This is a genomic window from Ruegeria sp. G5, from assembly GCF_056533365.1.
This window is the reverse complement of sequence record NZ_JBQFOK010000009.1, coordinates 112,083-200,960: the sequence shown is the minus strand read 5'-3', so window position 1 is coordinate 200,960 and position 88,878 is coordinate 112,083. Positions and strand designations below refer to the sequence as shown.

At 55.2% G+C, this 88,878-nt stretch carries 93 protein-coding genes, 2 tRNA genes and 1 pseudogene (1 of these 96 cut by a window edge); 51 read left to right on the top strand and 45 right to left on the bottom strand.

Annotated elements, in window-relative coordinates; all coding sequences use genetic code 11:
- The 6 genes and pseudogenes from ACR0BD_RS16190 to ACR0BD_RS16165 all read right to left on the bottom strand — a co-directional run.
- Positions 1 to 419: pseudogene (locus ACR0BD_RS16190) on the bottom strand (hypothetical protein); the annotation flags it as partial.
- Between the two features lie 434 nt (positions 420 to 853).
- The gene (gene typA, locus ACR0BD_RS16185; RefSeq protein ID WP_480831933.1) at positions 854 to 2,671 is read right to left on the bottom strand and encodes a translational GTPase TypA; all 1,818 of its coding nucleotides are present in this window, start codon (positions 2,669 to 2,671) and stop codon (positions 854 to 856) included.
- Between the two features lie 76 nt (positions 2,672 to 2,747).
- The gene (locus ACR0BD_RS16180; RefSeq protein ID WP_480831931.1) at positions 2,748 to 3,083 is read right to left on the bottom strand and encodes a DMT family transporter; all 336 of its coding nucleotides are present in this window, start codon (positions 3,081 to 3,083) and stop codon (positions 2,748 to 2,750) included.
- Positions 3,084 to 3,266: 183 nt separating this feature from the next.
- Entirely contained in the window at positions 3,267 to 4,424 is a 1,158-nt protein-coding gene (locus tag ACR0BD_RS16175) for an HD domain-containing protein (protein ID WP_480831929.1), read from the bottom strand.
- Complete coding sequence (locus tag ACR0BD_RS16170) at positions 4,421 to 4,666, bottom strand: hypothetical protein (RefSeq protein WP_480831927.1); 246 nt, start codon at positions 4,664 to 4,666, stop codon at positions 4,421 to 4,423. Before ACR0BD_RS16170 ends, ACR0BD_RS16175 begins: the two co-directional genes overlap by 4 nt.
- Positions 4,666 to 5,319: an alpha/beta hydrolase gene (locus ACR0BD_RS16165; RefSeq protein WP_480693591.1), complete on the bottom strand. Its 654-nt coding sequence runs from the start codon at positions 5,317 to 5,319 to the stop codon at positions 4,666 to 4,668. Before ACR0BD_RS16165 ends, ACR0BD_RS16170 begins: the two co-directional genes overlap by 1 nt.
- 177 nt (positions 5,320 to 5,496) lie before the next feature.
- On the opposite strand from ACR0BD_RS16165, the gene iscR reads away from it, so the two are divergent.
- From iscR to ACR0BD_RS16115, 10 genes are all read left to right on the top strand, one after another.
- The gene (iscR, locus tag ACR0BD_RS16160; RefSeq protein ID WP_480693590.1) at positions 5,497 to 5,955 is read left to right on the top strand and encodes a Fe-S cluster assembly transcriptional regulator IscR; all 459 of its coding nucleotides are present in this window, start codon (positions 5,497 to 5,499) and stop codon (positions 5,953 to 5,955) included.
- Between the two features lie 60 nt (positions 5,956 to 6,015).
- A complete protein-coding gene (locus ACR0BD_RS16155; protein WP_480831925.1) occupies positions 6,016 to 7,059 on the top strand; it encodes a cysteine desulfurase family protein in 1,044 nt (347 codons plus the stop codon).
- Between the two features lie 19 nt (positions 7,060 to 7,078).
- Positions 7,079 to 8,599, top strand: coding sequence for a Fe-S cluster assembly protein SufB (gene sufB, locus ACR0BD_RS16150; protein ID WP_480831943.1), 1,521 nt, complete (start codon positions 7,079 to 7,081; stop codon positions 8,597 to 8,599).
- Positions 8,600 to 8,602: 3 nt separating this feature from the next.
- Positions 8,603 to 8,872, top strand: coding sequence for a hypothetical protein (locus ACR0BD_RS16145; protein ID WP_480831923.1), 270 nt, complete (start codon positions 8,603 to 8,605; stop codon positions 8,870 to 8,872).
- 96 nt (positions 8,873 to 8,968) lie between these two features.
- Entirely contained in the window at positions 8,969 to 9,724 is a 756-nt protein-coding gene (gene sufC, locus ACR0BD_RS16140; protein WP_480831921.1) for a Fe-S cluster assembly ATPase SufC, read from the top strand.
- A complete protein-coding gene (locus ACR0BD_RS16135; protein ID WP_480831919.1) occupies positions 9,724 to 11,004 on the top strand; it encodes a SufB/SufD family protein in 1,281 nt (426 codons plus the stop codon). Before sufC ends, ACR0BD_RS16135 begins: the two co-directional genes overlap by 1 nt.
- A complete protein-coding gene (locus ACR0BD_RS16130; RefSeq protein WP_480693584.1) occupies positions 11,004 to 11,489 on the top strand; it encodes a YIP1 family protein in 486 nt (161 codons plus the stop codon). The genes ACR0BD_RS16135 and ACR0BD_RS16130 overlap by 1 nt, the downstream gene beginning before the upstream one ends.
- Positions 11,486 to 12,052, top strand: a complete 567-nt coding sequence (locus tag ACR0BD_RS16125) for a YIP1 family protein (protein WP_480831917.1) — start codon at positions 11,486 to 11,488, stop codon at positions 12,050 to 12,052. The genes ACR0BD_RS16130 and ACR0BD_RS16125 overlap by 4 nt, the downstream gene beginning before the upstream one ends.
- Before the next feature lie 13 nt (positions 12,053 to 12,065).
- Positions 12,066 to 13,286, top strand: coding sequence for a cysteine desulfurase (locus tag ACR0BD_RS16120; protein WP_480831915.1), 1,221 nt, complete (start codon positions 12,066 to 12,068; stop codon positions 13,284 to 13,286).
- Positions 13,287 to 13,352: 66 nt separating this feature from the next.
- Positions 13,353 to 13,429 (top strand) — tRNA-Arg (locus tag ACR0BD_RS16115).
- A 330-nt stretch (positions 13,430 to 13,759) separates the two neighbouring features.
- Here ACR0BD_RS16115 and mepK read toward each other — a convergent pair.
- A complete protein-coding gene (gene mepK, locus ACR0BD_RS16110; RefSeq protein ID WP_480693581.1) occupies positions 13,760 to 14,329 on the bottom strand; it encodes a peptidoglycan L,D-endopeptidase MepK in 570 nt (189 codons plus the stop codon).
- Between the two features lie 353 nt (positions 14,330 to 14,682).
- On the opposite strand from mepK, the gene ACR0BD_RS16105 reads away from it, so the two are divergent.
- From ACR0BD_RS16105 to ACR0BD_RS16090, 4 genes are read left to right on the top strand one after another with little or no spacing between them, the layout of a single operon-like run.
- Positions 14,683 to 16,284 (top strand): L,D-transpeptidase family protein, encoded by a 1,602-nt coding sequence (locus ACR0BD_RS16105; RefSeq protein ID WP_480831912.1) that lies wholly within the window; start codon positions 14,683 to 14,685, stop codon positions 16,282 to 16,284.
- Positions 16,285 to 16,320: 36 nt separating this feature from the next.
- Positions 16,321 to 17,412, top strand: a complete 1,092-nt coding sequence (gene lpxD / locus ACR0BD_RS16100) for a UDP-3-O-(3-hydroxymyristoyl)glucosamine N-acyltransferase (protein WP_480831910.1) — start codon at positions 16,321 to 16,323, stop codon at positions 17,410 to 17,412.
- 32 nt (positions 17,413 to 17,444) lie between these two features.
- Positions 17,445 to 17,702, top strand: a complete 258-nt coding sequence (locus ACR0BD_RS16095) for an acyl carrier protein (RefSeq protein ID WP_170760709.1) — start codon at positions 17,445 to 17,447, stop codon at positions 17,700 to 17,702.
- A gap of 9 nt (positions 17,703 to 17,711) precedes the next feature.
- Entirely contained in the window at positions 17,712 to 18,920 is a 1,209-nt protein-coding gene (locus tag ACR0BD_RS16090; RefSeq protein WP_480831908.1) for a beta-ketoacyl-[acyl-carrier-protein] synthase family protein, read from the top strand.
- A 57-nt stretch (positions 18,921 to 18,977) separates the two neighbouring features.
- Here ACR0BD_RS16090 and ACR0BD_RS16085 read toward each other — a convergent pair whose 3' ends face one another.
- Positions 18,978 to 19,568 carry an invasion associated locus B family protein gene (locus ACR0BD_RS16085; protein WP_480831906.1) on the bottom strand — a complete coding sequence of 197 codons (591 nt, stop codon included), beginning with the start codon at positions 19,566 to 19,568 and terminating at the stop codon, positions 18,978 to 18,980.
- A gap of 435 nt (positions 19,569 to 20,003) precedes the next feature.
- Between ACR0BD_RS16085 and ACR0BD_RS16080 the strand changes: the two genes are divergently transcribed.
- Entirely contained in the window at positions 20,004 to 21,545 is a 1,542-nt protein-coding gene (locus tag ACR0BD_RS16080) for a helicase HerA-like domain-containing protein (RefSeq protein ID WP_480831904.1), read from the top strand.
- Between the two features lie 41 nt (positions 21,546 to 21,586).
- Here the strand turns inward: ACR0BD_RS16080 and ACR0BD_RS16075 are convergent, their stop codons facing one another.
- The 7 genes from ACR0BD_RS16075 to ACR0BD_RS16045 form a co-directional block, all read right to left on the bottom strand.
- Positions 21,587 to 21,841, bottom strand: coding sequence for a hypothetical protein (locus ACR0BD_RS16075; protein WP_480693575.1), 255 nt, complete (start codon positions 21,839 to 21,841; stop codon positions 21,587 to 21,589).
- Positions 21,842 to 22,017: 176 nt separating this feature from the next.
- Positions 22,018 to 23,460, bottom strand: a complete 1,443-nt coding sequence (locus ACR0BD_RS16070; protein WP_480831901.1) for a branched-chain amino acid ABC transporter permease — start codon at positions 23,458 to 23,460, stop codon at positions 22,018 to 22,020.
- A complete protein-coding gene (locus tag ACR0BD_RS16065) occupies positions 23,457 to 24,467 on the bottom strand; it encodes a branched-chain amino acid ABC transporter permease (protein WP_480831899.1) in 1,011 nt (336 codons plus the stop codon). Before ACR0BD_RS16065 ends, ACR0BD_RS16070 begins: the two co-directional genes overlap by 4 nt.
- The gene (locus ACR0BD_RS16060; RefSeq protein ID WP_480831897.1) at positions 24,467 to 24,856 is read right to left on the bottom strand and encodes a hypothetical protein; all 390 of its coding nucleotides are present in this window, start codon (positions 24,854 to 24,856) and stop codon (positions 24,467 to 24,469) included. Before ACR0BD_RS16060 ends, ACR0BD_RS16065 begins: the two co-directional genes overlap by 1 nt.
- 11 nt (positions 24,857 to 24,867) lie before the next feature.
- Positions 24,868 to 25,698: an ABC transporter ATP-binding protein gene (locus tag ACR0BD_RS16055; RefSeq protein ID WP_480831896.1), complete on the bottom strand. Its 831-nt coding sequence runs from the start codon at positions 25,696 to 25,698 to the stop codon at positions 24,868 to 24,870.
- On the bottom strand, positions 25,695 to 26,483 hold the full coding sequence (locus tag ACR0BD_RS16050) for an ABC transporter ATP-binding protein (protein ID WP_480831895.1): 789 nt from the start codon (positions 26,481 to 26,483) through the stop codon (positions 25,695 to 25,697). The genes ACR0BD_RS16055 and ACR0BD_RS16050 overlap by 4 nt, the downstream gene beginning before the upstream one ends.
- Before the next feature lie 127 nt (positions 26,484 to 26,610).
- A complete protein-coding gene (locus ACR0BD_RS16045) occupies positions 26,611 to 27,792 on the bottom strand; it encodes an ABC transporter substrate-binding protein (RefSeq protein WP_480693570.1) in 1,182 nt (393 codons plus the stop codon).
- Between the two features lie 150 nt (positions 27,793 to 27,942).
- On the opposite strand from ACR0BD_RS16045, the gene ACR0BD_RS16040 reads away from it, so the two are divergent.
- Complete coding sequence (locus ACR0BD_RS16040) at positions 27,943 to 29,040, top strand: PQQ-dependent sugar dehydrogenase (RefSeq protein WP_480831893.1); 1,098 nt, start codon at positions 27,943 to 27,945, stop codon at positions 29,038 to 29,040.
- Here ACR0BD_RS16040 and ACR0BD_RS16035 read toward each other — a convergent pair.
- Entirely contained in the window at positions 29,037 to 30,041 is a 1,005-nt protein-coding gene (locus ACR0BD_RS16035; RefSeq protein ID WP_480693568.1) for a GlxA family transcriptional regulator, read from the bottom strand. The two genes, ACR0BD_RS16040 and ACR0BD_RS16035, sit on opposite strands and share 4 nt — an antisense overlap.
- A 169-nt stretch (positions 30,042 to 30,210) precedes the next feature.
- Between ACR0BD_RS16035 and ACR0BD_RS16030 the strand changes: the two genes are divergently transcribed.
- A complete protein-coding gene (locus ACR0BD_RS16030) occupies positions 30,211 to 31,581 on the top strand; it encodes a class II 3-deoxy-7-phosphoheptulonate synthase (RefSeq protein WP_480693567.1) in 1,371 nt (456 codons plus the stop codon).
- A gap of 56 nt (positions 31,582 to 31,637) precedes the next feature.
- Here ACR0BD_RS16030 and ACR0BD_RS16025 read toward each other — a convergent pair whose 3' ends face one another.
- Positions 31,638 to 32,312: a PAS domain-containing protein gene (locus ACR0BD_RS16025; protein WP_480831890.1), complete on the bottom strand. Its 675-nt coding sequence runs from the start codon at positions 32,310 to 32,312 to the stop codon at positions 31,638 to 31,640.
- Positions 32,313 to 32,567: 255 nt separating this feature from the next.
- On the opposite strand from ACR0BD_RS16025, the gene ACR0BD_RS16020 reads away from it, so the two are divergent.
- The 12 genes from ACR0BD_RS16020 to ACR0BD_RS15965 all read left to right on the top strand — a co-directional run bounded on the left by ACR0BD_RS16020 (position 32,568) and on the right by ACR0BD_RS15965 (position 44,291).
- On the top strand, positions 32,568 to 33,446 hold the full coding sequence (locus ACR0BD_RS16020; RefSeq protein ID WP_480831888.1) for a YicC/YloC family endoribonuclease: 879 nt from the start codon (positions 32,568 to 32,570) through the stop codon (positions 33,444 to 33,446).
- A gap of 16 nt (positions 33,447 to 33,462) precedes the next feature.
- Positions 33,463 to 34,104, top strand: a complete 642-nt coding sequence (gene gmk, locus ACR0BD_RS16015; protein ID WP_480693564.1) for a guanylate kinase — start codon at positions 33,463 to 33,465, stop codon at positions 34,102 to 34,104.
- Positions 34,101 to 34,622: a gamma carbonic anhydrase family protein gene (locus tag ACR0BD_RS16010; protein ID WP_480831886.1), complete on the top strand. Its 522-nt coding sequence runs from the start codon at positions 34,101 to 34,103 to the stop codon at positions 34,620 to 34,622. Before gmk ends, ACR0BD_RS16010 begins: the two co-directional genes overlap by 4 nt.
- 21 nt (positions 34,623 to 34,643) lie before the next feature.
- Positions 34,644 to 35,690: an ATP-binding protein gene (locus ACR0BD_RS16005; protein WP_480831884.1), complete on the top strand. Its 1,047-nt coding sequence runs from the start codon at positions 34,644 to 34,646 to the stop codon at positions 35,688 to 35,690.
- 185 nt (positions 35,691 to 35,875) lie between these two features.
- Complete coding sequence (locus ACR0BD_RS16000; protein ID WP_480693561.1) at positions 35,876 to 36,916, top strand: substrate-binding domain-containing protein; 1,041 nt, start codon at positions 35,876 to 35,878, stop codon at positions 36,914 to 36,916.
- An 83-nt stretch (positions 36,917 to 36,999) separates the two neighbouring features.
- Positions 37,000 to 38,472, top strand: coding sequence for a phosphate ABC transporter permease subunit PstC (pstC, locus tag ACR0BD_RS15995; protein WP_480831882.1), 1,473 nt, complete (start codon positions 37,000 to 37,002; stop codon positions 38,470 to 38,472).
- Positions 38,469 to 39,830, top strand: coding sequence for a phosphate ABC transporter permease PstA (gene pstA, locus ACR0BD_RS15990; protein ID WP_480831880.1), 1,362 nt, complete (start codon positions 38,469 to 38,471; stop codon positions 39,828 to 39,830). The genes pstC and pstA overlap by 4 nt, the downstream gene beginning before the upstream one ends.
- Before the next feature lie 10 nt (positions 39,831 to 39,840).
- Positions 39,841 to 40,638 carry a phosphate ABC transporter ATP-binding protein PstB gene (pstB, locus tag ACR0BD_RS15985; protein ID WP_170354173.1) on the top strand — a complete coding sequence of 266 codons (798 nt, stop codon included), beginning with the start codon at positions 39,841 to 39,843 and terminating at the stop codon, positions 40,636 to 40,638.
- Between the two features lie 16 nt (positions 40,639 to 40,654).
- A complete protein-coding gene (gene phoU, locus ACR0BD_RS15980; protein WP_480831878.1) occupies positions 40,655 to 41,365 on the top strand; it encodes a phosphate signaling complex protein PhoU in 711 nt (236 codons plus the stop codon).
- 3 nt (positions 41,366 to 41,368) lie between these two features.
- On the top strand, positions 41,369 to 42,058 hold the full coding sequence (gene phoB, locus ACR0BD_RS15975; protein ID WP_480831876.1) for a phosphate regulon transcriptional regulator PhoB: 690 nt from the start codon (positions 41,369 to 41,371) through the stop codon (positions 42,056 to 42,058).
- 124 nt (positions 42,059 to 42,182) lie between these two features.
- Positions 42,183 to 43,412, top strand: a complete 1,230-nt coding sequence (locus ACR0BD_RS15970) for an acyl-CoA dehydrogenase (protein ID WP_480831941.1) — start codon at positions 42,183 to 42,185, stop codon at positions 43,410 to 43,412.
- A gap of 111 nt (positions 43,413 to 43,523) precedes the next feature.
- Positions 43,524 to 44,291: an SDR family oxidoreductase gene (locus tag ACR0BD_RS15965; protein ID WP_480831875.1), complete on the top strand. Its 768-nt coding sequence runs from the start codon at positions 43,524 to 43,526 to the stop codon at positions 44,289 to 44,291.
- 2 nt (positions 44,292 to 44,293) lie between these two features.
- Here ACR0BD_RS15965 and ACR0BD_RS15960 read toward each other — a convergent pair whose 3' ends face one another.
- Both ACR0BD_RS15960 and ACR0BD_RS15955 read right to left on the bottom strand, forming a co-directional pair.
- A complete protein-coding gene (locus ACR0BD_RS15960) occupies positions 44,294 to 45,157 on the bottom strand; it encodes an acyl-CoA thioesterase (RefSeq protein ID WP_480831873.1) in 864 nt (287 codons plus the stop codon).
- A gap of 49 nt (positions 45,158 to 45,206) precedes the next feature.
- The gene (locus ACR0BD_RS15955) at positions 45,207 to 46,436 is read right to left on the bottom strand and encodes a serine hydrolase domain-containing protein (RefSeq protein ID WP_480831871.1); all 1,230 of its coding nucleotides are present in this window, start codon (positions 46,434 to 46,436) and stop codon (positions 45,207 to 45,209) included.
- 179 nt (positions 46,437 to 46,615) lie between these two features.
- Between ACR0BD_RS15955 and ACR0BD_RS15950 the strand changes: the two genes are divergently transcribed.
- Positions 46,616 to 47,230 (top strand): DsbA family protein, encoded by a 615-nt coding sequence (locus tag ACR0BD_RS15950; RefSeq protein ID WP_480831870.1) that lies wholly within the window; start codon positions 46,616 to 46,618, stop codon positions 47,228 to 47,230.
- Here the strand turns inward: ACR0BD_RS15950 and ACR0BD_RS15945 are convergent.
- Together ACR0BD_RS15945 and ACR0BD_RS15940 are read right to left on the bottom strand one after the other, a co-directional pair.
- Positions 47,205 to 48,245 carry a phosphotransferase family protein gene (locus tag ACR0BD_RS15945; protein ID WP_480831868.1) on the bottom strand — a complete coding sequence of 347 codons (1,041 nt, stop codon included), beginning with the start codon at positions 48,243 to 48,245 and terminating at the stop codon, positions 47,205 to 47,207. The two genes, ACR0BD_RS15950 and ACR0BD_RS15945, sit on opposite strands and share 26 nt — an antisense overlap.
- 24 nt (positions 48,246 to 48,269) lie before the next feature.
- Positions 48,270 to 49,088: an SDR family oxidoreductase gene (locus ACR0BD_RS15940; protein WP_480831866.1), complete on the bottom strand. Its 819-nt coding sequence runs from the start codon at positions 49,086 to 49,088 to the stop codon at positions 48,270 to 48,272.
- A 137-nt stretch (positions 49,089 to 49,225) separates the two neighbouring features.
- Here ACR0BD_RS15940 and ACR0BD_RS15935 point away from each other — a divergent pair, with 137 nt between their 5' ends.
- The 3 genes from ACR0BD_RS15935 (at position 49,226) to ACR0BD_RS15925 (ending at position 51,558) form a co-directional block, all read left to right on the top strand.
- The gene (locus ACR0BD_RS15935) at positions 49,226 to 50,221 is read left to right on the top strand and encodes an NADPH:quinone oxidoreductase family protein (RefSeq protein WP_480831865.1); all 996 of its coding nucleotides are present in this window, start codon (positions 49,226 to 49,228) and stop codon (positions 50,219 to 50,221) included.
- Between the two features lie 135 nt (positions 50,222 to 50,356).
- Positions 50,357 to 50,806 carry a type II 3-dehydroquinate dehydratase gene (gene aroQ / locus ACR0BD_RS15930; RefSeq protein WP_480693547.1) on the top strand — a complete coding sequence of 150 codons (450 nt, stop codon included), beginning with the start codon at positions 50,357 to 50,359 and terminating at the stop codon, positions 50,804 to 50,806.
- Positions 50,803 to 51,558 (top strand): LuxR family transcriptional regulator, encoded by a 756-nt coding sequence (locus ACR0BD_RS15925; RefSeq protein ID WP_480831863.1) that lies wholly within the window; start codon positions 50,803 to 50,805, stop codon positions 51,556 to 51,558. Before aroQ ends, ACR0BD_RS15925 begins: the two co-directional genes overlap by 4 nt.
- A gap of 383 nt (positions 51,559 to 51,941) precedes the next feature.
- On the opposite strand, the gene tsf is transcribed toward ACR0BD_RS15925, so the two are convergent.
- The 5 genes from tsf to ACR0BD_RS15900 form a co-directional block, all read right to left on the bottom strand.
- Complete coding sequence (tsf, locus tag ACR0BD_RS15920; RefSeq protein ID WP_480831862.1) at positions 51,942 to 52,817, bottom strand: translation elongation factor Ts; 876 nt, start codon at positions 52,815 to 52,817, stop codon at positions 51,942 to 51,944.
- A gap of 76 nt (positions 52,818 to 52,893) precedes the next feature.
- The gene (gene rpsB / locus ACR0BD_RS15915) at positions 52,894 to 53,694 is read right to left on the bottom strand and encodes a 30S ribosomal protein S2 (protein WP_480693544.1); all 801 of its coding nucleotides are present in this window, start codon (positions 53,692 to 53,694) and stop codon (positions 52,894 to 52,896) included.
- A gap of 165 nt (positions 53,695 to 53,859) precedes the next feature.
- Entirely contained in the window at positions 53,860 to 54,714 is an 855-nt protein-coding gene (olsA, locus tag ACR0BD_RS15910) for a lyso-ornithine lipid O-acyltransferase (protein ID WP_480831939.1), read from the bottom strand.
- Positions 54,701 to 55,456, bottom strand: coding sequence for an L-ornithine N(alpha)-acyltransferase (olsB, locus tag ACR0BD_RS15905; protein ID WP_480831860.1), 756 nt, complete (start codon positions 55,454 to 55,456; stop codon positions 54,701 to 54,703). Before olsB ends, olsA begins: the two co-directional genes overlap by 14 nt.
- A 97-nt stretch (positions 55,457 to 55,553) precedes the next feature.
- Positions 55,554 to 55,736, bottom strand: coding sequence for a DUF3553 domain-containing protein (locus ACR0BD_RS15900; protein ID WP_480693541.1), 183 nt, complete (start codon positions 55,734 to 55,736; stop codon positions 55,554 to 55,556).
- Positions 55,737 to 55,779: 43 nt separating this feature from the next.
- On the opposite strand from ACR0BD_RS15900, the gene ACR0BD_RS15895 reads away from it, so the two are divergent.
- On the top strand, positions 55,780 to 56,376 hold the full coding sequence (locus tag ACR0BD_RS15895) for a histidine phosphotransferase family protein (protein WP_480831858.1): 597 nt from the start codon (positions 55,780 to 55,782) through the stop codon (positions 56,374 to 56,376).
- Here the strand turns inward: ACR0BD_RS15895 and ACR0BD_RS15890 are convergent.
- From ACR0BD_RS15890 to ACR0BD_RS15850, 9 genes are all read right to left on the bottom strand, one after another.
- A complete protein-coding gene (locus tag ACR0BD_RS15890; RefSeq protein WP_480831856.1) occupies positions 56,373 to 57,635 on the bottom strand; it encodes a glutamate-5-semialdehyde dehydrogenase in 1,263 nt (420 codons plus the stop codon). The genes ACR0BD_RS15895 and ACR0BD_RS15890 overlap by 4 nt on opposite strands.
- A gap of 28 nt (positions 57,636 to 57,663) precedes the next feature.
- Positions 57,664 to 58,770, bottom strand: coding sequence for a glutamate 5-kinase (gene proB, locus ACR0BD_RS15885; RefSeq protein ID WP_480831854.1), 1,107 nt, complete (start codon positions 58,768 to 58,770; stop codon positions 57,664 to 57,666).
- Positions 58,758 to 59,792: a GTPase ObgE gene (gene obgE, locus ACR0BD_RS15880; protein WP_480831853.1), complete on the bottom strand. Its 1,035-nt coding sequence runs from the start codon at positions 59,790 to 59,792 to the stop codon at positions 58,758 to 58,760. The genes proB and obgE overlap by 13 nt, the downstream gene beginning before the upstream one ends.
- A gap of 37 nt (positions 59,793 to 59,829) precedes the next feature.
- The gene (locus ACR0BD_RS15875) at positions 59,830 to 60,366 is read right to left on the bottom strand and encodes a GNAT family N-acetyltransferase (RefSeq protein ID WP_480693534.1); all 537 of its coding nucleotides are present in this window, start codon (positions 60,364 to 60,366) and stop codon (positions 59,830 to 59,832) included.
- A complete protein-coding gene (locus tag ACR0BD_RS15870; protein ID WP_480831851.1) occupies positions 60,363 to 60,521 on the bottom strand; it encodes a hypothetical protein in 159 nt (52 codons plus the stop codon). The genes ACR0BD_RS15875 and ACR0BD_RS15870 overlap by 4 nt, the downstream gene beginning before the upstream one ends.
- A 94-nt stretch (positions 60,522 to 60,615) precedes the next feature.
- Positions 60,616 to 60,885, bottom strand: coding sequence for a 50S ribosomal protein L27 (rpmA, locus tag ACR0BD_RS15865; RefSeq protein WP_010440093.1), 270 nt, complete (start codon positions 60,883 to 60,885; stop codon positions 60,616 to 60,618).
- 11 nt (positions 60,886 to 60,896) lie between these two features.
- Entirely contained in the window at positions 60,897 to 61,511 is a 615-nt protein-coding gene (locus ACR0BD_RS15860) for a 50S ribosomal protein L21 (protein WP_480831849.1), read from the bottom strand.
- Between the two features lie 210 nt (positions 61,512 to 61,721).
- On the bottom strand, positions 61,722 to 62,522 hold the full coding sequence (locus ACR0BD_RS15855) for a DUF2059 domain-containing protein (RefSeq protein ID WP_480831847.1): 801 nt from the start codon (positions 62,520 to 62,522) through the stop codon (positions 61,722 to 61,724).
- Entirely contained in the window at positions 62,522 to 63,364 is an 843-nt protein-coding gene (locus ACR0BD_RS15850; RefSeq protein WP_480693530.1) for a DUF2059 domain-containing protein, read from the bottom strand. Before ACR0BD_RS15850 ends, ACR0BD_RS15855 begins: the two co-directional genes overlap by 1 nt.
- 124 nt (positions 63,365 to 63,488) lie before the next feature.
- Between ACR0BD_RS15850 and ACR0BD_RS15845 the strand changes: the two genes are divergently transcribed.
- A tRNA-Ser gene (locus tag ACR0BD_RS15845) sits at positions 63,489 to 63,578 on the top strand.
- A 199-nt stretch (positions 63,579 to 63,777) separates the two neighbouring features.
- Here ACR0BD_RS15845 and ACR0BD_RS15840 read toward each other — a convergent pair.
- On the bottom strand, positions 63,778 to 64,194 hold the full coding sequence (locus ACR0BD_RS15840; protein ID WP_480831846.1) for a hypothetical protein: 417 nt from the start codon (positions 64,192 to 64,194) through the stop codon (positions 63,778 to 63,780).
- A 167-nt stretch (positions 64,195 to 64,361) separates the two neighbouring features.
- Between ACR0BD_RS15840 and ACR0BD_RS15835 the strand changes: the two genes are divergently transcribed.
- From ACR0BD_RS15835 to ACR0BD_RS15795, 9 genes are all read left to right on the top strand, one after another.
- The gene (locus ACR0BD_RS15835) at positions 64,362 to 65,999 is read left to right on the top strand and encodes a winged helix-turn-helix domain-containing tetratricopeptide repeat protein (protein WP_480831844.1); all 1,638 of its coding nucleotides are present in this window, start codon (positions 64,362 to 64,364) and stop codon (positions 65,997 to 65,999) included.
- A 263-nt stretch (positions 66,000 to 66,262) separates the two neighbouring features.
- The gene (locus tag ACR0BD_RS15830) at positions 66,263 to 66,721 is read left to right on the top strand and encodes a hypothetical protein (RefSeq protein WP_480831842.1); all 459 of its coding nucleotides are present in this window, start codon (positions 66,263 to 66,265) and stop codon (positions 66,719 to 66,721) included.
- Positions 66,722 to 66,924: 203 nt separating this feature from the next.
- Positions 66,925 to 67,953, top strand: coding sequence for a zinc-binding dehydrogenase (locus tag ACR0BD_RS15825; RefSeq protein WP_480831841.1), 1,029 nt, complete (start codon positions 66,925 to 66,927; stop codon positions 67,951 to 67,953).
- A gap of 73 nt (positions 67,954 to 68,026) precedes the next feature.
- Complete coding sequence (locus ACR0BD_RS15820) at positions 68,027 to 68,902, top strand: branched-chain amino acid ABC transporter permease (protein ID WP_480831839.1); 876 nt, start codon at positions 68,027 to 68,029, stop codon at positions 68,900 to 68,902.
- A 4-nt stretch (positions 68,903 to 68,906) separates the two neighbouring features.
- Complete coding sequence (locus ACR0BD_RS15815) at positions 68,907 to 70,004, top strand: branched-chain amino acid ABC transporter permease (RefSeq protein ID WP_480831838.1); 1,098 nt, start codon at positions 68,907 to 68,909, stop codon at positions 70,002 to 70,004.
- Positions 70,001 to 70,765, top strand: coding sequence for an ABC transporter ATP-binding protein (locus tag ACR0BD_RS15810; protein ID WP_480831837.1), 765 nt, complete (start codon positions 70,001 to 70,003; stop codon positions 70,763 to 70,765). Before ACR0BD_RS15815 ends, ACR0BD_RS15810 begins: the two co-directional genes overlap by 4 nt.
- Complete coding sequence (locus ACR0BD_RS15805) at positions 70,762 to 71,535, top strand: ABC transporter ATP-binding protein (RefSeq protein ID WP_480831835.1); 774 nt, start codon at positions 70,762 to 70,764, stop codon at positions 71,533 to 71,535. The genes ACR0BD_RS15810 and ACR0BD_RS15805 overlap by 4 nt, the downstream gene beginning before the upstream one ends.
- 4 nt (positions 71,536 to 71,539) lie before the next feature.
- Complete coding sequence (locus tag ACR0BD_RS15800) at positions 71,540 to 73,426, top strand: AMP-dependent synthetase/ligase (protein ID WP_480831834.1); 1,887 nt, start codon at positions 71,540 to 71,542, stop codon at positions 73,424 to 73,426.
- A gap of 29 nt (positions 73,427 to 73,455) precedes the next feature.
- Positions 73,456 to 74,616: an ABC transporter substrate-binding protein gene (locus ACR0BD_RS15795; protein WP_480831832.1), complete on the top strand. Its 1,161-nt coding sequence runs from the start codon at positions 73,456 to 73,458 to the stop codon at positions 74,614 to 74,616.
- 60 nt (positions 74,617 to 74,676) lie between these two features.
- Here ACR0BD_RS15795 and rpsI read toward each other — a convergent pair whose 3' ends face one another.
- The 3 genes from rpsI to ACR0BD_RS15780 all read right to left on the bottom strand — a co-directional run bounded on the left by rpsI (position 74,677) and on the right by ACR0BD_RS15780 (position 77,192).
- On the bottom strand, positions 74,677 to 75,162 hold the full coding sequence (gene rpsI, locus ACR0BD_RS15790; RefSeq protein WP_170388395.1) for a 30S ribosomal protein S9: 486 nt from the start codon (positions 75,160 to 75,162) through the stop codon (positions 74,677 to 74,679).
- Positions 75,163 to 75,168: 6 nt separating this feature from the next.
- Positions 75,169 to 75,627 carry a 50S ribosomal protein L13 gene (rplM, locus tag ACR0BD_RS15785; protein ID WP_170354147.1) on the bottom strand — a complete coding sequence of 153 codons (459 nt, stop codon included), beginning with the start codon at positions 75,625 to 75,627 and terminating at the stop codon, positions 75,169 to 75,171.
- A 161-nt stretch (positions 75,628 to 75,788) separates the two neighbouring features.
- Positions 75,789 to 77,192: an aminotransferase-like domain-containing protein gene (locus ACR0BD_RS15780; RefSeq protein ID WP_480831830.1), complete on the bottom strand. Its 1,404-nt coding sequence runs from the start codon at positions 77,190 to 77,192 to the stop codon at positions 75,789 to 75,791.
- A 99-nt stretch (positions 77,193 to 77,291) separates the two neighbouring features.
- On the opposite strand from ACR0BD_RS15780, the gene ACR0BD_RS15775 reads away from it, so the two are divergent.
- Entirely contained in the window at positions 77,292 to 77,519 is a 228-nt protein-coding gene (locus ACR0BD_RS15775; RefSeq protein WP_480831828.1) for a DUF1127 domain-containing protein, read from the top strand.
- A 59-nt stretch (positions 77,520 to 77,578) separates the two neighbouring features.
- Here the strand turns inward: ACR0BD_RS15775 and ACR0BD_RS15770 are convergent, their stop codons facing one another.
- On the bottom strand, positions 77,579 to 78,022 hold the full coding sequence (locus ACR0BD_RS15770; RefSeq protein ID WP_480831826.1) for a PaaI family thioesterase: 444 nt from the start codon (positions 78,020 to 78,022) through the stop codon (positions 77,579 to 77,581).
- Positions 78,023 to 78,079: 57 nt separating this feature from the next.
- Between ACR0BD_RS15770 and ACR0BD_RS15765 the strand changes: the two genes are divergently transcribed.
- The 4 genes from ACR0BD_RS15765 (at position 78,080) to gluQRS (ending at position 82,003) form a co-directional block, all read left to right on the top strand.
- Positions 78,080 to 78,865 carry an enoyl-CoA hydratase gene (locus ACR0BD_RS15765; RefSeq protein WP_480831824.1) on the top strand — a complete coding sequence of 262 codons (786 nt, stop codon included), beginning with the start codon at positions 78,080 to 78,082 and terminating at the stop codon, positions 78,863 to 78,865.
- Positions 78,866 to 79,117: 252 nt separating this feature from the next.
- The gene (gene trmFO / locus ACR0BD_RS15760) at positions 79,118 to 80,458 is read left to right on the top strand and encodes a methylenetetrahydrofolate--tRNA-(uracil(54)-C(5))-methyltransferase (FADH(2)-oxidizing) TrmFO (RefSeq protein ID WP_480831822.1); all 1,341 of its coding nucleotides are present in this window, start codon (positions 79,118 to 79,120) and stop codon (positions 80,456 to 80,458) included.
- A gap of 37 nt (positions 80,459 to 80,495) precedes the next feature.
- Entirely contained in the window at positions 80,496 to 81,110 is a 615-nt protein-coding gene (locus ACR0BD_RS15755; RefSeq protein WP_480693497.1) for a class I SAM-dependent DNA methyltransferase, read from the top strand.
- On the top strand, positions 81,107 to 82,003 hold the full coding sequence (gluQRS, locus tag ACR0BD_RS15750) for a tRNA glutamyl-Q(34) synthetase GluQRS (protein WP_480831820.1): 897 nt from the start codon (positions 81,107 to 81,109) through the stop codon (positions 82,001 to 82,003). Before ACR0BD_RS15755 ends, gluQRS begins: the two co-directional genes overlap by 4 nt.
- On the opposite strand, the gene hisI is transcribed toward gluQRS, so the two are convergent.
- Positions 81,989 to 82,378 (bottom strand): phosphoribosyl-AMP cyclohydrolase, encoded by a 390-nt coding sequence (gene hisI, locus ACR0BD_RS15745; RefSeq protein ID WP_480693494.1) that lies wholly within the window; start codon positions 82,376 to 82,378, stop codon positions 81,989 to 81,991. The two genes, gluQRS and hisI, sit on opposite strands and share 15 nt — an antisense overlap.
- Before the next feature lie 48 nt (positions 82,379 to 82,426).
- On the opposite strand from hisI, the gene ACR0BD_RS15740 reads away from it, so the two are divergent.
- Together ACR0BD_RS15740 and ACR0BD_RS15735 are read left to right on the top strand one after the other, a co-directional pair.
- A complete protein-coding gene (locus tag ACR0BD_RS15740; protein ID WP_480831818.1) occupies positions 82,427 to 82,879 on the top strand; it encodes an iron-sulfur cluster assembly scaffold protein in 453 nt (150 codons plus the stop codon).
- A 58-nt stretch (positions 82,880 to 82,937) separates the two neighbouring features.
- Positions 82,938 to 83,576 (top strand): MarC family protein, encoded by a 639-nt coding sequence (locus ACR0BD_RS15735; protein ID WP_480693490.1) that lies wholly within the window; start codon positions 82,938 to 82,940, stop codon positions 83,574 to 83,576.
- A 185-nt stretch (positions 83,577 to 83,761) separates the two neighbouring features.
- Here ACR0BD_RS15735 and ACR0BD_RS15730 read toward each other — a convergent pair whose 3' ends face one another.
- The 4 genes from ACR0BD_RS15730 to ctrA form a co-directional block, all read right to left on the bottom strand.
- Positions 83,762 to 83,884, bottom strand: coding sequence for a hypothetical protein (locus tag ACR0BD_RS15730; protein ID WP_480693489.1), 123 nt, complete (start codon positions 83,882 to 83,884; stop codon positions 83,762 to 83,764).
- A gap of 101 nt (positions 83,885 to 83,985) precedes the next feature.
- On the bottom strand, positions 83,986 to 86,076 hold the full coding sequence (gene recG, locus ACR0BD_RS15725; protein ID WP_480831816.1) for an ATP-dependent DNA helicase RecG: 2,091 nt from the start codon (positions 86,074 to 86,076) through the stop codon (positions 83,986 to 83,988).
- Positions 86,073 to 88,199: an NAD-dependent DNA ligase LigA gene (ligA, locus tag ACR0BD_RS15720; RefSeq protein WP_480831815.1), complete on the bottom strand. Its 2,127-nt coding sequence runs from the start codon at positions 88,197 to 88,199 to the stop codon at positions 86,073 to 86,075. Before ligA ends, recG begins: the two co-directional genes overlap by 4 nt.
- Before the next feature lie 124 nt (positions 88,200 to 88,323).
- Positions 88,324 to 88,878: the 3' portion of a response regulator transcription factor CtrA gene (gene ctrA, locus ACR0BD_RS15715; protein ID WP_480693485.1), read on the bottom strand. 162 nt of this gene lie beyond the right edge of the window; only the last 555 of its 717 coding nucleotides appear in the window; its start codon lies beyond the right edge, outside the window — the gene reads right to left on this strand; it ends in the stop codon at positions 88,324 to 88,326.

The window sequence follows — 88,878 nt, the reverse complement described above, 5'->3', positions numbered from 1 at the left end:
CGGCCGCCGCCGCCGGTTCCGCTACCGCCGGTTCCACCACCGCCGTCGCCGGATCCACCACCCCCGCCGCCGGTTCCACCACCGCCGCCGCCGGTTCCGCCACCGCCGGTTCCACCACCGCCGCCGCCGGTTCCACCACCGCCGCCGCCGGTTCCACCACCGCCGCCGCCGGTTCCGCCACCGCCGCCGCCGGTTCCGCCACCGCCGCCACCGGTTCCACCACCGCCGCCGCCGGTTCCGCCACCGCCGGTTCCACCGCCGCCGCTGTCATTGTCGGGGTCACCGTCACCGGTCCTTTGAGAGAAGGAGAGGCTGGCCGTAGGAAGGTCAGTTAGGACAGCAGCGAAAGCAGGGCAGCTGTCCAATGTCCTTGCTAGAATATCTTCAAAATCTGCTCGGCGCTGAATGTAGCGCAACATACGTGCATCAACGACTTTACAATCACAGAGTGTTTCTGTCGAAACAGACTGTCGGGCTGTTTTTACAGTGCATTTTTCAGCAGCACTCGCCGTGCCGGTAGTAACTAACGGAAAAGTTGCCGAAACAAATACAATAGATAACAATTGGGATTTAACGCGCATAACGACGCTCCTTGGTACTCATTAACGTGGGCTTCTTACGCATATTTGTGCCATACTTTGAACATAATTACATCCATTCCACGCCTTATTTTCAAGTTGTTGGAGCATGGGAAATTTCGGAAAAATTCCCGTAGAAATGGAAAAATGTTAAAAAACAAAAAGAAAGCCTGCCGGTGTGGCAGGCTTTCTTTTTATTAATATTGCGTTAATGTACGCAAAAATGTCACGATTGAGCCAATGTTTCCCAAGTGTGAACGATGTCACTGTATAGGCTAGGCAGATTTTGCCATTCGTTTACGTTCGTGCGGATCTAGGAATCGTTTTCTCAGACGTACAGCGTTTGGCGTTACTTCAACCAATTCGTCATCGTCGATATATGCGATCGCCTCTTCCAGCGAAAACTGGATATGAGGCGTTAGTCGAACTGCGTCGTCTGAACCACTTGCGCGAACGTTTGTGAGTTTCTTACCCTTTAGCGGGTTCACTTCGAGATCGTTGTCTCGCGAATGTTCACCAATCACCATGCCTTGATACACGTCGACCTGTGGCCCGACGAACATGCGACCGCGCTCCTCAAGGTTCCACAGTGCATAGGCAACAGCTTGACCGTTTTCCATGGAAATCAGAACGCCTGCACGGCGTCCGGGGATTGGGCCTTTGTGAGCGGCCCAGCCGTGGAACACCCGGTTTAACACGCCGGTGCCGCGCGTATCGGTCAGGAACTCCCCGTGATAGCCGATTAGGCCCCGTGAGGGGACATAGGCGATGATGCGGGTCTTTCCGACGCCGGCTGGACGCATTTCAGCCAATTCGCCTTTACGTGCTCCGGTGATTTTTTCGATGACGGCGCCCGAAAACTCATCATCGACGTCGATGGTGACTTCCTCAATGGGCTCCATGCGCTGGCCGTTTTCTTCCTGAAACAGCACTTGGGGGCGCGAAATGCTCAGCTCGAAACCCTCGCGGCGCATGTTTTCGATCAACACGCCCATCTGCAATTCGCCACGACCCGCGACTTCAAAGGCTTCGCCGCCGGGGGTGTCGGTGATGCGAATGGCGACATTTGATTCCGCCTCTTTCATCAAGCGGTCGCGGATCACGCGAGATTGGACCTTTTTCCCATCACGCCCGGCAAGCGGCGAGTCGTTAATGCCAAAGGTTACGGTGATGGTGGGCGGGTCGATTGGCTGTGCGGGAAGCGCCTCTTCGACCTGAGGTGCAACCAGTGAGTCGGCCACTGTCGCTTTGCTCATGCCCGCGATGGTGACAATGTCGCCGGCCTCAGCCACGTCAATCGGCTGTTGTGCCAACCCGCGAAAGGCCAGGATCTTTGAAGCGCGGAAATTTTCGATCTGCGTTCCATCGCGGCTGAGCGCCTTGAGGGTGTCACCAGCCTTTAACGTACCGCTTTCTACGCGACCGGTCAGGATGCGACCGATGAAAGGATCGCTGCCCAAAGTGGTTGCCAGCATGCGGAAAGGCTCTTCTTTCCGGTCAGCCTGCTTGGGAGCAGGAACGTGATCCACGATCAAGTCGAAAAGGGCGGTGAGGTCCTTGCGAGGGCCGTCCAGCTCCATATCCGCCCAACCTGAGCGGCCTGAGGCGTACATGGCGGGGAAATCAAGTTGGTCATCATCCGCGCCAAGGTTGGCGAACAGGTCAAAGCATTCATCCAGCGCGCGGTCAGGCTCGGCATCGGGTTTGTCGACCTTGTTCAGAACCACAATCGGGCGCAGGCCCAGCGCCAGCGCCTTGGAGGTCACGAATTTGGTCTGCGGCATCGGACCTTCGGCGGCATCAACCAGCAGGACAACACCGTCGACCATCGACAGGATGCGTTCGACCTCACCGCCGAAATCGGCGTGGCCGGGGGTGTCGACGATATTGATGCGCGTGCCTTTCCATTCAACGCTGGTGGCTTTGGCAAGGATGGTGATCCCGCGCTCGCGCTCCAGATCGTTGCTGTCCATGGCGCGTTCGGCCACGGCCTGATTTTCCCGGAACGCGCCGGATTGTTTAAGCAGCTCGTCCACCAGGGTCGTTTTGCCGTGGTCCACGTGAGCGATGATTGCGATATTGCGCAGGTCCATGAGAGGTCAGCCTTTGAACGGGAAGTTGCCGCGCGCATAACCCGGTTTGACCAAATAGACCAGCCCTAACCGGTGCTCAGTGGCCTGCAGTCTTGGAAAACAGGTGGATGATCAGGATTCCTGCCAAAATCATGCCCAAACCAATGACGGCTGGCCAATCCAGACGTTGTCCAAAAACGAGAAAGCCGATGATTGCGATCAGGACGATGCCCATTCCCGACCAGATCGCATAGACGATTCCAACCGGCATGTATTTCAAGGTGAGACCGAGAAAGTAAAACGCGACTCCGTATGCGACGACGACCAACACGCTTGGCCAAAAACGGGTAAATTGTTGGCTGGCCTGCAGTGCTGTGGTGCCGATGGTTTCGGCTGTGACGGCTAGCAACAGAATAAGATAAGCTTTTGGCAAGACAAACCCCTTCAAGGAAGTTGTTTTGCGGGTTGAGCACTATTCCTGCGCCTTTGGCAAGCGCTATTTTTCACACGAGATATATTGATGAAGTTACTTTATAAAAAATATGTAAGCTATTGTATAAGAGTTGAAAAACGAGTTGTTTTGGTTCGGAAAGTGCTGAATCGGCATATGAAACGTTTACGCGGGCATGTTTTCAGCGAAATACGTTTCCAATTGTGGTTTTAACCACGTCCAAAGCTTTGGTGCGCCGCGTGTGATTGGCGCGCCCACGCGGTCCTCGATCTGTTGCAGCGTAACCTTGTAGTCGACCCAAGAACCACCACCGGTTGCCAGATTCCCGATGGGAGTTTGGAAACGATCAATGGCCTTCGCAAAACGGGCGTCTGGGCTCTCGGCTGCCTCGAACTCCTGCCAAATTGCGTGGAATTCATCTTTTTGATCCGCCGGAAGCATACCAAACAAGCGATCTGCGGCTGCTTGTTCCTCAGCCTGTTGCGCTGCGTGATCCACCTGCCCGTGGATCGGGTGATCACCCGCGTCGATCTCAACAATATCGTGCAGCAACAACATCTTGAGAACGCGGTTTAATGAGACTTCAGGTGCCGCATATTCAGACAGAACCCAAGCATACAGCATAATATGCCACGAATGTTCTGCCGAGTTTTCAAAGCGACCTCCGGACAAAAGCCGCGAGGCTCGGTTCACGGATTTCAGTTTGTCACTTTCAGCAAGAAAGGGAATGCGGTCCGAAAAACCTGATTGTATATGGTCTTGTCCTTCTAGCCACGCGACCGCAAGGGCATAAGCATCCGGTAATGCTTTCTCCAAATACGCAGCGCGCCCACCGTTCAGGTTTTCACGCACAACAGTCAAATGGTCAGGGTTTGGAGCCGGGGCGCAGAGCACCTGAAAAAGCGGCTGGCAACGATCCAGACACTTGGCGAATTTGGCGTCAGGTGTCGCGTCAGCCTCGAATTCGCGCCACAGCGATAGAAACTCGTTCGTTTGGTCATTAGGGAGCATGGCGAAAAGTTCAGCAGCCGCCTCATGCTCGGCCTGTTCTACAGCCTGCCAATCGGTTTCCAGATGAATCGGGTGGTCACCAACAATGATCTCGACAAGGTCGTGCAGCAAAAGCATGCGAATGACGCGGCCGATATTAACTGAGCTATCGGCATAAGGGGCCATAACCAAAGCCCATAAAGCCAATTGCCAGCTATGTTCGGCCGAGTTTTCCTGTCGGGTCTGGTCCAGAAGGGTATTCGCGCGTTCAACCGATTTTAATGAGTCCGCGCGGCTAAGAAATTCGATTTGCGCGGGCAGACGATCGGTCATTGCTTTTCGATCGCTTTCACTTTTTGTCTGTGCTTTGCCAGCCGTTGAATCACGAACTGGCGGGCTTTCCGCTCCGCCAGTCGAACCCGAATTTCGGTCAGGAATGCCTCTTCCAGGGTTTGAGAAGACGCACCCAGAAGCTCACCAACCTCGACGTAAAAGCGATCGTCACCGGTTTCATCCATGACTTTGACCGTGTCTTCGGCCAGCTTCGCCGCGAGGGTGGAAAGCGTATCTGACATCAGCGTGTGGTCTCGGTTAGGCGGCGTTTCACGTAATCGCTGACGTCTGTAATCAGCGTGTCCATATGGCGATCCTGGAAAAAGTGATCCGCGCCTTCGACTTCGTTATGCGTGATGGTGATACCTTTTTGCTCATGCAGCTTGTTCACCAAAGCGGTTGTGTCAGACGGCGGAGCAACCCGGTCGGACGATCCGTTGATGATCAGACCAGAGGAAGGGCAGGGTGCCAGGAACGAAAAGTCGTACATATTTGCAGGGGGTGACACACTGATAAAGCCGGTGATTTCAGGCCGACGCATCAACAATTGCATCCCGATCCACGCGCCGAAGGAAAAGCCTGCGACCCAGCAGTGTTTCGAATTGTTGTTCATCGACTGGAGGTAATCCAGTGCCGAAGCCGCATCGCTGAGTTCGCCTACGCCCTGATCGTATTCACCCTGGCTGCGACCCACGCCGCGAAAATTGAACCGCAACACGGTGAAGCCCATGTTGTAGAACGCATAGTGCAGGTTATAGACCACCTTATTATTCATGGTCCCGCCGAACTGAGGATGCGGGTGCAGCACGATGGCGATCGGTGCGTCTTTTTCCTTTTGCGGGTGGTAGCGGCCTTCCAGGCGGCCTTCGGGTCCGGGAAAAATCACCTCGGGCATGTGTGCGTCGGTCCTGTCTTTACGTCTTTGGGCCCGTAAATACTTGACGATAATCGTCGGGCACCTTAGAACGGTTCTAATTGTGTTTCTAAGCGCTTTTGCGCTGTCAGTCGGAGATACGCACTGGCGGCGACGGCGTCAATGATTTCGCGCGTAAACTGCCATGAGGGAATGACAATGAAGCTTTCGACTAAAGGTCGTTACGCGATGGTGGCCCTGGCCGATATCGCCCTTCAGCCTTCCGATGGCTTGGTGACGTTAAGCGAAATCTCTGATCGCCAGGACATCTCACTGCCGTATCTTGAGCAGTTGTTTGTCAAGCTGCGTCGGGCTGAGCTTGTCGCCTCGGTTCGCGGGCCAGGTGGTGGATACCGTCTTGCGCGTCCACCGTCGGAAATTCGGGTCGTTGAGATTCTGTCTGCGGTAGATGAAACGGTTGATGCGTTGCAGAAAGGTGCAGGTGCGTCAGGGGCGTCTTCGGGAAGTCGTGCCCAGTCTTTGACCAATCGTTTGTGGGAAGGACTAAGTGCCCACGTTTACGTGTTTCTGCACCAAACACGCTTGTCTGACGTGATCAAAAACGATCTGGCGCCTTGCCCGGCGGTCCCAAGCCTGTTCGCGGTCGTGGACGAGTGACATGAAAACAGGAAGCCTGCATTTTCCGAAACGTGGCCGGGTCACGAATAAGGTGCATCCATGACTCGTGTTTACCTTGATCATAACGCGACTTCGCCGCTTCGACCCGAGGCGCGAGAAGCGATGATCGCGGCAATGGATGTGTGCGGCAATCCGTCTTCGGTACACGCCGAAGGGCGCGCTGCAAAAGCACTGGTCGAACGTGCCCGAGCGCAGATTGCGTCTGCTTTTGGCGCGGATGGTGCAGACATCGTCTTTACTTCGGGCTCGACCGAGGGGGCCGCATTAGCGCTTGAAGGGCGGGAAATTCACGGCGCGGCAGTTGAACACGATGCGGTAAGAGCATGGACTATCGAGGATTTACAGGTGTCGGACAGAGGGCATGTGTCTGTGCCAGACCCGAGTCTTTCAACGTTGCAAATTGCGAACTCGGAGACGGGTATTGTTCAGAAATTACCCTCCGGCTTGGCTGTGACAGATGCCACGCAGGCGTTCGGTAAGTTGCCGCTGGCTTTTAACTGGCTGGACGTTCAGATGGCGTTGGTTTCTGCACATAAATTGGGCGGGCCTAAGGGCATCGGCGCTGTTGTGATGAAGCGCGGTACGGATCTGGCTGCACGCATCAAGGGCGGTGGTCAGGAAATGGGTCGTCGCTCTGGCACGGAAAACGTTATTGGAATCGCGGGTTTCGGTGCCGCAGCTGAAGCAGCGGCTCGTGATTTGGCTAATGGAGTTTGGGACCAAATCAAAGAATTTAGAAATATTCTAGAAAAGGCCCTTGAGGCTGGTTCTAAATCTACTATTTTTGTCGGGAAAGACGAGGAACGACTGCCAAACACGCTGTGTTTTGCCACGCCCGGTTGGAAAGGTGAGACGCAGGTTATGCAGATGGATTTGTCGGGTTTTGCGGTAAGTGCGGGCTCTGCCTGTTCCAGCGGCAAGGTTCGCGCCAGCGCAGTGTTGACTGCGATGGGCTACGACGAGGTCACAGCAGCCAGCGCGATACGCGTATCGCTGGGTCCTCTGACAACGGAAGAAGATGTGCTGCGTTTCGCCGAAACGTGGCTGGAAAAAGAGAAAAAGCATCGCGCGCGTGCAGCGTGATCTGACGGAGGGTGTCTTAATGGCCGCTTTGGACCAGACCCAAGTAAAAGAAGGTGTCGATCAGAAAACCGTGGACGCGGTGCGAGAAGTCGGCACTTACAAATATGGGTGGGAAACTGATATCGAGATGGAATACGCACCGAAAGGTGTGAATCCCGATATCGTCCGTCTGATCTCGGAGAAAAACGAAGAACCGGAGTGGATGACCGAATGGCGTCTGGCTGCGTTCGAGCGCTGGACCAAAATGGATGAGCCGAACTGGGCAATGGTCAGCTATCCCAAGATCGACTTTCAGGATCAGTACTACTATGCGCGCCCCAAATCGATGGAAGAAAAGCCAAAGTCGCTGGATGATGTCGATCCCAAGCTGCTGGCCACATACGAAAAGCTGGGTATCCCCCTGAAAGAGCAGATGATTCTTGCCGGTGTTGAAGGCGCAGAGAATATGCCAGCCGAAGGCCGTAAGGTCGCGGTCGATGCTGTTTTCGACTCGGTTTCTGTTGGGACGACCTTCCAGGAAGAGCTGAAGAAAGCCGGTGTTATCTTCTGTTCGATTTCTGAAGCGATCAAAGAGCATCCGGAATTGGTTAAGAAATACTTGGGCTCGGTCGTGCCCGTTTCGGACAACTTTTATGCGACGCTGAATTCTGCGGTCTTTTCGGACGGCTCGTTCGTCTACATCCCGCCGGGTGTGCGTTGCCCGATGGAACTGAGCACATATTTCCGTATCAACGCCGAAAACACAGGACAGTTTGAGCGGACTTTGATCATCGCGGACAAAGGCTCGTATGTTTCCTACCTGGAGGGATGCACGGCTCCGCAGCGCGACACGGCGCAATTGCATGCCGCTGTTGTCGAGATCATCATCGAAGAAGATGCCGAGGTTAAATACTCGACCGTTCAGAACTGGTTCCCCGGCGATGAGAACGGCAAAGGCGGTATCTACAACTTCGTCACCAAACGCGCAGACTGCCGGGGCGACCGCTCCAAGGTGATGTGGACGCAAGTGGAAACCGGTTCAGCTGTGACATGGAAATATCCGTCTTGCATCCTGCGTGGTAACGAAAGCCAGGGCGAATTTTACTCGATCGCCATCGCAAACAACTATCAGCAGGCCGACACGGGCACCAAGATGGTCCACTTAGGTAAGAACACCAAGTCGCGGATCGTGTCCAAAGGCATCAGCGCAGGGAAAGCCCAAAACACATATCGTGGGTTGGTTTCCATGCATCCGAGGGCCAAAGACAGCCGGAACTACACACAGTGTGATAGCTTGCTGATCGGCGATAAATGTGGTGCCCACACCGTGCCCTATATCGAGGTCAAGAATAACTCGAGCCGCGTCGAACACGAAGCGACGACGTCCAAGGTAGATGACGATCAACTGTTCTACTGCCGTCAGCGCGGTATGGACGAAGAAGAGGCCGTGGCGCTGGTCGTTAACGGGTTCTGCAAGGACGTTTTGCAAGCCCTTCCGATGGAATTTGCGATGGAAGCCCAACAGCTTGTAGCGATCTCGCTTGAAGGTTCCGTGGGCTGATCCATGCCCGCTCCCATCGACCCAAAGATCGAAGCCGAGGTGTTTCGACAAAACGCCATGGAAGGTGCCCGTGCCGTGGGTGTTTTCTGGGTGACGCGGCGGGTCGTGCTTCCATTATTGAGCGCTTTCGCGGCGGTCATATTGGCGGCGTTTGTAGTGAATGGCCCTGTTGCGGGGTTCATCAGCTTAGTCTTGCTGGGCGGACTTTCCCTTTTGGTCTTTGGGACATGGAAAGGCCAACTGCAGAAAGTCCGAGCCTACTGGAGCGGATGAATTCTGGGATTATTAGTGGCTGTGATTGAACGGGATCTACAGCCTTAAAAGTATAAACCGGGCCACGCGCCCTTGCGATGCGCAAAAGGAAAAAACATGCTTGAAATCAAAAACCTGCACGTCAAACTCGAAGAAGAAGAAAAGCAGATCCTTAAGGGCGTCGATCTGACGGTCGAAGCCGGAAAGGTGCATGCGATCATGGGGCCGAATGGCTCGGGCAAGTCGACCCTCAGCTATGTGCTGTCAGGGCGGGACGGATATGATGTCACCGAAGGTTCGGCCACACTGGATGGCGAAGACTTGCTTGAGATGGAGCCTGAAGAACGCGCTGCGGCAGGGATCTTTCTTGCGTTCCAATACCCGGTCGAGATTCCGGGTGTTGGCAATATGACCTTCCTTCGCACAGCGGTGAACGCTCAGCGCAAGGCGCGTGGCGAAGAAGAACTGTCGGCGGCCGATTTCCTGAAAGTTGTGCGCGCAAAGGCGAAATCCCTGAAGATTGATGCCGACATGCTGAAGCGTCCGGTGAATGTCGGTTTCTCTGGTGGTGAGAAAAAGCGGAACGAAATTCTGCAAATGGCTATGCTGGAACCCAAGATGTGCATCTTGGACGAGACTGACTCGGGGCTGGATGTCGATGCCATGAAGCTGGTGGCCGAGGGTGTGAATGCCCTGCGTGACGAAGGCCGGGGTTTCCTGGTTATCACCCATTATCAACGCCTTCTGGACCATATTAAACCTGATGTGGTTCACATCATGGCGGATGGGAAAATCGTCAAAACCGGTGGCCCCGATCTGGCGCTAGAAGTCGAAAACAACGGCTATGCCGATATTCTGGCCGAGGTGAACTGATGGCTTTGCCCGAAATCAAACAAACCGCGACCGAGGCGCGTCTCGCCAATCTGGTGATGCCCGATGCAGGTTGCACGCGCGCCGCGCGTGAGGATGCGTTGGCACGTGTGTTGGAAATGGGCCTGCCGGGCCGGCGGGATGAATACTGGAAATACACCCAACCAGATACCCTGATCTCACCCGAAGCGCCAAAAGCCGCGCTTTTTCACGCGGATGAGGCGATGCTGTTCAGCGATCTGGACCGGTTGAAGATCGTTTTCGTGGACGGTGTTTTCAGCCCCGAAGAATCCGACGATCTGTCCTTGGAAGGTGTCACGATCGACCGCATCGAGGACATTTGCTTCAAGGATATTCACTGGGCCAAAGAGTTGTATGGCGTTCTTGAAGCACGGGGTCAGGTGCCCGTTCAGCGCCCCCTTGCTGCGTTGAATACGGCGTTTGCTGCAGACGGAATTGCAATTCATGTGACGGGCAAACCGTCCAAGCCGATCAGCTTTGTGTATAGGCATGCTTCTGAGACATCGGATGCTATGTTGCACCATATTATCCGTGTCGAAAGCGGGGCCGAGGTTACGATCCTCGAAAATGGTCCGGCAGCTTCGCGTTTTAACAAGTGCATGGAGATTGACATCGCTGACGAGGGCACGCTGCATCATGTGCGCGCGCAAGGTCGCGATCATGAGCGCAGGGCTGCCACGCATATGTTCACACGTTTGGGTAAGGAGTCTGTCTACAAGTCTTTCACCTTAACAGTGAATGGTGTTCTGACACGCAACGAACAGGTCGTGGAACTGACCGGAGATGACGCCGTCGCTCATGTCGCTGGTGCCTGTGTCGGTGATGGTGATTTTCACCATGATGATACAGTATTTGTGACCCATGACGCGGTGAACTGCGAAAGTCGCCAGGTGTTCAAGAAGGTTCTGCGCAACGGTGCCACCGGGGTTTTCCAAGGCAAGATCCTTGTTAAGGAAGGCGCCCAGAAAACCGATGGCTATCAGATCAGCCAGTCATTGTTGTTGGATGATGACAGTCAGTTTCTTGCCAAGCCTGAGCTGGAAATCTACGCGGACGATGTTGCGTGTTCACACGGCTCAACGTCAGGTGCGATTGATGAAACGGCTTTGTTTTACCTGCGCTCTCGCGGGGTTCCGACCAAGGATGCCACGAATATGTTGACGCTGGCGTTCTTGGCAGAAGCCGTTGACGAGATCGAGGATGATACCTTGGCTCAGGCGATAGTTGATCGCCTTGAAGGCTGGTTGTCGCGTCACAGCTGATGCCGGTGACGTCGGATATAGTCGCTACCTATCGGGGGCCGGGGCGCGTGGTGCGCCGGCTTCTGGATTTGGGTCAGCGAGAAGACCGCGCTTTGGTTTTCGTGATGGCCTTTTGCGTCGTTGCCTTCATCGCGCAACTGCCCAGCCTGTCGCGTCGTGCCCATCTTGAAGGTCTGGAGCTGAACATGCTCATGGGCGGTGCGCTTTTGGGCACGGTCATTATCCTGCCACTATTCTTCTACGCTCTGGCCTTTGTGTCCTATGGGGCCGCTCGGATGGTCGGCGGCAAGGGGACGGCCTATGGGGCGCGGGTGGCTTTGTTCTGGGCACTGTTATCTTCGACGCCCTTACTGCTTCTGAACGGATTGGTGGCTGGTTTCATAGGACCGGGCCCAACCTTGACAATCGTCGGTTTGGTTTGGTGCGCTTTCTTCCTGTGGTTCTGGCTGTCTGGTCTTAGGCAGGTGCAAAGGTATCCGGAATGAATGCTCAGGTACTGATCAATCTGGTGGTCTTGACCTTGACCAACCCGGCCGCGGCGGCCCGTCAACTGCTGGCCTTTCGACCCGGGCGTGAGGCGCTTTGGCTGGCGTTTTTCTTGGCGGTTGTTCTGAATGGTCTGGTTCAGGTCGGAATAGACCAACTGATGCCGGTGCCGGAAGGCGAACCGATAACTCCAGCCGAGCCTGTCTTGATCGGTCTTATTCGATCGGCTGGCACTATGATGCTGAGTATTTTTGCCTTTTTGATCATTGGACGGCTGATGGGGGGCGTTGCCAGGTTTCCGGACATCATGATCCTTTCGGTCTGGCTGCAGTTTCTTCAGGTTGCCGCTCTGTTGGTTACTCTGCTGGTTTCCCTTGTTGTGCCCTTTCTGATGGTGATGCTTTTGTTGGGGACAGCAATTGTCAGCCTTTACGTCACGCTGCATTTCATTAATGAAGCGCATAAATTCGGGTCTATTCTGAAGTCTTTTGGGGTCATCGCCCTATCTGCTTTGGTTGCGGTGCCCTTTGTCCTCGCCTTAACTCCAGCCGGCCCGGTATAGGAAAGAAAACATCATGTATGACGTGCAGAAAATCCGTGCGGACTTTCCGATCCTGTCTCGAGAGGTCAATGGTAAACCACTGACTTATCTTGATAACGGAGCTTCGGCCCAAAAGCCGCAGGTTGTCATTGACGCTGTGACGCGCGCCTATGCCGAAGAATATGCAAACGTTCATCGGGGTCTGCACTATCTCTCAAACCTGGCGACTGAAAAATACGAGTCCGTTCGTGGCACGATCGCTCGATTTTTGGGGGCTTCGAATGAGAATGAAATCGTCCTGAACTCGGGAACGACCGAAGGGATCAACCTTGTCGCTTATGGATGGGCAATGCCGCGTCTTCAGGCAGGGGATGAGATCGTGCTCAGCGTGATGGAGCATCACGCCAATATCGTCCCGTGGCACTTCCTGCGCGAAAGGCAGGGTGTTGTATTGAAATGGGTCGACGTGGACGCGAACGGTGGCCTTGATCCTCAGGCCATTATTGACGCGATTGGTCCCAATACAAAGCTGGTTGCCGTCACACATTGCTCGAACGTTTTGGGCACCGTTGTTGACGTCAAGGCCATAACAGAAGGCGCGCATGCCAAAGGCGTGCCGGTTTTGGTAGATGGAAGCCAGGGCGCGGTGCACATGCCGGTGAATGTCGAGGATATCGGGTGCGATTTCTACGCGATCACCGGTCACAAACTATATGGCCCATCCGGATCAGGGGCGATCTATATCAAGTCCGAGCGGATGGCTGAGATGCGCCCCTTTATTGGCGGCGGCGACATGATCAAGGAAGTCAGCAAAGACGAAGTGACTTACAACGACCCACCAATGAAATTCGAAGCTGGCACACCTGGTATCGTTCAGACAATCGGGCTGGGCGTCGCTTTGGAGTACATGATGGATCTGGGGATGGACAACATCGCCGCACACGAGGCCGGAGTGCGCGATTATGCGGTGCAAAAGCTGTCAGGCCTGAACTGGTTGCAGGTCCAAGGGACACAGCCCGACAAGGCGGCCATTTTCAGTTTTACCCTGGACGGGGCAGGGCATGCGCATGATGTCTCTACCATTTTGGACAAAAAAGGCGTGGCTGTTCGGGCCGGTCATCACTGTGCGGGCCCCCTGATGGATTTCTTTGGCGTCGCTGCAACGTGCCGGGCCAGCTTTGGCCTGTACAACACGACAGACGAGGTTGATACGCTGGTGGACGCGCTGGAATTGGCGCATGATTTGTTTGCCTGATCACAGCCTGATCCGGGTCGATTTCCAGTTGCACCCGGATCGGAACAAGGTTAGCTAACGTCCAAGGCACCTGTAGCTCAGCTGGATAGAGCGCTGCCCTCCGAAGGCAGAGGCCAGAGGTTCGAATCCTCTCAGGTGCGCCATTTTCTGGTAGTTGTAGGGCACCGCAGGCTTTTGTCTTGGAAGCAGCAGACGCTGTTCGCCCATGCGAAAGATGCCTTGTCTACTTGAGGTTAGCGGGTTGTGCCGGACACACTCGTAACAACGACTGGCGTTCGTTCAGAGTTGTTTGTTGCAACAGATTATCTGGGTTTGTTTCGCTTGGATACTCTCGGAGCAGAAACTCAAACAGCTCAGAAAAAACTGCGCTTAGGTATCCAGCGAGCCGTGATCAAATAAGAACTAAAAACAGAACAAGCGCGATCAGATCGATCGCGCAACCTTGCCTGAATAAACCTAGTAATGGGTAAGCGTTATCCGCCCCAAGAACGGACGTCACCGCAATCCATGTGAACGAAGTTCGAGCGGTAGTACTTCCCGACGCCACCCGCACGGCAAGACATCGCCGCCTTGGCCACCTGAGAAACCGACCGCGAAGACAAGCGTAGGTCAGCCGCCTGACCCTTCATGTGCAGCGAGTTCTTGGCAACACGACGCGAGCGGGATCGAAGCATCGCGTTTGTCTGAGGTGAGCGGTATCCGGACAGCAGCGTGTAAGGCTCGCTAACGTCCAGCAGATTGTGAGAGGCCGCCATGATGTCGATTGTGCGAAGATCCATGTCCTTGACCTGATCCGTTCGCCAGTCGCGCATAAAGTTGTTCACTTCTTTGACAGCATCCTTGATGTATTTGCCGTCGACCCAATATATCATATCGATACGTTCGCCGGTGCGACCAGAATACATACGAATACGGCGAATATCACCGCCGCCGCGAAGAAAACCTGCTGCATTGGAATATGTCGGTGCTGCAACAACTGCGGTTGCGGCGAATGCGCCCAAAAGGGCCCGCCGGGTCAAGCCCGAGGAACTGCTCGTAGTCATTTTTGTTTCGTCCCGTACTGTTCCTGCCTGCACACGATGTTACGCGCGCGTTCTTAATTTTTTCCCATCCCAGATGGCGTTTTTATGGCATAGACCTAAAAGACCGCCAAGAAGTCTTTCAAAATCACCTTTTCAAGGGGGAATTTTCGGCAGTTTTTTGCGCAGATGACGATTTTTCGTCTAAACTTGAGGCAAATTTGCCCAGATCGCCAGTGGCGATGCAAACGCGCATCACGCCGCAACATAAGCGCTAAATTGATGCATTTGTGAATAGACAATGGTGTCGGGCAATAACCATATTTGTTCGACGCGCTCATGTAAGCGCTTAAGTCTTTGTATATTCAGGGTATCCGATGCGAGCATTTTTTCGTGCGTCTTCTTCCTTAGCGGTGGCCGCCTTTTTGGGGGCAACAGCAGCTTTTGCAACCACGCAAGAGGTGCCCTCGACCGGGTTTCAAATGGCTGTTGCGGAATTTGCGCCTTCCGGAACACAGGTCGCCGAGTTTTATCGCGAAAACGGCTTTGCACCGATTTGGGTCGGATCGACACCACAACATCAGGCACGTCGGGCTAGGCTGATTCAGGCGCTGTCGTCTGCGCATATGCACGGGTTGCCCAAAGATACCTACGATGTTGAAGGGTTGGTTGCCCTCATGTCTGATGCGCGTTCGCTGCGGGACTTTGGTGCTGCGGAAATCGCGTTGAGCCGTGCGTTCGTCGCCTACGCAAACGATCTGTATTCGGGTGCATTGCGACCCTCGACTATTGACGAAGGGCTGGTTCGTAAGGTCGAGCGGAAATCGGAAAAACAGCACCTGAAAGGTCTGTTGGATCGGGATGTTGCCTATTTCGATCAGCTCGCCCCGCAAACGGCGCAGTATCGTGCGCTTATGAAGCAAAAAGTCGCTCTGCAAAGGCTTGTGGACCAAGGCGGTTGGGGCGCGGGTGTTCCTGTCGACAAACTGGAATACGGCGACAGCGACAAAAACGTAATCAAACTGCGCAATCGTTTGGTTTCTATGGGGTATCTCAAACCCACTGCCAGCCCGACATTCGATGACGCGATGCTGGCCGCAGTGAAAGAGTTTCAAACTTCGCATGGTCTGGCGGCCGATGGTGTAGCGGGCCAAGGCACAATTACCGAGCTAAACCGCAGCGCAGCCGAGCGGCTCAAGGCGGTTTATGTTGCGCTGGAGCGGGAACGCTGGTTGCCACGCGAACGGGGTGAGCGGCATATCCTCGTCAATCAGGCTGATTTCTCGGCCAAGATTGTCGATGATGGTTTGGTGACATTTGAAACGCGGGCGGTCATCGGAAAGAACGTCCATGATCGTCGGAGCCCTGAGTTCTCGGACGAAATGGAGCATATGGTCATTAACCCAAGCTGGTATGTCCCACGCTCGATCATCACCAAGGAATATTTGCCGCAACTGCAATCCGACCCAAATGCGGTTGGCCATATACACATCACGGACCGGAGTGGGCGTCAGATTGACAGAGGGGCGGTGGACTTCACTCAGTTCACAGCGCGCAATTTCCCGTTTGCCATGCGCCAACCGCCTAGCCAAAGCAACGCTTTGGGTCTTGTGAAGTTCATGTTCCCGAACAAGTACAATATCTATCTGCATGATACTCCGCAGAAAAGTTTGTTTGCGCGGGAAACGCGGGCCTTTTCACACGGATGTATCCGATTGGCGCAGCCTTTCGAGTTTGCCTATGCTCTTCTGGCCAAACAGAAAGAAGACCCCAAAGCATTTTTCCAGCGTATCCTAGCCACTGGTAAGGAAACGACAGTTCCATTGGAGAAGCATGTACCTGTGCACCTGATTTATCGCACGGCATATATTGGTCCCAAGGGGGATGCTCAGTATCGGCGCGATGTTTATGGCCGTGACCAGAAAATCTGGGACGCGTTGCAAAAAGCAGGGGTGGCCCTGCCGGACGTTCAGGGGTAAGCACCGGGGTGAACCCTAAGATCCGGGAAGCCCGACATGCAATATACTGTTCAGGAAATCGCCGAAGCGCTGGGTGCTGAATGCCAGGGCGACCTTGACCTTGTCATCAGTGGTGCTGCCGAGCCCGCAGATGCTGGGCCAGAACAGTTGGCGATGGCAATGTCTCCCAAATATGCCGAAGCTCTCACGGCAGGGGCTGCTCGGGTAGCTGTGTTGTGGGAAGGGGCTGATTGGCAGTCTTTTGGGTTGGACGCCGCTATTTTTGTTGCCCGGCCGCGTATGGCGATGGCCGGAATAACTGCGAGACTGGACAAAGGGCAGGGCGTCGAAGCAGGTATTCACCCTTCTGCCGTTGTCGACCCTTCAGCAGTGCTGGGAGAGGACGTTTCGATCGGTCCACTGACGGTCGTCGGCCCTCGCGCTCGCATCGGATCAGGGGCTGTCATAGGCCCGCATTGCACGATTGGGATGGACGCTGTTATTGGCGAAAACGCTGTTTTGCGCGAAATGGTCAGCATTGGCGCGCGCGCGCAGATTGGTGATCGCTTCATGGCGCAACCGGGTGCCCGCATTGGTGGTGATGGCTTCAGCTATGTGACCCCCGAAGTGTCCGATGTTGAGAATGTTCGTAAGACAATGGGTGACAAAGGGGATGCGCGGGCTCAAAGCTGGTTGCGCATTCATTCTTTGGGCGCGGTCGAGATCGGGGATGACGTCGAGGTTGGTGCCAATAGTACCGTCGACAACGGCACGATCCGGAACACCCGGATCGGAAACGGGTCCAAGTTGGATAACCTGGTTCATGTGGGACACAACACGCGCGTGGGCAACGATTGCCTGCTGTGCGGACAAACGGGCGTATCGGGATCGGTTGAAATCGGGAATAACGTTGTTCTCGGTGGGCAGACCGGTGTTGTCGATAACATCTTTATCGGAGACGGCGTGATCTCAGGCGGGGGAACCAAAATCCTGTCGAACGTACCGGCTGGACGCGTGATTATGGGATATCCCGGAATTAAGATGGAAACGCATACCGACATTTACAAAGCCCAGCGCCGCTTGCCCCGGTTGGCACGTGACGTCGAGGCGCTGAAAAAGGCTGTTTCCAAACAGTCGTCGAGCGATTAAATCATCCTCAACGTGATAATCAGAGGATCGACATGAGCATCACAGACCGCGTCATTGCCATCATTGCCGAACAGGCCGTGCTGGAGCCTTCGGACGTGACGCCCGAAAGTACGCTCGAGGATCTGGGCATTGATAGCCTTGGGCTGGTCGAGAGTATCTTTGCGATAGAGGAAGAATTCGACATCTCTGTGCCGTTCAATGCCAATGAACCCACGGCAAGTGATTTCGATATCTCTAACGTTGCGGCGATTATAGCTGGGATAGAAAAACTTGTGTCGGAAAAGGTCTGACGCGCGGCCATGAAACGCGTTGTTATTACTGGTGCCGGGACAATCAACTCGTTAGGCCACTCGGTTCCCGCGACGCTTGAGGCGATGCGTGAGGGGCGGTGCGGAATTTCCGCGCTCGAGTTTCGTGATGTCGAACGCTTGGCCATCAAGATAGGTGGTCAGGTTCGTGGGTTCGAGGCTGAGGGACGCTTTAACCGCCAGCAGATGAGCCTTTACGACCGGTTCACGCAGTTCACGCTGACGGCCGCCAAAGAGGCGATCGATCAATCTGGCATCGAATTCCATGGCGAACTGGCGGCCAGATCGGGTGTGGTCTTAGGCACTGCGGGCGGTGGTGTTTCGACATGGGACGATAACTACCGCTCCGTCTACGAAGACGGAAAAAACCGGGTGCATCCCTTTGTCGTGCCCAAGCTTATGAATAATGCGGCGGCCAGCCACGTGTCGATGGAGCATAATCTGAAGGGGCCCAGCTTTACCGTCTCGACAGCGTGCGCGTCCTCAAACCACGCGATGGCGCAGGCGTTTCAGATGGTGCGCAGCGGTATGGCTCCGGCCATGTTGACGGGTGGCTCTGAATCCATGCTGTGTTTTGGTGGCGTAAAGGCGTGGGAGGGGCTGCGTGTGATGTCCAAAGACGCCTGCCGCCCATTCAGTGCGAACCGTAACGGGATGGTTCAAGGCGAAGGCGCCGGGGTTTTTGTCTTTGAAGAGTTCGAGCATGCGCGCGCGCGCAGCGCCGATATTTTGTGTGAGGTCGTTGGCTTCGCAATGTCTTCCGACGCGGCCGACATAGTGATGCCAAGTAAACAAGGCGCTTCTCGGGCTATGTCCGGAGCGTTGGCTGACGCGCAACTGAACGCCGATCAGGTTGGATACATCAACGCTCATGGCACCGGAACAGCGGCAAACGACAAAACGGAATGCGCTGCTGTGGCAGATGTGTTCGGGCCGCATGCAGATGATTTGATGATTTCTTCCACGAAATCCATGCATGGCCATTTGATTGGCGGCACCGGTGCGGTCGAACTGTTGGCCTGTATCATGGCTTTGCGTGACGGGGTCATCGCGCCGACCATTGGCTATGAAGAACCAGATCCGGAATGCGCGTTGGATGTGGTGCCAAACGACGCTCGGGACGCAAAGGTCGAGGTTGCCCTGAGCAATGCTTTTGCTTTTGGCGGCTTGAACGCTGTAATTGCGATGAAAAAAGTCTGATGGGCGCGTCTCAGCGGGCGGCTATTTTACCCAGCCACCCGCGATTGATTTCAAACTTCAGTTTTCGTTGATTTCCAGCCCGTCAAAACCTGCGGTGAAACCTGCCAGCGAGATTTCAAGCTGCAACAGCTGAGAAGGTGCAACCAACGGCACCATCGACAATGTTCCCTTAGAGCCGCTTTTCATCGCAGCAACGTCTTCGGCTGTAAAGCCCAACTGTGCAAGGCAGCCCACGGGATTGCAGTGATGGAAGTTGTAGCGCTTGCCGGGCGCGCCGTCGATTGACAGGGCCAGTTGTGCCTGCAGCAGAACCTCAAGTGGCACGATGACCGTGGCGCCTGCTGCGGCCGGGGCAGTTTCGGGAAGCTTTTCTACCGTGATTTCGGCGATAGGCTGACCTTGGTTTCCAACCAGGATTTGCCGCATGGCGCATGGGTCTGCATCGGTGTCGGTCTTGATGCACATTATTGCCCAATCCCCGACCTCTTCCTTGAGGTATTGCTCACCCACGCGGGGTCCTGTCTCACCAAGGTCCAGGTCGGTTTGGGCTTGCGGGGTTTCCGTTTCTTCGGTTGCTTCCTGTGCGAATGACACGCCACACCATAGGGCCGTCGCAACAAGGCTGAAGGATAGTGTTTTCTTGATCATGTATGCCTCGGCAATGTGATTGAGCTTTTTGCTCGGTCTAACACTCTTATGAGAAGGTGTCAGGCCTTAAGCGGCCGATATCAAGGGTGTGATCAGATTTTTGCCATTCGCGGGCGCGCTGGAGCGAGTTCTGACATTGAAAAAGGGAGCCGGTGGAGCGGCTCCCTTTCGTATAATTTTCTCCCCGTCGGACTGGCCGACTTAGTTATGCGCAGACGTTACGAAAGGGGAGGCCACCGGTCAACTGCTAACGTCAAAAATTGATGTCAAAGACCCATTTCTGCGAAAAAAACCGCGCCCGAAGGCGCGGCCAGTCGACAGGGAGGAAGTTTGCCGCCCAAACCACGCTAGGCTGAGGCGGCAAATAGACTATCGCAGGCAATTATTAAATTTGTATGGTGGTCCCAGATCGGTGGAAATCAGGGCGTTAAAGTAATGGGAAATAGTATCTTTCTGGGTGGTGGTGGCGAAGACTATGCCCAGCCGCAAACTCTGAGCTTGGAATACGCCAACCGACATGGCCTGATCGCTGGCGCGACAGGGACCGGCAAGACAGTCACCTTGCAAATTCTGGCCGAGGGGTTTTCCAAAGCGGGCGTTCCGGTTTTTCTGTCTGATGTGAAAGGTGATCTTTCCGGCTTGGCCAAGGCCGGGAGTAAATCGCACAAACTGCATGAGGCATTTCGTGATCGCGCGGAACGGATAGGGTTTTCTGATTATGCGTACGCTGCATGCCCCGTAACCTTCTGGGATTTGTTTGGTGAGCAGGGACATCCTGTCCGCACGACCGTGACCGAGATGGGGCCGCTGCTGTTATCACGCCTGATGGACCTCAGCGAAGCGCAGGAAGGCATTCTGAACATCGCCTTTCGGGTAGCGGATGATGAGGGGATGCCCCTTTTGGATCTCAAGGACCTGCAGTCGTTGCTTGTTTGGATCGGTGAAAACCGAACCCAGTTGTCCCTCAGGTTCGGAAACGTGTCGACGGCTTCGATTGGTGCCATCCAACGTCGTCTGCTAGTGCTGGAAAACCAAGGCGGGAACAACCTGTTTGGTGAGCCCGCGTTGGAACTTAGTGACCTAATGCAAACGGACCAAAATGGGCATGGTGCGGTCAACATCCTTGCGTCTGACAAGTTGATGGGCTCGCCACGCCTGTATGCAACGTTTCTTTTGTGGTTGCTCAGCGAGCTTTTCGAAGAACTGCCAGAGGTTGGAGACCCGGATAAACCGAAACTGGTCTTCTTTTTTGACGAGGCGCATCTACTGTTTGACGACGCGCCCAAAATACTCGTCGACAAGGTCGAACAGGTGGCACGTTTGATCCGATCCAAAGGCGTTGGTGTCTATTTCATTTCGCAAAATCCGGCCGACATACCCGAGGATATTCTTGGACAGTTGGGAAATCGCGTACAGCACGCGTTGCGCGCCTTTACCGCGAGGGACCGCAAAAACCTGCGCCTTGCCGCTGAGACCTATCGCGAGAATCCGGCCTTTGACACGGAAGCAGCAATCCGAGAAGTCGGTGTTGGCGAGGCCGTGACTTCGATGCTGCAAAAGAAGGGCGTACCGGGGATGGTTGAACGAACCCTGATCAGACCGCCGGGATCACAACTGGGGCCGATAAGCTCGGCTGAACGTCAGTCGATAGTAGAAGCTTCGCCCATGCAGGTGAAATACGGGACTTTGAAAGACAGGCGATCTGCATTTGAAATTCTTCAGGCTCGGGCCGACGCTGCAGCGAAAGAAGCCGCCGAAGCCGAAGAACAGATAGAGTCGCAATCCGTCGCGGAAAGAGAATTTGCGACCGCAAGGCGATATTCCGGAGGCAGAGTCGGGCGGTCGTCTTCGCGGGTTGTGCGAAAAAAGGATACGTTCGCCACCGCCATGAGTGAAGCCGTCATCAAAGAGCTAAAGGGCACCACGGGCAGACGGATTGTACGCGGTATTCTGGGAGGGCTGTTCAAAAACAGATAACCGACGTGGTGGGGAGGGTTCAAACCCTCCCGCTTTGTGTGTCAGCCTTTCAGGCGGCGCTGACCTTCTTGCTTGCAGTAAGCATCAGCCTCTGGAACGGTCATTTCGGTCGCAGGGAAATCGATGGCGCGGTCCCAACTCACGCGATCCTGACGATACAGCTGACAGGTCACTTCGCCTTTGGGGGTCTGGACTTTTACCGGAGTGGACTCAAAGTCTTCCGGGCTGGGAACACAGCCAGCAAGCCCAACGAGCAATGGCAGAAGGATAAGTGGTTTGGTCAGCATCGGCGTCATGTGAACTCTTTGTTCTATTAAAGTTTATCGCACTATTGGCTTAACAAGATAAATTCCCGTAAACGCCAAAAGGTTGGTTCATGGACCACTGGAAACCGTCTAAACGCCCTGCGGATCTAAATCAAGAAACCGCGCCCCTGATCCGGCGCGGTCTGTTTTCTTTTAGCATCTAATGCCTATTTCTCGGGAATAAGCCCGCGTGGACTGAACCTGAGCACAATCAGCAATATCAGCCCCATCGTGAACAAGCGCATATGTGCGGCGCTCTCCACCAGGTGAGTTTTCAGGGCACTTCCGTCCGCCATGCCCGAGGTGATCAGGTTCATGAGCCACAGCCCAATCGGTTCGACCTGAACCCACAGAAACCAGATCAGAAAGGCGCCCAGAACGGCGCCAAAGTTGTTACCCGAGCCGCCGACGATGACCATAACCCAGACCAAAAACGTGAAGCGCAGCGGATTATATGTGCCCGGAGTCAACTGACCGTCCAGCGTGGTCATCATTGCACCTGCAATGCCACATATGGCGGATCCCAGTACAAAGATCTGCAAGTGGCGGCGGGTTACATCCTTACCCATCGCCTCAGCCGCGACTTCATTGTCACGGATTGCGCGCATCATACGGCCCCACGGGCTTTTCAACGCCATTTGCGCCATCCACAAAAGTGCAAGCAGCACGATCATGAACAACAGGGAATAGCCCAATTTAACCGACAGCGTAGACGCGATGACCGGGTCAATTCCCAGCCAGTCTGCGCGCGCGATGAAACCGGGATCCTGTTGAAGATCGACCTCATATCCAACCACCGGGGCAGGGCGCGGAATGCCGTATACATTCTTGACCCCGCGTGCCAGCCAGTCTTCGTTCTTCATAATCGCGATGATGATCTCGGCAATTCCGAGCGTCGCAATAGCGAGATAGTCAGATCGTAAACCCAAAGCAGTCTTGCCAATCAACCAGGCCGCACCCGCGGCCAGCAAACCACCTGCGGGCCAGGCCAGCAAAACCGGAAGGTTCAGCCCGCCGATATTGCCCGCGACGGCGGGGTCAATCGCCTCAATCGCGGCAACATTCGGGTCAAAGATCGCGCGGTATATGAAAAAGCCCACGATCAAGATGCCTATGATCGCGAGCGTCTGTGTCCGCCCCTTTGGCATTTTCTTGGCGATCATCACTGCTGCAACCACGGTCGCTGCCCCCAGCAGCAGCGCGAGGATGACACCGAACCCACCGCTGGACCACGCGCCGGGCGTGGGCGGGGTCGACACCAGCACAACGGCCAGCCCGCCCAGCGCGACGAACCCCATCACGCCCACGTTGAAAAGCCCCGCGAAACCCCATTGCAGGTTCACCCCAATCGACATGATCGCCGATATTAGTCCCATGTTCAGGATCAGAATCGCCGCGTTCCAGCCTTGTGCGAATCCAGTAGCCAAAATGAGGATTGCGACCGCAGCAAAAAGAACCGATTTTTTGAGGCGTTCGTTTTCGGTTTGAACGGCGTAACGATAAGTCCAACCCAGCGCGACTTCGGCGGCTCCAGCGATCAAACCGACTTGGCCCAGAGCTAGTCCCGCAATCAGGGGGACAACAATAGAAACTAGTACCGCAAGGATCATACCGCTTTCCCCTTGAACAGACCCGTGGGCTTAAACAGCAATACAATCAGTAAGATAGCAAAACTGACGGCGAACTTGTAGTCGGTGGACAGGAATTGAACCAACCCCGAAGGCTCCAGACTTTCCGGTGCCAGATATGTCAGCACCTTTTTCCAGGCATAGGTGATGGTCACCTCAGAGAAGGCGATAATAAACCCACCTGCGATAGCGCCCAGCGGATTGCCGAGCCCGCCTACGATGGCCGAGGCAAAGATCGGCAGCAAAAGCTGGAAGTAGACGAAGGGTTTGAAGCTTTTGTCGAGGCCGTAAAGCACGCCCGCCGTGGTTGCCAGAGCTGCCACAATAATCCACGTGATCATCACCACGCGTTCGGGATTGATACCAGACAGCAGCGCCAGATCTTCGTTGTCCGAATAGGCGCGCATCGACTTGCCGGTACGGGTTTTATTCAGAAACCAGAACAGCAGAGCCACCGCGACAACGGCCACGATTACGGTAATGCCCTGAGAGGTCTTGATCGCCAGCCCCTCACGCAGCCCGGTCATCGCCTTGAAATCACGGGCCGAGATAATGAACCGCGCGCCGTCTGAGAAGCGTTGATCATCTGGTCCGATGATGAACCGCACGAGACCGTTCATGATGAACATCACACCCATCGACACGATCACCAGAATGACCGGCTTGGCCTTTTGTTCGCGGTAGAACCTGTAAACCAGCCGGTCAGTGACCAGCACCAACACGATACAGCCCAGAATGGCAAAGGGCAGGGCGAGCAGAGCGGTCGGCAGCGGCCCAAAACTGACACCCGCCGCTTGCAGGCCCCATGTCACCAGAACCGCAATCATCGCGCCAAAGGCCATCGTGTCGCCGTGGGCGAAGTTCGAGAACCGCAGGATGCCATAGATCAGCGTCACCCCCAAAGCGCCCAGCGCCAACTGGCTGCCATAGGCGATAGCGGGAACAAGAACGAAGTTGGAGAGCGCCACGAGGGCGTTAAGGAAGTCCATTATTCGACGACCTCACAATTTCCAATTTCTGTTGTCACTTTAAATTCGCCTTCAAAGTCGTAGGTTTGCGTGCGAACGCCTCTTCCATCCGGAAATACCGTTATCATCCCGCCGGCTAGATGGCCGGGCAAAGCGGGCAGAACGAATTGACGCACTCCCGCAATTCCAGGAATTTCAAATGTCGCGCGGGCAGATTCGGCCACAAGAAGTTCTGGAGTGGGACTCGTTGCTAATACAACAACTTCTTTACCTTCCGAGGCATTTGTTGTTTCTGTCCGAACCGTTTTCACCCAGTCACATACGATTTGAAATTCGTAATCGATCTTGGTCGTTTCCCCGGCCGCTCCGCTGGCAAGGGATACCAAGGTCACTAAGTTGAAGGCCAACAATCTAAGCATCCTCACCCCCCCAAGAAACTCTTGCGCACTTCGGGATCGGCCAGCAGTTCCTTGCCCGTGCCGGTATAGGCATTCCGCCCCTGAACCAGCACATATCCCTTGTCCGCGATTTCCAGCGCCTGCCTGGCGTTCTGTTCGACCATCAGGATCGGCAGCCCGGTGCGCGAGACTTCAATGATCCGGTCGAACAGCTCATCCATCACGATGGGCGAGACACCGGCGGTCGGTTCGTCCAGCATCAACACCTTCGGCTGGGTCATCAGCGCGCGACCCACTGCGACCTGTTGGCGTTGACCGCCCGACAGTTCTCCGGCGGCCTGGTTGCGCTTGTCGCGGAGGATGGGGAAGAGGTCATAGACCTGCTCCATCGTCTCAGAAATATCGTCGCGGCGGATGAAGGCGCCCATCTCAAGGTTCTCTTCCACCGTCATCGAGGTGAAGATGTTCGAGGTCTGCGGCACAAAGCCCATCCCGCGCATCACCCGATCCTGTGGTGTCAGCGCGGTGATATCCTCGCCATCCAACCGAACCGCGCCCGAGCGCACGTCCAGCATTCCGAACACGGCCTTCATCGCGGTGGACTTACCCGCACCGTTGGGGCCGACGATCACCGCGATCTCACCTTTGTCGACTGCGATGGTGCAGTCGTGCAGAATGTCCGGCCCCTTGCCATAGCCACCGGTCATGGTGTCACCGATCAGGAAGGGACCGCCATCAACCTTATGCGTCTCACCGCTTTTGCGGTGGCCGGGGGTCATGGTGCTTGCGCCATGCGGGTTGGTGATCGACGCGTCTTTGTTGCCCTTGTCGTCGTGATAAGGGTTGTTGCTCATGCCCCGGCCTCCAGCTTGTCTTTGTTCTTGAGGCCGGTGCCCAGATAGGCTTCGATCACCTGCTCATTGGCTTTGATCTCGTCCAGCGTACCTTCGGCCAGCACCTTGCCCTCAGCCATACAGATGACCGGATCGCAGATCTTGCCGATGAAATCCATGTCATGCTCGATGACGACGAAGGTATAGCCGCGCTCCTTGTTCAGGCGCAGGATCGTGTCGGCGATGGTCATCAACAGGGTGCGGTTCACGCCCGCGCCGACCTCGTCCAGAAACACGATCTTGGCGTCGACCATCATGGTGCGGCCAAGTTCCAGCAGTTTCTTTTGCCCGCCCGAGACCTGACCGGCCTTGTGATCGGCCAAATGCTCTATTGTCAAGAACTCCAGCACCTCATCGGCCTTGGCCTTGAGTGCACGTTCTTCATCGGCAATGCGTTTGCGCCCGAACCATGTGTTCCAGAGCGATTCACCTGATTGCGCGCCCGGCACCATCATCAGGTTCTCGCGGCAGGACATTGAGGAAAACTCGTGCGCGATCTGGAAGGTGCGCAACAGGCCCTTGTGAAACAGCTCATGCGGGGGCAGGCCGGTGATATCCTCACCATCCATGAACACCTTGCCGCTGGTCGGCGGCAACACGCCCGCGATCACGTTGAACAGAGTGGTTTTTCCGGCACCGTTCGGCCCGATCAGACCGGTGATCGAGCCCTTTTGGATTTCCAGCGATGCCCCGTCCACCGCATGAAACCCGCCGAAATGCTTGTGCACGTCTTCGACGACGATCATCTTTTCCCCTAGCCGCCGTTTTCGGCGTTCTTGTCCCACCCCCGGTGTCCGAGGTGCGGCCTTTTTTCATTGAAACAGCCCGGACACAAGGCCCGGGCTGCTTGTTTTTATGACTGTTAACGTCGGATCAACGGAAGCTGACGGTCTTGTTTTCGCCGTCGGTGACTTCGATCTCGCGATACGAGCCAGCGCTTTCACCGGGACCGATCAGCTCAACACCCGACGCGCCGACATAGTCGATCTCTTGCCCTGCAGCCAGCAACTCAAGGCCCTTGGCCAGTTCACCGGGATAGATTTTCTCACCCGGCGCGTTGGCAACGTCCATGATCTTGGCGCCGTACTCGGCCGGGTTGGTCGACCCTGCGGCTTGCATCGCCAGCATGAACAGCGCAGCCGCGTCATAGCTTTCTGGTGAGTAGGGCGACGAGCCGTCAAAGCCCGCGGCTTCGGCCATGGCAAAGTACTTTTCTGCACCTTCACCGCCCGAGCCAGCGATCTGACCGAACGAGCCGTTCAGGTCGGGGCCAACATTGGCAGGCAGCGAGTCACCAATCATGCCGCCCGGCAGACCGAATGTGTCAAACGCACCGCTGTCCAGTGCCGACTGGATGATGCCCAGACCGCCCTGGTCCAGATAGCCCGCAACAACCAGAATGTCGCCACCGGCCGAGGCCAGCGCGCCCACTTCGGCCGAGTAGTCGGCTTTGCCGTCTTCGTGCGCGGCAACGATGGTGACTTCGCCACCCGACGCCTCGAACGAGGATTGGATCGCGTCTGCCAGACCCTTGCCATAGTCGTTGTTGGTGTAGGTCAGAGCGATCGAGCTGATACCGCGATCGTTCAGGATATCGGCCATCACCTGACCTTCGCGCGCATCCGACGGTGCGGTGCGGAAAAACAGGCCGTTATCTTCCATGGTCGACAGACCGGGCGAGGTAGCCGATGGCGAGATCATCACCATGCCATTCGGAATCGCGACGTTCTGAAGGATCGCGCCGGTGACGCCAGAGCAGTCGCCGCCGATAATGCCGGCAACACCGTCGCCGATCATGCGCTCACCGTTTGAGGTCGCCAGACCGTTATCAATGCATCCCGTGTCGGCGCGTGATGCGGTCACCTTGGTGCCATCCAGTAGCTTGCCGGATTCGGTGACTTCGGCCATCGCCATTTCCGCACCCGAACCCATAGCTGGGGCGAGGGATTCAATCGGTCCGGTAAAGCCAAACAGAACGCCGAGTGTTACGTCTTCGGCCATAGCTGTGCCCGAAAGCAGAGCGGTTGCTGCAGTTGCTGTAAGCAGCTTTTTCATATGGTTACTCCCTATTGTGAACGTATTCGTTCTGGCCAAGACCCTAGGCAAGCTGTCCGGAAAAGAAAAGTCCTAACGCAAACGTGTCTTTGCGTCCGGGAATTCTATTTATCCTCATAGGCGTAGTGCGTCCTGTCAGAGGTTGAGAACATGAAATTCAGTGCATTTGCGATTCTGGTTCTTTTGCTGAGCGCGGGCCTTGCGCGGGCCGATGTGCTTGCGACTTCTCAAGGGCCGGTGCGTGTGGATGCCATGGTAACGGGGCTGGATGCACCGTGGGCCGTGGGTGTGCTGCCAGACGGCGGGTTTCTGGTGACAGAGCGTGATGGCGACCTGTTGTTCGTTTCTGAAGGAAAAGCCAAAAAACTACGTGGTGTTCCAAAGGTCGCTGCAAATGGGCAAGGCGGTTTGCTGGACATCACCGTGGCAAAGGATTTTCGGACCAGCCGGGAGGTTTTCCTGACCTACTCGAAACCTCAGGGCAGTAAGGCTGGAACGGCTGTCGCTGTGGCTCGGCTGTCCGATGACGGTAGCCGTCTGAATGATCTGCGTGTGTTATTCGAAGCGGTCCCGGGCGGGTCAGGCGGTCGACACTTTGGGTCGCGCGTGGTTGAAGCGAATGATGGCACGCTTTTCGTAACGATCGGTGATCGCGGGGATCGTCCGCAAGCGCAGGACAAATCAAACCATATTGGTTCGATCATCCGGATCAATCGAAATGGGTCAGTGCCGTCTGATAACCCGTTCGTCGGGCAATCGGATATTCGGCCAGAGATTTGGTCCTACGGTCATCGAAATCCGCAGGGTGCAGGTTTGGATGACACAGGCCAGTTATGGACATCCGAGCATGGTGCGCGCGGCGGGGATGAAGTAAATCTGGTCAAGCCAGGGCGCAACTATGGTTGGCCTGTCATATCCTATGGAAGACATTATTCGGGAAAAGCAATCGGAGAGGGAAGCTTTAAACCGGGCATGGAACAACCCCAATACTATTGGGATCCTTCGATAGCGCCTTCTGGTTTGATGGTTTATTCCGGCAAGCTCTGGCCGCGTTGGGCGGGTGATATCTTTGTGGGTTCCCTCAAGTTTGACTATATCGCCCGTCTTGAGGGTTCTCCTCTGACCGAAGTCGAACAGATCGAAGGCCCCGAGACAGAGCGCGTTCGTGATATCGTCGAAGCTCCCGATGGTTCGATCTGGTTCGTTTCAGTTGGGCAGGGCGCGGTTTACCGCATGACCCCTAACTAGACCGACAACCGCCCGCTCTGGGCCCCACGCTCACGGTATGGGGTCGTGTTGTAGTGGGCGCGATAGCATTTTGAGAAATGCGAGGGGCTGGCGAAACCGCAGGCAAGCGCCACGTTGATGACACTCATATCCGTTTGCATCAGAAGGTTGCGTGCCTTGTGCAGGCGAAGTTCCATGTAATAGCGCTTGGGTGACCGGCTAAGATAGCGGCGAAACAAACGTTCCAGCTGTCGTGTGGACATGCCCACATCCTTGGCCAAAATCGAGGGCGAGATCGGCTCTTCGATGTTCTTTTCCATCATCATGATGACCTGACTCAGCTTCGGGTGGCGCACGCCAATACGGGTCGGTGTCGACAACCGCTGAGTGTCCTGGTCAGTGCGGATCGACGAGTAGATCATCTGGTCGGCCACGGCATTCGCCAGATCCTCGCCATAGTCATCCGCAATGAGCTTGAGCATCAGGTCGATCGAAGAGGTTCCCCCGGCGGTGGTCATCCGGTTGCCGTCAATCTGGAATACTGATTTTGTCAGTTCGACCTCATCGAACTCTTCGATGAAACTGTCTGCGTTTTCCCAGTGGATCGTGGCTCGCTTGCCATCCAGCAATCCGGCTTTGGCAAGGGAGTAGGCCGCGGTGCACAAACCACCGATACGCAACCCGCGCCGCGCTTCGCGGCGCACCCAGTTGAGAACTTTCTTCGTGGTTGCCGTTTGAACATCGACACCACCGCAGATCATGATCACATCATCGCGCTGCAGTTCTGCCAGATCCGTGTCCAGCTTGAACTCTGTTCCGGCCGAGCATTTCACGGTTTCGCCGCCTTCACCCGCTACGGTCCAGGAATAAAGCTCTCTGTCTGCCATCCGGTTGGCAATGCGCAGGCTGTCTAACGCTGAGGCAAACGAGAGTAATGAGAACTTGTCCAACAGGACAAACACGAAATTCCGCGGGTTGGCCGCAGTGTCTTCCACCGTGACAACTTGGCGTTGCTCTTGCATGGCGAGGGTTCCTTGATTCGGCGCCCGGCGGCTGTAGGCCCAGCGACAGATTTGGCAGCCACCATGATCAAAGCTTGTTTACGACGTCAAGGGGCGCAAATCGGATATGGTCACTCTTCGCTGCATTTTGTATAGAGACGACCTGAATACTTCAGCGGAGATCAAAGCTATGACCGAATGGCAAAAAACGAACTGGCGCAACAAGCCCCGGGTTCAGATGCCAGATTATACCGACGCGGCCGCTCTGGCCAAGGTCGAGGCCCAGCTTTCACAGTATCCCCCGCTGGTCTTTGCCGGTGAGGCGCGGCGTCTGAAACAGCATCTGGGTGCCGCCGGCCGTGGCGAAGCTTTCCTGTTACAGGGCGGGGATTGTGCTGAAAGCTTTGAACAATTTAGCGCGGATGCGATCCGTGACACGTTCAAGGTAATGCTGCAGATGGCTATGGTCCTGACCTATGGTGCCAAGGTTCCGGTCGTCAAAGTGGGCCGTATGGCGGGTCAATTTGCCAAGCCGCGCAGCGCGCCGACCGAGGTGGTCGATGGTGTTGAACTGCCCAGCTACCGCGGCGACATTATCAACGAACTGGCGTTCACACCCGAAGCGCGCATTCCGAATCCGGCGAAGATGCTGCAAGCGTATACGCAGGCGGCGGCAACCCTGAACCTGCTGCGGGCCTTCTCGACTGGTGGTTTTGCGGACATGAGCCGCGTGCATTCCTGGACGCTGGGTTTCACGGATGAGCAGGACGTTCAGAAATACTCCGAGATCGCGGACCGCATTCAGGACACGATCGACTTTATGGATGCGGCCGGAATCACAGCCGACACCACGCACGAGTTTTCGACCGTCGAATTCTACACCAGCCACGAAGGGCTGCTACTGGAATACGAAGAGGCACTGACCCGTTTGGATTCGACCTCGGGCAACTGGCTTGCAGGTTCGGGTCACATGATCTGGATCGGCGACCGCACCCGTCAGCCCGACGGTGCACATGTCGAGTTCTGCCGTGGTGTTCAAAACCCGATCGGTTTGAAATGTGGCCCGACCACTACCGCCGAAGACCTCAAGGTTCTGATGTCCAAGTTGAACCCCGAAAACGAAGAAGGGCGCTTGACCCTGATCGCCCGCTTCGGGGCAGGTAAAGCGGGTGAGCATCTGCCACGTCTGATCAAAGCCGTCAAAGAAGAGGGTGCCACTGTAACTTGGGTCTGCGATCCGATGCACGGCAACACGATCAAATCGGCGACGGGTTACAAGACACGTCCGTTCGACTCGGTCCTGCACGAAGTGCGCGACTTCTTTGGTGTGCATCAGGCCGAAGGCACTGTACCCGGCGGCGTGCACTTTGAGATGACAGGTTTGGATGTCACCGAATGCACAGGTGGTATTCGTGCGGTGACCGAAGAAGACCTTTCAGACCGCTACCACACAGCGTGTGATCCTCGCCTGAATGCGTCGCAGTCGCTGGAACTGGCGTTCCTGGTTGCAGAGGAGCTGACGAACCTGCGTCGGGATCGCTCCAAACGCGCGGTCAGCTAAGGCTGAAAATAACCATGAAAGGCGGGTCGCATGGCCCGCCTTTTTCATTTTGGCTATCATTCATCGCGCGAGACAACCAACCGCAGGTGCGAGCCCGCGTGCTTGAAATCTGTAGCGTCTTCCGCAAAACCAGCCGACGCGTGTTTTTGTGCGGGTTGCGGCGTCCGGATGTCCGAGACTTTTCTCAGCGTGTGGTCTTTGACCTCAAAACGTCTGGGAGTCGCGCCGACAGCACCGTCGCTGATCATCACCCCGAGTACACGGCTGATGTCGCCCAGATCGCTTTTCAGCGGCAGCAAGATCATGCGCCCCTCTAGACGCGTGCGGCCAAGTTTTCCGTGCGACTCCAGCTTCAATTCAGCAACTGCAGGTGACGCAAACACTTGTTCCAAAACATTCGTCACGGACGCTCTGGCGTTAGTTTCGAAAAAGGCGGTCAGCGGCATGCCGCGAACTTCCATACCGGCCAGTTTGTTCAGGTGGCTTCCGGCTAGCCGAAAACGCGCAAGTCCGGGGGCGATACGTTCCAGGATAAAGGTATATTCCAGAATGCTTTCCAGCCCGCGCGGATCGATTTGCGACCGCATCGGAACGCTGTTGCCGGTTAGTAACGCTGTCCAATAGGCCTCGGCCTGTCGGATGGGCGACAGGCTGCGACCACTGTCAAATCGGTCCATAGCGACGATCTTTCCAAAGCTTGACCCGGATCCATTCCCGAAAAAAGATTTCATTTCATCACCCTAGCAACGTTTGACCACGATTTTCCTAAAATGCCAGATACCGGGGGCACCCCAAGGAGACCAGCGCTGACAACAGCCAAATTGACACGGGTTTATTCAATTTTGGATGAATTCTTTAATGAATGGTTAACTTACGCGCTGAATAGACAAACTCAGCTAACTCTTGCTCTGTACGCAGCAATACCATTAGGTGCGCTCAGAAAGTGAAGACATGCAGCGACGGAAAGGGCCCGCATGATCAGATCCATGACAGCATTCGCATCTGGAAAAGGTGAGCTCGGGCCACATAACTGGACGTGGGAGCTGCGCAGTGTGAATGGCAAGGGGCTGGACCTGCGACTGCGCATGCCGGACTGGCTTACGGGTCTTGAGGCCGCTTTGCGTGCAACGTTATCTAAGTCTCTGCATCGTGGAAACGTAACTCTGTCGCTGCGGCTCAGCAGGGACGAATCTGTACCGGATATCGTTCTGAACGAGGCGGCCATGACGGCCGTACTCACTGCATTGTCACGCGCGCAAGATATGGCAACCGAGCAGAACGTAACGCTGGCTCCATCTACCGCAGCCGATCTTCTGTCGCTTAAGGGTATGATCGACGGTGGCAGTGACGTGGATGATCCCGCACCCTTGGTCGAGCAGTTGAAAACCGAATTTTCGGACGTTCTGGCCGACTTTATCCGCATGCGCGAAAGCGAGGGTCAGGCTCTGGCCGCGATTCTGGGTGGCCAGCTGGAAGAGGTCTCCGCTTTGACAGGGCGCGCCGCAGAGCTGGCCGAACTGCGCAAAGATAAAATGACCGAGACGCTGAAAGAAAATCTTGCGCGTGTGCTGGACAATGCACAGGGGGTTGAACCTGATCGTCTTGCACAGGAACTCGCGCTGATCGCCGTCAAATCGGACGTTACAGAAGAAATCGACCGGTTGAAGGCGCATGTCGCTGCAGCACACGACCTGCTGCAACAGGATGCAGCGGTCGGACGCAAGTTGGATTTCCTGATGCAGGAATTCAATCGAGAGGCAAATACACTGTGCTCCAAGGCGCAAAGCGCAGATCTGACCGCAGTTGGGCTTGAGTTGAAGGCCGTAATAGACCAGATGCGCGAGCAAGTGCAGAACGTGGAATAAAGACAGGAGCGCCCAAATGGCGGATCGACGCGGCCTACTTATCATTTTGTCTTCACCGTCGGGGGCAGGGAAGTCGACCCTGGCTAAGCGGTTGATGAAATGGGACACCGATCTGGAGTTCTCGGTCTCGGCCACGACGCGTGCCCCTCGTACCGGTGAAGAACACGGTCGCGAGTACTTCTTTCTAAGCGAGGATGAATTCCGTCAGCAAGTGGCCGAAGGGCAAATGCTTGAGCACGCGCATGTCTTTGGCAACTTCTATGGCTCACCCGCAGGCCCTGTGCGTCAGTCGATCAATGGCGGCAAAGACGTTCTGTTTGACGTGGACTGGCAGGGTGAGGTGCAGATCCGGAATTCGGACCTTGGCAAACATGCCTTATCCATTTTCATCCTGCCGCCTTCGATCCCTGAGCTGCGTCGCCGGTTGGAAAGCCGCGGTCAGGACAGCGAAGACGTGATCGCCAAACGTATGATGAAAAGCTGGGATGAGATCAGTCACTGGGGGTACTACGACTATGTACTGATCAACGACGATCTTGATGCAACCGAGGAAAAGCTGAAAACCATCGTCAGCGCCGAAAGAATGCGCCGCATTCAACAGCCCAAACTGCAAAACCACGTTCGTACCCTGCAAAGCGAATTCGAGGGACAATCATGACCATATACGCATTAGGTGACCTGACGCCGCAACTCCACGCAGATACTTGGGTTGCGCCGGATGCCAATTTGATTGGGAAGGTTGTTCTGGAAGAGGGGGCCTCGGTCTGGTTTTGCAGCACGCTTCGGGCCGACCACGAAGAGATTCGCGTAGGCGAAGGGTCGAACGTACAGGAAAACTGCGTGATGCATGTTGATCCCGGGTACCCTCTGACCATCGGGAAAAACTGTACGATTGGTCACAAGGTCATGCTGCACGGTTGTACGATCGGCGAAAACTCGTTGATCGGGATGGGCGCCATTGTCTTGAACGGTGCAAAGATCGGCAAGAATTGCTTGATCGGAGCGGGTGCGTTGATCACCGAAGGAAAAGAAATCCCAGATAATTCACTGGTGATGGGATCACCGGGCAAGGTCGTGCGTCAACTTGATGAAACATCCGCAAAAAAGCTGACTCTGAGCGCGCAACACTACCAGAACAACATGCGTAGGTTCCGGGAAAATCTGAAACCGGTCTGAAGCCCTCGGAAAGAAAGAAAAATGCCAGAAGCGCAGCTTAGCGAGATCGTCTCGGCCATTCCCTTGCCAGCATTACTGGTGGACCAGACCGAAAGGATAATCGCAGCGAACACCGACGCCAAAACACTGCTGGGTCAAAACATAGAAACCCGGCATTTTGCGACAATCCTTCGACAGCCCCAGGTTATTGAGGCGATGGAACAGAGCCTTCGCACCAAAGGCCCGGCCAAGACCCGGCACCTATCTAACGATGGCGCGCAGGACACCACTTTTGAAGTTGAGTTTCGCTATATGAATGGCGTCGGGGCCGTTTCTGGTGGGGCGGTGCTCGCCGTTTTCCAGGATGTCACACATCTTGAGCAGGCGGGACAGATGAGGCGTGACTTTGTGGCCAATGTCAGCCACGAGCTAAGAACGCCTTTGACCGCTCTGATGGGCTTTATCGAGACATTGCGTGGTCCGGCTCGTGATGACAGTGCTGCGCGCGACAGGTTCCTTCAGATCATGACAGATGAAGCCAGCCGTATGAATCGGCTGGTCGATGACCTGCTGTCGCTGAACCGCGTCGAAAGCGAAGAGCGCGTGCGCCCGAAACAGCAGGTCCAGCTTACCGGTTTGTTGCGGTCAACGATCCTGAGTCTTCGGCCTTTGGCTGAAAGTGCCGGCGTGGAACTTGGTTTGAATGAGGGGCAAGAGCCGATTTCCATTGCCGGAGACAGCGATCAGTTGCGGCAGGTTTTCACCAATCTGATCGAAAACGGGATAAAGTACGGCAGCAAGGGCGGACGCGTTGACGTCAGCATCTTTGCCTCGGATCGGGATACGGCGATGCGCGGGCCAGCGGTACGTGTTCAGGTCGCCGACAATGGCCCTGGAATCGATGCAGTTCACCTGCCGCGTCTGACAGAGCGATTCTACCGAGCCGACAGTCACAGGTCGCGACAATTGGGCGGAACGGGTCTTGGACTGGCAATTGTAAAACACATCGTTAATCGCCACCGAGGGCGCCTGCGGGTTGAAAGCGATTTAGGCAAAGGTTCTGTTTTTACAGTCATTTTGCCGATGTGAATGACCTTTTAGGTCGCCCATGAGGTCGTAGGCCGCGAAAAAACATCCCGCGATTTTCATGTGAACAAATTCGGTTGTCATAAAACCGTTACAAACCTGTCACAAAAGGCTTACGCGCGGCTCTTAGGGGTGCGGCAAGATCATCATGGGGGTGATCATTATCCATCTTTCTCAAGGAGACTGAGATGTCCTTTGTAAAACTGTCGGCTTCGGCTCTGACTATCGCTGCCGTTTCGGCTACTGCTGCTGCTGCGCGCGACCAGGTACAGGTTGCTGGTTCTTCGACTGTTCTGCCTTACGCTTCGATCGTAGCGGAAGCCTTCGGTGAAAACTTTGATTTCCCGACACCGGTTGTTGAATCGGGTGGTTCTTCGGCTGGCCTGAAGCGTTTCTGTGAAGGTGTTGGCGAAAACACCATCGACGTTGCAAACGCATCGCGCGCCATCCGCGAAAAAGAAATCAAAGCATGTGCCGAAAACGGCGTAACCGACATCATCGAAGTTCAGATCGGTTATGACGGCATCGTTTTCGCATCCGACATCAACGGCAACTCGTTCGAGTTCACGCCGGAAGACTGGTACAAAGCGCTGGCCGCGAAAATCGTCGTAGACGGCGAGGTTGTCGACAACCCCAACAAGACCTGGGCCGACGTGAACCCGGACTTCCCGGCGCAGCCGATCGCAACCTTCATCCCGGGCACCAAGCACGGCACCCGTGAAGTGTTCGAAGACAAGGTTATCCTGGCAGGGTGTGAGCACCTGGGCGATTTCGAAGTCTTCAAAGCAGCAGCCGGCGACGACAAGAAAGCCGCTGAAAAGCAGTGCATCGCGATCCGCACCGACGGCGTTTCGGTCGACATCGACGGCGACTACACTGAAACTCTGGCCCGTATCGACAGCAACAAAGACGGCATCGGCGTCTTTGGTCTGGCGTTCTATGAGAACAACACCGACAAGCTGCAGGTTGCGACCATGTCCGGTATCGTTCCGTCGACCGAGTCGATCGCAACCGGCGAATATCCGGTCTCGCGTCCGCTGTTCTTCTACGTCAAGAAAGCCCACATCGGCGTGATCCCCGGCCTGAAAGAATATGCTGAGTTCTTCGTCGCAGACGAGATCGCAGGCCCCGATGGCCCGTTGGCCGAGTACGGTCTGGTTTCGGACCCTGAGCTGGTAAAAGTTCAGGAAGCAGTTGCGAACGAAACCGTTCTGGGCGGCGGTTCCTAATACCCCTTGCTTATGGAACCGGGGCGGTCTAAGCGCGCCCCGGTTCTTTTTGACTCTGCCACTGCCATCCCAATGGGGCTAAAATGTCGTTATCTTGGCTGTTGCTCATCCTGCTTGCTCTGGCAGTGATTGGTTTTTTCACCGGACGTTCGCGGGCCTTGGCTACCGCTGGTGGTGATGCGCGCGACTTGCATTCTTTGCCATCCTACTACGGGTACAATGTTGCCTTGACCGCGATAGTACCCGCTTTGGGACTATTGATCGTTTGGTTGTTGGCCCAGCCTTTGGTCATAAACAACACGATCTCGGGCATGATTCCGGACACGGTCATCGACGAGGGATCTGATCGTGGATTGGTTCTGAGCGAAGTGCGCCGCGTTGCAGACGGGTTGGACGGAGCTGTCGACCTGGGTGCAATAAGCGAGGCGCAGGCAAGCAACGTCGACGCAGATATTGAAACGATTACCCAGCAATTGAAAGATGCAGGGCAGGTCCTCACACAGGACATCACCAAACCCATCCTGAACGCGGCGCAGAAATATCGCAGCATGACCGCAACGGGAACGGTTGCGATGCAGGTGATTGTGCTTTTTGTAGCGCTTCTGGGTGGTGCCTTCTCATACATCCGTACTCATAAAGAGTTTCGTGCGCGCAATGTGGTTGAGCAGGGCGTTCTGGCGTTGCTGCTTCTGGCGGCCTCAATCGCCATTCTGACCACGGTCGGCATTGTTCTTTCGATGTTCTTCGAAACGCTCAATTTCTTTAAGCTGCACGACTGGAAAGACTTTTTCTTTGGCAGCACATGGGCCCCGAACTTTCGCGGTGGCAGTGAGCTATCCATTTTGCCGCTCTTGTGGGGCACGCTGTATATCTCGCTGATCGCGCTGTTGGTTGCGGTGCCGATCGGTCTTTTCGCGGCAATCTACTTGTCGGAATACGCGTCGGGAGCAGTACGCTCTGCAGCCAAACCTTTGCTTGAGATCCTGGCGGGGATTCCCACCATCGTCTACGGCTTGTTTGCTTTGCTGACAGTCGGCCCTGCGCTTGTTTCCCTGTTCGGGGACGGCGGAGCGCTTGGGGTTGGATGGATGGCCAGTTCCAATGCCGTGCTCACGGCCGGTCTGGTAATGGGCATCATGTTGATCCCGTTTGTGTCGTCGCTGTCGGACGACATCATCAACGCGGTACCGCAATCGATGCGCGATGGCTCTTTGGGTCTCGGCGCGACCAAATCAGAAACCGTGCGTCAGGTGGTTCTGCCCGCCGCGCTGCCGGGGATCGTTGGTGCGATCTTGCTGGCTGCCAGCCGTGCCATCGGTGAGACGATGATCGTTGTGATGGCCGCTGGTGCCATTGCCAAATTCTCGGGCAACCCGTTTGAGGCGATGACCACGATCACCACGCGGATCGTCAGCCAGTTGACCGGCGATACCGACTTTGCCAGCGCGGAAACACTGGTGGCCTTTGCACTGGGTCTGACCCTGTTCATCATCACACTGGGGCTGAATATCTTTGCCCTCTACATCGTACGCAAATACCGGGAGCAGTACGAATGACCGACATTTCCCAAACACCCGCCGCTGCTCCGGCTGCAAAGCCCAAGGGCGGTTCGCTGTTCGAGCAGGACACGCGCACCAAACGTCGCAACGCTGCAGAAACCCGGTTCAAAATGTACGGTATCGCGGCCATCGCGCTTGGCTTGTTGATGCTGATTGTTCTGGTCACCAACATTGTGACAGCAGGGACCGGCGCGTTCCAGCAGAGCTTTCTTGAGCTGAATGTCGAGCTGAAGGAAGACAAGCTGGACAAAAACGGCAACCGCAATATCGACGATATCAAAAAGGTCTCGACCTTTGGCTATGCGCCTCTGATCGCCTCGGCGATTGAGGCAGAGGTACAACAACTGGGCATCCAGACCGACCTCACGCCCAAGGAAATGGGCGGTATCCTGTCCAAAGCTGCCCAAGCCGAACTGCGGAATTATGTTATCGCAAACCCTGATGAGATCGGCAAAACCGTCAGCTTCCGCTTTTTGGTCAACAGCCGTGTCGACGGGTACATGAAGGGCCGCGTGACCCGCGAGTCCATCGCCAATGACAAAAGCATCACTGTCGCTCAGCTGGATTTCGTCGATCAACTGCGAGACGCGGGTGTTCTGTACAAGGCGTTCAACCCAGATTTCATCTTAGGCTCTGACGCCTCCGACCAACGGCCCGAGGCTGCGGGGATCGGTGTCTCGATGCTGGGCTCGCTGTTCATGATGTTTGTCGTGCTGGCACTGGCGCTGCCGATTGGTGTTGCCGCCTCGATCTATCTTGAGGAGTTTGCGCCGCAGAACCGGCTGACGGATATCATCGAAGTCAATATCTCGAACCTGGCCGCTGTGCCGTCGATTGTGTTCGGTATTCTGGGTTTGGCCGTGTTCATCAACTACATGCACCTGCCGACTTCGGCGCCGCTGGTGGGTGGTCTGGTGCTGACGCTGATGACACTGCCGACGATCATCATCTCGACCCGTGCGTCTCTGAAAGCCGTGCCGCCGTCGATCCGGGATGCAGCACTTGGGGTAGGGGCCTCGAAAATGCAAGCGGTGTTCCACCATGTTCTGCCGCTGGCCGCGCCCGGCATCCTGACCGGTACGATCATCGGTCTGGCACAGGCGCTTGGAGAAACCGCGCCATTGTTGCTGATCGGGATGGTGGGCTTCATAGCCTCGAACCCGCCCGACGGGCTGGTGGCTGGCTTCCTGTCTCCGAACTCGGCCATGCCGGCGCAGATTTACGAGTGGTCCAAACGCGCCGACCCGGCTTTTTACGAACGCGCATGGGGGGGCATCATCATCCTGTTGATCTTCCTTGTGACAATGAACACCATCGCGGTCATACTGCGCCGCCGCTTTGAACGCCGCTGGTAAGGGGCTTATTATGAACGACATGACACGAGTGGAGAGAGCCGTGGACTCCAAAGCTATCAAGATCGCCGCGAACAAGGTTCAGGTCTATTACGGCGACACTCACGCCATCAAGGACGTGGATGTTCAGATCGAAGACAAGACCGTGACCGCCTTTATCGGTCCGTCGGGCTGCGGCAAGTCCACGTTCCTGCGCTGCCTGAACCGGATGAACGACACGATCGACATCTGCCGGGTCGAGGGCGATATCCTGCTGGATGGCGAAGACATCTATGACAAGCGCGTCGATCCGGTGCAGCTGCGGGCCAAGGTGGGGATGGTGTTTCAGAAACCCAACCCGTTCCCCAAATCGATCTATGACAACGTGGCCTATGGCCCCCGCATTCACGGCCTTGCCAAGAACAAGGCGGAACTGGATGAGATCGTTGAAAAATCCCTGCGTCGCGGTGCGATCTGGGATGAGGTCAAGGATCGTCTGGACGCCCCCGGCACCGGCCTGTCGGGTGGCCAGCAGCAGCGCCTGTGCATCGCCCGCGCCGTGGCGACCGAGCCCGAGGTTTTGCTGATGGACGAGCCATGTTCAGCGCTGGACCCGATTGCGACGGCACAGGTCGAGGAACTGATCGACGAACTGCGCTCGCGCTATTCTGTGGTCATCGTGACCCACTCGATGCAGCAGGCCGCGCGGGTCAGCCAAAAGACGGCTTTCTTCCACCTGGGCAACCTCGTCGAATTTGGCGAAACGGGGCAAATCTTTACCAATCCTGAAGATCCCCGCACCGAAAGCTACATCACCGGCCGGATCGGCTGAGTACAGGTATTTGAGCATGACCGAACAACATATTGCATCCGCTTTCGACCGCGACCTTGAAGCAATTCAGGCCCACATCATGAAGATGGGCGGCCTGGTCGAAGCGGCCATCATGAGCGCGGCCCGGTCTTTGGAAACCCGCGACGAGGAACTGGCCCAGCAGGTCCGTCAAGGCGACAAGGCCATCGACGCGCTGGAAGAACTGATCGACGAGGAAACCGCGCGCTTGATCGCGCTGCGCGCGCCTACTGCCAGCGATTTGCGTCTGGTTCTGTCTGTACTGAAAGTGGCCGGCAACCTTGAACGTATCGGTGACTATTCAAAAAACATCGCAAAACGGACCACTGTTCTGGTCAATGCAGGCGAGATCAACGGCAGCGCATCCGCCCTTCGCCGCATGGCACGCGAGGTTGAGGTGATGCTGCGTGATGCGCTGGATGCCTATATTCAGCGAGACGCCGAATTGGCCACCGATGTCATCAACCGTGACGAAGAAGTGGACCAAATGTACAATGGATTGTTCCGCGAATTCCTGACCTTCATGGCCGAAGACCCGCGCAACATTTCCTCGTGTATGCATCTGCATTTCATCGCCAAGAATATCGAGCGCATGGGCGACCACGTGACCGCAATCGCCGAACAGGTCGTCTACCTGGTGACTGGCGAACGCCCGACCGAGGCGCGTCCCAAAGCCGATATCACATCGCATACCACGCAGGAGGTCTAAGTCATGTCAGCTGATCAGCCAACAGTTCTGGTCGTTGAAGACGAACCGGCGCAACGCGAAGTGCTTGCCTATAACCTCGAGGCCGAAGGGTTTCGCGTTTCCAAAGCCGCCAGCGGTGACGAGGCGATGCTACTGGTTGACGAAGAGCATCCGGACATTGTCGTGCTGGATTGGATGATGCCGAACCTGAGCGGCATCGAGGTATGCCGCCGCCTTAAATCCCGGCCCGACACCCGGTCCATCCCAATCATCATGTTGTCGGCCCGCACAGAAGAGGTCGACAAGGTGCGTGGGTTGGAAACGGGTGCGGATGACTATGTTGTAAAACCCTATTCGGTCGTTGAGTTGATGGCGCGTGTCCGGACTCAGCTACGCCGCGTACGCCCAGCAACAGTAGGAATACGCCTGGAGTTCGATGACATCATTCTGGACTCTGAGACACATAAGGTCAGCCGTGATAGCAAACCGTTGAAACTGGGCCCAACCGAGTTTCGCCTGTTAAGCACATTCATGGAAAAGCCGGGTCGTGTCTGGAGCCGTGAACAGTTGCTTGACCGGGTTTGGGGGCGTGACATCTATGTGGATACGCGCACTGTAGACGTCCACATTGGGCGTTTGCGCAAGGCGTTGACACAGCATGGTGGCGAAGATCCGGTGCGGACGGTTCGGGGTGCCGGATACGCATTGGGCTGACTAACGGGGCAGGGGCATCGCACGAACTTATGAGTTTTGCTCATGGGTAGATGCGAAACTCTGACTGTTTTTTGCCGCGTCACTGGGTTAGCTTGCGCTCAAGTTGATGACCCGGAGAACTGCCATGAACGCTCATGATACAAAACCCGCCTTGCGTGCCAAGGATGCGCCTGATCTGGGGCAGTTCACGTGGGACGATCCGTTCCGCTTGTCGGACCAACTGACCGAAGACGAGCGTATGATTGCAGCGTCCGCACAAGCTTATGCGCAGGAAAAGCTGCAACCACGCGTGACCGAAGCGTTCCAAAAGGAAGAAACCGACCCGGAAATCTTCCGTGAGATGGGCGAAATGGGTCTTTTGGGCACCACGATCCCAGAAGAATACGGCGGGCTAGGCGGCGGCTACGTATCATACGGCCTTGTTGCGCGCGAGGTTGAGCGTGTTGACTCTGGGTATCGCTCGATGATGTCTGTTCAAAGCTCGTTGGTTATGTACCCGATTTATGCCTATGGCAGCGAAGAACAGCGCCAAAAGTATCTGCCAAAACTTGCCAGCGGAGAATGGATTGGTTGCTTTGGCTTGACCGAGGCCGACGCGGGTTCTGATCCGGCTGGGATGAAAACACGGGCTGAGAAAATCGACGGTGGCTACCGCCTGACGGGTAGCAAGATGTGGATTTCCAACGCACCTATTGCGGATGTCTTTGTTGTTTGGGCAAAATCCGACGCGCATGGTGGTAAGATACGTGGGTTTGTGCTGGAAAAAGGCCTCAAAGGTCTGAGTGCGCCAAAGATACAAAACAAATTGAGTCTTCGCGCCTCGATCACCGGTGAAATTGTTCTGGACGGAGTCGAAGTTGACGAGAGCGCATTGCTGCCGCACGTTCAGGGTTTGAAGGGACCCTTTGGATGTCTGAATCGCGCGCGTTACGGCATTAGCTGGGGGGTGATGGGTGCAGCCGAATGCTGCTGGCATGCGGCACGTCAATATGGGCTGGACCGAAAGCAGTTCGATAAACCGCTGGCCCAAACTCAGTTGTTCCAACGCAAGTTGGCGGACATGCAAACAGAAATTGCATTGGGTTTGCAGGCGAGTTTGCAAGTCGGACGCTTGATGGATGATGCGAAAGCCGCGCCAGAGATGATCTCGATCGTCAAAAGAAACAACTGCGGGAAAGCGCTGGATATCGCAAGGATGTCACGCGACATGCATGGTGGGAACGGGATCTCACTTGAGTTTCAGGTGATCCGGCACATGGTGAATTTAGAGACTGTAAACACCTATGAAGGCACGCATGATGTCCACGCATTGATATTGGGCCGTGCGCAGACGGGGCTACAGGCATTTTATTAAGCAAAGTGTATAATCGGTATTATGGTAAATAAATAAGTAACCCGGATCCGTTCTTTTCATTTGCAGCCAAAGGCCTACGATCCTCCCGTAAACACAGCGCTGGGATGATAAATGGATTTGAACGGAAAAACGGTCGTAGTCACGGGTGCTGCTGGCGGTATCGGTAAAGGACTAGCGCTGCGCTTTGCGAATGAAGGAGCGCGGGTTGTTTGTGCCGATATCGACTATGACGGAGCCGAAAGCGTTGCGCGACAGATTTCCGGCTTTGCGTTTAAATGCGATGTATCAAAAGAAAGCGATACCGAAGCACTGATCAATAGCGTCGAGCAAGACGTTGGACCTATTGATCTTTTCTGTGCGAATGCAGGTATTCTGACACTTGGTGGTCTGGACGTGCCCGATGAAGATTGGGACCGTATCTGGAAGATCAATGTTATGTCACATATCTGGACCGCTCGGCATCTTGTTCCGCGCATGATTGCACGTGGCGGTGGATACATTATGACCACGGCCTCGGCGGCCGGATTGCTGAATCAGCCCGGCGCTGCGCCGTATGGCGTTTCCAAACATGCCGCGGTCGGGTTCGCCGAGTGGCTGTCATTGACCTACGGAAATAAAGGTTTGCGGGTCTCTGTTCTGTGCCCACAGGCCGTGCGTTCGGAAATGACCCGCGGACACGAGGATTCGGTGGCTGCGATAGACGGAATGTTAGAACCGGACGAAGTTGCCTCAGCCTGTGTAAAAGCGATTGCTGAAGAAAAGTTCCTGATACTGCCACATCCTCAAGTCTTGGATTATATACGGCATAAAACTGAGGACTACGATCGTTGGCTGGGTGGAATGCGTAAGTTAAATCAGGTGTTTGTCGAAAAAAACTAAACTCACTTTTTTACTCTGCGCATGAGGCCTTCCTGTGCAACCGAAGCGACCAGTGTTCCATTCTCGGCGTAGATCGAGCCGCGATTGAAGCTACGTCCCTGCCCGCCCCATGGCGAGTCCATTGCGTAAAGATGCCAGTTTTGAAAACGGACGGGTGCGTGAAACCAAAGCGCGTGATCCAAGCTTGCGCTGTTCACTTCTCCGGTAAACCAGCTCAGCCCGTGCGGACGCATCCCGGAACTCATCAGGTACATGTCGGATGCATATGTCAGCAGTAATTGTTGCGTTATTTCATCCTGTTCTGTGGCTGATTTCATTCGAAACCACACCTGGTTCCGATCATCAGATTTCTCGGGGTCAAACGGATTCAAATGGCTGACTTCGCGGACTTCAATCGGTCTTTCGCGTAAAAGTTCACCACGTAGTTTTTGCGGAACGATATCCGTGTAACGCTGCCGTAAGTCTGTTCTCGCGGGGTAATTCTCCGGAGCGTCCATAGCCGGCATGGGATGTTGATGTTCCCAACCTTCGTCACGGATGTGGAATGACGCGGAAAGGTTAAGTATTTGTTTTCCGTGCTGAATGGCCACAACGCGCCTGGTTGTGAAGGAACCGCCATCTCGGGCTCTATCAACTTGATAAACAACAGGAATGGATGGATCGCCTGGGCGGATGAAATAGGCGTGCAAAGAGTGACACAGCCGATCTTCGACCGTTCTGTAAGCGGCCGCCAGTGCTTGGGCAACAACCTGCCCGCCAAAAATTCGGGTTGGTGTTTCTCCGCCAGAGCCGACGCCGCGGTACAAATCAACCTCAAGCCGCTCAACATTCAACAGATCAAGAAGAATTCGTTCTGCTTCGGTCATCTTGACCCTCCAATTCACTTTGTTAGCCGGAGTATCAAGCTGGGAATGCTCAAGCAATCATTGCCCCAAGGACAAGCGCTTTGAGTTCGGCCCGTGACGGGTATGAACTGGATGGCGACAACTGAGTGAAGAACACAGCCGTTGTGTCGTTTTGGCGATCGACCCAAAAGAAAGTGGATGCCATGCCACCCCAGCTGAAGTCGCCCACGGAACCCGGAGTTTTTGTTCTGGCCGGGTTGATGATGACAGCGCCTCCTAGTCCGAAGCCCATGCCTTCCATCGGTTGTTCAGCAAAACTTTGAGGACCCATTGATGCAATGTCGCCCGGCAAGTGGTTGGAAAGCATGTAATCTACTGTCTTGGGCCCTAGAATACGGCCTTGATCAAAGGAACCGCGGTTTCTGAGCATGTCAGCGAACTTGGCATAATCGTCGATCGTACCGACCAGCCCTCCTCCACCTGAGAACAAGGTGGCTCGTTCAAATGGCGAGTTTCCGGCTTCGTCGACCAAGCGTAGAGAGTCGCCTCCGCTCTCGGCAGAGTTCAAAGCCATCGCGTCACCGGCCAACGGTGTGTAAAGAGAGGCGAAGCGATCCCCTGCCCCGTTTGGCACGGAAAATCCTGTGTCGGTCATTCCCAAGGGTGCGAGGATGTTTTCCGTCAGGAATTGGTCCAGGGGCTGCCCAGAGACGATTTCGATCACGCGACCCAGCACGTCAATCGCAACGGAATATTCCCACCGTGTCCCGGGTTGAAATGTCACAGGTAGTGTAGCCAGTTCGGCCACACGGTACTTCAGTGGGCCCTGAGCCGGTGAAAAGATAAGGTCGAGCTCATCCATAGCCTTGGGCACAATGCCTGGGTTAAAGGGATAGCTGAGGCCGCTGGTGTGCGTCAGAAGATGGTGCAGGGTTATCGGCGACGCAGGCTCTGTCTGATCCAGCCTTCCTGCTTGGGGGATCAGCGCATGAATATCGCGAAACTCGGGAATAAAATCCGACAGTTGCGCGTCTAAGTGAAACAAGCCACGTTCAACCAGCATCATAAGTGCAACCGAAGTTATCGGTTTTGTCATGGAATAGATTCTTGCAACCGTATCCCGTTCAAAAGGCAAGCCACGCTCGACGCTGCGTTGACCGGTCGCGTGGAAAAAAACCTCATCACCGCCTCGGTGCAGCAGAAAAGAACAGCCGGCGTATTTTCGGTCGTCGACATATCTTTGCATCCAATCCCGGATGCGGGTCAGTCGTTGTGCATCAAATGAAATCTGTTGGTTCATCGGTTCTTAAAACTCCTGACCGGCGCAAGCGTTACCTTGCGCAAAAGAAGGGTTAATTAACAGGAAAAACCAGCTTTTCTTATTTTCCTCTGGGTTTGTCAGGCAAGTGGTACACTCACGTTGTTACAGATTCGAGTTGTTGTGGGTTTCGCTGTAATTCTTCGGTACGGGAGAGGAAAATGACCCAAACTATCGATTTTATTTATGATTTCTGCAGTCCAAACACTTATCTGGCGCATAAGATGCTGCCGGATATCGCGGCGCGGCACAGGGTTGGTGTGAACATGGTGCCTGTTCTACTGTCCATCGTGTTCAAGGCGACGAATAACCAAAGCCCGTTTCACGCGTTTTCCGAAAATCGCCAAAAGACGGCTTACCTAACACACGATCTGCATCGTTTTGCACGGCGACGCGGGATTAGTTTCCACATGAGTCCGCATTTCCCGCTCAATACAAAATTTGCCATGCGTGGGGCGGTGTATGCGCAGGGAAAATCATGGGAAAGCAGTTATATAAATGCGATATTTGATGCGATTTGGGTGCACGGCCAAAAGGCAGATGACTTGACTATCCTGACGGATATTTTGCGCGAAAACGACCTGCCCGTTCGAAAATTGCGGGAAGCGATGACCCGTCCGGATATTAAACAACGTCTCAAAGATCAGTCCAAGGCGGCCGTGAAAAAGGGCGTATTTGGTGTCCCCGCCATGTTCATAGAGAACGAGATGTTCTTTGGCAAAAACAGTTTATCCAATCTGGAAGTTGAGCTTAATCAGCACCCTTCCCTTGGTTGACGGCCGCGAGCCCGTGCTGGGCAAACATCGGTACGTAAGCCCCCAGTTTTTGGGCACGTATTGGGTCTGATGCATTCCCATCAAGCGCCCGCTTGTACACGCCTTGCAGAATCCCTGCCATGCGGAAAAAGTTGAACCCTAAATAAAAGCCGAAATTGTCGATCGAAGATATCCCACGACGGCGGCAATAGCTTTCTATGAATTTGTGATCGGACGGTATGCCGAGTTTTCCTCGGTCAATTCCAGCCAATCCGCGCCCTTCTTTACCCGGTGGCATTTGCCATTGCATGATGACAGCAGCCAAGTCGGCATAAGGATGACCAATTGTCGAAAGCTCCCAATCCAAAAGACCGACGCACCGGGTTCCACCGACATCGAAAAGCATATTATCGATCCTGTAGTCACCGTGCACCAGCGTACGCTGCCCGTCGTCTTCTGGCATCGCGCTGTCCAGTGACGTTATAAGCTCGTCCATTTCAGCGATCGTTTCTGTTTCGCTGGCTTTGTATTGCTTTGTCCAACGAGAGATCTGACGCTCAAAGTAGTTTCCGGGCGGACCGTAATCCGACAGACCGACTTTCTCGATGTCTACTCCGTGCAATGCCGCCAGAACTCTGTTCATTTCGTCAAAGACACCTTGTCGGGTATCGTTGTCTTCGCCATCCATCGTTGGTTCCAGAAAACCGCGCCCCTGAAGGCGTTCCATGACGTAGAAAGACGAGCCGATAACGCTCTCATCCTCGCAGAGCAGGTACATTTTGGGGACAGGCACGTCTGTCGCGGCAAGCGCTTGCTGAACACGGAATTCACGTTCGACTGCATGGGCGGATTTCAGCAGCATTCCCGGTGGTTTGCGGCGTAAAACGTAAGTAGCTGACGGCGTTCGCAGTTCAAATGTCGGGTTGGATTGGCCGACAGCGAACTTGGTCGCCTCTAACGGACCCTGATAGCCCGCCAGGTGCTGTTTTAGGTATTGGTCGACAGCCGTGAGGTCCAACGTGGTGTTCTGTGTCATTTCCGCTCCTTCCGCGGTGCCATGCTACAGCGCTTCGGCAAAGATATTGCCAGCCGTCACAACATTGATACCGCCTGAGACGGGGATCACGGCACCGGTCACATAGCTGCCGCCGCGCCCGCACAAAAACAGCATACAACCCGCGATGTCGTCCTCGGACCCTACGCGCCCTAAAGGAACAGATTTGCCGACGCGCGCACGTGTATCCTCATCAGCGGTCGCAAAAGCCGTCATGCGCGAGACAAAGGGCCCGGGTGCCAATGCGTTCACGGTTATATGGTACGGGGACATCTCTTTGGCGAGGATCTTTGTCAGGTGCAAAACGGCGGCCTTGGACGCCGAGTAACTGTATGCACCGTCTCCCATTGGCACTTCGCCCATGACAGAGCCGACATTTACGACGCGGGCTGGATCGTCTGGCGTTGCGGACTGCATGAGCATCGGCAAAAGCTTTTGGGTCAGGTCAAAGATACCAGCGACGTTTACGGACATGACCTTGTCCCACGCCTCATAAGGAAACTGACCCATTGGCGCCCCCCACGATACACCTGCGTTATTCATAAGTATATCAAGCTTATCCGTTCGTTTCTTAACCTCGGCAACCATCTCTTCGATGCCTTCCTTGGTACTGACGTCACCGCCAAAGCCTTCGGCACTGCCCGAAGCATCAAGTGCGTTCAACTCTGCCGCAACAGCCTCGCAAGCGTCGCCTTTACGGGATGCAATCAGCACGCGTGCACCCGCCCTTACCAAGGCTTCGGCAGCCATACGACCGATCCCTGTGGCGCCGCCGGTCACAAAGGCGGTTTTACCCTGCAGTGAGAATAGTTTTTCGGGGGTCATGTCCTGCTCCTTCGTTCGTCTAGGGCGACTTGGTTGGCTGCGATGTGAGCGACGTTTGCACCTTGGCGGTTTCTTGACAACACCGGCGGCTGCATCAAAGTTCGTGGTAACCGAATAACAAGGACAATAGGGTCAACATGCAAGCTTTACTCAGCGTCGCCCCGGGTGGGCCCGAAACACTGGAGCTCACCACCCTGCCCGACCCGGTACCCGGAAAAGGCGAGCTGTTGATCGGCATTAAGGCCGCGGGAGTGAACTTTCCCGATACCTTGATGATTCAGGACCTTTACCAGATAAAACCGCCCCGACCTTACGCTCCCGGTGGGGAAGTCGCGGGTGAGGTTTTGGCCGTCGGCGAAGGCGTCAACGGGTTTAGTAAAGGCGACCGCGTCCTTGCCCTGACGGGCCACGGTGGGTTTGCAACTCATTTGACGATCAAAGCGTCAACGGCGATTAAATTCCCGGAATCCATGCCTTTTCAAGAGGCTGCGTGTTTTATCTTTACCTACGGAACCTCCTATCATGCGCTGAAGGATCGGGCGGGCCTAACTGCTGGTGAAACCGTGCTGATACTTGGTGCCGCAGGTGGGGTTGGAACGGCTGCCATTGAACTTGCCAAGGCAACCGGTGCAAGGGTGATCGCTGCGGTTTCTTCCGACGAGAAAGCAGAGTTTTGCAAACAGATCGGTGCGGATGAAACCATCGTCTATTCAAGGCAAATGGATCGCGATGCGCAAAAAGCGTTCTCATCCGAAATCAAGAGGTTGGCGGGGCCAAACGGTGTAGACGTTGTTTATGACGCGGTGGGTGGCGATTATGCAGAACCCGCCTTGCGAAGCATGGCATGGAACGGTCGATATCTGGTCGTCGGTTTCCCTGCAGGCATTCCGAAGATACCCCTTAACCTGCCCCTGCTAAAGGGATGTCAGATTGTTGGCGTGTTCTGGGGCGCGTCTGTTTTTCGCGATCCAGTCGGTCATTCCAAAAATGTAGGAGAGCTTTTTGGGCTGTACAATGCAGGCAAAATAAGACCGCGCATCAGTGCAATGTTCCCGCTGGAACAGGCCCAGGATGCGTTGGTGCAAATATCTGACCGGTCCGCTCTCGGTAAGATTGTAATTACAATGCCCTGACTTCGGTTTGTTGCCTCTTCAAACCTCAGCAATAGTTGTTGTTTCGACGCATCCTACTATCGCGATAAGTGCACAGGCGGTGGACACACCCACCCGTTCGCGTTTATGAACCCAGTAAATGGGAACAGTGAGACTATGCACAAAGCTCTGATTTTGAACGGGCCGAACCTTAATCTGCTGGGAACACGGCAACCAGAGGTTTACGGTCATACAACACTGAAGATGGTTGAGGATTTGTGCCTTAACCACGGAAAATCCATCGGAATCGAGGTTGCGCACCTACAGTCCAACCACGAAGGCGTGCTTATTGACGCAATTCATGCGGCCAAGGGCACGCAGGATGGTATTGTTCTGAATGCTGGCGCCTATACCCATACGTCCATAGCGCTGATGGATGCCATTGCGTCGGTCGAGCTTCCTGTTGTCGAAGTTCATCTGTCCAACATCCACGCCCGCGAACCATTCCGGCATCAGTCCTTTATTTCGAAAGTTGCACTGGGTCAGATCTGTGGGTTCGGCCCCCAAGGCTATGTCCTGGCATTAGATGCGCTGTTGGCACACCTCGAAGGTGGAGGTCGTGTATGAAGCTGGGTGAGTACCTGTATTTTCTCAGCTACACGAAAACGCTGGAAGAGCTTTGGGATGCCCATTGTCGGCAAATGGCCGAATTTGGGTTTGACCGGCTGCTGTACGGTTATACCCGGTACAAGACGGAAACGTCCTTGGGGGATCCCGAGGATTTCATAATTCTCACCAACCACGGCAAAGACTACCTTGATGGTTTCTTGCGTCGCGGCCTCTATTTCCATGCGCCGATGCTGAAATGGGCGCTCGAGCATGAGGGCGCAGCCAGTTGGCAAATGACCCAAGACATGATGCTGGAAGGCACGCTGTCCCCTAAAGAGCAGCAGGTTATCGACTTTAACCGATCTCAGGGTGTTGTCGCGGGCTATACCGTCAGCTTCAACTCGGTGTCCGTTCGTTCCAAGGGCGCTATTTCGCTGTCGGCTTCTGGTGGTCGTTCGCAGCAAGAGGTCGACGCGATATGGGCCGAGCATGGTGAAGATATTTTGCTGATGAACAATGTCGCGCATCTCAAGATCCTCACCCTGCCCTATAATGCCCCGAACCGTGCGCTGACCAAGCGGCAGAGAGAAGCTTTGGAATGGGTGGGTGATGGCAAAACCACGCAGGATATAGCGCTGTTGATGGGCCTCACTTCGGCTACCGTGGAAAAGCATCTGCGCCTTGCGCGTGAGTCGCTGGCGGTTGAGACTACCGCACAAGCGGTTCTAAAAGCATCACTACAGAACCAGATGTTCATTATGGAGGCATAACGCCTCGGATTTGACGCTTTTGGGCGTCAATTTACGTAGGGTAAGGAAAACATGACTTTCCGAATCCGAGGCCAAAATTGCAAACTGATACTGTTCCGTGAGTGGTGGCTTTAGCCTGGGAACATTTGGTCGGATCTTTGTAATTTCAGGGCTCTCCGACCGCTCTGGCAAAGGGGCGTTTATTTATCCGCGTACCAATGCCGGAAATTTGGGGGGCCTCGACCATCCCCATCATGCGGGGCCCCTCATCCTATCCTTACAGTTGCGGCGCTTCGGCGCCTTTTTTGTTGCCTGGCTTCTTGGAAACAAAAAACCGGCCACGCTATGCATGACCGGTTTCTAATGTCTTGTTCCGGACCTCTGACGTGGTCCGGAGATTTTGCTTAGCCCTGAGCGGCCTTGGCAACTTCGGCTGCGAAGTCTTCTTTTTCGACAACGATGCCTTCGCCAACTTCCAGACGGATAAAGCCGGTGATGGTTGCGCCTGCTTCTTTGGCCGCTGCTTCAACGGTCAGGTCAGGGTTCACAACGAACTGCTGGTTCAGCAGGGTCGACTCTGCCACGAATTTCTTCATGCGGCCTTCGATCATCTTTTCGATCACCTGCTCCGGTTTGCCGGATTCGCGGGCGATGTCCATCTGAACCTGCTTTTCCTTCTCGACAACAGCCGGATCCATGTCGGCCTCGGACAGAGCGGCGGGGTTCACAGCTGCGATGTGCATCGCAACCTGCTTGCCGATCGCTTCATCGCCACCGGTCAGTGCAACCAGAACACCGATTTTGCCCATGCCGTTGGTGGCTGCGTTGTGGACGTAGGACACAACAGTGTCGCCCGACAATTTCGCCATACGACGCACCGACATGTTCTCACCAATGGTGGCGATCTTGTCGGTCAGAGTGTCGGCGACGTTCTTGCCGCCCAGGTCTGCCGCCAGCAGCGCTTCGACGTCAGCAACGCCTTCAGCTGCATATGCGATCTTGCCAACCATTTCTTGGAACTCAGCGTTTTTCGCAACGAAGTCGGTTTCCGAGTTCACCTCGACAGCAACACCGTTGCCGCCATTGACGTGAACAGCAACCAGACCTTCTGCTGCGGTACGGCCCGATTTCTTGGCCGCTTTGGCAAGACCTTTGGTCCGCAGCCAATCGACGGCTTCGTCCATGTTGCCGCCGGTTTCGGTCAGCGCTTTTTTCGCGTCCATCATGCCTGCGCCGGTCGAGTCGCGCAGTTCTTTCACCATTGCTGCTGTGATTGCCATCTTTGGCTCTCCTCAATTCAAACGGAATTGGGGCAGGTCATACCCTGCCCCATATGTCATTTACGTGACGGGCAGCTTACGCTTCGGCAGGAGCTTCAGGTGCAGCTTCTGCGTCAGCGGCTTCCTCGGCGACAACCTCTTCAACTGGTGCTTCTTCGAATGCACCCAGGTCAACGCCTGCAGCACCCATCTGAGCGGTCATACCGTCCAGAGCGGCACGAGCGGCCAGGTCACAGTACAGGCCAATGGCGCGCGCTGCGTCGTCGTTGCCGGGGATAATGTAATCCACACCATCGGGCGAGCAGTTGGTGTCGACAACAGCCACAACCGGGATACCCAGCTTGTTGGCTTCGGCGATGGCCAGTGCTTCTTTCTTGACGTCGATGACGAACAGCAGGTCAGGAACGCCGCCCATCTCGCGGATACCGCCCAGCGACGCCTGCAGCTTCTGCTGGTCACGCTCCATGCCCAGACGCTCTTTCTTGGTCAGGCCTTCGGCACCCGATTCCATTGCTTCGTCGATCTGGTTCAGACGGTTGATCGACTGGGAAACGGTTTTCCAGTTGGTCAGCGTGCCGCCCAGCCAGCGGTGGTTCATGTAGTACTGAGCCGACTTTTCAGCGGCTTCTGCGATCGGGCCGGCAGCCTGACGCTTGGTACCAACGAACAGAACGCGGCCACCTTTTGCAACGGTGTCACGAACGGCCTGCAGAGCCTGATCCAGCATAGGAACGGTCTGGGTCAGGTCCATGATGTGGATGCCATTGCGCGAGCCGTAGATGAACGGGCCCATGCGGGGATTCCAACGCTGTGTCTGGTGACCAAAGTGAACGCCAGCTTCCAACAGCTGACGCATGGTGAACTCGGGAAGAGCCATGCTATTTCCTTTTCCGGTTTACGCCTGGGCGGGGGTGAAAGAAGCGGATGCTCCAACCGGCGGGCCTGATGAGGATGTCTCCCTCAAAAAGCCCAAACCCCGCCTGCGGGTTAGAATGGCGCGCGTATACGGCAGGTTTTAATGCAGCGCAAGGGCCAATTGCCCTTATTTTTCAAGTCTCGCAAACGCGTGGGCGTGCCGCACTGCCTCTTCGCAATGGGCGGCCAGCGCCTTGCGGTTTTCAAAATCGCTGACTTTGGCGGGTGTATGATAGATCAGTTCGACCGAGCCCTGTCTGCGGGCGCCCAATGTCTTTAAAAGATGCGGGCCAAAATCCATGTCGCCCCACCAACCGTAATAGCGGCTCGGCTGCCCGTTAGGCGCATGATAGATGACAGTCACGGGCTGGACATACATGAAATCGCGCAGCTCATCGGTGAAGAAAGCAGCGAAAAGCGTTGTTTTAAAAGGTAAAACGCGCAACCCATCGGTCGAGGTGCCCTCGGGGAAGAACAACAGTTTGTGCCCGGCAGTCAGACGTTCCTGAAACAGCAGCGTTTGCTCACGCGCCTTTTTGCGGTTTCTCTCGATAAAAACGGTTCCTGTTGCGCGCGCTAACCAGCCTATTCCCGGCCACTTGGCAACCTCGGCCTTTGACACGAAATAGACCCTTTTACGGGCATTCAGAGCAAAGATATCCAGCCACGAGGAATGATTTGCAACAACCGCCCCGCGTTGCGTCATCAGAGCACCCGACGCGCTAAAGCCCATACCAAGGATTCGGAATGCGTTGCGACAAACGAATTGCGTTATGAACGGCGTGATTGGGCGCTGCACTCCGAAAACCGGACGTTCGAACAAACGAACGATCAGCAAAATGACGAGGCCACCAAAAACCAGCACGGCAAGCGGTAATCCTCGTAATAGCACCAGCCCCCATCCTAAAACGCCCAACTCAAATGGGTCAGGCGCTTCTTCGCTTTGCCAGGACGCATCACTCACGAATTCAGGCTCCGCCATAGATACGCCGCTGACGATCATTCATCCGGGCAGTGTCGAGTATCAGACATACATCAGTGGTGTTGAAGGCATGGTCGATGAATGCCCCCTCGCCCACGAATCCGCCCAGACGCAGATACGCTTTGATCAGTGCCGGAACTTGCACCATAGCTGCGCGGCGATCCAACGCGTCAGGTGCGACCAGATCCATTGACTGGAATACCTCGGGCTGTGCCCGGACCCTTAAATCGACGGGCGCCAGATGGTTGTGATGCAACATAGACAAAGGTTGCTCAAGGGCAGAGACATCGGTTCCGTGGAAGCTGGCGACACCGAAAAGAACTTCGATCTCTCTTTTGTTTACATAGTCAGCCAAGCCGTTCCAAAGGTGGTACATGGCTGTTCCACCCCTGTAATCCCTGTGCAGGCACGACCGCCCCAACTCCAGTAGCTTGCGACCGCTGTTCTTGAGAACGGTCAGATCGTATTCATCCTCTGAGTAGAACTGGCCCAAATCCGCAGCACGTTCGCCCGGTAACAGCCTGTAAACGCCTACAGTTTCGCCTGTCTGGTCGTCAATTGCCAGCATGTGATCGAAATAGGGATCAAAACGGTCCTGCTCGAGTTGATTCTCGTGGTCGACCATCTCTCCGCCGCCGCCGAGTTCGCGGACGAAAACGTCATATCGCAAGCGTTGTGCCGCGCGCAGTTCGCCCTCGTTTTCCGCAAGTTTGACAGTGAAGGATGGGCCTGTTTCCGGCATCAGTGCTTCCGTTTGGTTTCAGCGCTGATACCGCAGGTTTTGGGGGAATGGCAACACGAGGTAAACCCTTTATACGTTAACCTTTCCTAAACCAGTTTCATGGATCAAAGACCGGCATCAGGGCGATGCGCGTTCCGTCAATCACCACCTTCCCCTGCTCGCGGAAGTTTACGGTGATCTTGCCTCCGATGTTGGACTGAACCTGTCCAATGCCCCAATCGGGAAAATCGGGGTGGCGGACAAACATCCCCGGTGCGAGAATGGCATTTAGGTCTGACATGACTGGGCTCCGAGTCCGGCGGCAGATACAGCAGGAGGTACGCATGAGTGCGTCAGACGTCAACCTGGCCGAACTGATTGGTTCGCGGATCTGTCACGACCTGATCAGCCCGATCGGGGCAATCACCAATGGTCTTGAGTTGCTTGAAATGGTCGGCGCTGTCCAAGGCCCCGAGATGGAATTGATCTCGGGCAGTGTCGGAAGCGCAGGTGCACGCATCCGGTTCTTTCGGGTGGCATTTGGATCGGCCAGCGACCAACCCCTGGGACGCGCTGAGGTTAATGAACTGTTGTGCGATGTCGAACGTGCTGGCCGAGTGCGGGTCAATTGGCACGTGACCGAACCTGTGCCACGTAACCAGGTCAAGCTCGCGTTTTTGGCGCTTATGTGCTGCGAAAGCGCGATGCCTTTCGGTGGCGAGGTGACTATTCGCTGTGAAGGCAATGCATGGCTTGTCGCTGGGGTCGCCGATAAACTGAATATCAACAGCACCCTTTGGAACAACATGCCCAAGGGTAATTTCCCTGGCAAAGTCACGCCGGCGCAGGTCCAGTTTGCATTGTTGCCAGATACGGCAGCCGCAATGGGGCGACGTGTCGCCGTTGAGACGACGGCGACGCGTGTCGCGATCCGCTTTTAAGACCGGACCGTGCCATTTCCGCGTACGAGGTACTGAAAGCTCGTCAATTGCGCAGCGCCGACTGGCCCGCGGGCATGCATTTTGCCGGTTGCTATACCGATTTCAGCGCCCATCCCAAATTCTCCGCCGTCTGCGAACTGGGTCGAGGCATTGTGCATAAGGATTGCGCTGTCGAGACGCTCAAAGAAACGAGCGGCGGCCGAGGAGTCCTCGGTCATGATGCAGTCCGTATGATTTGAGCCAAATTGGCGGATATGGGCAATGGCCTCATCGATGTCAGCCACCGGTTTCGCAGCAATAATGCTGTCGAGGAATTCTTTCCCCCAATCCTCCGCTGATGCCGCGACTGTTCCATTCGCGGCCAACACGCCTTCGGCATGCACTTCCACCCCAGCAGCCAGCAAAGCGGCGATCACGTCCTGGCCCAGAGTTTCGGCGATGTCTTGGTGGATCAGCAGACATTCAGCGGCGCCGCAGATACCTGTGCGGCGGGTTTTGGCATTCAGCACAACGTCCAGTGTTTTTTGCGGGTCTGCGGCCTTATCGATGTAGATATGGACGATCCCTTCAAGATGCGCGAAGACCGGCACCCGCGCCTCGCGCTGCACCAATCCAACCAGACCTTTTCCTCCACGCGGAACGATGACATCGACGTAATCCGTCATCGTCAGCAATTCCTGCACGGCGGCGCGATCCCGGGTCGGGACAAGCTGAATTGCGTCCTCAGGCAGGTTCGCGGCTTTCAGCCCCTCGACCAAACAGGCGTGTATTGCCCCTGACGAATGAAAGCTTTCAGAACCGCCACGTAGGATCACAGCATTACCGGACTTCAAACAAAGCGCCCCGGCATCCGCCGTCACGTTGGGTCGGCTCTCGTAGATAACGCCAATCACACCCAAAGGCGTGCGAACCCTTTGGATGTGAAGGCCAGAGGGCATATCCCACTCGGTCATGACCTCACCTACCGGATCGGTCTGCTCAGCCACAGTGCGTAAGCCGTCGACCATGCTTTGAATGCGCGCCTCATCCAGCATCAAGCGATCCATCATAGCCGGGCTCAGGCCTTTTTCACGGCCAAACTCAAGGTCTTTTTTGTTGGCGTCGATGATCTGTGCCCGGTTCGCCCAAACCGCATCGGCCGCCGCGATCAAAGCAGCGTGCTTTTGCTCGGCCGAGGCAAAGGCCAATTCGGCAGCCGCAGCCTTGGCCTTTGTTCCGAGGTCAGCCATCAGCGCGGGAATGCTGTCGAAGTCCTTCATCTTGGGTGCCTTTCAGTCAAACTATGAGTTACAGCGCCAAATCGTCCCGATGGATCAGAACGGCCCGACCGGGATAGCCAAGTGTCAGTTCAATCTCAGAGGACTTGCGCCCTTTGATCGCGTCGGCCTCTTGCGCGGTGTAGCGGCTTAGACCCTGCGCAAGCCGCCGGGATTGGGGATCCATAATCGCGACGGGATCACCGCGGTCAAAATCACCAGTCACTTCGACTATACCCGCAGGCAGAAGGCTTTTGCCATTTTCAAGGGCGCGCGCCGCGCCCGAGTCTACTACGATTTCCCCGCGCGGTTTCATCGCCGATATCCAGCGTTTGCGCGCTGCGTGAGGGTCGACCGTCGCCGTAAACCACGTGCAATTTGCGCCGTTCTCAAGTGTTTTCAGAGGGTTCAGTGGCGATCCTTCGGTGATGGCCATTGTGCAGCCTGCAGCAGTTGCCATTTTAGCTGCCAACAATTTGGTCTTCATGCCCCCTTTAGACAGACCGGACCCGGCATCACCCGCCATCTCTTCAATTTCCGGGGTAATATTCTCGATCACGTCGAACCGCGTGGCCGTGGCATCCTCAGACGGGTTGCCTGAATAAAACCCGTCAACGTCAGAAAGAAGGATCAACTGATCCGCACCGACAGTCACTGCGATCTGAGCCGCCAGTCGGTCATTGTCGCCATATCTGATTTCGTCTGTGGCGACCGTGTCGTTTTCGTTGACAATGGGGACAACACCCAAGCCCAACAGGGTTTCAAGCGTCGCGCGCGAATTCAGGTAACGACGTCGATCTTCACTGTCTTCCAGCGTTACAAGAACTTGCGCTGTCGTTATGTCGTGGGGTGTCAAAGCTTCTTCATAGGCGCGGGCAAGGCGGATCTGTCCGACCGCCGCTGCAGCCTGAGATTGTTCCAACGGCAAGTCCTGTACCGCGAGACCCAGAACACCCCGACCCAACGCGATCGAGCCAGAGGACACGAGGATCATATCTGTGCCCTGCCCTTTAAGCCACGCCACGTCCTGCGCAAGGGAGTGCAGCCATTCCGACCGCAAAAGACCACTTGTCCGGTCGACAAGCAGCGCCGACCCGATTTTGACAACAAGACGTTTTGCGGCCTTCAGGGTTGCCAAGGCTGCGCCTCCTCAACGGGCTTTTGACGAACCCGATTGTCATCTATCTGGCCGCGCAAGGCGCGAAGAACTTCTGTCACACCCAGATGAGCCACTCCGGACATTGTCATGACAGGGCCACCGACTGCATTCTGCAATTCGGCCAAAGCCTCATCGCGTTCTTCATTATCCAGGGCGTCGATTTTATTGAGTACGGTGATCCGAGGTTTCTCGGCCAACTCACCGCCATAGGCTTCAAGTTCGTGAATGATGGTGCGGTAGTCCTCGGCGACAGTTTCCGATGTACCATCAACCAGATGCAGCAACACGGCACAGCGTTCGACATGGCCGAGGAAACGGTCTCCAATCCCGCGCCCCTCATGGGCACCTTCGATCAGGCCGGGGATGTCAGCGACAACGAATTCCACGTTGTCTACGCCTACAACACCCAGATTGGGGTGCAGAGTCGTAAACGGGTAATCGGCAATCTTGGGTCGCGCGTTTGATGTGGCGGCCAGAAAGGTCGACTTGCCTGCGTTGGGCATTCCCAGCAGACCCACATCGGCAATCAGCTTGAGCCGCAGCCAGATGGTGCGGTCGATCCCCGCCTGCCCCGGATTGGCCCGGCGCGGAGCCTGGTTGGTGGCCGATTTGAAATGCAGGTTGCCAAAGCCGCCGTTGCCACCCTTGGCCAACAGCACACGCTGACCCACCTCGGTCAGGTCACAGATGACGGTCTCTTCGTCCTCGTCCAGAATCTCGGTCCCGACAGGTACGCGCAGCACGATGTCATCGCCATCCTTGCCGGTCCGTTGTTGGCCGCGGCCGGGCTGGCCGTTCTTGGCAAAGAAATGCTGCTGATAGCGGAAGTCGATCAGCGTGTTCAGGCTGTCCACGACCTCAACCCAGACGGAGCCGCCCTTGCCGCCATCGCCGCCATCAGGGCCGCCATATTCGATGTATTTTTCGCGCCGAAAGCTGACGCAGCCGCCCCCACCGGCCCCGGACCGGATGTAGACCTTTGCAAGATCGAGAAATTTCATGACTGTCCCCTACTGCAAAGGCCCCATCGGCCACAAGTCAGAGTTTCTTGGTATATGTCCAGGTGGGCACATTAGCGTCGCGCGCCACCGAATAGCTTTCTGCATCGCCCAGATATTCGAACCCGCAATGTGTCAGTACCCGCGCCGAGGCCGGGTTATCCTGAAACACGCTGGCGAACATATTGGCGTTCTCAAGCGGGTTGGCGTTAACCAGGGCTTCGACGGCCAGCGAGGCAATGCCAGTATTCCAATAGATCGGCGCAACCCAATAGCCGACTTCGGACTGGTTGCGGTCCAGACGCGTTAACGAGATCAGGCCGATAAGTTCGGGCCCGCCATCTTTGGTTGCGTCCATGGCCCAAACATCTTCGTCCCGCTCTTCGGACATAGCGCGTGTCACAAAGGCTTCGGTCGAGCCCGGAGGCAGCGGATGCGGAATTGTCGTGGTCATACGCGCGACCCGTTCGTCGCCTGCGTAGTGCTCAATGAGACCCATATCCGACCGACGCAATGGGCGCAGGTCGAACCGCTCGGTTTCTATGACCGGCTGATTTATGATTGCCTCAAGTTTCATGAGTGCGTTCCTCCTCCGAACAACACGTAAATTGCAGACGCAACAGCAAAACCAATTAACGTCCACATCAGATATTTGCGGCCCAGACGATCTTCAACCGCATGGGCAATCCGTCCCCGAAACAGGGGCGGTATGGTGCTTGCTGCGTTTGTCATCGGGCTCATAGTTCAAAACTGTGTTAAAAACGAGAAAGGGGACCGGCATTTTCTGCCGGTCCCCCATTTATTTCTAAACCTTTAGGGTTTCGGCTTACTCTGCGGCCTCCGCCACTGGCAGGACCGAAATAAATGTGCGGTTCTTGAGTCCCTTGTGGAACTTCACGGCGCCATCAACAGTTGCAAAGATGGTGTGATCTTTGCCCATGCCCACGCCTTCGCCCGGCCAGAACTTGGTGCCGCGCTGACGCACGATGATGTTGCCTGCGATGGCCGCCTGACCACCATACAGTTTCACGCCAAGGCGGCGACCAGCTGAGTCGCGACCGTTACGGGAGGAACCGCCAGCTTTTTTATGTGCCATTCTCTCTCTCCTTAGCCTTGAGCCAGCTCTTTGGCTTGCTCAACCCATTCGGGTTTCACTTTGATGGTGTCGATAGCAGCAATCTGCTCGTCCGACAAGGCGGCCAGAGCGGCAAAGCTCTCGATACCTGCGTCGTTCAGCTTTTTGGCAGCGGCAGGGCCGACACCGTTCAGCTTGGTCAGATCGTCGGCAGCAGCCGCAACGGCGGGTGCTTCTGCTTTGGCTTCAGCTTTCTTGGCAGGCTTTGCAGCAGGTGCCGCTTCGCCGGCCGGTGCCGAACCGGTAGCCGCTTTGATGCCCGACTTGTCAGCGCCTGACGCCAGAATGTCGGTGATTTTGACCAGTGTCAGTTTCTGACGGTGGCCAACGGTACGCTTCGAGCTGTGCTTACGACGGCGCTTGACGAACTTGATGACCTTGTCACCTTTGATCTGTTCGATCACTTCGGCCTGTACGCCTGCGCCTTCAACGAAAGGTGCACCAACAACCGGAGCGTCACCGCCCAGCATCAGAACATCGTTGAATTGAACTTTTTCACCTGCGTCGGCAGCCAGCTTTTCAACGCGGAGGATATCACCCGCCTGAACCTTGTACTGCTTGCCGCCAGTCTTGAGGACCGCAAACATGCGTCTTTCCTTTTCCAAACCGCGTTCTGTGGTCCCCGTTTGGGTGTTGCTGGCTTTCGCCACCTCGAACAGCGCGCCCTTTTCGGGCTGTGTGACGACCCGTGGAACCAAGCCCTTTGGGTCAATAATAACGAGACCCGGCGCGGAAGAACCGGCCGGGATGCGCGCTTATTTACGGAATGGGACGGAAAGTCAACATCAAAAGCGAGGTTACAGATCTGAACCCCTTAGGGCCTGCGAAACGGCCAGTCCAAGTCGGTAATATATCTGATCATACATCCGGTCGAAACTGTCAAAAAACGCTTTATTCACAGCCCGCCCGGTCTGCGTTCGTGAAAAGGCTATGTTCTCGCGCATCTCGCTTTCATCCAATGGCTGGTATGCCATCAACAGAAAAGAAAACAGCCAAGTTTCGGTTTCTCTGGCGATGTTGTCTTTTTCAGCAAGCAACTGGGCCAGCAGTTCCGCGTCATCTCCGCCGACATCTTCGTTCAGACCCCGGAAAAAGTTGAAATCTGCACTGATCGCGCTTTGAACGTTTTGATCGACCAGATCGTTAACCTCGATGTATTCGTCAACAAGCTGAAAAAGCGTGTTGTCCTCATCGCTGTTAAAGTAGCTGTCCTTTGCCATTTCCAGGATGGCGTCATCCTGTATCGCCGACCGGGCCGAGTTTTCGAGCGAGATCACAGCCTGCCCCAGATCGCTTTCAAAGAACACGATTGCGCGGTCCAATTCGGACTCGGTCAAGCTGTCGACGAAGACGCTGGATATTTGGTCGTGCATCCAGTCTTTGTTGTAAATGCTATCCAGCTGATCGTTGAAATAAGCGCCGCCGGCATTGCCCAGAAGAGTTTCATTCAGATCATGCGCGTGCACGTGACCTTCGTCTCGTAGAATGCTGATCACCTGATCCAGCCTGATGGCCGACATCAGACGGTCGACCTTTTCGTCCGCAATTCCCTGAGCGGCCCAAAAGGTCAATATCAAAAAGGTGAACAGCCCGCGCATCAGATATCCTGCGCCGGATGCAAGTCCGCCATTCGTGCGGCCAGCACCTCGAATTTCATGGCCATGATTTCATATTGGATCGCGTTCAACAGCTCATAGACTTCTTGCATCAGCGGCTGTTCGAGAGCGTCGGCATATGCAATGACCTCGTCATCGGAAAAATCCTGGTATGTGTAGGCGGCCCCTGCCAATGCAGAAAGCTGCAGGGCCTGTCGCATCCCCGCTTCGTTCTGTTTCATTAGCGCACGCAGGTCGTCTGCCCCCATCTGCAGGTCAATGACACCCGAGGCGCTGGCCGCCAACAGGAACCTGACTTGTATTTCTTGCAAGGCACGCAAAGCGGTGCCGCTGGAGTCAATGGCACTATTCATGCGCTTTAGTTCTTCGACACGTTGAGAGCCCTGCTGAATCAGCCCCGATACTATCTCTTGGCCTTCGCGATCCTTGGCGTCATCATCTTCCACCAAATGTGATGCGTTTTCAGCTTCGACCAGTCTTTGGCCGAGGTCTGAGGCATAGAATTCCACCGCGTGGTTCAAAGCATCGTCACTCAGCGTTTGCTCAAGGATTGAGACCGCAGTTTCATGCATGTCCTCGGTGTCAAACACCTCTTCGGTCAACCTCGACCAATCTGAGCCGAACCCATCTGGGTCTATACCCAGCATTCGCGGTGCCGATGCAGACGCCAACGCGATGCTTTCAAGGGCGACATCAAATCCAGTCGTGGTTAGAAAAGCCTCTATCCGGTCACGTTCGGCTGCCATAGCGGACAGCGGGAACGCGAAAAGCGTGAGCAAAAGCAGACAGAGCGGTAAAACGGTGGTGCGATAGAAGTGTCTCATGCCAACAGAGCCTAGGTGTTTTATGGCGTCTGGCAATGGAAAATCCCGTCATAGTGAATTTGGGGAATTTTCTGCTTGCACCCCTGCGCGTTCCTCACTAAATCCCCCCCTCACAGACCCCCGCGGAGAGGTGCCGGAGTGGTCGAACGGGGCGGTCTCGAAAACCGTTGTGGGTGCAAGCCCACCCAGGGTTCGAATCCCTGTCTCTCCGCCACTATCCCTTTTCAAATGTGCGTTGTGGCCATTTTCGTTAAACTTCGAGTGTTTTGAAGCGAACATTTTTTGCGGCCGCTCTACTCGTTTGTATCGAGAAGGACGAGAAAATCTGAAGTCGCGCTAAGAAAGCGAAAAACTGCCATCAACGGCGGATGGGTCGACGGCAGTTTGGATTTGTGTTGAAACACTTTGAGGGATCAAAGACCGGTAGACGGCTCAAAGCTATGCAGTTCGAAGGTTCTTTTTCCCTCAGCGCTGAATTTATGGACGGCATCGCCCACGCGCAGAACTGTCATGCAGCGGTAACGGCCATTGTCCGCTGCCATTGATACGCAAACTCGGTCGGTATCGGTAATGGCAAAGCTTCCGGCACCACTCCAACCGCCATTCGTCAACTCTCCGGTAATGACGTTATTGGGGTCATAAAAGAAGCGGAATGTCTTTTCTCCGGCGGTTGCGGTGACCGTGTTGCCAATCAAGAGTTCGGCAATCTGATCCGCATTCAGACGTTCACCGCCCTCGCCTAGTGCCTTTTCTAAATCTGTTTCTGCAAATGCCCCGCTGCCTGCGAAAATAAGGGCCGTTGCCGCGCAAAATGTTAAAAACCGTTTCATGTCCTGTCTCCTGTGTCGCTGGGGGCGTTAAAGGGAGGATGCGCCCCATCAGAAGGTTATTTCCGCATGGTTGGACAGGCTTGATCGAAAGCTGATTTTTTCTGACATCCATATGACAATTCGCAAACTTCGTTGAGCGAGAGGCATTTCAGTGTGTAAATTGCAGTATGTATCGTTTTTTGGATTTCCAGCTTGATCCCACACAAGGGTTGAGCCGCCTTGGGGAACCGGTCGCTTTAGAGCCGCAAGCCCTTCAGCTGCTGGAGTTATTGGTCGAAAACCGCGAGCGGATTGTCAGTAAGCAAGACATTATCGACGAGATTTGGGATGGGGCTGCTATCACGGATGCAGCCCTGAACACACGTATTCGGTCTGTGCGCAAAGCGTTGGGCGACTCTGCCGCAAGCGCTGAGTATATAAAAACCTACCCAAAACGCGGTTTTCAATTCGTAGCCCCGGTTGCCGAGGGCGAAGAACTGCAGGAGCCCGCCCCGAAACTACAAAGCCGTGGCATTCTTGTCGCCGGGGCTTTGCTGGTTCTGGCTATAGTCCTGATGTCGTTCTCCATATTCGCGGATCGACAGAGGTTGCCCGACACAGGGAAACCCGCCTTGGCCGTCGTACGGTTTGACAACATTGGTGAGGGAAAAACCGGTCAGTATTTTGTCGATGGCCTGACCGACGACCTGATTGCGCATCTTTCGCGAAACCGGGACCTATTCGTGGTCTCAAGTGCGACGATGTTGTCTTACGCTGAAGATCAGTCCAACCCGATCGAGATCGCCCGCGATCTTGGCGTCGGTTACGTTGTACGTGGAAGCGTTCGACGCGCGGATAACCAACTTCGCGTCAGCGGCGAACTTGTCGATGTGGACAGCGCCGAAACCATCTGGGCTGAAGTGTTCGATCGGCAAATGACCGATGTCTTCGACGTTCAGGACGAAATCAGTCAGGCAATCGCAGGGCAGTTATTACCCGAGATCATCCAGTCAGATCAGGCAAGATCACAGAAAAAGCCCACCGAGGATATGGATGCCTGGGACATTTATCTCCGCGGTCGGGCGCAACAGTCCGTATTCTCGCAAGACGCGCAGCGGGAAGCAGTGGAGTTCGCGCTAGAGGCCATCGCGGCTGATCCGGGCTTCGCGGCGGCATACAGCCTTTTGGCCCGCGCTTTGGGGACCATTTTCTTCTTTCAGTGGTCAGAATCCCCTCAGGACACGTTGATCGCCGCGACCGAAGCGGCAAAACGCGCGATTGAGTTGGATGATCAGGATGCACAGGCCCACGCCGCTTTGGGCTACATTTACCGTTTTACCGGCGAGGCTGATCCGGCCATTGCGAATCTTGAACGTGCTGTCGCTCTGAACCCCAATGATGCCCGCATTCGGTTAGAGATGGCGCATACATACGATTGGTTTCGCATGCAGGAAAAAGCCCTACCCGAGATTGAGATGGCGATCAGGTTAAGCCCGCGCGATCCCATGTTGCAGAACATGTTTTTCTATAAGGGTCATATACTCTTCCACCTCGGGCGGTACGAAGAAGCGCTGGAAGCCTCACGCCAACTCGGTGCGGTTGCAACCAGCAAAACATGGCGTCTGTTCCATCACCTTCTAAGTGCCGCGAACCTGGCAGAACTCGGCAAGACCGAAGAGGCGCAAAAAGCCGTTAACGACGCGTTAGAGATTAACCCAAAGCTCTCTATTTCTGCGATGCGACGGCAATTTGCGGGTTCCAAGAACCACCCTGAGAACAGAAGAATTTGGTTGGCCAGTTTGCAAAGTGCCGGCGTGCCTGAGTAAGCCCCGAACAGCAAAGCCTCCAAATCAATAAGACGCACGGACCAAAGTCTTTTGGCGGGCTCAAAACGCCGTTGATCCCAGCTCATTTCCCAACCGTTTTATGACGCAGCGTTCGACAATGGCGTGTTCTTGCCAAACGTTTTTCCCGGATAGGCGTAGTGCAGCCCATTTCCCTATTGTGCCGCGAACCCGAGGGATTTCCCCTTTGTTTGTCAATAACCTTGGAACACCTCAAAGCTGTGCATTTTTAGCAGGAGACACGCATGTCGCGCACAATTGTCCTAGGTGTTATCGTCGCCGGTCTCGGAGCCGGTCTCTATTATTATCTTACCCAACCCGAGCCCACGCCAGCCGAACAGATTCAATCGGCGGCGCAGGATACAGGCGACGCAGTAGGTGATGCGGTCGACTCGGTGGTTGAACAGGCCTCTGAGGCGAGTGAGCAAGCTGGTCAGGCAGCCACCGAATTGGCAGATCAAGCCGCTGACGAAGTCGCGTCCTTGGCCAATCAAGGACAGGATCTGTTGAATTCGTGGATCGAGGACGGCTCGCTTGCGGTTCAGAATTTCGATTATGAAACCTTGATGACCTCGGTGCAGGAGAGTGAACTGACCGAAAGTCTTAAAACCCAGGCTTTGGCAATCCTGGAGGATATCAAGACCTCACCAGAGACTATTTCCGAAAAGCTTTTGGAACTTCGGGCGCTGTTGTCCCAGCAATGAACACGTGACGGCCGTCACCAAGGTGGCGGCCGCTGCTGAGGTGCGGAATTCCCATGTCCCCACGTAACAACGCATCCACATTGACCTTCCTGTAAGCATTTGTTTGGCTGAACGTATTTAGAAACTGAGCAGTTTTCCCGTGCCACACATTTTTTTTTGTGCTTCGCTTGAACGCGATCGGTTCGAGTAAATAAGGACGCAAAATGACCACGCTACCCTCAACAATGCGCGCCATTATTCAAACACATGATGGCTATTCCGGTACTGCGACAGGTCCGTCCATCGAAAACGCAGCGGATTGGTTGGCCGAAGCAACGATCCCCGTGCCGACACCCGGGCCTGGTCAAGTCCTGATCAGAATGCGGGCCGCGTCTGTCAACCCGTCTGACCTGCACTTCGTTAAGGGCGAATATGGGCAACCCCGCGTCAAAGGCGCACCTGCCGGTTTTGAGGGGTGCGGAGATGTCGTCGCAACCGGTTCAGGGGCCGAGGCGCTGCAAGGTCAACGCGTGGCCTTTGTGGCTGCAGGCTCCGGTGCATGGGCCGAGTATGTTTTGACGCAAGCCCTGATGTGCATACCCCTTCGTCCTGACATCTCGGACGAGGATGGGTCCGCGCAGATTGTCAATCCAATGACAGCGATGGCAATGGTTGATATCGCCAAAGGCGCAGGCGATGCGTTTATCGTTTCTGCGGCGACCAGTCAGTTGGGTAAGCTGATGTGCAGTCTTGGGCGGGATATGGGATTGAAACCTATCGCTCTGGTGCGGCGCGCGAGCGCGGTCGAAAACCTGAAAGACCACGGAGCCCACGCCGTACTGGATACATCAGACCCTGACATGCTGTCCAATTTTCGAGCGCTCAGCACTCAGTTGAAACCACGTGTTTTCCTTGATGCGGTCGCGGACCAGATCTCGGAGCAGATATTCTGTGCTATGCCGAACGAGGCACGTTGGATTTGTTATGGAAAGTTAAGCCCCGAATTGCCGACACTGACGCAAACAGGCCAGTTGATTTTCATGGGCAAAAGGATCGAAGGCTTTTGGCTAACAAAGTGGATGATGTCGACACCACCGAATGACCAGATGCGTGTTGTGGGCGAAGTGCAGGCTCGGTTCGCCGATGGGCGATGGAAAACTGATGTGTCGGAACGGCTTACATTGAGAAATGTAATATCAGATTTGGCTGACGCACTGAAAAAGAGTGACGGAAAGGTGATTATCACGCCATAGTGAGGAACAGGCGGAGGGTGATTTAAGCCTCCGGTTCCAAGCAAGTCGGAAAAACCGACATCGGGAGGTGAATTTGGATAATGCGCAGCTGCTGATCAGCGGGCTGGCAAATGGCTGTGTCTATGGCTTGATCGCGCTTGGCTTTGTTCTGATCTACAAGGCGACCGAGGCTGTGAACTTTGCGCAGGGCGATTTCATGATGCTCGGCGCCTTTGTGACGATTGGACTGACGAATACCGAATATATGGGATTGCCATTCTGGCTGGCCTTGCCGGTATCTCTGTCGATTATGGGCGCTTTGGGGTATCTGCTGGACAGGTTGATTATTCGACAGCTGTTCGGGCAAAGTCAGACCGCGGTCGTGATACTGACCATTGCTTTGGGTTTCGTTATCCGTTTTGGCGCTGGCCTGATATGGGGGCACGAGCCGCAAACCTTGCAAAACCCTCTGGCCGGTAAGGACGTGCGATTTGGCGGCCTCGTCTTGGGGATGGAGGACGTCGCGGTCATTATTGTCACCGTCCTGCTTACTTGGGGTTTGTACGTCTTTTTCAGCCGCACCAAACTTGGATTGGCAATGCAGGGTGCATCGCAAAACCAACTTGCAGCATACTACATGGGCATTCCGGTTAAGCGCGTTCAGGGGTTCATTTGGGCACTGGCCGGGGTAGTGGCCGGAATTGCCGGGATTCTGTTTGCGGCGAAAGGATCAGTCGATCCAACCACTGGCCTACTGGGTATCAAAGCGTTCGCCGCCGCAGTAATTGGCGGCTTTGGCAGTCTGCCCGGCGCGCTTGCCGGAGGGTTAATCGTCGGCGTCATCGAACCCTTTGCCAGCCGCTACATTGCAGCAGGCTACAGTCAGGTTGCGCCCTACGCGCTGTTGCTTGCCGTTTTGATCTTTCGCCCGAACGGGTTGTTCAGCCAGGTTCGGGTCAAGAAAGTTTAACCACATGCGGATTATCTTCAAAACCACTTACATGCAGGATATCCGCCCTTGGAAAGACGGGTACCAGCTAACGCTTTACCTTATCTTACTGGCAATTGTTGCAGCCGCGCCGTGGTGGTTGGATGACTTTTATCTGGGTGAACTGACCAACGTTTTGATATGGGCAATCGCAGGGTTGGGGTTAATGATCCTAACAGGCCATACGGGACAGGTCAGTCTTGGGCATGCCGCTTTTCTGGCTTTCGGCTGTTACGCAAACGTCATTCTGATCGAGGCTGGCGTACCCTTTCTGGTTGCTTTTCCACTGGCTGGCATATTGACCGGTATCGCTGGCGTCACGGTGGCCGTCCCTGCCCTTCGGCTGCACGGCATTTACCTGGCGATCTTTACAATGGCCCTGTCGATCCTGATGGACGATGTGATTGTGTTGGCTGAACCGATTACCGGAGGCGTGGCTGGCAAATTTATGGGTGGCGTCCAGATCTTTGGAACACTGGTTGATCGCTGGGGAACGCCTGTACAGTTCTTTTGGCTTGTTTTAGCCGTCGCTGTCTTGGTGACGCTTGGCTATATCAATCTACTGCGCGCACCGCTGGGGCGTAGTTTTATCGCCGTTCGCGACTCTGAGGTGTCGGCGCAGGCGATGGGTGTAGACATTGCACGGACCAAGATGATCTCATTTGCGCTGTCTTGCGCGGTTACTGGCTGGGCGGGTGCGCTGATGGGAATGTACGCCGGCGCATTCAACAACGAAACCTTCAGCGTCGTCATTTCAATTCAACTGCTTATGATGATCGTAATCGGAGGATTGGGATCGATCCACGGCGCATTTCTGGGGGCCATTGTCATCGGGTTTCTACCCCAGTTCTTATCCATTTCGAAGGAATACGTGGGCGCTGTATTCGGGGGGAACACCGTTGCCATTCCGGGGTTGGAGTTTGGTATGTTCGGAATGATCCTAATCGCCTTCATCCTGTTTGAACCGATGGGAATGTACGGTCGCTGGCTCAAAATCCGCACCTGGTTCGAGCTGTTCCCGTTCTACCGCAAAGACATGTTCAAGCGGCAAAAGTCCTACCTCAAGACGGATCGCCTGAGATGAGTTTGTTGGAGTTTGAAAATGTCACCCTAAGGTTCGGTGGATTAACGGCAGTGAATGACCTGTCATTCTCGGTTCAGGCCGGTGAGGTTTTTGCCATTGTCGGACCCAACGGTGCCGGAAAATCCACGGTCTTTAATCTGATCTCCCGGTTTTACGACCCGGCTGCAGGCTCGATCCGCTTTGACGGGCACAACCTGTTGCAGGTTAAACCTTCGGCGGTCGCCGCCTTAGGCGTGGCGCGTACATTCCAAAACATCGAATTGTTCGAGCATGCAACCGTCCTGCAAAACCTATTGGTTGGACGGCATCGCCACCGGAAAACCAACCTGTTCTCCGAAGTACTATTCCTGCCATCGGTACGACGGCAAGAGATCGAAAGCCGCGAAAAAGTCGAGGAAATTATCGACTTTCTCGACCTGCAGCCCTATCGCGACAAGATGATCTCGGGCTTGCCTTACGGCGTCCGAAAGGTGGTCGAAGTTGCGCGCGCGCTGGCGACCGAGCCAAAGCTTTTGTTGTTGGACGAACCAGCTTCGGGCCTTTCTGTTGAAGAGACGACAGACATGCGCTGGTGGATTGACGATATTCGGCGGCAAATGGGTATCACCGTGCTGATGGTCGAGCACGACATGGGTCTTGTCTCAGGCGTGTCAGATCGTGTTCTGGCCATGGCCGACGGTGCGATGCTGGCGCTTGGAACACCCGCTGAGGTTCAGTCTCATCCAGCCGTGGTCGAGGCCTATCTTGGGAAAGCATCATGAGCGAGCCCATTTTGACCATTCGAAACATCGAAAGCTTTTATGGTCCGATCATGGCCATTCGCGGCGTGTCACTTGACGTTCGTCCCGGGCAGATCGTGTCAATCCTTGGTGCCAATGGTGCAGGCAAGACGACCCTGATGAAGACCGTGTCAGGCGTTATGGACCCCGAAAAAGGAAAAATCGTCTTTGAAGGTGTGGAAATCCAGGGTTCGGAGCCACACCGGGTAGTTCAGAGGGGGATAGTCCACGTTCCCGAAGGGCGCGAAATGTTCCCGCTGCTGACTGTGGATGAAAACCTAAGCCTTGGGGCCTATACCTCGAACGATATAGGTCAGATTGACCATGATCGGGATCTTGTGTTCTCGTACTTTCCAATCCTGAAAGAGCGGCGGAACCAAGAAGCAGGGACGCTTTCGGGCGGTCAGCAGCAGATGCTGGCAATTGGTCGGGGACTGATGGCAAACCCAAAGATCATGCTGCTGGATGAACCTTCGCTGGGATTGTCCCCCCTGCTTGTTCAAGAGATCTTTAGTATTCTCAAACGTCTGAATGACGAGCAGAATATGACCATGATGCTGGTCGAACAAAACGCCAATGCCGCGCTACAACTGGCGCACCATGGCTATGTGATGGAAGTCGGACGCATCGTAATGGATGGTGCCGCCGATGTTCTGATGCAGTCTGAAGACATCCAGAACTTTTATCTTGGTGTTCAGGAAGAAGGATCCCGAGAAAACCGCCGCTGGAAACGTAAGAAGACGTGGAGGTGAGTTTTTGAACATCAGCACCCTGCACCCTCAGAAAAAAATCAATGGCGTTCAGTTTAATGCGACGCCGGGACAGCGGCCAGTACTGGTTGATGAATGTGCTACGATCGGCCAGCTTTTTCAAAAGCGCTGCGCAGAGCTTGGGAATCGAACGGCGCATCGTGAAAAGGACTTCGGCATATGGAAGTCCTATTCGTGGGCCGTCTATTGGCAACACGCCCAGTGGATCGGTCTGGCCCTTCGTAAGCTGGGGTTGCAGCGGGGCGAAGTCGTCTCAATCCTTTCCGAGGACCGTAAGGAATGGGCGTGGTTTGACATGGGTATTCAGTGCGTCGGCGGCATCGCGTCGGGCGTGTACACCACGGATTCCGCAAGCCAGCTTCGATATCTCATCAATGACAGCGACAGCCGTTTTCTTGTGGTCGAAAACGAAGAGCAACTGGACAAGTTCTTCGAGATCGAAGGCGAAGTACCGGGGCTGTTGGGCGTTATAATTCTTGAAGACGAAGGGTTGCACGATCTGAAACACGACCGCTGTATGATGATCGAAGCGCTCTATGATATCGGACGGCAGGCCCAAGCCGAGGAACCCAACAGGTTCGAGGCCGAGATCGCACTGACATCGCCGCAGGATACAGCCCTTTTGGTCTATACCTCTGGTACAACCGGAATGCCCAAGGGAGCGATGCTGAGCAATGAGAATATTCTGGCGGGGATCGAAGCCGGCGCACATTCCCTCCCGACGTTTGAAACAGACGAGCAACTTTGTTTTCTGCCCCTCTGTCATATTCTGGAACGCGACGTTTCCGTCTATTTCCCGCTAGCCGGAAAATGCACGGTGAATTTCGCCGAAAGCCCGGAAACAGTGTTTTCCAATCTGCAGGAAGTTTCACCAACAACATTCACTGCGGTGCCGAGGGTCTGGGAAAAGATCTATTCCCAGGTACAGATCATGCTGCAGGACGCCACTTCGACCGGTCGAGCTGCCTTTGAAATGGCGTTGAAAGCCGGTTTTGCGCGGGCAGAATACATCAACGCAGGCAAACCCGTGCCTGCAGCCGCTGCGGCGCAGTTCTGGCTGTGGGATCGGTTGGTTTTGCGCAACCTGCGGCGGATGCTGGGAATGGATAAATTGCGTCGCGGAGGAACTGGCGCAGCCCCGATTTCGACCGAGTTGCTGAAATGGTATTGGGCCATTGGGGTGCCTTTAATCGAAGGTTTCGGGATGACCGAGACGTCCGGCCTTGCGACGCTGAACACCATCGAAAACAACCGTATAGGCTCAATCGGGCGCGCAGTTGCCGGAACCGAGGTGCGGATTTCTGATGAGGGCGAAATCCAGATCAAGGGTCTGAACGTGTTTCAGGGGTATTGGCGCAATAACGCGAAAACCGCCGAGACCTTTACGGCAGACGGTTGGCTGCGAACCGGCGATATGGGCCAGATCGACAACGAAGGTTTCGTCACGATCACCGGCCGCTTGAAGGATGTTATCATCACAGCGGGTGGAAAAAACATAACCCCGGCCGAGATCGAAAGCCGTCTTAAGTTCAGTCAGTATATCTCGGACGCTGTCCTGATCGGTGATAAACGCAAGTTCCTGACGGCGTTGATTATGATAGATCAGGAAAATGTCGAAAAATTCGCGCAGGACAGAAAAATCCCGTTTTCGAATTTTGCGTCCTTGTGTGCTGCGCAAGAAATCCGAGCTCTGATTGAAGCCGAGGTTGCGACGGTCAACAGAGACTTCGCACGTGTTGAGCAGATCAAAGACTTTCGCCTGATCGACGTTCTTTTGACAGCGGACGACGACGAACTGACAGCTACAATGAAGCTGAAGCGCAGCTTTGTCGAAAACAAGCACGGACATCTTATTGAAGACATGTACAAATAGTTAGGGGTTTTACCCAAAGGGAGGAAAAAATGAGGATTTTGATCAAACGCTTGGCCGCAGCGACAGCCTTGACCGCGACGGCGACACTGGCCAATGCCCAGACGCAAGGCGTGTCCGATGATGAAATCGTTATCGGTTCAGTCAATGATCTAAGCGGTATTTTTGCTGCTGTCGGAGTCCCCGCGACCAAAGGTGCAAACGTCGTATTTGACCGTGTTAACGCCGAAGGTGGCGTACATGGGCGCACCATTCGTTTTGTTGTGGAAGATAACGGCTATCAAATGCCCCGCGCTATGCAGGGCTATAACAAGCTGCTGAACCGCGACAAGGTTTTTGCGATGATGCAATCGCTTGGTACGCCGATGAACCTGGCCGGGTTTAAGTTACTGGACCCGAAGGGCATTCCGAACGTCGCTCCACTGACCGCTGCACGTCAGATGCTGCAAGAGCCGATGAACAACAAGTTCACATCGTTCTCGACCTACTACGATCAAAGCCGGGTTGGCGTGAAATATCTGGCTGACCAATTCGGTTCGCAAAAAGTCTGCACAATGTATCTGCCCACTGACTTCGGGGAAGAAATTCTGGAAGGCAGCAAGGCCGGCGCGGAAGACGCCGGGATCGAATTTACGGCTGAAACCACCCACAAACCAGATGAGACCGACTTTGTAGGCTCACTCAGTAAGCTCAAAGAAGAAGGGTGCGATATCGTCACGATGGCGTTGGGCGTGCGCCAGGCCATAACCGTCGTCGGTACGGCTAAGAAAATGGGTCTGGAAGACATGAAGTTTCTGGGAACTTCGGCCAGCTTCCTGACCGTCGTCGCGCAAGTACCCGGTGGTGTTACCGACGGCTTTTACGCGGCAGCCTCATGGCAAGACCTTTGGGCGCGCGCGGATGAACCTGCTCCGGCTGCGTTCATCGAAGAATACAAAGCCGCAACGGGCGAAGATCCGGTGGGCTTCGCGATGCTGGGATATTCGGCGGCTGAGATGATGGTCAAAGCGCTAGAGGCCGCAGGCCCGGACCTGACACATGAAAGCTTTATCGCTGCGATGGAGTCCTTAAATTACACCGATGAATTGGTCGGTAATGAGATCACTTATGGCCCTAACGACCATCAAGGAGCAGACTCTGTTTACGTCAGTGTGGTGGAAAACGGAGCGTGGAAAAAAGTGTACGAAGAATAATCACTGCAAAGAAAAAGGGCCCGCAAATGCGAGCCCTTTCCAATTTGGTTTCCGCAGCGATTAACGCTTCGAGAACTGGAACGAACGACGCGCTTTGCGCTTACCGTATTTCTTACGTTCCACAACGCGGCTGTCGCGGGTCAGGAAGCCAGCGGCTTTCAGCGCGCCACGCAGCGAGGGATCGTACAGTTGCAGCGCTTTCGAGATGCCGTGTTTGACCGCACCGGCTTGACCGGTCAGACCACCGCCTTTGACGGTTGCAACAACGTCGAACTCACCTTCTACACCGGCAACCTGGAACGGCTGGCGCAGGATCAGCTGCAGAACGGGACGAGCGAAGTACTTGTCCTGGTCTTTGCCGTTCACGGTGACCTTGCCGGAACCCGGCTTGATCCAAACGCGGGCAACAGCGTCTTTACGTTTGCCGGTGGCGTAGGAGCGGCCCAGCTCGTCACGGACGGGCTCGCGTGCGATGACTTCTTCAGCCACGGTTTCAACGCCTGCGACGGCGCTCAGCTCTTCGAGAGTATTGATCTGATCAGCCATCGGTCATTAGCTCCGGGTGTTTTTCTTGTTCATGGACTTCACGTCCAGAACTTCGGGCGCTTGCGCCTCATGGGGATGCTCGGCACCAGCGTAAACGCGCAGGTTGGTCATCTGCTTGCGCGCCAGACGGTTGCCCGGCAGCATGCGCTTGACCGCTTGGGTCACGACGCGCTCGGGGTGGGCACCTTCCAGGATTTGCTGTTTGGTGCGCGACTTGATGCCGCCCGGGTGGCCAGTGTGCCAGTAGAAGTTTTCTTCGCGCTTCTTGCCGGTCATCTGGATTTTGTCAGCGTTGATCACGATGACATTGTCGCCCATGTCCATGTTCGGGGTGAACGACGCTTTGTGCTTGCCACGCAGGCGCATGGCGACGATTGAGGCAAGACGGCCCAGAACAACGCCCTCGGCGTCGATCAGGATCCATTTCTTGTCGATGTCTGCAGGTGTTGCAGAAAAGGTTTTCATGGCAGGATAGTCCTGTTTGATGTGAAAGACCGCGCCAGCGGAGCGGCCCGAATTCGATGGAGCGTATTTAGAGGCGTGCGTGGCGCGCGTCAACAACCCTAATGTCTTTTAAATTATTTAAAAACAACAGCTTAAAAAATAGGTATTATTTTACCCCAACTTTATACGCTTATTTGTTCAGGAGGATTGTCTAACAACCTACGCAGCTTTTGCATCGCATCCTCGAACCGTTCCAGCGACACATGCCCATTCATCGCTATGCGAACCGCATTTGGGGCACGTCCGTCCCGCAAAGCGAACTCATCAGCCGAGCGCAGTTGAATGCCCTCGCGCTCGGCAGCCCTGCTGAACGCGGCGGCGCGCCAGCCAGAGGGAAGGTTCAGCCACACAAAGGGTACGTCCGGTGCCCAATTCAGATCAAAGCCACCCAACGCGTTAACTGTCACGCGGACATAATCGCCCATACGTTCGCGCACATCCCGCGCGATCTGGCGCGTTCTGGGGTCGGATAAAAGCAATCGCGTCAGCTCGGCCAAGGGCTGCGCGAGACCGAAGTACCCGTATTCGGCAGAACGGCGCAGGTCTCCGCTACGTTCGCGAGGGGCGATAGCAAATCCGACACGCAAGGCCGGCGTCAGTGTTTTCGAGATCGACGAGACATGCCATCCCCGTTCCGGTGCCAGGGCACGATAACTGGGTTCGCGCGCGTCCCCTATGCGATAGCAATCGTCTTCGATGATTTGCAGGTCAAAGCGGCGGGCCACGTCTACCACTTCTTTCCTGCGTTCCAACGGTGTGTGCGCCCCCGTCGGGTTCTGCACCTCGGGTGAGACACAGACCGCCTGGGCGGGCGTTTGACGCAGCACATGCTCCATCGCCTTGGGGTCAATGCCCCACTTGTCCATCTTTACGCCAACAACATCCGCACGCATCAGTTCCCCTGCCCGTCTGAACCCTGCATAGGACAGGTCTTCGACCAGCACGACCGGTTTCGGCCCGCGCAGGATAGTTTGGAACACAAGGCACAGTCCGTTCTGGCCTCCATGCGTCAGAACCACGTCATCGTGAGACACCGCGCCCAACGGCAGATTTGACAGCCACTCCACCACCGCCTGCCGCATCGGTTTGTACGCATCTCGGGTCGGATAATTCAGGAACAGTCCCGGATCAGCTTGTGAGACCTTTTGCAGACACTCCCGGATCAAAGACACCTGCCCCATATCCGCCAGACGCGGACTGAAAAGGCTAACATTGGCGTTGTACTTGTCATCGCGCAGATGCAATTGCCGTGCCCACACATCATCCAGAATGGGTGATTTGGGGGGCGCAACAAATGTACCACGCCCGACCTCGGCCTGTAGCAAACCTTCGTCAGTTAGAATCGTGTAGGCCCGCGCAACGGTCCCTGGTGTGATTTGTAGTCGATACGCCAATTCTCTTACCGGAGGCAGCTTGGTCCCAACCTCCAGTAATTTGTTATCAATGGCTTTTCTGATTGTGTCGGCCACCAATGTGTACTTGGGGCCCTTGGATTTTGGCAGCGACTCCGGCCAAATTGTATCCATTACAATTCTTCCTTTGATTTTGACACAATCCTGAATGTATCAAACATGTGTACCGAACATTTATGCTTTGTGTCAATACAATTTGAAAGGATACCCATCATGACACGCCCAATGCACACACCCGCCCTCATGTTGCTGAACGACAGCCCACGGCTGCCGCTGATCGCTTCGCTGGCCGTGCGTTTTGCGGCGACAGTCACAAAGTGGGAACGCCAGCGACGCAGTCGTGTGAATTTGTCAAAACTGGATGATCGTTTGCTGCGGGATGTCGGGTTGACCCGATATCAGGCCAATCGCGAAGTAAATCGGCCATTCTGGCACGACTAAGAAATCCCCAGTCCCATTCGGGACCTCTTCCTGGGCCGGGCTTGTCCCGGCCACTTTTTTTACCCAAAAGCAGCAGCCGCTGACCCTTCGGGCGGCAATGAGTATGTCATAGTCGCGCGCGCCACGGGCTTGTCCGATCCGTCCGAGTACATAAGCACGTCGCCAACCGCCAGCGACTTGCCCAGTTTCAACAGCCTGCATTGTGCAATCATGTCCCGATCGCCATCCGGTTTACGCATGAAATCCATCGAACATCCCGTGGTAACCGCAAGGGATTGCCGACCTTTCCGCGCCAGAATGATCGCGTAAACGCAGACATCAGCCAGTCCGAACATCGAGGGGCCAGACACTGTTCCACCGGGGCGAAGATGTCTGTCTTCGACCACAAGCCGCATTGTGATGGTGTCTTCGCTCAGCTCTTCGACGACAAAGTCTCGATGCACCTGTGGGAACACTTGTTTCAGGTAGTCCGCCAACTCTTGGCGGTTCAACGCTAATGACATACTTCCCCTCCTCGATCTGCCGACCTAGAGTTGGCCCACATCAGATCGGAGGGCAAGATGGGAATTCTGGAACGTAGCGACGCAAACGCGGTCGCCAGGATCAAGATGAACGCACCGGATCGTCTGAATGCCCTAAGCGATGAAATGCTGGCAGCTTTACAGGCTGAATTCGATGCTTTGCGCGATGATCCTTCGATCCGTGCCGTTATCCTTTCCGGCGAAGGCAAAGCGTTTTGTGCGGGCCACGACCTGAAACAGATGACGGCCGGACGACAAAGCGAGGATGGCGGCAAGGCTTATTTCCAGGATCTGTTTGCGCGCTGCGCCAAAATGATGCTGTCGGTCCAGTCCCTGCCCCAACCTGTCATCGCTCAGGTTCATGGGATCGCGACCGCCGCTGGCTGTCAATTGGTCGCCACATGTGATCTGGCCGTCGCTGCCGAGGGGACAAAGTTCGGCGTAAACGGTGTGAATATTGGCCTGTTCTGTTCAACGCCGATGGTAGCCCTAAGTCGCAACATCCCCCGCAAGCAGGCGTTCGAAATGCTGACGACGGGGGATTTTATCTCGGCCGAGCGCGCGTCTGAACTTGGGTTGGTTAATCGGGTCGTCCCTGAGATGCTGCTGGAGCACGAAACACAGGCGCTTGCAGATCAGTTGGCCAAAAAGCTGGGGTCCGCAGTCAAAATTGGCAAACAGGCGTTCTATCAGCAGCTGGATATGCCCATCGAACAAGCCTACGCCTATACCGGAGAGGTTATGGCGCAGAACATGTTGCATCGGGATACAGAAGAAGGGATTTCGGCGTTTATCGAAAAACGACCGCCAAATTGGCAGCAATAGGTCAAATGTAATGTGTTTTTTTCGCCACTGTTCGTATTTTGGACTTTCCAAAAGGGCAACACTGTGGCAATGCTGAGACAAGGCTAAGGCCTTGGATACTCTTTTGGGTCGCCGTGGGCGGAAGGTCCCTCCAGCTGGTTTCTCTCACCGGCGTCGACATTCCCGCAGCGGCGACCCCAAAATTCCCTAAAATTTAATAGAACCAGACGCATTGGTTTGCGTTGCGCTTTCCTGTGCCCTATGTGGCAGCGCATGACACAGAAATTGCATATCGTGGGCGGCGGCATGGCCGGGTCCGAGGCAGCCTGGCAGGCGGCGGAAATGGGTGTGGATGTGGTGATCCACGAAATGAGGCCCCAAGTCGGCACCTTTGCGCACCAAACAGGAAACCTGGCCGAGATGGTATGTTCGAACTCGTTCCGCTCGGACGATGACGAACAAAACGCCGTGGGCTTGTTGCATTGGGAAATGCGCGCAGCCCATGGCCTGATTATGACCACAGCAGATGCCCACCGTTTGCCTGCCGGTGGCGCGCTTGCCGTCGACCGTGATCCTTTTGCGGAATCCGTCACCGCAAAGCTGCGCGCGCACCCACGTGTCGAGATTACGGGCGAAGAGGTTACGACCCTGCCGGAAGAGGGTCACTGGATCATTGCGACCGGGCCGCTGACATCCTCAGCCCTGGGTGAAGCTATTCGCGCTGAAACCGGCGCGGACGCCTTAGCCTTTTTCGATGCCATCGCGCCGATTGTATATGCCGAAAGCATCGACATGAGCCAAGCATGGATGCAGTCGCGCTATGACAAGGGTGAAACCGAAGAGGAACGCACGGCCTATCTGAACTGTCCTATGGATCGTGATCAGTACGAAGCGTTCATTGACGCGCTGTTGGCTGCCGACAAGACAGAGTTTCACGAGGGTGAAACCGCAGGCTACTTCGACGGGTGTCTACCGATCGAGGTTATGTCCGAGCGAGGGCGTGAGACCTTGCGCCATGGCCCCATGAAACCTGTTGGGTTAACCAACCCGCATCAGCCAGACGTGAAACCCTATGCCGTGGTTCAGCTGCGGCGGGACAATGCATTGGGAACATTGTTCAATATTGTTGGTTTCCAGACCAAGATGAAATACGGCGCTCAGACCGAAGTGTTCCGCATGATCCCCGGTTTGGAGAATGCCAGTTTCGCCCGTCTTGGGGGCATTCACCGCAATACCTTTATCAACTCCCCTACTCTGCTGGACGCGCAGATGCGCCTGAAGTCGAAGCCAAATATCCGGTTCGCAGGTCAGATCACAGGTGTTGAGGGGTATGTTGAAAGCGCTGCCATGGGCTTGCTTGCTGGGCGTCTGGCAGCCGCGGAAATCTTGGGGCTTACGTTGCCTGAGGTTCCGCAGGACAGTGCGATGGGTGCCCTAATCCACCACATTACCGGCGGTGCAGAAGCCAAAACGTTTCAGCCGATGAACGTGAACTTCGGCCTGTTCCGTCCGGTCGATGGTTTGAAAGGCGGACGTCGTGGCCGAAAAGACCGGTACAAAGCCTATACGGACCGTGCAAAATCCGAGTGGAATAACTGGTTAACGCATTGCTGACTGGACGCAGACAGGGCCAGCGGCTTAACATCGAAGCATGACAGATAAATTTCTCGACGATGTCTACAAGCTGAGCACACCCGAAGCCACCCGCGAACACTTTCGAAAATGGGCCGCCTCTTACGACTCTGAGGTGGGATCTAATGGATACGTCACGCCCACCCGTGTCGCCGATGCACTATGGTCCAAGCTACCGCAGCCTACAAAGCCTATTCTTGATTATGGATGCGGTACCGGATTGTCGGGCGAAGCCCTGAGGGCGGCTGGGTTTCAGGTGATCGACGGGATGGACCCGACCCAGGAAATGCTGGATGGCGCCGCGACCAAAGGGATTTATCGGGACCTGATCCTGTTTGATCTGGAAAACAAAACCCCAGTGAAACAAGGCGCATATGATGTAATTGCAGCGGTCGGTGTGATCGGTGCCGGGGCTGCTCCGCCAGAGGTGTTTGACATGCTGATGCATGCGTTGCCCAAGAGCGGGATTCTGGCTTTCTCGTTTAACGATCATACACTTAAGGATCACTCGTATACGACCCGTCTGAATGATTGGCTTGATATGGGCGCAGCGCGGCTGCTATTTCGGGAATACGGTCCTCACCTGCCGGGTGCGGGACTTAATTCCGACGTCTATATTGTTGAAAAAGCGTGACATTCACCACAAGGTTCGCTCCATCTCCGACCGGTCCGCTGCATCTGGGGCATGCGTATTCCGCCATGCTTGCCAGCGATATGGCAGCGGCCAATAACGGCTCTTTCCTGCTCAGGATCGAAGATATCGACCAGTCACGGTCTCGCCTGAAGTGGGAGGAAGAGATCTACAGTGATCTGGAATGGCTTGGCCTGACTTGGCCGCGCCCCGTGATGCGCCAATCTGAAAGGCTGGCCGCATACGACGAAGCGTTGCAGCGGCTTTGGGCGCAAGAATTGCTGTACCCATGCACTTGCAATCGACGAGATATCGCCGCAGCGATCAGCGCCCCGCAGGAAGGCGCGCCATTACATGGCCCTGACGGATTAATTTACCCCGGCACATGCCGCCACAAGACAGCCCGGATCGGCCCTATGCCGCAGAATATCCCGCTGCGGCTTGATATTGAAGCGGCCATTGACCAAGCGGATCACCTGTTTGGCCAGCATGCCGAAAACAAAGCCGGCTTTACCGAAACAGGAATGGGCCCTGGGGGAGAATCTGGTTGGATTTCCTTCAGTTGTTTGGAGCTTCAGACCACAATAGGTGATGTCGTCCTGTGTAGGCGCGGCATGGGAACGTCCTATCACCTTTCCGTCGTGTTGGATGACGCGCAGCAGGAAATCACTCACGTAGTTCGCGGTCAGGATTTGTTTGAGGCAACGCGCATTCATGTGCTGCTGCAAGCTCTGCTCAACCTAACCACGCCCGTTTATCATCATCACAAACTGGTGCGTGACGATGCAGGTAAACGGCTGGCTAAACGAGACGATGCCAGGGCTATTTCAAAGTACCGCTTTGACGGGATCAGCGCTCAAGAAATTCGGTCAATGTTGGGTTTAAATCATCGGTGACATGAGCTCGACCTCTTCACCGTCGCGGACAGCGGTGTAGAAACAACTGCGCCGATTGGTGTGGCAGGCAGGACCGGTTTGGCGCACAACCAGCAACAGGCAATCACGGTCACAGTCCACACGCAGATCAACCAGCTCCTGCACATGACCCGAGCTTTCACCCTTCACCCAAAATGCCTGACGCGAACGCGACCAATAGGTCACTCGCTTTGATGTCAGCGTTTTCGAAACGGCCTGTACGTTCATCCATGCCATCATCAGAACTTCGCCAGTGGCCTCATCCTGTGCAATGGCCGGAATTAAGCCTGCGTCATTATACTTTAGTGTTAAGGGGTCGAACGTGACTGTCGCAGACATGCTAAAAACCTTTTGCATCCGGGTGGATGCTCACTATGTATGGGGAACAGTCAACGAGGGAAAGCCATGTCCGGCGAAAACGACCTGATCAAGCTATACTCTGGCCGCATTTTGGCGCTGGCTTCTGATATTCCTCATTTGGAACGGCTTGATAACCCGGACGCGACGGTAAAAAAACGCTCTCCATTATGTGGATCCACGGTGACTGTAGACGTCAAGGTTGAAGACGGTCGAATCTCGGCCTTTGGTCAGGACGTGAAAGCTTGTGCCCTGGGTCAGGCTTCGGCCTCTGTCGTTGGCAGCGCTATTATCGGCGCGACGCGGGCTCAGGTGGAAACCGCGCGGGATCAGCTTTCAGCGATGCTGAAAAAGGATGGCCCTGCCCCGGATGCGCCGTTTGACGGGTTGGAAGTCCTGATGCCCGCACGCGACTACAAAAACCGGCACGCATCCATTCTATTGGCGATGGACGCCACGGCCGAAGCAATGGAACAGGCCGAACAGGCAAATTGCGCCTGAGCGTGGCGTTTTTTCGTGAACCAGTCTAACCTCCTGTGAAATCAGGGGAGTGACCGGTTTGAACAATCTTCTCGAACACTTCGTGACGCTTTGGGTCGTAATAGATCCAATCGGCACAATCCCAGTTTTCATTGCGGTCACGGCAGGCCTCGAGGCCGCAGCCAGACGGAAGATGGCGCTGGTCGCATCGATCATCAGTGCCGGGGTTCTTCTGTTCTTCCTGGTGTTTGGTCAGTTACTGATCGAGGCATTGGATATCGGCCTGAATTCATTTCAGGTGGCCGGTGGAATAATTCTGTTCTTGTTCGCGCTGACCATGATCTTTGGGGAAAGCAAACAGGATCTTGAGCGAAAAGCGGCCAAAGACGATCAAAAGGACAAGCTGCATCAACACAATCCTGCAATCTTTCCTCTGGCTGTGCCTTCGTTGGCGTCACCTGGTGCTATGCTGGCCGTGGTGATCTTGACAGACAACAACCGATATAGCCTGGCGGATCAGGGCATCACGGCGTTGGTCATGATTTCAGTTGTTGCGGTGGCTTTTGTTTTAATGCTCTTGGCAGAGCCGATCATCAGGCTGATCGGTCATTCGGGGGCCGCCATCATCAGCCGCGTCATGGGAATGATATTAGCGTCGGTTGCGGTGAACTCGGTACTGTCGGCGATGCTGGAAATCATGAAAACTGGTCAGTTATAAAAAAAACCGCCGCACCTTCCGGGCGAAAGGGCGGCGGCAGTCTATGCGTGTCTCATGTGGGGTCCGGAATACCGCATGAGGCCGAGGCATGGCCCCCTCAAGGGAATTGGGACAGGCAGGTCACCCTTGACTGATATGGGGATGACAGAGCGGCTTGATCGGCATGAGATCGCAGGCAGAAAGGGTCAGAACACTCCGGGTACGTGAAGGGCAACCATCAAAATCACAACCAGAGAAACCGCACCCGCAGCATCCTGCAACAAAGTTGCTTGCGAGCGACTGATAGCGGTCTTGATCTGTGTCAGCATGGGTCACCTCCGGTCAGAGAATTAATCCTTTGTTGACCTTTTGTTCTCATATTTTTCCGAGTCGGTAAAGAACTTTATGAGAACATTTGCGAACTTTTTACTTAACCCACTGATATCAAACGTATCGCTTGATCCTGTTTCATAAGCCAAAGCAGTGTGCGAACGGCCTGTCCCCTTGCTGAACTCAGTTTTGGGTCTTTGCTCAACAGTGTTCTCGCGTCGGTTTGTGCAATGGCCATAAGGCTCGCCTGACGCTCGAGATCAGCAATCTTAAATTTGGGCAAACCGGATTGCGCTGTTCCGATCAGATCTCCGGCGCCGCGCATTTGCAGATCGGTTTCCGATATCTTGAAGCCGTCTTCAGTTTCCCTTAGCACTTCCAGCCTTTTGCGCCCGCCTTCACTTAGCGGGGGCTGGTACATCAACAGACAAGTGGAATCCGCGCTGCCCCGTCCCACACGCCCGCGTAGCTGATGCAATTGAGCCAGCCCAAAGATTTCTGCGCGCTCGATCACCATGATCGAAGCATTGGGTACATTGACCCCAACCTCGATCACAGTAGTTGCGACCAGTACCTTGGTTTGCCCCTCCTGAAATGCGCTCATCGCTGCGTCCTTATCCGCGGGGGGCATCTGCCCGTGAACCAGACCCACAACACCGTCTCCTAGAACAGCGCGTAGGCGTTTGAAACGCTCTTCGGCCGCGGTCAGGTCGGACACTTCGGATTCGTCGACCAGCGGACAAACCCAATAGCATTGACGGCCCTCGTCAATAGCTCGTCTTAGATGCGCAACGACTTCATCCATGCGTTCGGTGCTAATGACAGCCGTTTTTATCGGTTTCCGCCCCGGAGGTTTCTCGTCCAGAATCGAAACATCCATGTCCCCATATTGGGCCAACGCAAGGCTGCGAGGTATCGGCGTGGCAGTCATGACCAAAACGTCCGCACCCTGCCCTTTTTCGGATAATTCCATGCGCTGGCGCACGCCAAAGCGGTGTTGTTCGTCCACGATAGCCAGACGAAGCCCATTAAATTCGACATCACTTTGAAATACCGCATGTGTCCCAACAAGGATGTGAATGTCACCTCGTTTCAGGGCGGCCAGTTTGGCGCGCCGCTCTGCGCCTTTGTCACGGCCAGTCAAAATCTCAAGGACGACGCCTGCGTCTTCGGCCAGTGGGCGTAACCCTTCCAGGTGTTGGCGCGCGAGTATTTCCGTCGGCGCCATCATGACACCCTGACCACCCGCTTCGACAGCTATCAGCAACGCCATGAACGCAACCAGAGTTTTACCTGCGCCTACATCACCTTGCAGCAGCCTGTTCATGCGATGCTGCGATGCCATGTCTTTCGAGATATCGTCTATCGCGCGGGTCTGGGCACCAGTTGGGCGATAAGGAAGGCTAGACAGGACTTTAGCTTGCAATGCACCTGTACCGACGCTGACCAATCCACGGGCCTTGCGTTCCCTCTGTCTTGCCAAGGCCAATGTCACCTGATGGGCAAACAACTCATCATACGCCAGTCTTTGACGCGAAATCGCGTGCGCAGATACGTCGTCAGCCCCTTTTGGGTTATGCGCAGATAAAATCGCTTCGTGCCAGCTTGGCCAGCCTTGTTGCAGAACCTGTGTTGGGTCGATCCATTCTTCAAGCGCAGGCGACTTTGACAGTGCACTTCGCGCAGCTTTGAATGCAGTTTTCTGGGTAACCCCTTGGGTCAAATGATAAACCGGCTCAAACTCTGGAATATCTCCTGCGTTCTCAACCGGAAGCATATGGTCTGGATGAACCATCTGGGCGAGCCCATCAAACAGTTCGAGTTTGCCGGAAATGACACGCCGCGAACCTTCAGGAAGAAGCTTTTTCAGGTAATCACCTCTGGCGTGGAAGAAAACCAGTTGAAAGTCAGACTGCGCGTCTTCGACATGGATCCTATACGCGCCGCCCTTGTTACGTGCAGGACGATGTGCGCCAACCGTGACTTCGACCGTTAGGGTCGTTGGCAAGTCGACGCCCTGTATCGTATCACGTCGACGGCGATCGACGACGGCATAAGGCAGGCTGAACAGGACGTCCCGAGGGGTCTCGATCCCCGTCTGCGCCATGATCTGAGCGATCTTTGGACCGACACCGTCCAACGTCTCAAGTCGCGCAAACAGCGGAAACAAAAGCTCAGGACGTCCACTCATGCCGTGCCTATCAGGTGCAACCACCCGTCTTCGTCCAAGGTTTCAATGCCGAGTTCAGCGGCTTTTTTGGCCTTTGACCCTGCTCCGGGCCCCGCAACCAAAATATCCGTCTTCTTGCTGACCGACCCTGATACTTTGGCGCCCAATGCTTCGGCACGGGCTTTCGCCTCGGCGCGGGTCATTTTTTCCAGCGTTCCAGTGAAAACGACGGTTTTTCCCGCTACAGGGCTTCCCGATGTGTCCGGGCGCTTGGCCTCTTGTACATTGAGTTGATCTACAAGTGCGTCAATCATCTCGCGTTCTGCGTCTTGTGCAAACGCCGAAACCAAGGCGCGCGCCATAACTTCACCGACGCCGTCTATGGCCAGCAAGTCGTCCCATTCTGGCCCTTCGAAGGCGGCGGCAGCGGTTACTGCGCGTTCAAACTCACCCCATTCACCATAGTGGTTCGCCACGAGGTTCGAGGCCGCTTCGCCCATGTGGCGGATGCCAAGTGCAAACAGAAGTCGGCCGAACGGGATATCGCGCTTCTCGTCGATGGCACTCCACAGGTTTCCAGCACTTTGGGCACCCCATCCTTTACGGTTCGCGAGTTTGTTCAGATTTGCAGCATCTCGGGTCTGGAGGGTAAAAATGTCGAACGGCGTTTTGATCGGCAAGTCGGGGTCTTCGTAGAACATTTCAATCTGTTTGGCCCCGAGCCCCTCAATGTCGAACGCTTTGCGAGATACGAAGTGCTTCAGCTTTTCAACGGCTTGTGCTGGACAAATAATGCCACCAGTGCATCGACGTACGGCGTCACCTTCTTCGCGTACAGCGTCGCTGTGACACTCTGGGCAAGTCACGGGAAACACGAAAGGCGTTGCCGATTGAGGGCGCTTGGAGGTGTCAACGTCTGCCAGTTTTGGGATGACATCGCCTGCCCGATAAACCTGTACCCAATCGCCAACACGGATATCCTTGCCATCACGGATAGGAACCCCTTTGGCATCCATGCCCGCGATATAGTCTTCGTTGTGCAACGTGGCGTTCGACACAACCACCCCTCCAACCGTCACTGGGTGAAGGCGAGCCACCGGGCTAAGCGCACCTGTGCGTCCAACTTGGATATCGATGGCTTCAAGGCGTGTCCACGCCAGCTCGGCCGGGAACTTATGCGCAATCGCCCATCGTGGTGTGGTTGACCGAAACCCCAAGCGGGATTGAAGTGACAGGTCATCCACTTTGTAGACGACGCCGTCAATATCATAACCCAACGTGGAACGTTGCGCCTCAATCCCACGATAATGCGCCAGCAGTTGCTCGGGCGTTTCGCAACGTTCTGTCAGCGGGTTGGTCGAGAATCCTAACGTTTTTAATCTTTCAATCGCGCCAGACTGTGTGTCCGCCAAAGGCTGCGATAGCTCCCCCCAAGCATAGGCAAAAAACTTTAGAGGCCGAGAACGGGTAATAGAGGCATCAAGTTGTCGCAAAGAACCTGCTGCGGCGTTTCTGGGGTTAGCAAAGGTCTTTTCCCCAGCTTCTGCCTGCCTTGCGTTCAGGGCGTCGAAATCCGCGTGTGACATATAAACTTCACCCCGAACTTCCAGCACGTCCGGTGCATTTTCAAGCTCTTGTGGAATATCACCGATCGTTCGTGCGTTCTGGGTTACGTTTTCTCCGACTTCACCGTCACCTCGGGTGGCGGCCTGAACCAGTTTTCCCTTTTCGTATCGAAGAGATAGCGAAAGCCCATCAATCTTTGGCTCGGCCGTAAACGCCAGCGGTGCTGCTTCGTCCATACCCAGGTATTTCCGAATGGACTTTGCGAAGTCTTTGACGTCTTCATCTTCGAACGCATTTCCCAGGGAAAGCATGCGAACGGCATGTGAGACCTTTGAAAACCCGTCTGACGCCCTCGCCCCCACCTTGTCCGAGGGGCTGTCTGCACGTTTCAGATCCGGAAAACGGCTTTCGATGGCGGAGTTTCTCGCCTTCAGCGCGTCGTATTCTGCGTCCGAGATTTCCGGCGCATCTTCAGCATGGTAAAGGCGATTTGCGCGCGAAAGCTGACCCGCAAGATACGCGAGCTCTTCTCGCGCCTGTTCTTTAGTCAGCTCTGAAACCGGTATTGGATTGCTCATGGCCTCGCCCTGTCACGTATTCTTGGACCTCAGTGATAGGGCGAGGTCATGGTCAGGTCCAGATGTGCTGTTTCGTGAGTGAGGGGGTTACACCGGACCAAAGCAACCAGGAGCAGTAGAAAGTTCAGGCTCCTACGGCGATACGACGCGCATCCACGCTGTTTGCCTGAGGATCGCGCAGCACATAGCCCCTGCCCCAAACAGTTTCGATATAGTTGTCACCGCCGGTCGCGTTGCTGAGCTTCTTCCGCAATTTACAAATAAACACGTCGATGATTTTCAGTTCTGGCTCATCCATGCCGCCGTATAGGTGATTGAGGAACATTTCCTTGGTGAGTGTTGTCCCCTTTCTGAGGCTTAGCAACTCGAGCATCTGGTACTCTTTGCCAGTCAGGTGGACTGTTTTGCCCTCAACCTCGACAGTCTTTGCGTCAAGGTTCACCGCCACACGGCCTGTGTGAATGATCGACTGGGAATGCCCTTTGGACCGGCGAATAATGGCGTGGATTCGCGCGACCAATTCCTCGCGATGGAAAGGTTTCGTCATGTAGTCGTCAGCGCCGAAGCCAAAGCCTTTGATCTTACTTTCGGTATCATCGGCTCCGGAGAGAATCAGAATAGGTGTTTCTACTCGTGCGATACGCAACTGCCGCAGAACCTCATGACCATTCATATCGGG

Excerpts from the sequence above, each read along its gene's own strand:
- typA (WP_480831933.1), bottom strand. The coding sequence starts at position 2,671 with ATGGACCTGCGCAATATCGCAATCATCGCTCACGTGGACCACGGCAAA.
- ACR0BD_RS16175 (WP_480831929.1), bottom strand. The coding sequence starts at position 4,424 with ATGACCGATCGTCTGCCCGCGCAAATCGAATTTCTTAGCCGCGCGGAC.
- ACR0BD_RS16170 (WP_480831927.1), bottom strand. The coding sequence starts at position 4,666 with ATGTCAGATACGCTTTCCACCCTCGCGGCGAAGCTGGCCGAAGACACG.
- ACR0BD_RS16165 (WP_480693591.1), bottom strand. The coding sequence starts at position 5,319 with ATGCCCGAGGTGATTTTTCCCGGACCCGAAGGCCGCCTGGAAGGCCGC.
- iscR (WP_480693590.1), top strand. The coding sequence starts at position 5,497 with ATGAAGCTTTCGACTAAAGGTCGTTACGCGATGGTGGCCCTGGCCGAT.
- ACR0BD_RS16155 (WP_480831925.1), top strand. The coding sequence starts at position 6,016 with ATGACTCGTGTTTACCTTGATCATAACGCGACTTCGCCGCTTCGACCC.
- sufB (WP_480831943.1), top strand. The coding sequence starts at position 7,079 with ATGGCCGCTTTGGACCAGACCCAAGTAAAAGAAGGTGTCGATCAGAAA.
- ACR0BD_RS16145 (WP_480831923.1), top strand. The coding sequence starts at position 8,603 with ATGCCCGCTCCCATCGACCCAAAGATCGAAGCCGAGGTGTTTCGACAA.
- sufC (WP_480831921.1), top strand. The coding sequence starts at position 8,969 with ATGCTTGAAATCAAAAACCTGCACGTCAAACTCGAAGAAGAAGAAAAG.
- ACR0BD_RS16135 (WP_480831919.1), top strand. The coding sequence starts at position 9,724 with ATGGCTTTGCCCGAAATCAAACAAACCGCGACCGAGGCGCGTCTCGCC.
- ACR0BD_RS16130 (WP_480693584.1), top strand. The coding sequence starts at position 11,004 with ATGCCGGTGACGTCGGATATAGTCGCTACCTATCGGGGGCCGGGGCGC.
- ACR0BD_RS16125 (WP_480831917.1), top strand. The coding sequence starts at position 11,486 with ATGAATGCTCAGGTACTGATCAATCTGGTGGTCTTGACCTTGACCAAC.
- ACR0BD_RS16120 (WP_480831915.1), top strand. The coding sequence starts at position 12,066 with ATGTATGACGTGCAGAAAATCCGTGCGGACTTTCCGATCCTGTCTCGA.
- mepK (WP_480693581.1), bottom strand. The coding sequence starts at position 14,329 with ATGACTACGAGCAGTTCCTCGGGCTTGACCCGGCGGGCCCTTTTGGGC.
- ACR0BD_RS16105 (WP_480831912.1), top strand. The coding sequence starts at position 14,683 with ATGCGAGCATTTTTTCGTGCGTCTTCTTCCTTAGCGGTGGCCGCCTTT.
- lpxD (WP_480831910.1), top strand. The coding sequence starts at position 16,321 with ATGCAATATACTGTTCAGGAAATCGCCGAAGCGCTGGGTGCTGAATGC.
- ACR0BD_RS16095 (WP_170760709.1), top strand. The coding sequence starts at position 17,445 with ATGAGCATCACAGACCGCGTCATTGCCATCATTGCCGAACAGGCCGTG.
- ACR0BD_RS16090 (WP_480831908.1), top strand. The coding sequence starts at position 17,712 with ATGAAACGCGTTGTTATTACTGGTGCCGGGACAATCAACTCGTTAGGC.
- ACR0BD_RS16085 (WP_480831906.1), bottom strand. The coding sequence starts at position 19,568 with ATGATCAAGAAAACACTATCCTTCAGCCTTGTTGCGACGGCCCTATGG.
- ACR0BD_RS16080 (WP_480831904.1), top strand. The coding sequence starts at position 20,004 with ATGGGAAATAGTATCTTTCTGGGTGGTGGTGGCGAAGACTATGCCCAG.
- ACR0BD_RS16075 (WP_480693575.1), bottom strand. The coding sequence starts at position 21,841 with ATGACGCCGATGCTGACCAAACCACTTATCCTTCTGCCATTGCTCGTT.
- ACR0BD_RS16070 (WP_480831901.1), bottom strand. The coding sequence starts at position 23,460 with ATGATCCTTGCGGTACTAGTTTCTATTGTTGTCCCCCTGATTGCGGGA.
- ACR0BD_RS16065 (WP_480831899.1), bottom strand. The coding sequence starts at position 24,467 with ATGGACTTCCTTAACGCCCTCGTGGCGCTCTCCAACTTCGTTCTTGTT.
- ACR0BD_RS16055 (WP_480831896.1), bottom strand. The coding sequence starts at position 25,698 with ATGAGCAACAACCCTTATCACGACGACAAGGGCAACAAAGACGCGTCG.
- ACR0BD_RS16050 (WP_480831895.1), bottom strand. The coding sequence starts at position 26,483 with ATGATCGTCGTCGAAGACGTGCACAAGCATTTCGGCGGGTTTCATGCG.
- ACR0BD_RS16045 (WP_480693570.1), bottom strand. The coding sequence starts at position 27,792 with ATGAAAAAGCTGCTTACAGCAACTGCAGCAACCGCTCTGCTTTCGGGC.
- ACR0BD_RS16040 (WP_480831893.1), top strand. The coding sequence starts at position 27,943 with ATGAAATTCAGTGCATTTGCGATTCTGGTTCTTTTGCTGAGCGCGGGC.
- ACR0BD_RS16035 (WP_480693568.1), bottom strand. The coding sequence starts at position 30,041 with ATGCAAGAGCAACGCCAAGTTGTCACGGTGGAAGACACTGCGGCCAAC.
- ACR0BD_RS16030 (WP_480693567.1), top strand. The coding sequence starts at position 30,211 with ATGACCGAATGGCAAAAAACGAACTGGCGCAACAAGCCCCGGGTTCAG.
- ACR0BD_RS16025 (WP_480831890.1), bottom strand. The coding sequence starts at position 32,312 with ATGAAATCTTTTTTCGGGAATGGATCCGGGTCAAGCTTTGGAAAGATC.
- ACR0BD_RS16020 (WP_480831888.1), top strand. The coding sequence starts at position 32,568 with ATGACAGCATTCGCATCTGGAAAAGGTGAGCTCGGGCCACATAACTGG.
- gmk (WP_480693564.1), top strand. The coding sequence starts at position 33,463 with ATGGCGGATCGACGCGGCCTACTTATCATTTTGTCTTCACCGTCGGGG.
- ACR0BD_RS16010 (WP_480831886.1), top strand. The coding sequence starts at position 34,101 with ATGACCATATACGCATTAGGTGACCTGACGCCGCAACTCCACGCAGAT.
- ACR0BD_RS16005 (WP_480831884.1), top strand. The coding sequence starts at position 34,644 with ATGCCAGAAGCGCAGCTTAGCGAGATCGTCTCGGCCATTCCCTTGCCA.
- ACR0BD_RS16000 (WP_480693561.1), top strand. The coding sequence starts at position 35,876 with ATGTCCTTTGTAAAACTGTCGGCTTCGGCTCTGACTATCGCTGCCGTT.
- pstC (WP_480831882.1), top strand. The coding sequence starts at position 37,000 with ATGTCGTTATCTTGGCTGTTGCTCATCCTGCTTGCTCTGGCAGTGATT.
- pstA (WP_480831880.1), top strand. The coding sequence starts at position 38,469 with ATGACCGACATTTCCCAAACACCCGCCGCTGCTCCGGCTGCAAAGCCC.
- pstB (WP_170354173.1), top strand. The coding sequence starts at position 39,841 with ATGAACGACATGACACGAGTGGAGAGAGCCGTGGACTCCAAAGCTATC.
- phoU (WP_480831878.1), top strand. The coding sequence starts at position 40,655 with ATGACCGAACAACATATTGCATCCGCTTTCGACCGCGACCTTGAAGCA.
- phoB (WP_480831876.1), top strand. The coding sequence starts at position 41,369 with ATGTCAGCTGATCAGCCAACAGTTCTGGTCGTTGAAGACGAACCGGCG.
- ACR0BD_RS15970 (WP_480831941.1), top strand. The coding sequence starts at position 42,183 with ATGAACGCTCATGATACAAAACCCGCCTTGCGTGCCAAGGATGCGCCT.
- ACR0BD_RS15965 (WP_480831875.1), top strand. The coding sequence starts at position 43,524 with ATGGATTTGAACGGAAAAACGGTCGTAGTCACGGGTGCTGCTGGCGGT.
- ACR0BD_RS15960 (WP_480831873.1), bottom strand. The coding sequence starts at position 45,157 with ATGACCGAAGCAGAACGAATTCTTCTTGATCTGTTGAATGTTGAGCGG.
- ACR0BD_RS15955 (WP_480831871.1), bottom strand. The coding sequence starts at position 46,436 with ATGAACCAACAGATTTCATTTGATGCACAACGACTGACCCGCATCCGG.
- ACR0BD_RS15950 (WP_480831870.1), top strand. The coding sequence starts at position 46,616 with ATGACCCAAACTATCGATTTTATTTATGATTTCTGCAGTCCAAACACT.
- ACR0BD_RS15945 (WP_480831868.1), bottom strand. The coding sequence starts at position 48,245 with ATGACACAGAACACCACGTTGGACCTCACGGCTGTCGACCAATACCTA.
- ACR0BD_RS15940 (WP_480831866.1), bottom strand. The coding sequence starts at position 49,088 with ATGACCCCCGAAAAACTATTCTCACTGCAGGGTAAAACCGCCTTTGTG.
- ACR0BD_RS15935 (WP_480831865.1), top strand. The coding sequence starts at position 49,226 with ATGCAAGCTTTACTCAGCGTCGCCCCGGGTGGGCCCGAAACACTGGAG.
- aroQ (WP_480693547.1), top strand. The coding sequence starts at position 50,357 with ATGCACAAAGCTCTGATTTTGAACGGGCCGAACCTTAATCTGCTGGGA.
- ACR0BD_RS15925 (WP_480831863.1), top strand. The coding sequence starts at position 50,803 with ATGAAGCTGGGTGAGTACCTGTATTTTCTCAGCTACACGAAAACGCTG.
- tsf (WP_480831862.1), bottom strand. The coding sequence starts at position 52,817 with ATGGCAATCACAGCAGCAATGGTGAAAGAACTGCGCGACTCGACCGGC.
- rpsB (WP_480693544.1), bottom strand. The coding sequence starts at position 53,694 with ATGGCTCTTCCCGAGTTCACCATGCGTCAGCTGTTGGAAGCTGGCGTT.
- olsA (WP_480831939.1), bottom strand. The coding sequence starts at position 54,714 with ATGGCGGAGCCTGAATTCGTGAGTGATGCGTCCTGGCAAAGCGAAGAA.
- olsB (WP_480831860.1), bottom strand. The coding sequence starts at position 55,456 with ATGCCGGAAACAGGCCCATCCTTCACTGTCAAACTTGCGGAAAACGAG.
- ACR0BD_RS15900 (WP_480693541.1), bottom strand. The coding sequence starts at position 55,736 with ATGTCAGACCTAAATGCCATTCTCGCACCGGGGATGTTTGTCCGCCAC.
- ACR0BD_RS15895 (WP_480831858.1), top strand. The coding sequence starts at position 55,780 with ATGAGTGCGTCAGACGTCAACCTGGCCGAACTGATTGGTTCGCGGATC.
- ACR0BD_RS15890 (WP_480831856.1), bottom strand. The coding sequence starts at position 57,635 with ATGAAGGACTTCGACAGCATTCCCGCGCTGATGGCTGACCTCGGAACA.
- obgE (WP_480831853.1), bottom strand. The coding sequence starts at position 59,792 with ATGAAATTTCTCGATCTTGCAAAGGTCTACATCCGGTCCGGGGCCGGT.
- ACR0BD_RS15875 (WP_480693534.1), bottom strand. The coding sequence starts at position 60,366 with ATGAAACTTGAGGCAATCATAAATCAGCCGGTCATAGAAACCGAGCGG.
- ACR0BD_RS15870 (WP_480831851.1), bottom strand. The coding sequence starts at position 60,521 with ATGACAAACGCAGCAAGCACCATACCGCCCCTGTTTCGGGGACGGATT.
- rpmA (WP_010440093.1), bottom strand. The coding sequence starts at position 60,885 with ATGGCACATAAAAAAGCTGGCGGTTCCTCCCGTAACGGTCGCGACTCA.
- ACR0BD_RS15860 (WP_480831849.1), bottom strand. The coding sequence starts at position 61,511 with ATGTTTGCGGTCCTCAAGACTGGCGGCAAGCAGTACAAGGTTCAGGCG.
- ACR0BD_RS15855 (WP_480831847.1), bottom strand. The coding sequence starts at position 62,522 with ATGCGCGGGCTGTTCACCTTTTTGATATTGACCTTTTGGGCCGCTCAG.
- ACR0BD_RS15850 (WP_480693530.1), bottom strand. The coding sequence starts at position 63,364 with ATGAGACACTTCTATCGCACCACCGTTTTACCGCTCTGTCTGCTTTTG.
- ACR0BD_RS15840 (WP_480831846.1), bottom strand. The coding sequence starts at position 64,194 with ATGAAACGGTTTTTAACATTTTGCGCGGCAACGGCCCTTATTTTCGCA.
- ACR0BD_RS15835 (WP_480831844.1), top strand. The coding sequence starts at position 64,362 with ATGTATCGTTTTTTGGATTTCCAGCTTGATCCCACACAAGGGTTGAGC.
- ACR0BD_RS15830 (WP_480831842.1), top strand. The coding sequence starts at position 66,263 with ATGTCGCGCACAATTGTCCTAGGTGTTATCGTCGCCGGTCTCGGAGCC.
- ACR0BD_RS15825 (WP_480831841.1), top strand. The coding sequence starts at position 66,925 with ATGACCACGCTACCCTCAACAATGCGCGCCATTATTCAAACACATGAT.
- ACR0BD_RS15815 (WP_480831838.1), top strand. The coding sequence starts at position 68,907 with ATGCGGATTATCTTCAAAACCACTTACATGCAGGATATCCGCCCTTGG.
- ACR0BD_RS15810 (WP_480831837.1), top strand. The coding sequence starts at position 70,001 with ATGAGTTTGTTGGAGTTTGAAAATGTCACCCTAAGGTTCGGTGGATTA.
- ACR0BD_RS15805 (WP_480831835.1), top strand. The coding sequence starts at position 70,762 with ATGAGCGAGCCCATTTTGACCATTCGAAACATCGAAAGCTTTTATGGT.
- ACR0BD_RS15795 (WP_480831832.1), top strand. The coding sequence starts at position 73,456 with ATGAGGATTTTGATCAAACGCTTGGCCGCAGCGACAGCCTTGACCGCG.
- rpsI (WP_170388395.1), bottom strand. The coding sequence starts at position 75,162 with ATGGCTGATCAGATCAATACTCTCGAAGAGCTGAGCGCCGTCGCAGGC.
- rplM (WP_170354147.1), bottom strand. The coding sequence starts at position 75,627 with ATGAAAACCTTTTCTGCAACACCTGCAGACATCGACAAGAAATGGATC.
- ACR0BD_RS15780 (WP_480831830.1), bottom strand. The coding sequence starts at position 77,192 with ATGGATACAATTTGGCCGGAGTCGCTGCCAAAATCCAAGGGCCCCAAG.
- ACR0BD_RS15775 (WP_480831828.1), top strand. The coding sequence starts at position 77,292 with ATGACACGCCCAATGCACACACCCGCCCTCATGTTGCTGAACGACAGC.
- ACR0BD_RS15770 (WP_480831826.1), bottom strand. The coding sequence starts at position 78,022 with ATGTCATTAGCGTTGAACCGCCAAGAGTTGGCGGACTACCTGAAACAA.
- ACR0BD_RS15765 (WP_480831824.1), top strand. The coding sequence starts at position 78,080 with ATGGGAATTCTGGAACGTAGCGACGCAAACGCGGTCGCCAGGATCAAG.
- trmFO (WP_480831822.1), top strand. The coding sequence starts at position 79,118 with ATGACACAGAAATTGCATATCGTGGGCGGCGGCATGGCCGGGTCCGAG.
- ACR0BD_RS15755 (WP_480693497.1), top strand. The coding sequence starts at position 80,496 with ATGACAGATAAATTTCTCGACGATGTCTACAAGCTGAGCACACCCGAA.
- hisI (WP_480693494.1), bottom strand. The coding sequence starts at position 82,378 with ATGCAAAAGGTTTTTAGCATGTCTGCGACAGTCACGTTCGACCCCTTA.
- ACR0BD_RS15740 (WP_480831818.1), top strand. The coding sequence starts at position 82,427 with ATGTCCGGCGAAAACGACCTGATCAAGCTATACTCTGGCCGCATTTTG.
- ACR0BD_RS15730 (WP_480693489.1), bottom strand. The coding sequence starts at position 83,884 with ATGCTGACACAGATCAAGACCGCTATCAGTCGCTCGCAAGCAACTTTG.
- recG (WP_480831816.1), bottom strand. The coding sequence starts at position 86,076 with ATGAGTGGACGTCCTGAGCTTTTGTTTCCGCTGTTTGCGCGACTTGAG.
- ligA (WP_480831815.1), bottom strand. The coding sequence starts at position 88,199 with ATGAGCAATCCAATACCGGTTTCAGAGCTGACTAAAGAACAGGCGCGA.